Genomic DNA, 115,343 nt, shown 5'->3' on the forward strand with positions numbered 1-115,343 from the left:
ATTTTTAGACATAAAAGGACCCCCAAAAGTTAGTTTTTAACTCGAACTTTTGGGGTCAACTCATAAGAATAGTTTTGAGTTAGTTTTTAATTTGTAGAACAAACTCCATACTTTTTAATAAAGTAGTAAAGAGCTCCAATTCTTCCAGCTTCATTACTATACTTTGCAGCTAGGATAGCTTTAGGCAGAAAAATATTATTTTCAATTTTTGCAGCCAATTTTTCTAAAATAATTGGTAACAATATTTTATGTTGATTCATAATACCGCCTCCTAAAACAATGTACTCTGGATTTATCAAATAAATAATTGGAAGTAATCCTTCTGAAAAGTTTTCAGCAAACCAGTTAATTGTTTCGATTGCGGCTGGATGATTAGTTTTATAGGCTTCAAAAATTATTTTTCCATTAGTATTACTTTCTCCAGTGAGCTGTTCAAAGTATTGACACATAGCAGTCGTCGATGCTACATCTTGAAATCTTTTACCATTAACAGGTAAGTAACCAACTTCGCCGGCAGAAAAACCTTCTCCATGATACAATTGACCATTAAGGATTAAAGCCCCGCCAACACCCGTGCCAATAGTCAAACAAACTAATGAACTATTGCATGCAAAAGCTCCAATTGAAAATTCAGCAAAAGCTGCCGCATTGACATCATTTAGAACAACACAAGGTAAATCAAAGTAATGGTTAATGGCTTGCTTAAAATCAGTTCCTACATAGTCAGGAATTGTATAACCTGCATAAACTATCTTTCCTTGTTCAGGATCGACTACCCCTGCTGAAGAAATAGCAACACCCTCTAATTTTTTGTTGATTTGCTTAAGACTTTTAATCGTTTCACCAACTAAATTTAAAACATATTCCATAATATGATTTGATTTTTTTAAGGAATCTATCGGTGTTTCCTCTTCTTTAAAATAATTAAAAGAATGCCCCTTCTCATCATAAACATCACTTTTTATCGTTGTACCGCCAATATCAATCGCTAGTATATGCATTTTTTCACTTCCTCTTATACAAAATTACAGTGATAGAAATAATATATCTTATTCTATTTTTAGAGTAGTCATCATTTAATGGCCTTATTACTAATTATTCATTTTTTCCCTTACCTACCACCTTAAAAATAGGGAAAAGACGCTTAGCCCTTTCCCTACTTAAAATGTTACACATTTTATATTTCCCCTTAAAAACAGCTTTTTTAATTGTTTCTATCTGGTCAACAATTTTGAACATCTTCACGATCAAAAACTAAGATTTGTCCAGGCTGAATGATTCATTCCGATAATGGTTGAGCGTGAGGTTTTTGCCAGCCATCCTTTTCTACATAATCTTTTCATTGAACATTTCCATTAAAGTTATGCCAAATTTTTTCCTGACCTTTAGTAGGAACAAATACATCAAGATAGCTAGGATAACTTTGCCAAACTCTATGGTCATCTGTCGTAATCTCCTATTCTAAGATATTAAAATAAAAGTCATCGGAAATCATATGGGGCCAAGCTGGCAATCACTTAAGTCATTATTTTCTTTTAAAAGTTAATGACTCTTAGTATAGCTTCTCGCTTGATTTGATCTATTTGATTTAAATCATAAAGTTTCATTAATGTCTTACCAACCAGTCATTATTCGCTTTAATCTCAGAAATATCATAGACAGTGGTGAATTTTGGAGCAGTCGATGTCTCATCTTTAACCATTATCGATACAAGATAACCGACAATTAAAGATACGCCTATTGAAATAAGCGAATAAACCCAAATGCTTACCTTTTCTGCAGGAAGACCGTATTTAATGAAAATCATTACTAAACTTGAAACAATTAGTGCAGCATAAGCACCAATTTTGTTAGCTTTTTTAGAGAATACCCCTAGCATAAAGACTCCACCTAGAACCCCTAAAACGAGTCCCATGAATCCATTAAACCATTCATAGGCTGATTTAATATCAGAGTGTGCAAGAATAATTGAGATAATAATGGAGAAAATTCCAACGCCTAAAGAAATCCAACGCGCAATTTGAGTTCGTTTGGCGTCATCTAAATTCTTAGAAATCACCTCTTGTATGTCCAATGTCCATGAGGTAGCGACAGAGTTCAAACCTGTAGATAGAGTTGATTGACTGGCAGCAAAAATAGCTGCTAAAAGAACACCGGTAATACCAACTGGTAAACGATAGGCTATATAGTAAGTAAACACTTGATCTTGAGCTACTAAAGCGCCAGGATCACTCGGATTTTGTAATTGATAATAAGCGAATAATCCCGTCCCAATAAGATAAAACATAGTCGCAATAAAAATAGATAAGACACCATTGGTAAACATCATTTTATTCGATTTTTTAATATCTTGAGTGGTAGTGAACCGTTGCACGATATCCTGACTTGAAATATAAGATGACAGTGTATTAAAGCCAGCGCCAACAACTAGTAAAAAGATAGAAGATTTTAAAAGGTTCGGATCAAAAATCGGTTCGTGAGGGGCAATAAATTTGTCTTTAGCTAACAAATTCATGATTGGTTGGAAACCGCCGTCTAAGTCCTTGACTAAAAAGCCTAGAGTCACAGCAACACCTACTAACAAAACAGATCCTTGAATAAAATCGGTCCATAAAACTGATTTAATCCCACCAGTATAAGAATAAATAATCGCAATTACACCCATTACCACAATTAGCCAATTGACTGAGATTCCAGTTAATGTGGCTAAAGCAGCAGAGGGTAGATACATAATAATAGACATACGACCAATTTGATAGATAATGAACAAAATAGCACCGATTGCTCGCAAAAGTCTAGAGTTAAACCGTTGCTCTAAATAATCATAAGCAGTATCAATATCCATTCTGGCATAAATAGGCAGGAAAAATTTTATAGCAAAAGGAATTGCAATAATCATCCCTAATTGCGCAAACCACAATAACCAAGTTCCCTTATAGGAGTTACCTGCTAAAGTCATGAAAGAAATCGGACTTAACAAGGTTGCGAAAATAGAAACCGAAGTTACATACCAAGGGATTGAGCCATCTCCTTTGAAAAACTCTTTACCAATCATATCTTTCTTAGAAAACAGTAATCCAGCAAACAAAACAGCTACTAAATAAATAACTAAAATAATAAAATCGATTGTTGTAAAGCCTTCTTGTGCCATAGTTAAACTCCTTTTCAATTTCACATGCTTAGTGAAGCATAACGCTATATAAAATATTCTTTAATTACCTAAGTCTTTTTAATTAATTATAAATAATTTTTAAAAATTCGTTCTGCTTCTTCTTTTTGGTCGGCTGTCATCGAAGCCATCGGTTTACGACTTAAAAACTCCCCTTTATTCGCACCCTGTAATTGTAAAATACTTTTAAGAGTTGGATATAAACCGTTTGCTAGCACTGCTTCAATTAAATCATTACTCTCATTTTGTAGCTTAAGTGCTTTCTCATGGTTGCCCTCATTGACAGCTTCTAAAATGCCACGAGCTCGCAAACCATTTACGTTATATGTCGATCCGATTGCTCCATCAACATGATAGATAGCAGCTGGATAAAGCATCTCATCAAAACCTGAATAGATTAGTACATCTGGAAACGCTTTACGTAATCGTTCTAATAAGAAAAAGTCTGCAGCAGTAAACTTAACACCAACAATATTGTCTAATTCAAATAATTCCTTAAATTCTGCCATCCCCATATTAATACCTGTAAGAACTGGGATTGAATAAATAATTAAGTCATTATCAACAGCTTCTGTAATATCTTTATAATATTGTTTAACCTCAGCGAATGAAAACTTATAATAAAAAGGAGTTACTGCTGAAATTGCGTCATAATCCAAATCTGTCGCAAATTTACCGAGTTCAATTGCTTCATAAACATTGGGACCACCAACTTGTGCAATGAGTTTCACTTGGTCTTTCACTTCATCTTTAACAATTTCAAAAATTTGTTTTTTAATGGCCATATCTAATAAGAAATTTTCACCAGTTGAGCCTCCTACATATAGCCCTGCTACCTTCATATTATCAATATTATGACGGACTACTTGACGTAGCCCTGCTTCGTTAACTTTGCCCTTTGAATCAAAGGGTACCAAGAGGGCTGAGATAATACCTTTGATTTCTCTAGCTGTTTTTTTTGTCATTTTATTTCCCCCTATTAATCTATTGGTTATGAATAGCTTCGACAAATTTTTTTGTAATTAATTGAGGTCTAGTGATAGCTGAACCAACTACTACACTATATACCCCAAGCTCTAAAACGTGTCTTACTTTTTCAGGAGTATCAATATTACCTTCAGCAATAATTGGTTTGTTGATTGTTTCAACCGCTTGACGGATGAGTTGAAAATCATTGCTTTCTATCTTATCTTTCTTACTTTGTTGAGTATAACCTACCAAGGTTGTACCAATATAATCAAAACCAATTTGTTCAGCCATTTTCATTTCTTCTAAGGTTGAACAATCAGCCATCAGCTTTTGTTGGGGATACTTTTCTTTAATCTTTACCATTAAATCACTTAATGATTCTCCGTATGGCCTCGTAGATGCAGTTGCATCAATTGCTATGATTTCCGGCCTTGCTTGCATTAACTCATCCACTTCAGTCATCGTAGGTGTAATAAAAGCATCAGCCCCATCATAAACCCGTTTAATAATGCCAATAATTGGCAAATCGACTTGTTCTTTGATTGCTTTAATATCTTCAACTGAATTCGAACGAATACCTTTAGCTCCACCTTCTTTAGCAGCTAAGGCCATTCGTGACATGATAAAAGAACTGTGCAAAGGTTCATCTTCTAAAGCTTGACAAGAAACAATTAATTCCCCTTTTATTCCTTCAATCATTCAATAACCTCCTTTATCAAAGCGCTTTCTAATTTAAAATTATACACATCACTTTGTAGCATTTCAATATTTTATGAAAAGACAGTGAGTTTTCTGAAAACAAAAACTTTTATTATACTTATTTAAAAAGATTTTAATTGATTATTTATCATAAAAGTAGCTTACTTACGTTCTCTAAAAGGGATTGGTTCAAAATGAAAATTAATATTGCTTTATAGTAATAAGAAAAACCCATCTTTGAATTCTCAAAGATAGGTTTTTATGAACCGTTATTCTTTTATTCTTCATCCATTTGTAAGACAGCCATGAAAGCTTCTTGTGGAATTTCAACGTTACCGACTGATTTCATCCGCTTTTTACCTTCTTTTTGTTTTTCTAATAACTTCTTACGACGGGAGACATCCCCACCATATAATTTAGCTGTAACATCTTTTCGATAAGCCTTAATGGTTGTTCGTGCGATGATCTTATGTCCAACAGCTGCTTGGACAGGTACTTCAAACATTTGACGTGGGATAATCCCTTTTAGTTTTTCAACTAAAGCACGACCGCGATTATAGGCAAAATCTTTATGCACTATAATCGAGAAGGCATCAATGACATCAGAATTAAGTAAAACTTCTAATTTTACTAGATTAGACTCTTTATAGCCAATTAATTCGTAATCTAAGGAAGCATAGCCTTTGGTTGATGATTTCAACTTATCGAAGAAATCATACACAATTTCAGCCATTGGTAGTTCATAAATTACATTTACCCGGAAATCATCCAGATAATCCATCGTAATAAAGTTACCACGCTTGCGTTGAGATAGTTCCATTACAGCGCCCACATAATCATTTGGTACCATAATAGTCGCTTTTACATAAGGTTCAAAAATCTTATCAATCTCTGTTGGATCTGGCATTTCAGATGGGTTGTCAATCAAAAGCTCTTCCCCATCCGTCTTTTCAACACGGTAAATAACTGACGGAGCAGTGGTAATTAAATCAATATCAAATTCACGCTCAAGTCTTTCTTGAATAACATCCATATGCAGTAAACCTAAAAAGCCTGTTCGGAAACCAAAGCCTAGGGCTTGCGATGTTTCTGGTTCAAAGTGTAAAGAAGCATCATTTAATTGTAACTTTTCAAGTGCTTCCCGCAAGTCATTATAATCGGCCGAGTCAACCGGATAGAGACCGGCAAAAACCATTGGATTTAATTTGCGGTAACCATCCAAGGCCTCCTCAGCTGGATTATCCGCTAGGGTTATAGTATCTCCTACACGAGTATCTTGAATGGTCTTTATACCTGCGGTTAGATAGCCAACATCTCCTACCATCAAGAAGTCTCTTTTGAGAGGACTCGGTGAGAAAATTCCAACATCAATCACTTCAAACTCTTTACCATTACTCATTAGACGGATGGTGTCACCTGGTTTGACCATACCATTCATCACTCGAATATTTAAAACAACCCCACGATAAGCATCATAAGCAGAGTCAAAAATAAGAGCTTGTAAGGGGTCTTCTATATCTCCCATTGGTGCAGGAACTTTCTCAACTATTTGCTCTAAAATCTCATCAATACCGATGCCTGACTTGGCAGAAGCAAAAACCGCTTCTGAGGCATCGATGCCGATAATATCTTCAATTTCTTTTTGAACCCTTTCAGGATCGGCTGAAGGCAGATCGATTTTATTAATAACAGGCAATATTTCTAAATCATTATCCACTGCTAAATACACATTAGCCAAGGTTTGGGCTTCAATTCCTTGTGCTGCATCGACTACTAGAATGGCTCCTTCACAAGCAGCCAAAGATCTTGAAACCTCATAAGTAAAATCGACGTGACCAGGGGTATCGATTAAATGGAAAATATAATCAATGCCATCTTTAGCCCGATAAGTCAGTTCCACTGCATTCAATTTAATGGTAATTCCTCGTTCTCTTTCCAAGTCCATGGAATCTAACAATTGCTCTTGCATATCACGATCAGCCACTGTATGTGTTTGTTGTAAAATACGATCAGCTAGTGTGGATTTACCATGGTCAATATGCGCAATTATCGAAAAATTACGGATTCTTTCTTGTCTATTCTTCATTTCTTCTATATTCACTTGACTTCACTTCCTTTTCAAGCCTCTTATCAATAGCTAAAGTCTATCTTATCAAAAATGAGTGATTTTGAATAGTTTTCTTTCACTATGGTATTTTAATAAATGAACTACTCAATAAAATCTTTATTTATTCTTTAAAATTTCCTATCTAGAAGCTAATCAATCTTATTTTGATTCCAATTGATTTAAAACTTTTCTAAGCAAGTAAAAAGCATCAGAGCATATTGAATACCCTGATGCTAGCCTATTTTTATTCACCATGAAAAATATCACGCATCTTATTAAAGAAGCCACCTTCTTGCTCTTTAACATTAGCACCCATTTCTTTAGCTAACTGTTTAAATAATTCATGCTGTTTGTCAGTCAGTTTAGAAGGAGTAACGACTTTAACCGTTACTTGTTGATCTCCCGTATAACCTGAGCGAACACTCGGTGCTCCTTTGCCTTTTAAGCGGAAAGTGGTCCCTGTTTGTGTGCCAGCTGGAACCTTTAACTTCACCTTACCATGTACCGTTGGAACTTGGATTTCATCACCCAAGGCCGCTTGAGAGAAAGTGATGGGTAGCGTGTAATAGATTTCCGTACCATCTCGTTTAAATTCCTTACTTGGTTCAACATGGAAAACTACATAAAGGTCTCCATAAGGTCCACCATTTGAACCCGCCTCACCTTGTCCTGAAAGGCGAATTTGATTACCTTCTTCAACACCTGCTGGCACAGTCACTTTAACAGAATGACTAACGGATTCTATACCAGAACCATGACAAGTGGTACATTTTTCTTTAATTTCTTTACCTGTCCCACCGCAGACATCACATGTGGTTTGCGTCATCACACGACCAAAAGGAGAGTTTCGTTCTACCTGAATAGTCCCTGTGCCATGACACTTGTGGCAAGTAACGGGCTCAGTGCCTTCCTTGGCACCTGTTCCGTGACAGGTATGACATTCCTCATTACGATTATATTTTATGGTCGTTTCTTTACCAAAAATAGCTTCTTCAAAGGTTAAATTAATACGATATTGTAGGTCATTACCCTTACGAGGAGCATTGGCTCTTCGTCCTCCTCCAGCAGATCCACCAAAGAAAGTATCAAAGATATCTTCAAAGCCAAAGCCTGCACCACCAGAGAAGCCACCAAAACCACCACCGCCAAAGCCGGCTCCAAAGTTAGGATCCGTTGAAGCATGGCCGTATTGATCATAAGCAGCCCGCTTTTGACTATCACTTAGGACCTCATAAGCTTCTGCAACTTCTTTAAACTTTTCGTCAGCTCCTGCATCTTTATTAATATCCGGATGGTATTTTTTGGACAGTTTACGATAAGCCTTTTTAATGTCAGCATCACTGGCATCGCGAGATACACCTAAGACATCATAATAGTCTCTTTTATTTGCCATTTTGTCCCTCCTTACACATTTTAATTCTCCTGATAAAAGACAAGAGTCGAGGACTTAGCCTAGACTCTTGCTAAAGTATGTCTTAATTACTCGTCGACTTCTTCAAAGTCAGCATCGACAATATTATCATCAGAAGATGATTGAGCATCAGAGGCATCTGTTTGATTTTCTTGAGCAGCTTGAGCTTGTTGAGCAGCTTGCTCGTAAAGTTTAACGGATAGATTTTGAATCACTTCATTTAATGCATCACGTTTTGTTTTCATTTCTTCTAAATCATTTGCTTCAACAGCTGCTTTCAATTCATCACGAGCTGTTTCTGCTTTAGTCAATTCATCTTCAGAAATGTTATCATTATCTTTCAATTCATCGATAGTCTTATTAGTTGTAAAGATCATTTGATCGACTTCGTTGCGTAAATCAGCTTCTTCACGACGTTTCTTATCGGATTCAGCATTTGCCTCAGCATCTTTAACCATACGTTCGATTTCTTCATCGGATAAACCTGAAGAAGATTTTATAGTAATCGTTTGTTCTTTTTGAGTACCTAAATCTTTGGCTGAAACGTTCACAATACCGTTTTTATCAATATCAAAGGTAACTTCAATTTGTGGAATGCCACGAGGTGCTGCTGGAATATCAGTTAATTGGAAACGACCTAAAGTCTTATTATCTGCTGCCATTTCACGCTCACCTTGTAAAACGTGAACATCTACTGCTGGTTGATTGTCAGCTGCTGTAGAGAAGACTTGTGATTTAGAAGTTGGGATAGTAGTGTTACGGTCAATTAATTTAGTGAATACACCACCCATTGTTTCGATACCAAGTGATAATGGCGTAACATCTAATAGAACGATGTCTTTAACATCACCAGAGATAACGCCACCTTGGATAGCTGCACCCATAGCAACTACTTCGTCTGGGTTAACCGATTTGTTAGGATCTTTTCCAGTTTCTTTCTTAACGGCTTCTTGTACAGCAGGAATACGTGTCGATCCTCCTACCAAGATTACTTCGTCAATTTCAGATTTGCTTAAACCAGCATCTTTCAAGGCTTGACGAACTGGCCCTTTAGTTCTTTCTACTAAGTCATGCGTTAACTCATCAAATTTAGCACGAGTTAAAGTTGTTTCTAAGTGTAATGGCCCATCAGCTGTCGCTGTAATAAATGGTAAGCTGATTTGTGTAGAAGTCACACCAGAAAGATCTTTCTTAGCTTTTTCTGCAGCGTCTTTCAGGCGCTGTAAAGCCATTTTATCTTTAGAAAGGTCAATAGAGTTTTCTTTTTTAAATTCTTCAACTAAGAAGTCGATAACTTTATTATCAAAGTCATCTCCACCTAGTTTATTATCCCCTGCTGTAGATAATACATCAAATACGCCATCGCCTAATTCAAGGATTGAAACGTCAAAAGTTCCTCCCCCTAAGTCAAAGACTAGGACTTTTTCTTCAGCATCGGTTTTATCTAAACCATACGCTAAAGCTGCAGCGGTTGGCTCGTTAACAATACGTTCAACTTCTAAACCTGCAATACGTCCAGCATCTTTAGTTGCTTGACGCTGAGCATCGTTAAAATAAGCAGGAACAGTGATAACTGCTTTCTCAACCTTATCGCCTAAGTAATCTTCAGCAAATGATTTCAAGTGTTGTAAAATCATAGCTGAAATCTCTTGAGGTGTATAGCTCTTTCCACCCATTTCAGTCTTAAAGTTATCTTCTCCAATATGACGTTTGATGGAAGCTACTGTGTCAGGGTTTGTAACTGCTTGACGCTTAGCTACTTCACCCACTTGAATCTCATTATTTTTGAAAGCTACTACAGATGGAGTGGTACGGTTTCCTTCCGGGTTAGTAATAATCTTTGCTTCTCCACCTTCTAAAATGGAAACAGCAGAGTTTGTTGTACCTAAGTCAATACCTATAATTTTAGACATATAATCTACTCCTTTAAAAATTTATTTTGGTTAAAACTAAGTGCTTAATAATTAGGCGGACACAATTACCATGGCCGGGCGAATGATGCGATCATTAAGGATGTATCCTTTTTGTAGAACATTCACTACAATATCAGTGTCTTGCCCTTCAGCCGCTGGTTGGGTGGTTACCGCTTGATGATAATTTGGATCGAATGTTTCGTTTAAGGGATTGATCACTTCAATTTTTTCTTCTTTAAATGCTTGTAAGATTTGATCATACACCATTTGGATCCCTTTGTGGATTGCTTGACTCTCTTCTGAACTTGCTTTGATTTGCAAAGCGCGTTCAAGATTATCAATAGCATCTATTAATTTATTAGCTAAAGATTGAGATCGATATTTAGCAGCTTCTTGTCTTTCACGACTATTAGATCGTTGCATATTAGCAATTTCAGCCTGTAGGCGTAAATTTCGATCCTCCAAATTCTGAATACTTTCTCTTAATTCATCTTCAATGGAAGAAACTTCCTCTACTGGTGCTGCTTCAGTTTCTTCATTTACATCATTTACATCATTTACATCATTTACATCATTATTCAGACTATCCTGATTTTTTTCTGCTGAACTTTCAATGACTTCATCTTCTACTAACTTTTCTTTTTCATCGTTAAGTTCTGCAGAAGATTGCTTGTCATTCCTCTTTTTATTTTCTTCTGTCACTTGATGACCTCCTTTATTGATTAAATTCTTTTAATATCTGCTCCATAAGGACAATCATGCGTGAATAATGCATCGTCGAAGGTCCTAAGATACTTAAAGACATTTTGCTTAAGGCTTGTGTGAAGGTTCCCGTCACTAAAGATAAATGACGCATCCCTTGCGGAGCAAACTCTTGTCCGAAAAGAACTTCGATTCCATCTTGACGTTGTTCAAAGAGATCAAATAATTCATTCGATCCATCAATCAAATTGAATAATTTTTTGTATTCATTGTTGGAATAACGCTGATCCAAACAATCAAAAAGATTATTCTTGCCAGAAACAAAATAACGCGTTCCTTTAACTTGTTGAATTGACTTCTCAACTAAAGGAGAAAAATCAATCGAAGTTGACAATTGTCTTTGCATAATCATCGGAATAGTTAATTTAGTCCGCTGATAAGCATCTTCTAATGTAATACCTCGCAATTCTGAATTAAGAATTGAACGCATTTGACGTAAATCATCATCCTCAACCGGATATAAGGTTTGGAACATTTTATTTTCCACATGTCCTTGATCCGATAATAAAATAGCCATTATTTGATGGTTACTTAAAAGCACTAACTTAAAGTCAGCCACTCGATGCTCTTCATTATTCTGTCCAAAAACCAAGCAAGGTAATCCAGTTAATGAGACCAATAAATCCGCAGCAATTTTCGCCATCTTAAAATTCTCTTGTCGGCGATTTAAGAAGATTTCGCTAACTGCTTTGAGATCTGCTTCATAGGATTGCTCCCATGAATCATTCTCAATTTTAGTGATCAGACGATCTACATAATAACGATAGCCTTCATAAGAAGGTATTCTACCACTTGATGTATGTGCCTTAACCAGAAAGCCGTTTTTTTCTAAAACAACCATCTCATTACGAACAGTTGCCGGACTTATATCAAGAAAACTCTCCTTGAGTAAAGTCTTTGACCCGATTGGTGCCTCTAAATTTGCATAAAGGCGAACAATTAATTCTAAGATTTGGTGTTGTCTGGCTGTTAATATGATCAATCACCTCACATTATTAGCACTTATTCATACCGAGTGCTAACTGTCTCTATCTTACTATCCTCCATCACCTTTGTCAAGGGATTATGCCCATAAAATTAAAAAAATTAGCACTCTAAATTCGAAAGTGCTAATTATATCTATCGATCCTTGATTATTTAAAGTACGCCCGTGTATGGTCTTGATCCTTTTCAAGTTGATTAATCAAACCTTCAATACCATCAAATTTAATCTCTCCACGTAAGTAATGATGCCACTTAATACGAACCTTTTCCCCATAAATCATGCGGTCAAAATCTAAAATATAAACTTCAATGGAGAGTTCTTTCACATCATCAAAGGTAATGTTATATCCAATAGATGCCATGCCCATATACCATTGGCCTTGAACACAAATTTCGACAATATACACCCCTATGCTAGGTGTTAACTGACCATAATCCATTGCCACATTCGCTGTCGGAAAACCTAGTTTTCTCCCTCTTTTTAAGCCATTGATGACAAGTCCTCTGGTTTCATAAATGTAACCTAATTCTTGATTAGCTAAATCAATATTACCATTTGATAGCTGGTATTGAATTTCACTTGAAGAAATCTTATGGTCACCGATTGTCTTTTTAGGAATTTCGCTAATTTTAAAGCGTCCTTGACTATGGTCAACCAGAGTTTGCATATTAGCTATCTCTCTTAGACCGTATGTATAGTCAAAACCTGCCACCACATGAACGGCATTCAAATTAACCATGTAGTTGTCCACGAACTCTTGTGGACTCTGAGCTCCCATGGCTGAAGTGAACTCAGCAATATATAAAATATCTACTCCATTAACCTCCATCAGTTCTATTTTACGAGGGTTATCACTTAAATAAAAGTAGTGATTCGGATGGATCTGTTGATAAACAAGACGAGGAGTATGGTTAAAAGTTAAGACGGCTAAAGGGACTTGATAATGATCTGCTAATTCGCGCCCCTTTTTGATAACTTCTTGATGGCCTAAATGAACACCATCAAAAAAGCCTAGAGCTAAAACGACTGGTTGGTCATATAGTTGTTCTTGATCGTAAGGATGTGCTAAATAAATTGTCTGCAAGGCTTAAACTCCTTCCATTGGAAACATCTTAATAGGTTTTATTAAATTCTCTTTGTTAGGATGTGGGCCGTAAATTGCTAACAAACGGTCTTGATAAAATAAGGCAGTTGGTTCAATAAGCCTGTCATTAAAATAATTAATGTCTAAAACTTTTCCATGTTTAATGTCTGTAAACTGTTCTGGATTTAGTTGGATTTTTGCATAGTCAGAAACTGCCGTTTCAATGGGGTGAACAGCTGTATTTAAGGAGTCTTTTTCTGCTAATTGCCTTAATTCATCTAAGCGATAACTATCCGCTTGACGATAACCCGCTGCTTGAGTTCGCACTAATTGGGACATGTGGCTAGGATATCCTAATAACTTACCGCAATCTACCGCTAAGGTTCTGACATAGGTCCCTTTACTGCACTTTACTTCAAAGGAGAAAGTTTGCCTTTTTTCACTGGTGTGATATTGTGACGGAGCTAAACGCTTGAAGTAGTCGATAGATACTTGACGTTCAGGCCTTTCTACTTCAATACCTGCTCGGGCATATTCATAGAGTCTTTTCCCTTTGACCTTGACTGCCGAGTAATAAGGAGGAATCTGGCTGATTTTGCCTGTTAATGAAGCCATAGCTTGATCAATAACTTGATCATCAACGGCTTGTTCTACTAATTTCTTTGCAATAACTTGTCCCTGGGCATCTTCCGTATCGGTGGCTTGACCTAAAGTGACTTCTCCTTGATAGATCTTTTTGCTATCCATTAGTATTTCAACTAACTTGGTTGCCTGTCCTAAACAGACAACTAAAACGCCCTCAACTTCAGGATCCAAGGTCCCACAATGGCCTACACGCTTCATTTGAAAAATCTTACGCATTTTAAATACTACATCATGACTCGTCATGCCCTTTTCTTTCCAAACAGCGACAATTCCGTTCATTCAAGCCAACCCCTTTATTAATAACAATTATGATTATACTTTAATTGGCACTTGCTTCCAAGCAAGATTCTTAATTCTACAAGAATAAAAGAGCTGTTTTACCGCCTCTCATTTAATGAGAGCAGTGAAAAAACAGCTCTTGATTTGTGAAAACTTAAGATTATTGCTCCGTCTGAACTGAGCTTGCTTCATCAAAAGATTCAGATTCATGCAATTGATTTAATAATGAATCGATTCGACTACCATAGTCTACTGATTGGTCTCTTTCAAATTTAACTTCGGGAACCTTATAAAGACTTAAACGACTTCCAAGTTCCGAGCGAACTTTACCTGTTATTGCTTTCAAACCATCACTTGTTTTTTGTCTTTCTCCGGCTTTATCACTTAAAGTAGAATAAAAAATTGTAGCATTTTGTAAGTCGCCTGTAAGCTCTACATCAGTAATAGTAACCCCTTCAACACGAGGGTCTTTAATCTCTTTTAGAAGAATATCATTAACTTCTCGCATTATTTCTTGACGAACACGTCCTATACGATATTTAACCATTTCATACTCCTTTATTTACGTTCAACTTCGACCATGCGATAGGCTTCAATAATATCATCGACTTTGATATCATTATAGCCTTCAATCATAATTCCACATTCTAATCCTTTGTTTACTTCTTTAGCATCATCTTTAAAACGTTTCAAACTGGCTAGATCTCCTTCATAAATAACGATGTTATCACGTATCAAACGTAGCTTGCTCGTGCGTTGAATGAAGCCATCTAAAACAAATGAACCAGCGATGGTGCCTAATTTAGAAACAGAATAGGTTTCACGTACTACTGCTTGCCCTGTTACTTCCTCAACATACTCAGGGTCCAGCATTCCTTTCATAGCTGTTTCAATTTCATCAATTACATTGTAAATAATATTATGGAGACGAATATCTACTTGCTCTTCTTCTGCTTGTTGTTTTGCTTGAGGAGTTGGTCGAACATTAAATCCTACCACAATTGCTGATGAGGCATTAGCTAAAGTAATATCAGCCTCATTAATTGCTCCTACCGCCTGATGGACAATATTAACTTTTACTCCCTCCACATCTATTTTCATCAATGAAGCAGCTAATGCTTCTACTGAACCTTGTACATCTGCTTTTAGGATTACGTTAACTGATCTTAACTCACCTTCTTGTAAGGTTTCGAAAAGATTATCCAAAGTAACTTTCTTCTTAAGGTCTCTTTGTTGTTCTTGAGCCTTCTGAGCTCTTTCTTCTCCAACTTGACGAGCTGTTTTTTCATCTTCAAAGACCACAAACTGGTCTCCTGCTTGAGGAGCATCATTCAAGCCTGTAATTTCCACCGGCATGGATGGACCAGCTGAGCGAATACGACGCCCTTGATCATTGACCATTGTTCTTACTCTACCATAGGTGTTACCCACAACAATTGGGTCCCCTATATGTAGGGTACCATGTTGAACTAATAAAGTCGCAGTGGCACCGGTAGCTTTATCTAAGCGCGCTTCAATGACTGAACCTAAAGCTAAACGGTCTGGGTTAGCTTTTAATTCTTGAACTTCTGAAACCAGAAGAATCATCTCTAATAACTCATCCAAATTAGTCCCGTATTTAGCTGAAATATTAACAAAGATATGTTCGCCACCCCAGTCCTCAGAAATAATACCATGTTCAGATAATTCGGTCATTACCTTATCTGGATTGGCTTCAGGTTTATCAATTTTGTTAATCGCTACAATTATCGGTACATCTGCAGCTTTGGCATGATTAATCGCTTCAACCGTTTGAGGCATCACGCCATCATCTGCTGCAACAACAATAATTGTAATATCAGTCACATCTGCACCACGTGCACGCATGGTTGTAAAGGCAGCATGTCCTGGCGTATCAAGAAAAGTGATTGGCTTATCATTTAAAACAATTTGATAGGCACCAATATGTTGAGTAATTCCACCAGCTTCTCCTTCAGTCACTCTCGAATGGCGGAAGGAGTCCAAGAGACTGGTTTTTCCGTGGTCAACGTGACCCATAATTGTAACAACTGGTGGACGAATGCTTTGATTATCATCATCAGCAGCTTCTTCAAAATAATGATCTAAGTCTGAAACTTCAACAACAACTTTTTCAATAGGTTCAACGCCATATTCTAAACAGATAATTTCAATCACTTCTTTAGAAAGTGCCTGGTTTTGATTGACCATTACCCCTTGTAGCAATAGTTTTTTAATAATTTCAGTTGCATCTCGGTGGAAGCCTTTAGCAATATCTTGTACATTCATTCCTTCAGTATAGTAGAACGCTTCTGGAAGGTCTTTATGCTTACGAGCTGTTAAGCCTTTAGACTCTTTTTGATAGTTACTATTTTGCTTACCACGACGGCCACGACGGCGATCGCCACGACTCCTTTTGGATCCACCAGTGGATTTATTTGAAGAATTACTTTGATTGCTTTGATTTGCTTTTTGACCCTCTACAGCTTGTTTACTATCAGTTGATTTCTTTTGCTTAGAAGCTGCCTTTTCATTAGGATTTTTAGACTTAGTGTTAGGGTTTGTATTATGACCTTGTGCTTGAGAATCTTTTTGAGAAGAAGGCTTTTTAGAAGCTTTCGACTTGTCTTCATCCTTGCGCTGCTTGGCATCTTTGTGTTGATTGTTTTTTTGATTTGATTCTTTAGTAGCTTCCGTCTTCTTAACATCCTTTTTGGTTTGTTTACCACTAGTCTTCTTATTTTGTAAAGCTTTCTTTAATTGTTCTTGTTGTTCTTGCGTTACCGAGGACATATGGCTATTAAATTCAAAACCATTATTTTCAGCAAGCACTAAGACTTCTTTTGAAGTCATATTGTTTTGTTTAGCAAATTCATATATACGAATAGTACTCATACAAACACCTTCCTATCTTGTATTATTGATTATTCATTGTATTTTCTCCTGTCACATAAGATAAAAATTTTTCAGCCATTCCTCGATCGGTTATGCCGCAAATTGTGCGTGATTTGCCGATTGCATGGCTGATTTGATATTTTGTAAAACGATGATTAATGGCTATTTTTTTTTCACTAGCCAAACGATGGTAGCGATCACTAGTGGAATCACTGGCATCAATCGCTAAAATCAAAAGTTTAACTTTTTTGTTCTTTGTGGCTTTAGTGACTAAATCGTCACCGGAAATTAACTTAGAGGCTCTTTGAGCCAAACCTAATAAATTGAGTTGTTTTTCTTCTGGGCTCATAGTAGTTCTTTTCGCGCCTTTTGGTGGTCTAGAAAGCGATAAAGTTCTTGATAAAACTCTTTATCAATCTCCATTTCAAATGTTCGATTAAAAACATTTTTCTTTTCCGCTTGTATGGCTAACTCTGGATCCAAGGAGATATAGGCTCCTCGTCCATTCTTTTTACCAGTTGGGTCTATTTCAATGGTACCTTCTGGGGTTCTCACAATACGGATTAAATCCTTTTTGGGATGAGATTCACCAGTAACAACACATTTGCGCATGGGAACTTTTCTTTTTTTCGCTTGGCTCATTTCCATCCTCCTTTGATGTTAATAAATTAAGTGCTTATTCTTGCTCTGATTCTTCAGTTTCTTCAAACGCTTGCTCCAGCTCTTCATCAAGTGATTCCTCTGCCGATTCACGATATTCTAAATCAGCTTCTGCTGGATCGTCATCTAACTGGCTGGAAGTCTCTTGAAGCATTTCTTCAAGATTATCTAAATCCTCTGCAAGATTTAATTCTTCTTGTCCAGTTGATTCAACTGCTTTTTGTTCAATTAAATATTCTTGATAGCTAGTCTCAGACTTAATATCAATCTTATAACCAGTTAAACGAGCTGCTAAACGAGCGTTTTGTCCTTTTTTACCGATGGCTAAGGATAACTGATAATCTGGTACCACAACAATACAAGAATGATTATCTTCATCAAACACAACATTAATCACTTCTGCTGGATTCATAGCATTTTTTATGAAGGTAGAGGGGTCTTCATCCCATTGAATGATATCCATATTCTCACCATTTAATTCATTGACAATACTTTGAACTCGAGATCCTCTCGGACCAACACAAGTTCCAACTGGATCAATATTAGAATCACGCGAAGAAACTGCAACTTTCGAACGGTCGCCCGCTTCACGAGCAATTGAGATTATTTCCACAACACCTTCGTAGATTTCCGGAACTTCTTGCTCAAATAATCTTTTAAGGAAATCAGCATGTGAGCGTGAAACAACAATCTGTGGCCCCTTGCTAGTTTTATCTACCTTGACTACGTATACTTTTACCCGTTCATCCATTTGAAATTGCTCAGTTGGAATCTGTTCACTAGCCGGCATTATGGCTTCAACTTTACCTAAGTTCACATAAACATTGCGAGCATCTGAACGTTCGATGATTCCTGTTAAAATTTCATCTTGATGCACAATAAATTCATCATAAATAATATCTCTTTCAGCCTCACGTATTCTTTGCATAACGACATGTTTAGCGGTTTGAGTAGCAATTCTTCCGAAATCTTTAGGAGTCACTTCAAATTTAATCTTGTCTCCTATTTCATAGGCACGATTAATCTTCAAAGCTTCTTCTAGAGAAATTTCTAAAGTAGAATCATAATTGATATCCACAACTTCCTTAACTGAATAAACTTTAATATCGCCGGTTTCTTCGTTAAAAACAACTTCCACATTTTGTGCTTGATCATAATTTTTTTTGTAGGCCAAAATCAAAGCAGACTCTAAAGCTTCTTTAATAACTTCAGGCTTTATCCCTTTTTCTGCTTCAAGAACCTTCATGGCATTTACTAATTCTTTGCTCACACTTAACTCTCCTATCTCATCTTGCTAAAACTTAACAGCAAGTCTTGCCTTAGCGACACCCTTCTTATTAATTTCAAGTTCTTTAGTGACTGTTTTAATTGGAACCTTCAATAGATAATAATCCTCCGTCACATCTAAAAGAACGCCCTCATGTTGTTTTTCACCGTATTGAGGGGCATAGTAATCAAAGTGGACATATTCACCAATGGCTGACCGAATTTGATCTTCATTTTTCAAAGGTCTTTCAGCTCCTGGTGAGGAAACTTCTAAAAAGTAAGCTTCCGGAAAAGGATCTGGTTGCATAGTGTCTAAAACTTCAGAAATTTTTTCTGAAATTAAAGCACAATGATCTAAATCAATGCCCCCTTCCTTATCAGCATAGATACGGAGAAACCAATGCTTTCCTTCTTTTAGATATTCAATATCAATAAGTTGACAATCTAAGGATGCGATAATTGGCTCCACTAGCGGCTGAACTTTGTCTATCACAATACTCATCAATTCACCTCTTCATTTTTATTTTGGTTGAATAATAAAAGAGCGAGCGTTTCCGCCCACTCCTCCTCGAATAATTTGCTAAATAGAGTATATCATATTATCTATTCATCAACAAGTTAGAAGAGTGACAGCTGGTCTTCATCTGGTAAATCAGCTAAAACACCATTCTCTTCTAAATATTCCATAATTGTTTTCGAAACTTTACCACGTTTTTGTAAGTCTTCTTTAGAAATAAAGGCTGCTTGCTCTCTAGCTTCTACAATCGATTTAGCGGCCCCTATTCCCAAACCAGGAATTGTTCTAAAAGGAGGGATCAAACTCTCGCCATCGATAATAAATTTAGTGGCGTCAGATTTTTCCAAATTAATCATTTGGAAAGTTATCCCTCTTTCTAGCATTTCATTCGCTAGTTCTAAAACAGTTCGCAAGCTATTTTCTTTTACTGAAGCATCCATTCCCTTGGCCATAATTTCTCTTAAGCGATGTTTAACCATTTCCTTGCCTTGATGCATGGCAATGATATCAAAGTCTGATGCCCTTACCGAAAAGTAAGCCGCATAATAGAATTTAGGATAGTGAACTTTGAAGTATGCCACCCTCAGTGCCATCATGATGTATGCAGCCGCGTGAGCCTTAGGGAACATATACTTAATCTTCAGACAAGAGTCGATATACCATTCTGGAACATTATTCGCTCGCATTTCAGCTTGCCAGTCATCAGGAATTCCTCTTCCTTTACGAACATGTTCCATTATTTTAAAGGCTAAGGAATCTTCTAATCCATATTGCATCAGTGTCACCATGATATCGTCACGACAACCAATTACCTTAGCTAAGGGTACAATATTCTTTTGAATCAACTCCTCAGCATTGCCCAACCAGACATCCGTACCATGCGATAAACCAGAAATTTGTAACAACTCCGCAAAAGTTGACGGCTTGGTCTGAGTCAGCATCCCTCTGACAAAACTGGTCCCAAATTCTGGTACCCCTAAAGTACCTGTATCAGAAAAAATTTGCTCTTTTGTGACACCTAAGGCTTCAGGACCTGAGAACAAAGACATCACATCAGGATCAGAGAATGGAATATCTTGAGGATCAATACCTGAAATATCCTGTAAGAAACGTATCATGGTCGGATCGTCGTGTCCTAATATATCTAATTTCAGCACATTATCATGAATAGAATGGAAGTCAAAGTGAGTCGTGCGCCATTCTGAATGAATATCTTCGGCTGGAAATTGTATAGGCGTAAAGTCATAAACATCCATATACTCAGGAATAACGATAATCCCACCTGGGTGTTGGCCGGTTGTTCGTTTCACCCCTTCAATTCCTTTAGCCAAGCGCTCTTTTTCAGCTTGAGGCACTTGGGTCATGGTATTTTCAAGATAACCCTTCACATAACCAAAGGCCGTCTTTTGTGCAACGGTGGAGATAGTCCCCGCACGAAAGACATGGTCTTCTCCAAATAAAACTTTAGTATAAGCATGAGCTTGCGGTTGATATTCCCCAGAGAAGTTAAGATCAATATCGGGTACCTTATCCCCTTTAAAACCTAAGAATGTCTCAAACGGTATATCCTGTCCGTCTCGCTTTAAATCTTTGCCACATGATGGACAGGCTTTAGGCGGTAGATCAAAACCTGATCCAACTGAGCCATCCTTAAAAAACTCGTTGTAATGACAATCCGGACAGTAATAATGTGGCACTAAAGGATTAACTTCGGTTATTCCAGTCATTGTCGCTACAAAACTAGAACCTACGGATCCCCTTGACCCAACTAGATAGCCGTCTTGGTTGGATTTTAGAACCAGCTTTTGCGAAATTAAATAAATAACGGCAAATCCATTAGAGATAATCGAATGTATTTCTTTTTCCAATCTTTTTTCAATTAATTCTGGTAAAGGATTTCCATACATTTCGTAGGCCTTGCCATAGGCCAAATCACGAATTTTTTGATCAGAGCCTTCAATATTTGGTGTGAATAGTTTTGAGTGGATCACTTCAATGTCGTCTTCGACCCAATCGGCTATTTTATTCGAATTAGTTACCACTAATTCATAAGCCAAATCTTCTCCTAAGAAAGAAAACTCTTCTAGCATCTCATTAGTCGTTCTAAAATGGAGTGGTGGGAAATGGAGGTCGCGATTAGCATTGCGTTTTAAAGACTTGAGTAATATTTCACGGTAAATCGAATCCCGTTCTTCTAGGTAGTGAACATCTCCAGTAGCCACTAGTAACTTGTTATGTTCATTGGCTAGCTTAACCATTCCTTGCATGATCTTAAATAAATCTTCACGAGATCTAATCAAGGTTTCTTCAATCAGGGTGTCATAGACAGAAGGGGGTTGAATTTCTAAATAATCATAATATCCTACTAATTCACTAGCTTCTTGATAACCCTTCTGCATCAAGGTTGTAAAAACTTCTCCATTGGAGCAAGCGGAACCGACAAGTAAATTTTCTCGATACTGATTTAAGACAGACCGTGGTATTCTGGGTTCGCGATAAAAATACTCCACATTGGAAATAGAAATCAATTTAAAGAGATCTTTGAGACCTGCTTGATTTTTAGCAATTAAAGTAGCATGAAAAGGTCTTATCTGTTTATATGCATCACCTTTACCCATCTCTTTATTCAACAGATTATGGTGGGTCATTTGATATTGCTCATTGGCTTGTTCTAGTAACTTAAACAAGATATGACCCGTTGTTTCCGAGTCATAAATAGCTCGGTGGTGTTGTTCTAAAGTTACACCGTAACGCTTGGCAAGATTGTTCAATCGGTGTCCTTTTATATTGGGGTTTACCAACCTTGATAGGGCAAGTGTATCAATCACTGGTAAATTATTCATAGCTATGCCATGACGCACATAGGCTTGATTAATAAAGCCCATATCAAAGGAAGCATTATGTGCCACCAAAATGGTGTCTTGTGTAAATGCTAAAAATTTGTCTATTACTTCTTTTTCACTTGGTGCATCTTCTAGCATTGCATCGGTAATGCCTGTCAGTTCTGTTGTAAAGGATGAAAGTGGATGACCAGGATTAATAAAGGCCTCGAAAGTATCAATTACATTCCCCTTGTGCATTTTAACAGCAGCTAATTCAATCATACGATCATAGACAGAGGATAATCCGGTCGTTTCCACGTCAAAAACAACATAATTAGCTTCTGAAAGATCATGATCACTTTCATTATAAGCAATAGCTTCACCATCATTAACAATATTAGCTTCAATACCGTAAATCACTTTAATATCGTTTTCTTTACCCGCATAATAAGCTTCTGGGAAAGCTTGAGCACCAGCGTGGTCGGTAATAGCTATAGCTGAATGTCCCCATCGAGCCGCTGTTTTAATATAATCTGAAACACTATTGGTCGCATCCATTTGAGACATATTAGAATGTAAATGGAGCTCTACTCTTTTTTGACCTTCAAAGCTATCTTGACGTTTTTTAGGATTTAACTTACGAATCGAACGAGGCCTAAAATCTAGTTCACCAGAATAATTATCTGGGACCATATCCCCTTCCATTCTCAGCCAGTCTCCTACTTGAAACTGATGAATTTGCTCCTTAGTTAAGCGTCGTCCAGAAATTAATTTGACAGCCACAGAGGAAGTATAATCCGTCACTTTCATGATGGATAAAATTTCTCCCGATCGTAAATCACGGATATCATTGGCGAAGACATAACCTTCGATTACTTGTTTGTATTGATTTTCTGGCAAATCAATAATAGGAGTAGCTGTGATATTAGGGATGTCTTTTCCTACTGGCTTAATTTCACTAATATTGACTGATTGTTTCTGCTTTTCTTGTTTTTTCTCTTCATTATCAATCGCTTCTAGTAGGTTTTGATGATCCAATTCTTCTAAACGCTGCTTAGTTGTTAAATGAGTGGCATCGCTTAAGGATTGATCAACATAGTAAATGATTTTTATTCCTTTAAAGCCTACTTGATCAAAGTGTCTTTTAATTATGTGATCGTATTTATTATCAAATGTATCTACTTGACTCTGACTCGCTAAACCTATTTCAAATAGTTTTGTACTTGCATCATAAGAAATGGAGGCATCTTGTAAACAAACTCTTAAAAAAGGTGTCTCATTCATAATAACAGTTTTTATTTTTTCCCAATAATCCTCAATTAACTGACTATTATCAGTTTCAGCCTTATCAAAGTGCCACCATATTTCGGTTTCTACTATTTGAGCAAAAGCCTGTCGCATAGTAGTTAGTAATAAGTAATAGAGGTCTGGGTGAATCCGCTGTGGGAATCTCAAATGAAAAATCCAGCGTTGGCTGTCTGCTAAAACTTCCACTTGCTCAATTTGACCTCCTGCTAATGCACTTAGAATGTCTGGATCAGTAATGTTTAGTTGCTCCAATAAAACATCGAATAAAGTTTTTTCTTTGCTCATATGAATCCTTTCTTTTTACTTGTGTCGCATTTAATTTCACAATGCATCACTTAAAAAAACCCGTAAAAGACAGGGATTTTGTTCCTAGAAAAATGCTCGCATAATGTCATTCCAAGTAACTGCAATCATCAAAATCAATACTAAAACAACCCCTACCATGGTAACTAAACCTTCTTTTTCTTGGCTGAGAGCTTTACCTCTAACTAATTCAATTAAGTTCAGGACAATTTTTCCTCCATCTAATGCCGGTATCGGTAATAAATTAACAATTCCTAGATTGGTGGATAAGGAGGCAAGAAAAGCAACCATATCGATCAAGCCTTCATTAGCAACCGTGCTAGTTGCCTGAGCCATTGCCACAGGTCCTCCTAACATATTTAAATCAAAACCACGTGAAAATAATGTGGCCAAGGCCGAAAGGACCATGATGAAAGTTCGATAGGTAGCTGTAAAACCAAAAAACAAACGATCTTTAAGCGATGTCGATTGACTGACGGTAATTCCTAATGAACCATATCCCAATTCATTCTCCTCCAATTGGAGTTCTTTTTTAATGACTTGGTCTTGTCTTTGAATTTCTAATCGTACTGTCTCTTTAGGGTATTGGGCAATTAAATCCACTAAGCCTTGCCAATCTTTGGTCTCTTCTTCATTAACTTTAGTGATTCGATCCCCAGCTTGCAAACCAGCTCCTGCAGCAGGACTGCCCTCAACCACTTGACCTATTTGATTGGTAGTGGTAGGAATTCCTGGAAGCATTAAACCGACTATCGCAAAAGCAACAATCGATAAGATAAAGTTATTAAGTGGCCCACCAAAATTAGTGAGAATCTTATGCCAAACTGGAACTGATTCATAACGCGTTGCTAAGGGGGCTACACGAATAATGGTTCCATCTTTTTCAATGATTTCTGCTTGAGGATGGACATGATAAGTTTTAAGATAATCTTCCCCTTGTTCATAAACTTCAAGAGTCATCTCATTTACCAAATCGGCCTTATCTAATCGAACAGGTAGTTCATTGATATCACTAGTCTCACTAAGGTTAATTTTAATAACCTTATTTTGTTCATTGAAAGTTAAACCTAAAGATTGTCCCGGTTGAACTTCAGCTTCTTCATTTAAACCAGCTAAACGAACATAACCTCCCATTGGTAAAGCACGAATAGTGTAGGTTGTCCCATCTTCGGCTTGTTTTGAAAAGATTTTAGGTCCCATCCCTAGTGAAAATTCTCTCACTAAGATGCCTGCTTTTTTAGCCCAATATAAGTGCCCAAACTCATGAATAATCACAATAATCGAAAAGATAATTAAGAAAACTAAAACTGTTTTTAACATCGCTTACTCCATTTCTAATTAAACACCTAAAAAGTTATTCCATACAACAAACATGATGCTGGCAAATATTGTTGAATCAAAACGATCCAATACTCCCCCATGTCCTGGAAGTAATTTGCCCGAATCTTTCACACCAAAGTCTCTCTTATAGGCGGATTCTACTAAATCACCGAACTGACCAGCTATAGAGATAAGAATGGTTAAAAAGCCAAGATATTGTGGATTTTTTATTTCAACAGTAAAAAAGAGACTGTAAATACTAGCGACTACAAAAGCGGTTGCTACGCCACCCAAAGCTCCTTCTACTGTTTTGTTAGGACTTATTCTGGGAGCCAGCTTATTCTTCCCATACTTTCTACCTATTAAATAAGCTCCAGTATCCGTTGACCAAATCACCAAAAGAACATATAGAATAGTCGTTAAACCAAGGTCTCTAATCATTATTAAATAACGAAAGCCAAAACCTATATAAAGCGAAGCAAAAATTAAAGTGGATGCATCTACAAAATTAAAACGTTGATAATTATAAACCGTCAAAATCAACAATAACATTCCTGCTAAATAAAAAATCATCAAGGGGTCTGCCTCAGAAAAAATAGGACCAAAATATTTCTCTGGTAAGAGGACCGAGGCTAAGGCTAAAGTTGATATTAAGCCTATTTCATTTAAATAATCGATTTTTTTCATCTCAGCCATTTCGTACAAGGCTATTGCACCCAACAACATTATACAATAGCTAAACCATTTCCCACCCAAGATGACAAATGGTAGATAAATAGAGATCCCAATAATTGCTGTAATGATTCTTTGTTTCATTTTGATCCCTACTCCTTTCTAACATTTAAGAGATTTTACCGAATCTTCTCTGTCTTTCACTATAAGCTGCAATCGCTTGATCAAAGTCTTCAGTTGAAAAATCAGGCCATAAGACCTTTGTAAAATAGAATTCACTATAGGCTAATTGCCATAATAAGAAATTGCTGAGTCTTAATTCACCAGAAGTTCGAATCATCAAGTCTGGATTTGAGTATGAAGCAAGATCTTGAGTCATTAGAGACTGATCAACTAATTCTTCGGTAATTTCTTCTGGCTTTATTTCATTTTTTAAAACTGCCTGACTAATACTTTGAATGGCTTGGACTATCTCTTGACGTCCACCATAATTTAAAGCAATGTTTAAAATCAATCCACTATTATCCTGCGTTTTTTCTACTGCTCGATCTAAGATTTTCTTAGTTTCTTCAGGTAAACGATTAGCATTACCAATATAGGTAACTTTAACATTATTTTCCATTAATTGAGGCATGAAGGATTCAAAAAAGTCTTTTGGCAAAGACATTAAGTAATCCACTTCATCCTTGGGACGCGCCCAATTCTCTGTAGAAAAAGCATAAACCGTTAATACCTTGATTTTAAGTTGGTGTGCACGAATGGTAATTTTTTTGATGGTCTCGACTCCCTTTTTATGCCCCATTACTCGAGGTAAAAAACGCTTTTTAGCCCAGCGACCGTTACCATCCATAATAATTGCAACATGGTTAGGGATCTTCATATTATCTAAATTCATGGTTGTTTCCTTTCAGTAGCATAAATACCTTTTAATTATAGCAGAAAGAAATTGTATATTAAAAGAAAACTAGAAGAAGTTGTTTAATCATAAAATTCTAGTCATTCATAATAAAAAATCAAGTCAAGACTTCTTGACTTGATTTTTGGTCGGTTTTTAGTTATTTCTGATTTCATCTTCTTTAACTGAAGTTAGGCGATCAATTTCCTTAGTCGCATTATCAGTTATTTGCTGAATATCCTTTTCATAACGTTTTAATTCATCTTCAGTAATTTCACTATCTTTTTCAAGTCGCTTAGCTTCATCCATTGCATCTCGACGAATATTTCTTACTGAAACTTTTGCATTTTCTTGTTCTTTACCGATTACTTTAACTAATTCTTCTCGTCTTTCTTTAGTCAATGCAGGTATCACAAGACGAATAACTTCACCGTCATTTGTAGGTGTAATTCCCACATCACTCATCATGATTGCACGCTCAATATCTTGAAGCGAACTCTTATCATAAGGTGAAATTACTAACATTCTTGCTTCAGGTGTATTAATTGAAGCTAACTGGTTTAATGCCGTAGGTGTTCCATAGTATTCCACCATGACACGGTCTAAAATACTAGCATTAGCAACTCCAGCGCGAATAGTTCCTAATTCACGTTGAAAAGCTTCAATTGATTTTTGCATTCGGCTTTCAGTATTTTTTAATATATTATCAGCAGCCATTTTCTTCCTCCTATATGATCCATAGTTATTTTATTATACCATATTTAAGCATTGTAAGAAAAGTTAGAACTAATCATGATTATTTCCAACAGTTGTTCCAATATTTTCACCAAGAATGACACGTTTAATATTCCCAGGTTCGTTTAAGTTAAAGACAACTAATGGAATGTTGTTATCCATAGACAAGGAAGAAGCCGTAGAATCCATTACTTTTAAGCCTTTAGAGATAACATCCAAGTGGGTTAAATTTTCATATTTAGTAGCTGTTTCATCCGTCTTTGGATCTGCACTGTAAACACCATCCACATTGTTTTTAGCCATCAGAATAACGTCTGCTTCAATTTCAGCCGCTCTCAAAGCAGCAGTGGTATCTGTTGTGAAATAAGGGTTACCAGTACCACCAGCGAAAATAACTACTCGACCCTTTTGAAGATGACGAATCGCACGTCTGCGAATATAAGGCTCAGCTACAGCACGCATTTCAATAGATGTTTGAACTCTTGAGGGGACATCCAGATTTTCTAATGCATCTTGCAAGGATAAAGCATTCATTACAGTTGCTAACATACCCATATAATCTGCTTGTGCCCGGTCCATTCCCATTTCAGCACCAATCGATCCACGCCAAATATTTCCGCCCCCTACAACAATAGCTATTTCAATGCCTAATTGATAAACTTCTTTAAGTTGTTGGGTAATTGAACGGACTGTCGCAGGGTCAATGCCAAATCCATTTTCACCTGCTAAAGCCTCTCCACTCAGTTTTAGAATTGCTCTTTGATATTTTGTTTTAACCATTATTCTCACCCTTCTTTTCCTTTAAAAAGACCCCAGCAAAAACTGGGGTCTCTATTAAATGTTGTAAATTACTTGCCCATTTGAGCGGCTACTTCTTCAGCAAAGTTATCTTTACGTTTTTCAATTCCTTCTCCAACTTCAAAACGTACATACTCAGTAACTTTACCCCCTTTAGCACCAACATAATCTGCAACTTTTTGATCGCCATCTTTAACGAAAGCTTGCTCGTTCAATACGATTTCGCCGTAGAACTTATTCATACGACCTTCAACAATCTTGTCGACAATCTTTTCAGGCTTGCCTTCGTTTAATGTTAGCTCGCGTTGAACAGTTTTTTCGCGTTCGATTACTTCAGCATCTACATCTTCACGATTTAGGTATTTAGGGTTGATTGCAGCAACATGCATCGCAACGTCTTTAGCTACATCTTCATCTTTAGAATCTGCAACGACAGTTAAAACACCAATCCGTCCTCCTTGGTGAGAATATTCACCGAAGACATCATTATCCCCTTTATTTAAAAGGGCAAAGCGACGGAAAGAAAGTTTTTCACCAATTACAATAGTTGATTCTGTAATTAATTCTGCGATTGTTTGTCCATTAACTTCCAAGGCATTGGCTGCTTCCATATCAGCTGGTTTACCTTCAGCAACAGCTTTTACAATATCATTAACTAATGTAATGAACTTGTCATTTTTTGAAACAAAGTCTGTTTCAGAGTTTACTTCAACTAATGCAGCAGTATTTCCATCAATATAGCTTGCAGTTAAACCTTCTGCAGCGATACGGTCTGCTTTCTTAGCAGCCTTTGCAAGTCCTTTTTCACGTAATAAGTCGACTGCTTTGTCCATATCTCCATCAACTTCAACTAAGGCTTTCTTAGCATCCATCATTCCAACACCAGTCATATCACGTAATTCTTTTACTTGTTTTGCAGTTACTTTTGCCATCTATAAAATCCTCCTTGGAAATATCATTCAATAATGTGCTACCTTAATTATTATATCAAAATTATTCAGCTTGCTAAAGCCTAATGTATGTATTTTCATAAAAAAGCTGTCTAAAGATGCTTGGCAACTTTTGACAGCTTTTCTTAATTTATTTATTCAGCTTCAGTCGCTGGAGAGCTTTCAGCTTCTTCTGATTCTGTATTTTCTTCCTTGTTGTCAAATAAGTTATCAAAGAATTGGCTATCCCCTTGCTCATCAGTGTCCACGTCAATTTGACCTTGATTTGCTTCAATTGTTGCTTCTGCCATAGAGCTTGTAATTAATTTAATGGCACGAATGGCATCATCGTTTGCTGGAATAACATAGTCAATCTCATCAGGGTCACAGTTAGTGTCCACCATCGCAACAATTGGAATATTTAATTTACGAGCCTCTTGAACCGCGATACGCTCTTTGCGTGGGTCTACGATAAAGATCACGTCAGGTATTCTTGGCATATCTTTGATACCACCTAAGAATTTTTCTAATCGATCCCACTCTTTACGTAATTCACCGACCTCTTTTTTAGGAAGCACATCGAAAGTTCCATCTACTTCCATTTGCTCTAAAGCTTTTAGACGACGAATACGTCCTTGGATGGTATCCCAGTTTGTTAATAAGCCACCTAACCAACGGTGGTTAATGTAGTACTGACCTGCTCTTTCAGCTTGTTCTTCAATTGCTTGCTGAGCTTGCTTCTTAGTTCCTACGAACAAAGCAACGCCACCATCAGCAACTGCATCTCGCATGAAATTATATGCTTCATCTACCAACTTAACCGTTTTTTGTAAGTCGATGATGTAAATACCGTTACGTTCTGTAAAGATGTAACGTTTCATTTTAGGATTCCAGCGACGTGTTTGGTGTCCAAAGTGCACACCAGCTTCTAACAATTGTTTCATTGAAATAACTGCCATATTATAAACTCCTTTTGGTTTTGTATTTTCCTCCGCTAGTTTCATTTAGCTATTAGACTCATGAGAGCACCCTAGTAACTATCCACTAACGTGTGAATTGTGCCTAAGCACTCTTATAAATATAAGCTATTCGATCAAAAAATGCAAATGAATTTTTGCTTTTAAACTATTTTAATTCAACTTTACTTTTTTCACTCATACATTTGCTTTATAACGCTCCATTCGGCTAAACTAAGAGCTAGGAGGTGTCAGCATGTCATCATTATATACTTATTTAGAGCAATATGGTCAATTAAGCTTTCAAGAGGAACCCTTTAATGAACTAGATGCTGCGATTATCTTAGAACTAACCTACCTCCCTATCGATCGGTTTTTTACCGATTCAATGGATTTTAAAGATGGTTTAACTTTTAAGCATCTAGCTAGACTATACCAACCCTTTAACCAATATTTTCAAGAAACCGATCAAACAATGGCCAATCCTTTTAGGAGTCAACTGATTAAAAAAATCGCAGACTATCGTCGGTTTAAAAATTTAAGAATTAGTGGTTTTTTAAACTCAATAGACTTTAAATTAGAAACTCAGTCAGCCTTTCTATTAGTAGATTTAGGAAACAACTTCCTTTTCGTTTCTTTTCGTGGCACCGATGACATGATAGTAGGTTGGAAGGAGGATATCATCCTCACCTACCAATCATCCATTCCGGCACAAATTATTGCGAGCCAATACCTTGAAAAAGTCATTCAAGCTCATCCGACCAGTCATTTAATATTAGGAGGACATTCTAAAGGAGGCCACTTAGCTCTCTATGCAGCTAGCCAAATGTCTCTTGAAACTATTAGTCAGATTAAAATAATTTACACTTTGGATTCACCTGGCTTTCATACCGTTAACTTGCGTCAAAATAAGATGAAACGTGTGAACAAAAAGCATATCCGTATTATTCCTGAAGATAGTATTATTGGTAACTTGCTTTTCCATGATCAAAAAGCCATTATAATTAAAAGTAAAAAGCGTGGACTGATGCAACATAATCTAGCAAATTGGAAAATTGAAGGGAAACAATTTCAACGAGCGAAACAATTAACAATCACCAGCCAAAGTATCAATCAAATCAATAAAAACTGGATCTTGCGAAACTCTCCCGCTAGACGAAAACGTATTATCTCTGCTCTAATTGACTTAATTGATGCCTGTGAAGCGCAATCGATTAACCAACTCATTAATCAGCCAACCTATTATCTAAACAAAGTTCATTACCGTTTTAGACAATTTGACCCATCCTTGCAAAAGGATTTGCGTGATTTTGCTAAACAGTATATTCAATTTTTTAGAAATGATTTAAGACAATATCATTTAATAAATCTCAATCAATCGATTATCGAAGCGCGAAAGAACTTTAAACAAATGGTAAAAGTATTTTATAATGCCTTTGGCAGCGATAAAAAAAAATCCTATTCTGATAAATAACAGAATAGGATTTTTTTATTTTCTAGACCTAGGCGGTCCTAGAATTTCTGACCATATAATGGCTTCTTTTAACTGATTGGAATGGTTGGTAGAATCCTCTCGAGAGCTTAATCGTTGAACCTGCATTGGTTGACTAAACTCAGCTAACTCTTCCCCTTCAATAATGAATTGTTCCATTTCATAGTCCATATCAGAAAAATCATTAAAATCTTGGGTAACCGTTGAAGATTTAGCGATTAAATCTCCTTTGCTAGGATGCTCTTGAAATTCATTCACAAAATCCTCGTAGTATTTAGCAATTTCTAATAATTTTTCACGGTTAGGGTGATATGCCGACAATTGAATAGCTTTATCTTTAACTGCTTGAGGACCTTGCTCAATCAATTGATTTACTTGTTTTTTTAAATCGTTAGAAAAAGATTGAATATCCTTTCGGTATTTTCTTTTTAAACGATCGATTGTTTGAGGATCTACATCAATCTTTCCTTCTTGAATTTTATTAACTTCTGATTCAAATTTTTTCTCTGATTCTTCATCGGTCTCAAAGAAATTATCGAGATTGGGATACTTTTCATGATAAGTAGTTGTTTCTAATTGATCTAAACTTTGAAACATTTTATCCTTAATGGAATCAAAAGAACCATTCTGACGATTCATTTTTTTTATTTTTGAACCGAAATAGTTGATAATAAATCCCAGAATTATTATTTCAAAAAATCCCATTATAATCACTCATTTTCATTATTATGTGGCGTACCACTTTTTGCAATCGATTCACGCATTTGTGTATCTGATTGAATATTTTCTAAATCATAATAATCCTTAATACCGATACGCCCATTACGGAAGGCTTCAGCAACAGCTAGAGGAACTTGAGATTCCGCTTCAACCACCTTGGCACGCATTTTCTGAACTTCGGCAATATTTTCTTGCTCTTGAGCAACGGCTACTGCACGACGCTCTTCAGCCTTAGCTTGAGCAATCTTCTTATCTGCTTCCGCTTGATCGGTTTGTAATTTAGCTCCAATATTACGTCCGACGTCAACGTCAGCAATATCAATCGAAAGTATTTCAAAAGCAGTTCCTGAGTCTAAACCTTTTCTAAGGATTGTTTGCGAAATGGAATCGGGATTTTCCAATACAATGGAGTGGGTCGAAGCTGAACCTACAGTCGTTACAATACCTTCCCCTACACGGGCAATGATTGTTTCTTCACCCGCACCACCTACTAATCGTTCAATATTAGCACGTACAGTAACTTTAGCTTTGGCTTTAACTTCAATACCATCCATAGCTACACCTGCAATAACCGGTGTTTCAATAACCTTCGGGTTAACTGAAACTTGAACGGCTTCAAAAACATTTCGCCCTGCTAAATCAATAGCGGCAGCTTGTTCGAACTCTAAATCAATATTAGCACGCTGGGCAGCTATCAAGGCATCAACCACTTGGTTAACGTCTCCACCTGCTAAAAAATGAGCTTCTAATTGATCAGTTGTAATCGGTACACCGGCTTTGGTGGCTTTAATTAAGGGATTAACAATATAAGCAGGCTTAACTCTTCTTAAGCGCATCCCTATTAAATCACCTATTGAAACTTTAGCGCCGGAAAAATAAGCAGTTACCCATAAGCCAATTGGAACAAATCTTAAGAACACTGAAATCAAGAAAATCAGTAATAAAATAATAACTACAGTCATCACTATGGGTGACCCTTCATCCAGATAAAAATTATCCATTCATTTCGCTCCTTACATAAATTTTTTTGTCAACAACTTTGACAATTTTAATCGGTTGGTTAGCAGCTATCATCTCTTCTAGACTGTATGCTTCAAAATAATGATCATCGACTTTTATTTTACCAACCGGCCTCAAGCCTCCTACCGTTATTCCTTCTTTACCAACTAAGCTTGCAAGATAAGTATGATCCTTAGTCTCTGAATTGGAATTTGCATCTTTGTTAATTGCTTTATCCAAGATAAAATCGGGACTAAACTGCAAATTGTAACCCATCTTATTAAAAATCAAGAATAAAATGAGAACAATCGCTAAGCTAGCTAATACAATTAGAGTAACAGTCGATAAATCTTGAAACTTTAGCCATAAACCTAAAATAAAAGCGATTAAGCCAACTGATCCTGTTAAACCTAAATCTGGTATATACACCTCAAGAATCAGCAATATGACACCAATCATAAAGATTAAATAGTGCAATATTGCTTGGCCTTCTATCCCAAAAAACATGGCAAAAAGAACAGCTGCAATGGACCATAATAACCAAGTCCAGCGCGTATATAATGATACTACTAAAGCACTAATTGCTAGAAAAAAACTTATAAGCATGAAACCACCTCCTTTAGTTAAATTATATCATGAAATTGCTTTCATTAGTAGCAAAATCATGCGAACTAAAGTCTTATAATTTCATATTTAAATAAAAACTCCTAATTAAGGGTAGGCACTGCACCCCATAAATAGGACAGAATAAAAACACCTTTGTTAGGCTGCTTGTTGGCGTTTTAATTCGATTTTGAGTGGATTTATCTCGCTAAGTTCTTCGAATCCTTTGCCATAAGTCTATTGTTTACCGCCGGCTTGATTGAAGCGCTAGGTTTGACTTTAACGATCCCAAGGCCAGCAAGTTTTTACTTGAGACGTGTTCTTAATGTTTCATTCATCTATTATTTGTTTATTAGTCCGGCCTTCATTTTTCATTTCAATACATTTCGATTTTGTTTCTGCAGAGTAAGCTAGGTGATTAACCCTAATCAAACACCTCCATTAAATTCATTTCACACGAATTCAACGGAGGTGTTTTTATGTTTGCCTCACTATTTGGGGTCAGTGCCTAAATCAGGGAGGGAGTTTAATAAAATTAATTAAAATCTTGATTTGACTCTTGATTATCATCAGCTACTTGCTTAAAAGAGTCGTATTTAGCAATATGTAATAACTTTTGTCTTTCTTCGTAAGAATAAGTCTCACGCTCTAGGACATCGCGCTTAATTATTTTGTAGATAGCGGAAGCTATCGGAACTCCTAGCAACATACCAGCTACTCCGTATAGTCCCCCGCCAATGGTTACAGCGAATAAAACCCACATACCTGGCAATCCTATCGATCCTCCCACAACTCGTGGATAAATGACATTTCCTTCGAATTGCTGGATGAGAATGATAAAGATAATAAACCATAATGCCTGGGGAACCGATTGCACTGAAATTAATAAGGCACCAATAGCTCCTGAAATATAAGCGCCTAGCATAGGAACCAAAGCAAAGAAACCAGTTAGAGATCCAATCATTCCAGCATAAGGAAATCTAAAGATCCACATACCTACGGTAACTAAAAAACCTAATATGATTGCTTCAATCACAGATCCTGTAAAGAAATGTTTAAAAGAGTCATTCAATGTCGTTAACACATAAAATATTCTGCGTGATACCGGCTTACTAGTATAAGTGGTAACGATTCTTAAAAATTGGTCCATTAGTTTTTCTTTCGATAACAGTAAATAGATAGAGAAAATGAAGGCCAATACTCCATTAATAATAATAGAAGTTAAAGAACCGACCGTAGAGAGGGTGGTATTTACTACTCCAGTGATAAATCGATTTCCCATATCTTGAATACTTTTAAGAATATCAGCCCAATTTATTTCAAAACGGTCTAAGAATTCCATCGATTCTGCTGGTAACATTTTCTCAAGATTGGTAAGCGCTTCTTCTATGCGTGTAATTTGAAAGGGAACAGCTGTAATAAACTCTGTAATTACATTGTAAACTTGTGGTAAGACCAAGCCTAAGACAAATAACAATACTAAAATAATTGTTATAAGAGACAAAAGAATGGCGATCGGGCGTCGGTAGGGTTTAATCCAACTTTTATCTGAGACTTTCTTTAGCAAGTCTTCATAACGCACCATTAAAATATTTAAAACATAAGCAATCGCGAGGCCCGAAAGAATCGGTAAAAAAACTTGGCCTAAACGATTAATCCATGAAAAAATCACATCATAATTAAAGATTGCTAAGACTAAACCAGCAATTAAAAAGATGTAGCGAACAACAATTTTATCTAATCTATCAATTTGTTTCAAAAGCATTCCCCTTTCTCATGCATTCTATTCTAGCATCTTTTAGTCCTTTTTACACCATTTAGAAGGTATGTTTTCACTAGTTTAATTGTAAAAAAGGCCCTGATAATCAATCAGGACCTTAACTTATAGTAAAAGATTTAATTAGAAGATATGGCAATTAATTACCGGATGCTAACCCTTCAAATTGCAAATGATCATTAGCTAAATCCACTTTTACAAGTGAGTTTGGCAGAATATCACCCGCTATAATCGCTTTAGCTAATGGATTTTCCAATTCTTTAGTAATAAAACGTAATAAAGGACGGGCTCCATAAATCGGATCATAACCTTTATCCGCTAGCCAATTGATGGCTTCTGAGGTTAATTGGAGTTCAATTTCTTGATAAGCCAAACGATGACGTAAATCTTTTAAGAATTTCTCTACTACACCTTGTAAATCTGCTCGAGTTAAAGGTTTAAAGAGAACGACATCATCAATTCGGTTGAGAAATTCAGGTTTAAAGTGGTTGCTTAAGGCTTGATTTACTTGTGTTTCTACTTCAGCTAGAATTTCTCCCTTATCACTCACTCCTTCTAATAATAAATGAGAAGCAATATTAGAAGTCATGATTAAAACAGTGTTTTTGAAATCTACAACACGACCTTTAGAATCAGTCAGACGGCCATCATCTAAAACTTGTAAGAGAATATTAAAAACATCTGGGTGAGCTTTTTCAATCTCGTCTAATAAGACAATGGAATATGGACTACGTCTTACAGCTTCTGTTAATTGGCCACCTTCTTCATAACCAATATAACCTGGAGGGGCCCCGACTAAACGAGAAACGGAATGCTTCTCCATGTACTCAGACATATCGATTCGAACCATGTGGTTTTCATCATCGAATAAGACTTCGGCCAAGGACTTGGCTAATTCTGTTTTACCAACACCGGTTGGACCTAGGAAGAGGAAGGAACCAATTGGTTTACGTGGATCTTGCAAACCAGCTCTTGATCTTAGGATAGCTTGTGTTACTTTTTCTACCGCTTCATCTTGCCCCATCACTCTTTGATGAAGCGTTTGATCCAAGTGCATTAACTTGGTTCTTTCTCCTTCAACTAAGCGACTGACTGGAATACCAGTTAATCTTTCAACTACTTTGGCTATTTCAACGTCAGTCACACGTTCTTGAGTTAACCGTTCAGTATCAGACTGTAAAGTTTCTTCTGCTTTAGCCTCTAACTCTTTTAATTCTTGCTCTAAATGCGGAATTTCGCCATGCTGTAAGCGAGCCGCTGCTTCAAGATCATAATTACTCTGAGCTTCTTCTAACTGTCTACGCGCATTATCTAAGGCTTCTCGCTTATCTCTTAAAGCGTTAGAAGCTTCTTTTTCTACTTCCCAACGCATTTTCAGTTGATTGGCTTCTTCTCTTAAATCAGCCAATTCTTCTTGAAGATTTTCTAAACGTTTCTTAGAAGCCTCATCAGATTCTTTTTTCAAGGCAGCCTCTTCAATTTCTAATTGCATTAACCGTCGGTTGACAGCATCCATTTCAGTTGGCATAGAATTCATTTCTACGCGAATAGTAGCAGATGCCTCGTCAACTAAGTCAATTGCCTTATCTGGTAAGAAACGATCGGTAATATATCGATGTGATAAGGTTGCAGCGGCCACTAAGGCATTATCATGGATATTGACCCCATGGTGAATCTCGTAACGTTCCTTTAGACCTCTTAGGATAGAAATAGTATCTTCAACTGTTGGTTCTTGGACTAAAACGCGCTGGAATCGACGTTCTAAGGCCTTATCTTTTTCAATGTTTTCACGATACTCGTCTAAGGTTGTCGCACCAATACAGTGCAATTCTCCCCTTGCTAGCATCGGTTTTAACAAATTACCAGCGTCCATCGATCCTTCTGTCTTACCTGCACCAACAATGGTATGAATCTCATCAATGAAGAGTAAAATTCTCCCTTCGGATTCTTTTACCTCTTTAAGAACGGCTTTTAAACGTTCCTCAAATTCTCCACGATATTTTGCTCCTGCTATTAAGGAGCCCATATCTAAGGAATAAAGTTCCTTATCTTTTAAGTTTTCGGGAACATCTTTGCGAACAATTCGATGGGCCAATCCTTCGATAATGGCTGTTTTACCTACACCTGGCTCACCAATTAGAATCGGATTGTTCTTGGTTTTTCTAGATAAAATTCTGATAACATCACGAATTTCTTCATCACGACCGATTACTGGATCCAGCTTATTATTTTTAACCGCATCATTAAGATTCGTTGCATATTTATCTAGAGACTCATAAGTCTCTTCTTGGTTTTGTGATGTCACACGATCTCCCCCTCTTAATTTCTCAATTCTTTCGCTTAGTAGGGACTCATTAATAGCCTTTTGGTTTAACCATTTGGTCAAAGGATTATTTTTTTGCTTATATAAAGCTAGTAGAATCACTTCAGTGGCTAAGTATTCATCCTTATATTTCTTTGCTATTTGACTGGCGTCATTCAATAACTGAGTAAATCTTTGACTAAAGTGTTGGCCATATTGAATATTTTGACCGGCAACTTGAGGTAATTGATCAATTTCTCCTTCAATCACTGCTTGAAAAGCCGACCGATCAACACCTATATCTTCATATAATTTTGCAGCATAATGGTCTGCTTGAATAAATATACGCCATAAATGCGGGATATCAATCTCTTGATGCTGTCTTCTAATAGCAATTTGTTGCGCTTCAGCTATGGCGCTTTGCAAAGTGGTTGTCATTTTTTCTATCATATTCTCACTCCTTAAGGTCAGAATTGGTCAAATTATTTAATCTATATTAAAAGCTCTCTCAAAGAGCTTAAATTGAGTATAACCTATTGGTCAGGAATGGTCAATAGGTTGGGGCAAAATTTTTAGGAAAAAATAAACTTCTACTAAATTACTTAAATTATTTTAAAAAGTAATTAATTTCCACTTGTATAGAATCTAAATCAATCAATGAATGATCCTGATAATATTTCTTAATAGTCTTTTGACTCTGATCAATTATAAAATTTAATTGATGCCAGTCTGAGAGGTCAAGTGCATATTCTTCAATTAATAGAGAGATTCGTTGTAAGACTATATCCTTAATTCGATTCCTTTCGATACTGATTAAGAGAGGAAAGCCACTACGAATATCTGTGGCGATCATTGAGGAGGGTAAAAGAAGAATCAGTTTGAAAACCAATTGATTGATTTGGTCTTGGCTAACTTTTTCAATATAAGAACTTAAATCCACCCGATGGTCTAACCATTGTTTAGTTTTTTGCAAGCAATCACCTTTCTTATTATTCAAAAAAATCTTTTCTTTCTAAAGATAGCTTTTCTACGTACTCCCATATCTGATCGGACTCTTTAAGAGAAGCTGCCTTTAAAAAGCTGGCCATCTTAACAATTTCTTTAAATGGAACCCGATGATAAGCAGGTTCGTGGTTGAAGTATGTATTTTGACTATAGGGTTGATCGATGATGGATTCCACAAATTCTACCGTATCTTGATAAGGAACAAGCGGATCATTTTCGCCATGCCAAATATATAAAGGGCGATTGGCTATCTTTTCGGCTTGCTTACTTAAATCTGACTGATAAATAATGGCAAATTCTTTATGTGTTTCTTTTAAAAGTTGATTATTCGTTAGACTTTGATTAGATGATGACTGGTTATTAATAATATTTTGATCAATCAACTTAGAAATGTGCGCACTCCCCATTAAGGAAACGGCTGCTGAAAGAAATGGGTGTCTACTGAGTAAAAGTAAAGTGGTCATTGCTCCCATTGACATTCCCGAAACTGCCACAAAATTATCCTTAGTCGTCGATTTAAAATGGTCGAATAATAATGGAAATTCTTCTATATTAGCTCGAAGAGCCATTAAAAAACCTTGCAATTCTAGCGACTTTCTATCCCCTCTTTTCCCATGTAAATAGGCATCTGGCATGACTACTCGAAAGCCTTGTCGGGCAATTTCCATACCAAAATGTAAATGTTCACCAGCTGAGTTGGTCCATCCATGATAGAAAAAAACAAGTGGTAAGGGCTGATTCACTTGCTCACTAGGAGATAGAGTCCGTCCTGGAAGAGGGCCAAATGGCCCATCTTCAATCACAAAATCAGAAACCATGACATCCATTACATCACTCCTAAAGCTATCTTGGCATAGCGTGATAATTTATCTAAAGACCAGGGTGGATCAAAAGTAATAGTAACTTCAACATTATTAACTTGAGGAACATCTTCGAAAGTTCCATTTAATTCATCCACAATAACATCTGCCATTGGGCACATTGGAGTAGTTAGAGTTAATAAAATCTTTAAAATCCCCTCTTCAGTTAAATCGGCTCGATAAATCAAACCTAAATTAATTAAATCGACCCCTAATTCAGGGTCAATCACATTCGATAAACGATCCACAATCATACGTTCTTCATCATTTAAACTTTTTGTGTCGCGCATTTTTTCTAAATCCATTCAAACGCCTCACTTTCTTTGTTTTCATTCTACATCAATTCAAGCTTTTAGCCAATAATCATGAATAGTTGCCCTTAAGCTTTCATCTTTGCTATAATCGAAGCAATCTCTAAAGGAGGCGAATTAATGAGCCAACATATGATTGCCATTGATTTAGATGGCACTACTCTAAACAATCAATCCAAACTTACTCCTTTAACGATTCAAACATTGCAAAAATTAGATCACATGGGTCATTTAGTTTGTATCGTTACTGGAAGACCTTATCGGACTAGTAAAGAAATTTATCAAGTCTTAAACCTCGTTACACCTATGGTTAATTTTAACGGTGCCTATTGTCACTTCCCTGACCGACCTGAGTGGCTAGCAAGTTACTACCATGAGTTAGATCGTGAAATAGTCTTTGATTTATTTAACCGGCAAGATGAATTAGGCATTCAGCTAGTTTGTGCCGAAGGTAAGGAGCGTCTTTATACTTCCTCAATGAATCTTCCTGAGTCACCCTATTATCCAGCCGAAGACGCAAGCTATCAAAAACTTTCTCGACAAACTCTCATTCATAATCCGATTGCTGTAACCCTTTTCACTTCGGAAGCAGACCAAATACCTATTCAAAAGAAAATCATGGCTAGCTATCCAAATCAAGTTTCTGTTCGAACTTGGGGGGGTGAAATACCCGTTTTAGAAGTGGTTAGTAAAAATTTACACAAGGCAGTGGGTGTTAAAACCATTGCTGACTTCTATCATATTCCTCGTCAAAATATTCTAGCCTTCGGTGATGAAGATAACGACTTGGAGATGATTGAATTTGCAGGTCATGGCGTGGCAATGAGTAATGCCATCCAACCCCTCAAAGATATTGCTAACGATATTACTGAGCATTCCAATGATCAAGATGGTCTGGCTCATTATCTTATCGATTATTTTAATCTTTCTTTTAACTAATAATAAGTTATTACTTTATTTCTGGCTTCACTTTGATATAATTTATTTGAAGAGAAAATTCTAATCTTGCTTATTGAAGGAGGCGTTATGATGTTGAAGCAACTTTTCAGTTTGAAAAAATTCAGAAGCTGCATTCAATCACTCTTTCTGAATAGAAACTCTTCCACTCAGCCTGCATTTCTTGGAGGTAACTTCTCAATTAAAATAATCAACTCACATACCCCCTAACCAATTTTTGGTGGGGGTATTTTATTTTATGTCAAGTAAGTGCAGAGACTAATTTGTGAAAGGAGTGTTGGGATTGTCATTAACTCAAACTAAAAAGAAAGGTTAAGGTGATCCAAATGCTTAAATTGCACGTATCTCGCTCCTAGGCGTTAATAGGAATAAAGTAAACCATCCTTTTAGCAAAAGTAATCAGAAACTAAAAAAGAGCAAAGGAAGAATGTACTGACTCCCGAAAGTTGGATTTCATGGTCCAACTTCTTGGGGTCACTATATCCCTTGCTCTTTTACTTTGTTTAGAAATCGTCATCCTCATGCTCGATTCCATCATATAATTGGTCAAATTCCATCGGCAGGTTGAAAAAGCTAAAGTCTTCGGATTCCTCTTCTAATGGTCTGTCGACTTGAACTTGTTTCCTCATAGCCTTTTGTTGGTCTCTACTAAAGAAATGACCTACCACTTTATTCGAACGAATAAAGTTAATAAAAGCTTTAGGGTCTGTTTGTCGAATGGCTTGCTCTAAGGGGAACATTTCATAGCGGTTTAAAACAACCATTAAGACATCTCGTTTATCACGCGAGTAGCCACCTTGTCCTTCAAGAATAGTTACTCCTCGAACAATTGACTTATAAATAGCGTTGACTACTTCATCCGTATTATTAGTCACTACTAAAGCTGTAAGGCGTTGCTCATTGGTATGAATGGCATCAATTGTTTTAGCTAAGGCATAAATGGAGATCAAGGTATAAAGGGCAAATTCCCAATCATATAATAAGCCAGAAGCTAAAATAATTAATGAGTTGATGGCAAAACCAATGAATGCCACATTCATATCAGTAGCACGAGAAATTACCAAAGTAATAATATCTAAGCCACCACATGACATACCATATTTAATAGTTATCCCAGAACCAATGCCACAAATCACTCCACCTATAATCGCATTAAGCAACGGATTAGAAGAAATGACTGTTAAAGGAATCATATTAGTTGCTAAGGAAGATACAAAAACAACAATTAAGGTCCAAATAGTAAACTGCTTTCCTAATTTCACCCATGAAAGAATAATAATCGGAATATTAAATAGAAAATAGATATTCCCTACTGTCATATAAGGACCTATAACTGGGATATTCACTGCAAAGTAGTTTAAAATTTGTGCTAAACCAGAAGTACCTGATGAGAAAATATTTCCAGGCATTAAAAAGAGTTTTAAGCCAATACCTATACATAAGGCAGCTGTTAAGGCCACCGTCAGTTCAAATAAAAAGTTTAGCCAAGGTCTTTGTTGTATATATTCAATGATCAATTTATTTTTCCTCCATTAAATCATTGGATTAGCAGATTCGCCTAATTTCTTTTCCAATTCAACAAGTAATGCACGCGCAATACTAGAACCCATTACCAATACTTCATAAATTAAAGTAGGGTCTTGAGTGGCTCTTAGTAGGTTACGCAGGTAAATTTCACCATCTCCTGCCAAATAAAGGTTATAATAACCTGTTTTAGCTTCGTTTAATTCATTGATTGCTTCTAATGCTTCAGGGCGCTGATTATAATCTTTTAATAAATGAACATGACGGTAAATAATCTGAGCATCTAAATGAGCGCCTTTAGCATTTTGAATAATCACTTCTACAACAAGTCTACGCTCTTTACTCACCTTAAATTGAAAACGATATAGGTGGTTTCCGTCTTGAATTTCTTGGTAATTAGCAGGTAATTTCTTTTCTTTTAGTAAAGCATCAAATCTTTCTTTAAATTCTGACATTAATTTCCCTCTTTCCTCACAATAAGTGTAATCGAATTTAAGTATATCAAAGTTTGACTTTGAAACAAAGGATTGACTTTCACAATTAAATTGCATAGCTTATAGATAGAATCATAAAAAATTTATATTATTTGAAAAGAGGTAGGAAATGGATAGATTAGAAAAAGCTCAAACTGTTGAAGATTTAATCGAAATTATAAATCTTGAGGCTATTAAGCAGTTACCTAAAGCAACCGAACATTTTATTTCCGATTTACATGGTGAATTCGAAGCCTTTGATCATTTGCTACGGAACTGCTCAGGTGTTATTTCAATTAAGGTCGATGACCTTTTTCATGATACTCTAACTAAAGATGAAAGGTTAGAATTGTGTTTCAATATTTATTACCCAGAAGACTTGATATTAAATGCCAAAAAAACAAAAGATGAATGGATGACACTCCTAGATCAATTAGTTCAAATTACGCGCCATGTTTCTAGTAAGTATACCCGTTCCAAGGTAAGAAAAGCTCTACCAAAATCCTATGCCTATATTCTAGAAGAACTTATTTATCAATATGACGAAAAAGATAATAAGTCACGCTACTACCACACTATTTTTAACACCGTTATTGACCTCAATCTTGCTGACCACTTTGCCATGGCTTTAGCTCAGTTAATTCAACGTTTTGTGGTTGACCACCTCCATGTATTAGGAGACATCTACGATCGAGGACCAAATCCGGATAAAATCGTAGACCGCCTAATGGAAATTCCTTCGCTTGATATTCAATTAGGTAACCATGATATTATCTGGATTGGTGCCTATTCAGGATCATTAGCTTGTTTGACCAATGTTATCCGTATCCAGCTGCGCTATGGTCATAGTCAACTCTTGAAAGATTATGGAATTGACTTAAGTCGCTTAGCCAAATATGGCCATCGCTATTACCAAGACAATCCAGCCTTTCACCCTCGCGGAGATAATTCCGAATTAAGCCAAGAGGAAATTGATGAAATCACACTCATGCATCAAGCTATTTCGATTATGCAATTCAAAGTGGAAAGTCAAATTATCCAACGGCGTCCTGAATTCAATATGGAAGAAAGACTCTTACTGGATAAATTATCCGCTGACCGTCAAAGTGTCGTGGTTGAGGGCGTTGAATACCCAATTAAGAACGGTTGCTTCCAAAGGGTCGATTCTGCAGAACCCTTTGAACTGACTTTAGGCGAGGAATTAGTACTCTTGGACTTATTGCATCAATTCCAAAATTCTGAAAAGTTACAACGTCATATTAACTTTTTAGTCTCAAAGGGAACCATGTATAAGTGCTACAATGGCAACTTACTTTTCCACGGCTGTATCCCCACTCATCAAGACGGTGAATTTATGAAAGTCACCCTAGATGGTAAAGAATATAGTGGACGCAGTTTGATGGAAAAGTTTGGCGAATCGATTACACGAACTTTTCTAGATAAGAACTCTATGGATGATTTTGATACCGATTTAGTATGGTATTTATGGTGTGGTCCTGTTTCTACACTCTTTGGTAAACATGCCATGAAAACATTTGAACGTTACTTCCTTGAAGATAAAACAACCCATAAAGAAATTCAAAATCCATATTATGAGTTAAGGAATGATGAAGATTTTTGCCTAAAAATGCTGGCAGAGTTTGATTTAGAACCGACCGGCTATATTATTAACGGACACACACCTGTTAAAGCCGTTGCAGGTGAAAAACCGGTTAAAGCCAATGGAAAAATGTTAGTCATCGATGGTGGCTTGGCAAAACCTTATCAAAAAGTAACCGGCATTGCCGGCTATACCTTAGTAGATAATTCATTTGAAATTTACATCTGTGCTCACCAGCCATTTACAAGCAGAGAAGATGCTATTGCCTCACGCTTTGATATCCTACCAAAGAAATATGTAGTGACTGAAAAACCAAAACGTTATTATGTTGCCGATACTGATATTGGATTAAGCTTGACTCGGCAAGCTAATGAATTAAAGAAGAACTTACCTACATATCGCTCGGATATCTTTGAACAATAAAATAGTTTCTCATTTAAATGTAGAGAGGAGACCCTCAAAAGAACGTTTTAAACGCTAACTTTTGGGAGTCTCCTCATGTTTATTTTAAATGAAAAAAATTTCCTAACAAAAAAAGAAAGCCTACAGAATAGGCTTTCTGAGTCTTTTCTAACGTCCACGTTCTCTGATACGTGCTGCTTTTCCAGACAATGAACGGATGTAGTATAACTTAGCACGACGTACTCTACCTTTACGTGTTACTTCTAATTTAGCGACACGTGGTGAATGTACAGGGAATGTACGTTCAACACCTACTCCATTAGAAATTTTACGAACAGTATATGTTTCACTGATTCCAACACCACGACGCTTAATTACTAAGCCTTCAAAGATTTGAATACGCTCACGTTCACCTTCAACGATCAGGGCATGAACACGAACATTATCTCCAGGACGGAAATCAGGAACATCATCACGTAATTGAGTTTGGGTAATTTTATCGATTAAATTACTCATTTTCATTTCTCCTTCCAACAAATATTCTTAAATAGTCTTTCTATTTAGCGGAATATCGTTAATTCGGGTCAATAGACCACTTAAACAATTATACAAGAAATAAAACACTTGTAAAGGCTCAATTGCTTAATTTTGAGCCAAATTTTTAAATTCTTCTAGCCACTGCGCTTCTTGCTTACTTAAGCTACGTTTTTTTAACATATCGGGTCTTCTTTCAACTGTTTTTCTCAAACTTTCTTTTTGACGCCATTGGTCAATTCGCTCATGATGACCACTCAATAAAACCTCTGGCACTTCCATTCCGCGAAAATTTTGCGGTCTTGTATATTGAGGGTATTCTAACAAATGATCTTGAAAAGACTCACTAACAATGGATTCAGCATTCCCGACAACTTCCGGTATTAACCTTACTGTCGCATCAATCATCACCATAGTCGGTAACTCCCCGTTGGTTAAAACATAATCACCTAAGGAAACTTCTTGAGAGACATAAGAACGGATCCGTTCATCAAAGCCTTCATAATGGCCGCAAATAAAAACCAACTCATCTTTTGTCGACCACTCTTGCGCCATAGTTTGCGTAAAGGGTTCGCCAGTAGGATCCACCAAGATAATCGGTGTCTTTGAATCTAAGTCGAGACTTTCTAAACACTCCACTATCGGTTCAGGACGCAACAACATACCTGCTCCACCACCATAGGGATAATCATCAACATGACCGTGCTTATTAACGGCAAATTGGCGAAAATCAAGGGTGGAAAACTCAAGAATCCCCTTATCTTGAGCAGCCTTCATTAATGACTCCTGCATAGGGGCAAACATTTGCGGAAAAAGTGTTAATACTTTAACCTTCATCAACAAGTCCCTCCATTAACTCCACCGTTACTTTTCCTTGAGCTAAATCCACTTCTTTAACAACGTCATCAATAAAAGGAAGTAAGATATCTTTTTGCTTTGCTTTTTCAGCTTTAACCACCCAAACATCATTAGAACCTAAGGCCATGATTTCTTTAATCTTTCCTAATTTTTCACCTTGATTTGTATATACACTTAAACCAATAATTTGGTGGTGATAATAAGCCCCTTCTTCTAGTTCTTGCTGGTCATCAGCAGGAATAGCTAAAGTTAGCCCTTTAAAGCTTTCAACTTGATTAATATTACTAAACTCTTTGAATTTTACAAGATAAGAACCCTTATGTTCTTGGAAGGATTCAACAGTCACTTGCTGGATACTTTTTCCGTCTTTCATTACAAATAAATGATTCTCTTTAGCAAAACGTTCCTCTATGAAGTCGGTGTCCATCAATAATTTTAATTGCCCTTTAATACCAAAGGTATTGACAATCCTTGCAACTTGATAATATTCCATATGTGTTCCTCCTGTAAATTCATTTGTAAGTTAAGGGTATAAAAAGTTGTGTTCTTTGTCTAAAGTTTTGAGTACGAGTTTACTCAGGGCACATACAAAAAGACACTAACTTAAGTTAGACTCAGTTTAGTGCCTTAAGATGGAATAAATAATAAGTTACCCTATTATTTTACTCTTCTTCATTATCATTGAGGTCATCAGCAATGACGATACGTGAGCGTTTTTGATCACGTAGACGAACACTGTAAACAATTGTTCGAATTGCTCGAATGACACGGCCTTTTCTACCAATAATTCGTCCTACATCATCAGGATGTAAGATTAAATGATACTCCATAAATTCTTCAGTATCATGAAGTTCAATTTGAAACTCCTCTGGGTGGTCTATTAAAGGTTCCACAATAGTTTGAATTAAACGTTCAATTTTTTCTGTCATTGAGAGCACATCCTTATCTTTTGACGCTATTGATTAGGCTATTTGCTTAATTTAGATTCGTGGAATTTTTGCATAATTCCTTGACTGGATAAAAGGTTACGAACGGTATCTGAGGGTTGTGCCCCATTTGCTAACCATTCTAAAGCCTTCTCTTCATCAATTACTAATTCTCTTGGTTCTGAAACAGGATTGTAAGTACCGATTTTTTCGATAATACGACCGTCACGTGGAGAACGTGCATCTGCTACCACGATACGGTAGAAAGGACGCTTCTTAGCTCCTGAACGCTTTAAACGAATTTTGACTGCCATGTATTTCACCTCCATAAGTTCTATCACAGTTATGAATAATAACAGAAAAAAAACAATCTGTAAAGGGTTTTTCCTTTACAGACTAAAAATTTATTTACGCTTGCGTTTTTTCTTCAACAGACGGGCAATTTTCTTTTGTTCTTGCTCTTTTTGAATCTGCTCTGGCGATTGTATTTTACCCAAAGAAGGTATGCCCATATTTGGCATTCCACCCTTTTGTCCTCCTTGTTGCAATTGATTCATCATTTTGTTCATGCCCCCCATTTTACCATTGGACATTTGACTCATCATTTCACGCGATTGGTTGAATTGCTTAATTAATTGATTAACTTGTTGTAAGGATTGACCACAGCCAGCCGCAATCCTGCGTCGACGACTTTGGGAAATGACATCTGGATTGGTTCTTTCATAAGGAGTCATGGATTGAACCACTGCTTTGACTCGATTCATCTCTTTATCATCGATATTAAAATCTTCCAGACCAGGAATTTTATTCATACCAGGGATCATCTTAAGTAGGTCTTTAATAGGCCCCATTTTACGAACTTGATCCATTTGATCAATAAAATCATTAAAATCAAAGGAAGCATCTTTAATTTTATCAGCCATCTTAGCTGCTTGTTCTTCATCAAAATCTTGTTGAGCCTTCTCAATAAGGGTCATCATATCTCCCATACCGAGAATTCGTCCTGCCATACGATCCGGATGGAAAGGCTCAAGTGCACTTAATTGCTCACCTTGCCCGGTATATTTTATCGGTTTGTCGATAATGGCACGAATAGAAAGCGCGGCTCCTCCTCGTGTATCACCATCTAATTTGGTAATAACAACACCGGTAATATCTAGCGAGTCGTTAAAGGCCGCTGCTACGTTTACAGCATCTTGACCGGTCATAGCATCGACGGTTAAGAGGATTTCATCGGGCTGAACAGCTGCTTTAATCTGACGCAGCTCTTCCATTAATTCTTCATTTACGTGAAGACGACCCGCCGTATCGATTAAGACCACTTCGTTACCATTTAAACGCGCCTGTTGAAGAGCTTCTCTAGCAATCTCGACCGGATTTGCTTGCGTTCCTTGACTGAAAACATCAAAACCAAGTTGTCGACCAATCGTTTGGAGTTGGTCAATGGCTGCTGGACGATAAACGTCTCCAGCAACTAGCAAGGGTTTCTTTAAACCTTGCTCTTTTAAATGTTTCGCCAATTTACCCACCGTAGTTGTTTTACCAGCCCCTTGCAAACCAGCCATCATAATTACGGTTGGTGGTTGTTTAGAGATATTAATCGGGGTATGCTCGCCCCCCATTAATTCGGTTAATTCTTCGTTAACAATTTTAACCACTTGTTGAGCCGGTGACAGTGAGTCTAGGACTTCTGATCCGAGGGCTCTCTCATTTACTTTCTTTACAAAAGTCTTCACTACCTTGAAGTTAACGTCCGCTTCCAGTAAAGCAAGTCGGATCTCACGCATCATTTGTTTAAGGTCGGCTTCGGTAATTTTTTCCCCTTTACCGACAAATGAAATGGAATTCTGTAATCGTTCGGATAATGCTTCAAATGCCATAATATTGCTCCTTTTTAGCTTTCTAATTGAATTAAATAGTCAATTTTTTCTAATATGTCATCTTGATCTGCCACCATTGAGCGAATTTCTTTTAAATGTTTCAGTCGGTCATTGCTTTTGGCTAAAATACGTAACTTTTCCTCATAGCTTTCTAATAATTTTTCTGAACGTTTTAGAATATCATGTACAGCCTGGCGACTAATCTCATAATAGTCTGCGATCTCCGATAATGATAAATCTTCTTCGTAATAAGATTGCATCATGGATAATTGACGATCCGTTAGGAGAGAACCATAGTAGGAAAGTAATTGATTGAGATAGATTGTTTTTTCAAGTGACATCTTAAGCTCCCCTATTGATTAATAACTAGCTAGAATAAGTAACAGTCTTTAAAAAAATACTTAACATTCAATCGCGACTTTTAAATAAATTTACTCCTCCTATTTTAGCATGATTTCAGCCGTCTCACAAATCGATAAGTGAAAAGCTGGGATTAAAGAAAAAGATGTCTTCTATAAGTTGCTTTGGCTTTCTAAAACTTAGATAATGTCTTTCTTAAAATTATTTCTTTACTAGATGTTCCATGTTCAAAGGCCTTATAAAAACGGCTCGCCGCTTGATTCTCTGCCTGGATTAAAAAGTACTGATTTATTTCTTCTTGTAAGCAAATATTCTCAAATGCTTTAAATAATGACTGAGCCACTCCCCTGTGTCGATAGTCTGGCAGTGTATAGACCCAATTGACATAGGCCATCCTATAAGAATCTTGAATGCAAAGATAAGAATGAAACTCCAACCTACCCACAATCTGATGGTCCTCATAAGCTAATAAAGAACGACTTAGTTCGTTGGGTTGATTGGAAACCACTTTAATTATCGCTTCTTCATCTATATCATCCGTTGTCATCCTATCCGGTTCTATTGCCAATGCTTTGTTCAAATAAATGATAAACTCTTCTACGTTTTCTTTTGAAAGTTCTTTGATTTCCATTTTTCTCCCCTTAATCTATAAATATACTATGCTGAATCATCTCTCTATTTTATTAAAAACTATCTGTCCTTAAGACTGTTGTCCATAAACTAGATTCAATCAAGACTTCATCTGATAGCTTAAGCTTAACAGAATAGTCTTTGTTAAACAGTAAAAAAAAGATAAAATAAAAAGAATAGAGCAAAAAACGAACTCCATTCTTTAAAAATCCATTTATTCAACTATTCAGTCTGTTTTAAGAAGTACACCGAAGATCAACGCCTACTTAAATTAGCCAAAGTAAAATAACTCTTCAAATTTTTTATCTAAAGCAATGCAAATAATAAGCGCTAATCTTGCGGATGGGTTAAATTGTCCTTTTTCGATAGCACTAATAGTTTGTCGAGAAGCCCCCACTAATTTGGCTAATTCTTCCTGAGTCAAACTTTTCTCTGCTCTAGCAACTTTTAAGCGATTTAGTAAAACTAATTCTTCTTTTTTTCCCATATTTAAAAAACTCCGTAACTACTTAATAATGAGGCAAAGCCTAATATAATAGCTAATATAGCTATGATCCCACTTAGCAAATAGAGCTTTTTATCTGGCATTTTAGAATACTGATAAAATGAAGCCGCAGCTACTTGAGCCATTAAGATTATCATAATGTCTATGGCTGATTCATTAAAGAAAACCCTCAAAACAATAAGAAGTAACATTACAACCGATACTCCTACCCACCCAATTTGAAAAGCTTTCGTATTAATGGCTTCGTCCCTTTCGTCTTTTTGTGTTCGCTGTGCTTTTTTTAAAACATCCTCTTTTTCCATAGTTTGCTCCTCCTTTAACTATTATTAAAAACTAACATTTAAATAAATAAGGTTTATAGTCACAATGTAAAGTTGGGTTGTCTTTGCCTTTTAATTTTTGAAGCGCATTAAACTAGGCTGCTTTACACTCTTAAGACTTGCTATAGCTATATAATTGTTTGCAAGTACTCGTTCAGAAATGCACCGATTTTTCATCCAAAAACCTTTTATCAATCCAATAAAGAACGATCGGTTCAAATTATTCTTTTAGCAGTTGTTCATTAGAACCATTAGTGAGTGTAAAATTTTAATTTAATTCATTTACATTTTGTTTTCTCTTTATTTTCTAGAGACACATATGAAATTAATAATAAAAAGATTAGAGTGTTAATAAAGTCTATCCATAAAAAATCAATCGATTCAACTGCTTCCTTCATTACTCCTAAAGAAAAGCAATATTTAATTGAATCAAAATAACTTATTCTTCAAACTTTTTATCTGAAGCGATGCAAGTAATGAGCGCTAATTTAGCTGAAGGGTTGAATTGTCCCTTTTCAATGGCACTCGTAGTTTGTTAAGAAGCCCTACTAATTTGGCTAATTCTTCCTGAGTCAAATTTTTTCTCAGCTCTGGCAACTTTTAAGCGATTTTGCAAAACTAATAGTTCTTTTTTGTATTTAAAAAACTCCAAACTTACTTAATAAATAGTAAAATTGCAATATTATAAACAGTAAATTTATTATCCCAAAAATTAAATAGGACTTTTTATCTGGCATTTTACTATATTGATAAAATGAAGAAGCTGATACATGGGCCGTCAAAATTATAGTAATATCTTCAATTGATTGCTGAAAATACATTCTCAGCAAAAGCAGTGCTAACATAACAATTGTTACTCCCAACCATCCGGCACGAAAGGATTTTGTGATGATTACGTCTTCTCTTTCGTCTTTTTGCGCTCGCTGTGCTTTTTTTAAAATAGCCTCTTTTTCCATAGTTTGCTCCTCCTTTAACTATTATCTAAATAATAACATTCCAAAAGAGATATGTAAAGTATTGTTATCACCTTGTAAAGTTTAATTGCTTTTGTGTTTTCACATTATTGTCTTTTATGTGGTAGATTGCAAAATTCTATCCATATCGCCTAGTATTTTAACCATAACCCTATAGCATTAGCTGGGCTTTCAAACAAAAATAAAAAAGAACAGAGTTAGAACTAGCTCTATCCTTAACGGTCAATTGATTCAGTTGTTCAGTTGATTTTAAGAATTAGATCGAAGATCACTCAGAAATTAAAATGGGTATTGAATTTGATCAAGGTGACTACTTTTAATCATTAGTTCTTTATACAAACGATAAGCCAAAATTTCGCCTAAATAAGCAAAGGCTGAAGACAAAGGCATTACAACAAGGATAGCGTTAAGAGGTAAGATGAGTATGAAAAGACTCATCATTTTTCAGTTAATATGGACTAGACAGTTCGCAAGTCGAGGGAAATAGATTATTCCTATTAAGGCAGGTAATAATATTTTTTCAACTAATTGTTCTGGGGCTTGTAGAAATAAGATGATTCCAAATAACGTCAATAAGCTGATCACTAACAGTTTTCTTTTTGTGTTCTTCATAAAATTCTCCTTGTTTAGTCTGCCAACTTTGCACTCTCTATAATATGTACCAATCAGATACACTACCGTCTTTCAAGATTGACTGTCATCTTTAAAAGAGTTTATAAATCAGCTAGTTTGACAGCTTAAGTTGTTTAATTTACTTTTTCTTGGCAAATAAAACAAAAAAACAACTACTTCCTAAGTCTAAAAGTAGATTTAGAAAAAAGTTGTTTTAAGGATTATAAATAGAATGACTAAGGATTAACTAATTACCTTTAAATAAACTTGCTTCATTGAAATAAACGATTTAGGGCATAAAATGCCCCCACCCTTTTCCAATTGCATAGCCGGCACCATAGAAAAAAGTAACAATCAGTAACCCATAAACGATCATTTTTAAAATCTCTGTTATTTTTTGGTATTTTTCCAATTCATTTGCATCTTTTTCAACTTTTTTCATCAGATCAACATCCCCTCTTAACATATAATCTATAGATATTTGATAAAAATTACTAATCTTAATCAAGGTTGGAATATCAGGAAAGCTTTTTCCTACTTCCCAACTAGACAATGTTTGTCGTGTGACATTCAACGAATCAGCAACCTGCTGCTGAGTAAGTTTAAGTTCTTTTCTCTTTTCCTTTAAGATCTGATTGAGCATCGTCTTCACCTCCTAAATTTAAGATAGGCTTTATCAGAGTTTTGGCCTAGCAATTTGAAATTGCAAGTGATCATATTTTGGCAAATATTCTTTGCATGGCGATTATATCAGGGATTGCTTTGAATTTATATCATTCAAATGAATTGTTAAGACTTTCAACTGTCCTATTTATTTTTAGCAAATAAAATGAATTTCCATATTTAAAAGAGACTCGAATGGTTCTCTTTTATAGTTCTTAATATTTTTCATAATTTTCTGACTAAAAGCAAAAGATTATTTAAATTTAAATTAAAAGTTTTATTTTTATAACTTCTAACATAATTCTATTATAAATCTCTAATTTTCATTTTTTCAATTTGGGAAGAAATTTTTAATTGCTTTCTCATAACAAAATATATAGCTAATAGAATAAAGGTAGGTATATTGTTTACTAAGAGTGTCGATACAAAATCCATTAAACTTTTCATGTTATCGGATTGTTCCAGGGGGGTGATGGTTAAAATAAGTGATAAAGACATAGAATAGACAAAACTTAAAGAGGGCAGTATCAAGCCAAACCATTTATTTTTAAGTTTAGATAATAATATTTGTAAGATAATAATTAATGCCCCATATACAATAAACATAATCAAAGCAGCTCTCATATCATTCAACTCCTTTCATCTTTTTATACTCTGAAACCAAAATTTTAGCTGTTTCAAAATCAAGCTTATCATTAACAGCCAATCGTTTAATTAAAGAGATATAAGGTTCATTTGCAATATCATCGCTCATTTGAATTTTTTGGATAAGCCTATCTAACCTTAGTCTTACTGTCGGATATGTAACCTCATATTGTTTAGCGATTTCTTTTAAAGAGCCAGATGCTAATATAAATCTTTTGATAAAAGATAAATCTTCTTCTTCAAGATTTGCCATCCATTCAGGAATAATATTAATTTTCATTTCATCCTCCTTCTTTAATTAAATTAAAGTTATCATTTAACATTATTAAAGTCAATCTTTATCCTATACTTTTACATTATTTAAATTAGGTTTATATAAAAACTGTTTTTAGTGATAAAATGAAGCTTAACTCAACAATTGATTCTAGTGAGACTACTATTTAGGAATTAAACTAAAAGCTAGCTTTAATTTTAGTATAAAGTTTAACTATTAGCCTGAGATAATTATTATATCGGCCTCTCTTAAAAACAACTTCATTATTGCTAAAAAAGAGTAAGTTATAACACTTCATAACTTACTCCTTTTTTTATATTTGATTTAAGAAAGCTAGTCATACTAACTCATAGCTCTTTGCTAACTGATTAGAGAAAAAAATTCAGCAAAATATTCTGCGAGTGTAGTATCAAATAAATATATTGATAGACCATTGACCATGGCACTAAAAATATAAAACAAAAACAAAAAAGAATAGTTTCTTTAAAGCACTTTTAATAGTCTTATTCATATTTATCCCTTATGTTATAAAATTTTATCGCATGAGATAATTGATCGTTATCCATTGTTAAGAAGACAACCTTAATAGAGCTTATCCCCTTACAAGATAATTGAAATTCCTAACTTAGAATTAACTAATTAGAGATTGACATATATCCATTCAAAACAACATAGCTCTAAAAATTTGGTTTAAATGTATAATCTTTAAACCCTGTCTTATATCCATTCAAAACAACATAGCTCTAAAACAACGTTTCGTTTTGAATTCAAAGAATTCAGGTCTTATATCCATTCAAAACAACATAGCTCTAAAACTAAGGTGGTGGAGAGAAAAAACTTGAATGGTCTTATATCCATTCAAAACAACATAGCTCTAAAACTACTATCAACAATAGAATTTTTAGTTATTTGTCTTATATCCATTCAAAACAACATAGCTCTAAAACGTAAAGAAGGAATTACTAAACAAGAAGCTAGTCTTATATCCATTCAAAACAACATAGCTCTAAAACTAACATCGCTTGTCAATTCGTTTTTTAAACGTCTTATATCCATTCAAAACAACATAGCTCTAAAACCAGACTACTTTATATTGTATGAAGGCGATAGTCTTATATCCATTCAAAACAACATAGCTCTAAAACACAGGAACAATAGTTAAAGATTATGAAGTTGTCTTATATCCATTCAAAACAACATAGCTCTAAAACATAATTGCACTTATAGGAACTCTGAAACATGTCTTATATCCATTCAAAACAACATAGCTCTAAAACTGCTAGGAGTAAACCCTTATAAGTCTAAGTGTCTTATATCCATTCAAAACAACATAGCTCTAAAACCCAACAAATCGCTAATCTTAGTCGGATCTTGTCTTATATCCATTCAAAACAACATAGCTCTAAAACCGGGCTACTGCTCAAATGCACGCTAACTTAGTCTTATATCCATTCAAAACAACATAGCTCTAAAACCGTTCCTTGCTTCATAAACAAAGCGCCTACGTCTTATATCCATTCAAAACAACATAGCTCTAAAACTGGGTTTCAACCTGTGCTTTACCGTAAAAAGTCTTATATCCATTCAAAACAACATAGCTCTAAAACACCCCGCGCTAGAATAGTCACACTTTACGGGTCTTATATCCATTCAAAACAACATAGCTCTAAAACAGCTAGCTGATTCATATATAAACGCTTCTAGTCTTATATCCATTCAAAACAACATAGCTCTAAAACTTTCAACTTCACTTGATAACGTGAAGAACGGTCTTATATCCATTCAAAACAACATAGCTCTAAAACTGGTATGATGACGAAGCCGATTATAATACAGTCTTATATCCATTCAAAACAACATAGCTCTAAAACCCATGGTTTCCCACACCAACATCATCAAATGTCTTATATCCATTCAAAACAACATAGCTCTAAAACCTTTTGATTATTTATATCCATTTAACTTTAGTCTTATATCCATTCAAAACAACATAGCTCTAAAACTTAGGATTGATGAGCACTTTATCAGAATCAGTCTTATATCCATTCAAAACAACATAGCTCTAAAACATACTGAAGGGGTTTCTTCTTTAGGACTAAGTCTTATATCCATTCAAAACAACATAGCTCTAAAACTGTTCACCGTTCAAAATCATAACATAATAAGTCTTATATCCATTCAAAACAACATAGCTCTAAAACTACTCTAAAGACATGGAAATTGTTAGAAAAGTCTTATATCCATTCAAAACAACATAGCTCTAAAACTTGCATTAAATATTTACAAAAAAATAAGTTAGTCTTATATCCATTCAAAACAACATAGCTCTAAAACTATTGGATATAAACATCAGATTCGTTTACAGTCTTATATCCATTCAAAACAACATAGCTCTAAAACACCAACACTCACAACCCAGCAATCCAACCTGTCTTATATCCATTCAAAACAACATAGCTCTAAAACACCCGTAATCATTTTGACCGTATTGGATATGTCTTATATCCATTCAAAACAACATAGCTCTAAAACTAGGTAAATTAATATATCGTGACGCCTCGTGTCTTATATCCATTCAAAACAACATAGCTCTAAAACTCAATTTGATAGTAAGTAATAACTCTATGAGTCTTATATCCATTCAAAACAACATAGCTCTAAAACCGCGTTTCACAATAGCCGTCTTACCAATCCGTCTTATATCCATTCAAAACAACATAGCTCTAAAACGAACTTCGTTATGCTGATTTCTTAAAATATAGTCTTATATCCATTCAAAACAACATAGCTCTAAAACCTCGCAATGCTTGGAGACCTTATTATGAAGCTATTTGTTTTTGCGAAAACTTCAGTTTTGAATGGGTAATTTTTTATTCTTCAAATTTATAAACATAATATTCTGAATCTATTACATATTGAGGGTATCCATATAACTTTCGTGGTTCTATAAAAAGTGTACGTAACCCATAACTAGTAATGTATTCAAATAAATCATGGACTTGATCTCGTGTTAAATAAGAAAGTGAATTGATAATGATTAATAACTTCTTTTTTTTCAAATAATTAACTACTTGAACTATATCATAAAAGCGTTCATTTATCGAGTGATAATCAGTAGCAATTGTCACATTAAATAACTTCAAAACTGCTTTTATATCCACTTCATTAGCTATTAAGTCTAGCTCTGAATCTATTAATGCATCGTCTACTTGTACTAGTAATTGGTGCAGAGTTTGCTCTAATTGATTCTTTTTTTCAGGCGTCTCATTTAATTGATCTATTATATCTTGATAGATTATATTTAAGAAAGTGGTTGAATTAATTTGATACCCTAGTATATCTGTGATTATAACCATTTCATTGGCTTTTAAGTTATTGTTTTTATGGTCATAAAATTTTAACTCTGCCTCTTCAGTGTAAGAGTATATTTGTTCAATAATGTTTGAAAAAAGTTTGACCTCCTCAATTACCAATAGTGTAGGACATTCAATTAAAAGCGGTTGATCGAGCATTTTAAAATTAATCTTCACTCTAATCTCCCTCCCCTAAAATCACAATACGATCTGTTCGATTCGCAATGGATACGTCTGATTCTCCTACCAAATATATCATCCTTGAAAATTGTTTTTCAGTCACTGTTAAAAGTGTGACTAATCCTTCTTCTGGAATATGTTTTTTTAAACGATTAATTTGCGCCGCTTTAGCCGTTGAATTAAGTAAAATCTTACTATAAATTGAGTACTGATGCATAATAAAACCTTCATCAATTAAAAATTTTCTAAATTTACGATAGTCTCTTTTTTGCTCCAAACTAGCAACGGGCAAATCAAACATTAATAATAAACGCATAAATCTATAAGACATCTCTAAACTCCGGCTGCCTATTATCCTCCTCATTCAAAAATTTAATCGATCGTTTTGTATAATCAGCAATAATATTTGTTAAAAACATCTCTTGTTCCCTATAAGCGAATGTTCGACTAAATATTTTAAAGAGCTTTAATTTAATCACTTTGAACTCTTCGCCTTGATACTTATAAACGATAGTATCAATTATTATTCGAAAGGGTTCCATTAAGTCACTTGCTAAATTAAATTCATTAAATTGATTATCATGTTTGATTCCTAATTGAGTTAAACAACCATTTTTTACAATTTCTCTAGCAAACATGCTTAAAATAAGGGTATACCCATAATCCAAGGCGGCATTAATAGTACTGGGATCTGTCCGTACAAAATCTGCTCCAAAAAGTGTGGTGAAATATAACCGAGAAGCATGCGCTTCTCGATTACTTTCATCAAAAGATAGAATGCCCTTACTAAAGTGTCTTAATGTTTCAGCTTTAGTATTAGCGCCTAGCTCCTGCAAAAAACTAGCCTGATTTAAAATTTTTTGTCTAATAATATTTCTCCATAGTTCATTTTTAAAAGAGACAGCCCACCTCATCTGTTTTTTCAATTGTAAGGAACTATCATGGCGCCCATAATAAGGTTGGAGCATACTTTTAGGTAGACGTTTTTCATCGCAAAAAATAACCAGTACATTATGATCAGCTAAATGTTTTAACAGCATCGTCGTTAGTGTAATATCAGTTGTTTCTAAAATAAGTAGATCGATTTCTGACAAATGAATTAATTCGGTTGCTCTTGCACTACGATAGTATAAATGGTGATTTTTATAGCTCAACTTGGAATGTGAGTTAACCACCACTGTCCGCCACGCCATTACAATTCCTCCAACTTTATTCTCGTTTCATAAAGACCAGTTATAGAATAGAAAATTAAAACAGATTCGTTTAGATCTCCTAATGTATATCTAGACCGTACCATGTTTTCATCTAAAAAATTAAATGCAGCAGGTGCTCCATAAGAAACAAAAGTAAATAAAGAAACAATTGATTTGGCTAGGCCATTGATATCCTGACTCTTCTTCTGATAGATTGTTTCTAACCGTTTAGTAACTTTAGGTTTTTGGATATATTGATCAGCAAATCTAATAACCTCCTGGAAGATTAAATCAAACTTTTCTAAGTGATTATTTACATATTCTACACTTTCAGGATATTTACTTTCATCATAATGTTGAGCATGATAGACCATTGGCACTAAATGAGCAGATAGAACAAACTGATTACCTTTTTGAGCTTCTTGATGCGATGAAATCAAACGTCTTGCGCCCTCTTTTGTTTCGTAGAGTGTGTATTTCTTTAACACAAGGTATTCAGCGTCTTCTCGAAAGCCCTTGTCGCTTAAAAATTCTTTTGGAGATTGCTTAAACTTAGCTTTTTCTTGCATTGTTACGCCGATGAATTGCCATTTCTTCTTATCTTTTATTGCTAAAGTAAAGGCGGTTTTAGGGTTCAAATACCCTCCATATTTATTTATATCCAATCCTTCTTTTATTGGTATGAGTTTCTCTGAAGTCCCCTTAGGGTTTAACGTTTGTTTGTATAATTCTCCAGATTGTTCTTCTACTTTTTTGACGATATTCATCTGCTTTGAAGATAGCACTTTTTTAATTGTCTGCATTTCTTTATTTTTATCCCAAAGAACCTCGCCTGTCTTTTCGTCAATCACAAAGTCTTCCACAAAGAAATCAATCATCTGATCATATTTCATTTTTCGATAAGAAGCTTTGTTTTTAATAGAACTAGATTGATAAGAAAATTGACCATAGACCAAGTCACGTTTCACTCTTGGATTAACTTTCAAAATTTTATTAGCCACCACTGCATTTAAATATGCATCATGTGCATGATGATAATCGTTAATTTCACGAACTTTATAAAGATTAAAATCTTTTCTAAACCGACTTGCTAAAGTAGATTTTATGGTGACGATATCTACAGTTTTTTCAGCCGAAGAATCATTTAAAATCGTATCTAAAATATTAGCAACATATTTAGTTATCTGGCGCGTTTCTACCAAGCTTCGCTTAAGGAAACGTTCTTTTTCTTTCTCGCTCAATCCTCCTCTTTCGGCTTTGGTAAGGTTCGCTAGTTTCCGTTCGCTCATAAGTCCTGACTTTTGTAAACGTTCCCAGAAACTTCGCTGTTTATCGACGATAGCTTTAGAAGGGACATCGTCCAATTTTCCCCTATTTTTTGCAGAACTAACAAGAACTTTATTATCAATCGAGTTATCTGTAGTAAAACTTCTTGGAATAATATGATCAATATCATAAAAAGATAAACGATGAATATCTAAAGGCTCTCCTGTATACATATCTTTCCCGTTTTGTAGATAATATAAATAGAGACGATCATTTTGTAAGGTTTCATTAACTATCGGTTGCTCTTTTAATAAATTACTACCAAAGTCCTTCAAAGCAGTCGTTAATTTATCTTCGCGTTTCTTAGATTGCTTCTTACCAAAAGCTGTCGTTTGATGTTCACGAGCCATTTCAACTACTACTGAATGAGGAGCGTATCCCATAATCCCTACCACTTCTTCTACAATTTTTAGAGATTGTAAAATTGATTTTTTTATAGCAGGCGAGCCTGGCAACTCATAAACCATATCCTCTAACGCTTGATCTTGTTCAATATTTTGAGCGCGTTCAATAGTCTCTTTAAAGCTAAGCGTTTCATCGTTAATTAATTGCATGAAATTTCGATTGTGATGGCGATCTACTCCATCATCATCCTTTAAATAGTCCATAATTGTCTTATGCGATTGCTTATCACGAATACCATCAATTAATTTTGCTGACAACCTTCCCCAACCTGAGTAATTTTTTCGAGAAAGATGCTTAATCATTTCTGGTGTTAAGTATTGATTAAATTGTTGCAATTGTGTTTTCTTCATCTTACGATCTTCGAAAATAGTCAGAATAAATATAATCTTTTCTAGCATTTGCGAAAGCGAGTCATCATCAAGTAAGGCTTGCATTCCTTCAATTTTCATAAAATCTAAATAGGTTGAATAACTTGCATTAAATCTTCCATCAATCCCATTGATTTCACTGGCTTTTATAGCCAACTCATTTATTAGAAATTTTTTAAAATTTTTCTCGCTGACAGAATGATTTTTCTTAAATAATTGATTAAAAATGGCTTCTTTTTCTTTTTTAGAAAAAAATTGAAGCCGTTGTCGCTCATCTTTATAGGAAACTTTTGTTAGTTCATTAAAAATGGCGAATTTTTGATACAGCAAACTTCGCTTAGGTAGTACCTTTTCCTCTGGAAGATAAAGGTCGTAGTTGGTCATTTTTTCAATAAAAGAAGTAGCAGATGCTTCTAAATTGACCACACTCTCAAAATTCCACGGTCTAACAGCTTCATTTGACTTTCTTGTCATCCATGAAAAACGATCTTCATTTGTTTTAGCAAGTGGCCCGACATAATAAGGAATTCTAAATTTGAATATCTGTAATATTTTATTACGGTTTTTGGCTAAAAATGGATAATACTTTTCTTGATGATTTAAGATAGCCACTAACTCTTCTTGATGGACTTGATGAGGAATACTTCCATTATGATAAGATCGTTGCTTTCTTAATAAATCCTCTGTCTCCATTTTATGAATAAAATAATCACTGCCCTTAATGTTTTTAATTTCAGCTCGAAGGTATTTATAAAACTCTTCGAGACTAGCTTCGCCGTCTATATATCCAGCATAACCTTTTTTTGTCTTATCCCTAAAAAGATTATAGTATAAACTCTTCGAATGATTTGCAACAAGGTCTTTAAGCTTTCTTAAATCTTCTTTATGTTCATTGTATTGACTTATCATATTATCAGAAAGAAGCGCATTTGTTTTTACACCACTCGGTTTCAAAACGCCTGCTAATTCAATAGCATCGTAAGTTGCCTTAGCCGTCGTAAATAATTCTAAATGCTCATCACCTATTTTTCCCAACAACTCTTCTAAATCCTCATTGTAGGTCTCTTTCGTTAGTTGCAACTCTGCTTTTTCTTCTAAATCAAAAGCCTTTTGAAAGTTTCCCTTATTTCCAACAATCAGATTTAAAAATTTTTCTAACGGGTGTGACGTTTTTATTTTTAAGAGATTTCTTACTCGTTGATTCTTAGCTGATCTAGCAATTTTTTCTTTAAAAATTAATTCAATTTGACTTGATTCCTCATCAGTTACTATTATTTTATCTTCTGGGAAAGCTTGATTAAACGTTTTAATAAATTGAAGCCATTGTTGTTTAATGGAAGTGTTTTTTAAGTCTAAGTCGCCTTCAATTAAAAAATGTCCACGGTATTTGATAATATGGGCGAGTGCCAAATAAACTAATCTTAAATCAGCTTTCTCGCTACTATCAGCTAAGTGTTTACGTAAATGATATATCGTTTCAAAGTTTAGGTGGTATTGTTTTTCCTCATCCATGTTTCCAAATATAGGGTATATGTTGTAAGGTTTGTCTTCGTCTGTAAAAAAGCTGTTGTCTAAACGTTCAAAGAAATTTTCATCCACTTCTTTTATCGCTTCAAAAAAAAGATCTCTTAAATATACAATTCGATTTCGCCGACGACGTAATCGCCGACGACTCGTTCTTTTCATTCGAGTATCTTCCGCAGTTTGTCCCGTATCAAAAAGGCGAACTCCCCAGAAATTCTTCTTAATTTTCTTACGATCAGTGTTGCCTAATATATTCATGTTTTTTCTCACAAGTTGGAGGTCTTCCGTTAACACAGCCCACCCTACTGATCCCGTCCCAATATCTAATCCAATCGTATAAGGTTTCTTCACTTAATCTCGCTCCATTTCATTGAGTTTTAGTATCATTTTTAAGATAACGGTTACATTATAACATAGCATTATATGAAAGAAGATAATTTTTTTAAAAATATTCAATTTTTCCAATAATAAAAAAATAATATAGAGCGTTGACACAAATGATTTTTATGTTATTATATAGATGTTGTATCCATTCAAAACAACATATGCGAGTTAAAATAAGGTTTAACCGAACCCAACTTATGGCGCTGTCTCGGCGCTTTTTTTTTAGCTAAAATTATGAAATTAACCACGCTAGAAGGTGAATTGTTTGTGTACAATGCGCTCATTCACTCTCTCATTCCATCTAAAATAGTAACCGCTTCTCAAGTGCTGCGAACACTCACTTTTGCAATGAACCTACTCTCTCCCCACAGAAAAAGCCCCCGCATCCGTTTAGGATGAAGGGGGATTTCTTATACAGTCGAGACGATCTATTAAAATTTATCATGGAGTTTAAGGATATCTAGCAACATTTCATCCCTATATTTTAATAAGGATTCCCGATCATTTCCAATTTCTTTTGGTCTGTTTTTAAGCGATTCTGCGACCATTTTCGGAATTTTCTCCTTGGCTTCTTCGGGAATTTCAGTCCATGTAGCAAGGTCTTCTAACCAGCTTTCTAACGATGGACCGATATGTTTGAGGACAGCTTCAATTCCACCTTCTCCTCCGCCTAGTTCAAAGACAAGACCCGGTCCCATAATTCCCCAACGAATGCCTGGTCCAAAGGTAACTGCCTTATCAGCATCTTCCATCGATACTGCACCGTCTAAGACCATCGAGATAAGCTCTCTAAAAACAGCCGCTTGAATTCTGTTAGAAACAAAACCTTTTAATTCTTTATTCAATACAATCGGTTCTTTATTAGAAGACTTAAAGATTTCTTTAGCCACTTCAATCGCCTGATCACTCGATTTTTTGCCTTTAGCCAATTCAATTAGCGGAATCAAGTGCGGGGGATTATAAGGGTGTGCTCCGATAATTCGATCGGGTTTTTCAGCAAATTTAGCAATTTCTGAAATAAGCAAGCCAGAGGTTGAAGAACCCATTACTGCTTTTTCTGGTGCATATTTTTCAAAGTCTTTAATAAATCCTTGTTTTATTTCATAATCTTCAGGTAAACACTCTTGAACATAATTAACATCTGCTAGCGCTTCTTCTAAGTTTCCTGTATAAGAGATTCTGCTTAAAATTCTATCTCTTTCTTCTGATGTAAAAACATTTTGAGTAACTAGGGTATTTAAAGCATTATCAATATATTTTTTTACTTTTTCCTCTTCTTCTTCCCATTTGTTATAAGAAACTACATTATATCCTCCAATAGCAAAAACAATGGGGAAAGAACTACCTATCACACCACCAGCAATAACGGTAATCTTTTTATCCATATAAAACGCTCCTTTAAATACAAAAACCAACCCTATAACTGATTTCATTAACTAGTTATAAACAAGACTATGTTCCATATCGTTTTAACGAACAACCCCATTGAATGTCATTAGTTATCTCCTATACTTTTCTTGAAGCCCCCTTCCTAAACCAATTCATTAAAGCAACGAACTGTCAATCTATACACATTCAATTTATTGGTCTTCGTTAACAAATTTATCTTAGAATAAAAATAGAACTTTTTCAAGAATTCTGAATTCGTTGTTTTTTAATATCATACCATTTAAAACACCCAGTCTTTTAAGGGTGATTTGAAAGCATTTTTACTGTCAATTACAATCCATATAAACTATCTTTATTTTTAATGACCATTTAAATTATAAGGAGGCACTCTGTTGAAGATCAAAAAGGTTAAAAAAATCTATTGTATCCATTTTTCCTTCTTATTCATCCACTTGTATCCTACTTCAAGAGAACATTAACATACTCATCGTTTTTCGACTATGTGATAGGTAGTGGAGTAATTTTTTAACTATTATATGGACCCACAATGGCTAATTGTTGACCTGGCTTGATTTTTAGAGTCACTCCGTTAATGATCGAATAATCTTTGTAACTAAAGTGGACATCTTCTAATTCGATCGGACTTGATAAATATGTCTTGTCTTTTAGATGATCTTCTGTTTTTTGTTCCAAAATATGAACAATTTTGCTTAGAGAACCTTTCATTCTTGAATAATCTGAAATCTGTTCGAAAAATGCCCCGATTAGGTTTAATAATTGAAGTTTTTAACTAATTAATGGAATTCTTATTTCATCCGTTTTTTATTTTTTAATTAGGTTAAAAAGACGATATTGCTATCTCTTTAGCTTTGTCTGTGAATTTGTTTATTCTACAAATAGGGATTTGTTAAAGAATTTTATCTCTCTCCTAAATTAAACATTATTTTCTAAAAATGGTTGAACCAGATCCATCCACTCTAGAGGAAGATATGCCGATAGGTAGCCATGACTATACCTTTGGCTTCATATAGAGTACAATTAGGATGCATTTTTCGAAATAGCTTCGCTGATTCCTTGACACAGCGCATTTCTTTTTCACCATAAATATATAAAACCTGTGCTTTACTATCTATAATAGACCTTTTTAGCTTATATCCTCCCATATATGTTTGGTACATTGTGATTAATGTTTTCATGGGAAGTCTTGGCATATCTACCATATAATAGTTTTCTAGTTCTGCTGGGTAAGCCATATTTGGATACATTTTTTTCATTAAACTAAGTTGAACTTTACTAGCTAATTTACTAAACATAAGTTTACCAAAAAGTTTTACAATTATCGTACTAACTCTTGCTAATTTTGGCTGAGGAATGCAAAGACTTCCATCTATGATTGCTTTCTGTGCTATTTCATTGTCTAATGATAATAACTCCATAACAATTTGCCCACCCAAAGAAACACCACCTACAGCATACAATTCTCCATCACAATTATTTCTTATATAATCCATAATTTGCTGTGCAGAATTTTCAGTCGAGATATAATCTTTCTGATATTCTTCTCCATGACCATCAAGTGTTGGTAAAATGACATGGTAGTTTTCGGATAACATACGCGCTTGGCGAAGATAATTCCACCAAGAATTACCTCCACCATGCACCAATAATATATGTGGACACTTTCGATCGCCAAATTCATGAAATTTCATATTTCAGTACCCTCTTTACTTCTATTTTGTAGGAAGTATATCATTTAGATTTTAAACTAAATCTTAATAAATTAGTAGAAACTTTCACCTTATTTTCTCCTTCTACCGTTTTAATTAATATAATTTTATAAGTGTGTCAGCCAATCGATAGAATATAAAATTCCTTCTTGTATTAGCCAAGTAAACACAAAAGTAGAAACAGCTTTTGTTGGGATAAAAATTAAAATAAACTTTTTAAAAGACAAAGAAGTCAGCCCAGCAATCATACATAGAATATCATCAGGCGCGGCTGGTAAGAAGAATAATGTTCCTAATATCCAAGCAAAACGATTAACATTTGATGTCCAAGCCATATATCTCTTATAACACTTTTCCGAAATAAAGCAGAGTATAAAAAATTTTCCGTACTTACGTGCCAGAAAGAAAGCAATAATCGATCCAATGGTAATCCCTATATAATTATAAATAAAACCAATTAAAGTTCCAAAGACAAAATTTCCTGCTACTGAAGTCATCCCACCTGGTATGATGGGAATAACTACTTGAAAAATTTGTACTCCAATGAAGAAGAGCGGCCCCCAAAAACCTAATTGACGGAGGTGAACGGTAAACATTCCACCTTTATTTTCAGGCTTAAAATACGTGCCACAAGAAATAAAATAAATAATAATCATTGAAAGAATTAAACCGACAAGGGTTATTATCTGAACTATTTTCCGATACTTTTTTACCCGTGAGCGTAAATCTAACTCTAGCATAAATAATAAACCCCATTTCATCTATAATTATTATATGATCCAACTGATTACTTAAACCTAGTATAGAGTCCTAATGTGATAAGAAAGTGATAATGTTTGTATTCGCTTAAATTATTTAGGGAGATTTGAATTTAATTAAAAGACTTAAAATTAATTAAAATAGGTTAATTTCTCAATTTCTACGGAAAACTTTTCTTCTTTAAACCTTTATTATTCCAGTTTTTTTACCCTCTTCTTAGACAAAATAAAAGATGTGCTAGAAAACCATGCGGATGTCTAGCACATCTTTATAATGTTAAACTTAGATCGTTCTAATTAAATCAATAATGGGTCTATCTAAAATTCTTTTTAATGAGAGGTAATAGATAAGTATATTAATTAGATAGATAACCAAAGAAAATCCTAAAAATAGTAAATAGTAATAGTTATTAATCAGAACCCCCAGACTTAGAGTGGAGGATAACAATGAAATACTAATCATAACGCCAAGCGTCACAAAAATTGAAAGCATAAACGATTTTATTTGTTCGAAGAAAAATTCCTTTAGATAGAGTTTTTTTAATTCTTTTGAATCCATTCCACAAGAATAAAGCATGCCAATTTCTTTTTTCCTATTCATTAAACTCATATTAATGGATGAATAGCCATTGGTTAAATTTAAGATAAATATAATCAAACCTATCGCCACAATAATTTTTATTAAGGAGTTTAGACTTTGAACTCGATTTTTTTTGACTTCTTCTCCTGAGATTATCTCGTATTGGTCATCATAAGCTACCTGCTGATTAATCTTCGCTTCAATATAATGCTTCACATCATTCACTTCTGCTTCAGCGACATTTATTTTTAATTTATAGGGATAGCGAGCGACTTCCGAATTAGCATCCTCCATCAAGCGATGATAATTAGCAAAATCAGTATAAAGCTTAACTTGAAAGGGTAGCGTCCGCGACTCATACATACCAGGATCATTAATGGTAGTAGCGATTTTAATTTTTGACCGATAGTTTTCACCAATGAATATATCCATTTTTTCAACATTTTTGAAATAAGGGATTTTTTTTGCCTTGGCAATTGGTGTTTGAGGATCCTCTTGAACCCGATTGTCTAAAATGAATTGCCCCTTCTCTCCTCCCATCTTTTTTAAATCTTTTTCTTCTAAAGCAATCAAGAAGCCTTCAAGATAATCTGAGTCCATTTTTTCTAGTTCTTGTTTTAGTTTTTTGCCTAAACCAACTTCCTCTGCCTGGTTGGATAAGGCTAAATTATTTTCAATAGATAAGTACTTCGCTTTCGAAATATACCCTTTATTATGCGGTATTTCTTTTAAGATATCTTTTAAGACTACAGGAATTTCATTATCTTTACTATAATAATCAACGATAATATTATACCCTTCATCAAAGTAGCCAAAATTAGTATAATAACGCGAAATTGACACAACCAAAAGGAATAAAGAAATGATTATAATACCTATAGCTGAAATATATGTCTGCGATTTTATACTTGCTAGGTTATTCAATCTTAGCTCTTGCCAAAGATTATCAGCTTTTTTTTTACTTGTTTTACCCAAGCTAATATTACCCTTTATTCCGTCAATAATACTGATTTGAGTGATTTTTCTTGTTGGAGTTATGACTGCAAATAAGACCACTGAAAAAGTAATCAATAAGATGACCAGACTTAAAAGAGGATTAATTTGGATTAATTCTATTTTTGTCACTTCTTGTGCTTTTTGAATATTAATAAATAAATCAGATAAGATTGCAAATCCCAGGAAATGCCCAATTAAAATTGGGATGATAGATAGCCAAATAGCTTCCTTCACTAACAGCTTATATATTTGTAAATTGGTAGTTCCAATCGACTTATACACTGAAAGCTCTTTTATTTTTCTAAGTCCCCATACCCAGAATATATTTTTGATGAAAAAGATAAATAGAGCTAAACAGACAATTAAGGAAAAAATGATCATAGCTTTTGACATAAATTGTTGTATCGGATCATTTTCAACCCCGAAATATGCAATCAGTCTTTCATTAAACACTAAATCTAGAGTGCGATCTAATGTTTGACTCATTTGTTCTTGTAGAGTCTCTCTATTTTTATAAGCCTCTTCAAAAGAATCAAATTTAATTGAAGCTTGCAGTGGTTGATCACTAATGGCATAGGTCAATGCATGGGTAATTTTACTATATTTATTATAGACATCTTCATAAACACCTACGATTTCATACTCTTTAGTATTTATTACATTAAATGTTTCTTCATTAGTTACCGTACTTAACGGACCTACTTCTTTTTGATTAACCACTCGACTACCCAGTTTAATTGATAGTCTATTCCCTAATTTAAGCTGATGCTTATCAATAAAGGATTTGGAAAGGACTATTTGTGAATCATTTTCAGGAAAGTGTCCTTCAATCATCTCTGAATAGCTTCGCATTTGATTGATTGATTCATCTTGATAATTGATAGCTAAAATATCCTTTTCATATAAGCCTGAATCTGGTTGAACTGATGTTCCACCAGCTAATTTTACTGTTTCTATCGATTGAAGTTGCTTAATTTCTTGACTGTTTAATTCTTGTTTAATCACAGCATCGGCGTAATTCTGAGCCATAGTAGACTTATAATGAATTAAGAGATTGTTGTAGCCATAATAGATGACCACCGAAAAAAATAGACTCACAATAAACAGCGAAATAAAAATAGGGAAATTTCTTTTATTCATTGCGCTCATCCCCCTCAATTTTACCATCGACAACTGTAATCACTCTATTGGTTTGAAGAGCGATTTCCTCATCATGGGTAATGACTATGATCGTTTGTTTTAAACTTTTGTTAAAGAATTTTAAAATATCGATAATCTCTTGCGAATTTTTACGGTCTAAATTACCTGTTGGTTCATCTGCAAGTATAATCGAAGGTTTATAAATTAAGCTTCTAGCAATAGCCACTCTTTGTTGCTGGCCACCTGAGAGCTCACTAGGGAAACTGTCTAACTTATTTTCAATCCCCAATTTTTGAACTATATCCTTAACCCCCCCCTTGTCAATTGCTTTTCCGTCTAATTTTAAGGGGAGTTCTATATTATGTCTGACTGAAATATTGGGTATGAGATTATAAAACTGATAGATTAAACCAACTTTTCTCCGTCTGAACAAGGCTAATTCTTTCGCGCTGTAATTAGCGATATCATTTCCCTCTATATAAACTTTGCCCTCACTTGGAAAATCGACGCCACCCACAATATGGAGTAAAGTAGACTTGCCTGAACCACTAGGACCAACTATCGCCACAAATTCTCCTTTGTCAATGGTTAGATTGACCCCTTTTAAAGCTTGAACAAGATTATCTCCATTTCCGTATTCTTTTTTCAAGTTTTCTACTTTTAAGATCTCCATAATAGCCTCCTATTAGTTAGTAAATTAATAATAGTCTGGCAATGTGATAATTAGGTGACATTATAGAATTTAATTTCAAATTTTGCCCCATTCTCAACATTTGAGACATTTATTTCTCCTTTATTCTTTTCAACGATACTCTTAGCCATGGCCAATCCAATTCCAAACCCATTGGAATCAGGGGTCTTATAAAATCTTCTAAAGATTTTTTTCAAGTTCTCTCTAGCTATCCCACCGCCATTATCTTGAATAGTAAGCGAGGTAAATAAAGGATTTCTCCTTGAATCAATCTTTATATGATTACATAGGGGACGATTATAGGCATTTTTTAAAATATTCGTCACTGCTTCAGCCAGCCAGTAAAAATCACCCTCTATAAAGAGAGTTTCGAGAGAATCACTCACTTCAAAATGAACATTCCTTCTAAAATCAACTGTTTCTGAAGCATATTCCACTAATTCTGCTAAATTTATCCTTTCTTTTTTCATGAGGTCTTCTTTTGCATCCAGACTCGAAAGCTTTAATAAAATATCTGAAAGTGTATTGAGTCTTAACAATTGTCTTTTTAAAATTAAAAGTTCCGACTTACTGGCTTCTTGGACTTCTATGGTTTCCAAAGAAAACTGCATACTTGTTATAGGTGTTTTAATTTGATGGGCAATATCTTCAAGGTATTCTATCTGCCTTTGAGCGTTATCGACAGTCTGTTCCCGAGCTTCTACTAAAGCAATAAATAATTTGTATAGACCATCTTCTAACATCGAAAAATCATCTTGCTTCATAGGCATGGTATAATTTTTTTTGTTCATATTTTCGATTAATTGAAGCAATTCATTGATTCTTTGCTTCTTTCTATATTCAAGCCAGTAATATAAGCCTAGTAGACTGAATATCCAAAGTATATATATCATTTAATCCATCCTATATCCTATGCCTCTAATTGTAGTAATTACATCCTTATCAAGCTTTTCTCTGATTCTCTTAATGGTCGATGTCAATGTATTGTCATTAACGTATTTATCCCTATCCTCCCAAAACATTTGCATCAGATGACTTCTTGTATAAACCCTGTGTGGATTTTTCAAAAACAATAGAAGAATCTCGTATTCAAGCGCTGTTAGATTAACGGACTGGTGATGATAATGAACTTGCGATCTTGTAAGGTCAATTTCAATGTCTTTGTATGCTAAAGTTTTACTTTCGGTCAAAGGAATCGTTCTTAAAACGGCATCCAGTCTTGCCCGAAGTATGGCCAAAGAAAAAGGCTTAATCAAGTAATCATCCGCCCCACTATCTAACAATCGTATAATAAAATCCTCATCATTCTTCACACTTGTAATAATGACACGAATATCTTTAACTTTTAACTGTTCAACTAAATGATGCCCCTCTTTGTCTGGTAAATTGATATCTAATAAAGCAACATCATAAGTAATATTTATTTTTTCCAAAGCTTCATAATAGGAATGAGCGATGTCTGCAAGATAGTCATGGCTCAGTAGATAATTTTGAATTTGATTTGCTATTTCTATATTGTCTTCAATAATCAAGACTTTATTCACTGCTAAATCCCCCCATCTTTTCATAAATAATTATACAAATTATAAATCATAAAGACACCCTATCTTTTTAGAATGAAATAACCCTCAAAAATTAGATTTGGATCTAACTTTTGAGGGAATTATAAGATAGAAATCCTTTCAATTCTCAACATAATCTGCTCCTTCAGTTATTTAAGTATATCTTTAGTAAAATTATAGAAGTAACTAACTTTTTGAATATTTGTATGAAGTGTGTTCAACTCTAATTAAATCGAAGGTTTAATATCATTTATAAAAAATCTCCAATCGTAATCGTATATAGAGGAAGTAGGTACAATTTATCAATTAAATATATTATGATCTTCTTATAATAACTGCATTCCTAATTACAAATAATCGTGGAAAAGAAGATATTAATAGAAATTCTTACGACAGTGAAACACAATTCCTTTTTAAAATAAATTAAAATCAGGAGGTTGATGACAAAGACCCACGTATCTCGACAAAAATAACGTCCTGCGGTTGCTTCCCTGGCATTTTAGCTGAACGGTACAATGCAAGGAATCAATAGTATCAACACAATCGATTGCTCATCAAAAATGCGTGGATATGATGAGCTAAGAGATGAAATACTGGTCTAACAATTACCATTTTATGGTATAGGTTGTACAATTAATTTGACTCTATCTATGGTAACTCATAGACAAAGAATTAACATTAAAACAATTACTAGATAAAATAATAACTTTAGGAAAGGAATTACTAAATATGGTTGAGTTAACTTATGGAATATTAGAATATACTAAAGCATATAATATTGAAGATTCTAGTAAAATTTATCGCATTATAGAAAGATAGGACAATTCCTTTATCCTTATCAATCAATTTGGAGAAATCTTTATAGCAGACAACAACGATTCAAATGAAGAATATGATGTTGACGATTATATTCGAATTGCTGTAAAAGAAAAAAGGTATATTTAAAAAAATTATGCAAAAGGTCTTCTTAAATAAATAGAGCTATTAGCTCTATCAAAAAAACTTTTCTTATAACTCTGATGAACAATTACTCGTTGCAAACGTTGATAAAATTTTCCCTTTAATTTCTGCAGATCAAAAATTTACTCTCTCTTAAGTTGAGAGATATTTATTAACTTTTAATTGTATGGCAGAAGATATTAGATTAACCCTTTCAAAAAAAAGATTTTATTGAAAAATCTAAAACGATTAAATCTTAACTATTAGAAAAATTCCCCAATATCAAGATTTATGAATCTTCTGTTTTTATAAATAATAAGATAAATGTCATTTTCATTTTTTATTTTTTATTTTCTTCAGATAAAACTGTCGTATCTAATTCATTATGACCTGTCAGTCTACATAAAGCATTGATCTGTCTTTGCATCTTTTTTGTTGTTTTTTGTTATCTGATAAATCTAATATTCCTAAAATCAGACTTACATAAAATAAGCCTACTAATATATATGGAAAAGCTATACATTACCTCCAAAATAAATTATTTATATGAATTTTATAATAAGAATTTTAATTTTCAATTAGAATTTGTATCATATGAGTAATCGTTAAAAAGGCAGTAATTCCGATTGGTTAAAAAAAGCTTGATCTGAATTTATTTTTACAGAGATATCGTAATTAAGATAATTATCTTGCTTAAAATTATCGATAACTTCTTTTTCGAATATAGACATTGATGATTTTGATAACAAAAATAGGAGGGTAATTCCTTCCTAGACTTTTTTAAGTTTGACTTATAGAAGTGAGAAAAAATCAACTTTAAATGATCCATAAATTAGTAAAGCTAAACAATCGAGAAATCCCTAACCAAAAAAATTTTAAATACTAACATCGCAAATGATAAATTCGAAAGTATAAATTCATTTCTCTATTTCTTGATTAATGGCAATATTTCATCATTCAGCTAAGTCAGTCACTCATTTTAGATTTTTAACTATTAAATCGGATTACCTGTTTATAGGATCATACAAACGTTTTTTTAGATCATCACTAGCAAGACCTAACTGATCTAATTCAATATATATTGCCATACAAAATGAACGAAATGCCGACCATTGGTAATATTCTTTATTATTTCTTCGCGGAAAATTTTCTCGATTAATCCACACTTTGAATTTATCCTCGTGTAAAATGTTATGAACAAATAATTCTTTAATAATATAGACTAGACGGTCCTCTTCATCATCTACCGGTTTTATTTCTATCTTTCTAAAGTAGTTCATAATCGCTTTCCAGATAGCTTCCAGATTCGTTTTATTAAATAAGGGGTGTTTAACGATTGCAACCATTAAATCTGCAGCATGTGCAAAGGTGTGAACCCACCCAAAACAATCAGCATATCCCGAAAAATCCAACTCTTTGTAAAAGTAAGTCAAGGTATCATTTTCAATTTTTTTAAACGCTTCTTTGTCTAAAAGTTTATAGTATATTGAGCCTTTTTCATTGTCGTATGTAACAATTAAGGAGAGAAGTAATAAGGAAAAAGAGCGTTTTAAAGTAGCTTCCCCTTTTTTATCAATTTCAAATAAAATAAAATCTTTCTCTAACAATTGGTCAATCATATACCTAACTTGATCTATTGAAAATAATTCTTTTGCCATTCCTCTGACAAAAGTCCTATAGATTAATTTATCTCTAATTTCTGAGTTAGGATGACCTCTATTATTAATTAACCATTTTATTTCATCCAAATTATAGTTTTGTGAATTAAACTTCATCTTCTCTAATAACTGTTCTTGCATTACTGATCTCCTTTTATAAGCTATACTCCTTATATTTTGTAGAGGTAAAGTTTAAATGAATTAGATTTTATAAAGACACACTAAATTTTTAGAAGGAAACAATCTCAATTCTCAAAACTTATGTATTCTACCCCAGGTAAATGTAACTCTTTAACTCGTCTTCCCATTTTATAAATAAATAACTTCATCAAATAGATTTAAGTAATCAGGATTCGTATTATGACTGACTAATATGATTGTTTTATCTAATTGCACTAATTTTTTAGTGAGATCGATTTCGAGTTCAGAATTCATCGCGGAAAATGGTTCATCCATTAATAAAATAGGCATTTGAGAAAGTATAGCTCTTTGCAATTTGATCATTTGTTTCTGTCCACCGCTAAGTTGACTACAATTATCACTCTTTAAAATTTTATTTTTGTGCTTTTCAGGTAAACTAATTTCTTCTTTTATTGTAAAACTATCAAATAGTGTGACATTATTAGCATAATTATCCGAAAAAACATTAGAAAACTGACTATTATAAAAAATAATTTCTCTTAATTGACGATAAGACAATTCTCTATTATCAATCAATATTTTTCCGTCCAAAGGTTGGAGATTACCAAATAGTATATTGAGTCAAGTGGACTTTCCTTTTCCACTCTCTCCAACTATTAAATACTTCATGTCTTTTTTTAATTTCATGTCTTAAAAAAAGCGAATGGATTCATTCATTTCCAATCGCCATGTGTTTTATTATGTTTTTACCTTGCTTATCAAGTAGGGCTTCTTATCCTATCCATCTTTCCTTTCTGATTTTTGGTACAAAGAAGACGATAGATTTTAATTTCTATCGTCCTTTTACGATAATTACCCTACTTGAGTTTATATGTTTTTATCTATCAACTTTTGATTTGCTGCTAATAACTCTTCATAATAATCATTATATGCTGGACTAAACTTTTTCATCAAAGGAATAGCTTTTTCATAATAACCTGAATCTTGCATATGCTTCTTCATTTTTTCTTGAATACGATATATTGGGTTATTTAGATAAACACTACTTTCCTTAAAAGACTGATATCTTTCTAACATTTCTTTGTTTTCCTCTAACCATTCGTCTGCATTATAAATAGCCTTTGTTTTTTCCTCATTTACCTCTTCAATGTTTGTTAGTGAAATGGTTTTTGATGCTTGGTCTATTGCTATCTTCTCATCTTCATCTAACTCAAAGTCAGGCATAGTATCTAAAAATTCAATATAGTCTTCATAATATTTTATCTTATCCTCTTTCAACGTATCTGTTAAAAAAGCTTTGTATGATAAAAAGAAAATTTGACCAATATATCCAGGAAATGCTCTTACTAACTTAGAATAAATCGATTCCTGTTGATCGATTAAAATCAATTGTTCTTTTACAGTGTTTATATCTAATCCCTCAAGGAGTAGTTTCAATATTTCAACTTTTCTGTTATCTAATTGTGATTTTATTTCTCTATCTCGAATGATAGTGGCTAACGATGACTTATTGGGTTCTTGTAAAATACCTTCAATTTCCTCTATTGAGCAACCTAATTTTCTATAAATAGATATTTTCTTCAGTATAGCAACCTCCTCATCAGTGTAAATCCTGTAATTATTCGACTCTCTTTCTGGACTAATAAATCCTTTTTCTTCATAATATTCTATGGCTTTACGTGTTAGACCTGTTTTTTCTCTCACTTCATTCATCAACATAGTACATACCTCCTTTTAAATCAAATATATCAGCCCCCCTAAGGGACAGGTCAAGAGATATTTAATAATTTGAAATAAGAGATCTGTAGTTTTTTTAATTAGAAGTTCTGATAGTTTTTTCAGTCCTTATTCTTTTATTATTAGAAATAAAATAGTGATGCAATGATCGATACTTTGAATAAAAAGAGGTTATTTTCTCTTGTTCTTTTTCAAAAAGCTGGTTATCAAATCTTTTAAAAATAAAGTACCATAAAGTTCACTATCTAACCCCATAGTGCCTTATTTTAATGGATTAACTTCGCATCCCCTGATAGGATCCTCTTCTTTCAAGCTCTTGATCAATAGCGTTTAAGACCTCCCACTTCTTCAGTGACCATTGAGGTCCAATCAATCGCTCACGCGGTGCATCGCCGGTTAATCGGTGAATAATAATATCCTGAGGGACATACTCCAATTGGTCACAGATTAATTGCACATATTCCTCCTGTGTCATAAATTTTAATCGCCCCGTCTGATAATCTTGGACCATTTTAGTGCCTTCCATCAAATACAAGAGATGAAGCTTTAAGCCTTGAATATCTGATTCTTTTACTACTCGTTTCAAACTCTCCATCATCATGGCGTAGTCTTCACCAGGCAAACCATTAATTAAATGGGTACACACAGGAATATGATGTTTTCTCAACTTGGCAACACCATCTAAGTAGCATTGGTAATCGTGTCCCCTATTTATATGGACGCTGGTCTGGTCATGAACAGTTTGCAGTCCTAATTCTACCCACATATAATACTTTTGATTCAATTCTGCCAAGTATTCAACCACATCATCAGGCAAGCAATCTGGACGCGTCGCTATCATTATGCCTACCACACCCTCTTCATGAATGACTTGTTCAAACCGCGCTTTTAAAACATGTAGGGGTGCATGCGTATTGGTAAAGTTTTGAAAATAAGCGATGTATTTTTGAACTTTAGGCCATTTTTTGTGCATTTGCTGGATCCCTTTTCCTAATTGAATAGGTAGCGGGTCCAACCGACTTTGAGCAAAGTCGCCCGAACCAGATTCCGAACAAAAAGTACAACCGCCAAAGGCAACTGTACCATCACGATTAGGACAAGTAAAGCCACCGTCCAGTGAGACTTTAAAGACCTTTTCGCCAAAATGATCCTTTAAATGCTTATTCCACGTTTGATAACGTTTATTATTTCCATTCATCTTTTTCATTCCTAACTTTTCATTTAAAAAAGACTGTCATGATGAATTCATGATCAGTCTAAGTATTTTATTTCGATTTGACATAAGTAATTCCGTTAGCTGCAGGCCCTCTGGACTGACCAACCACTCCGACCAGGACAATAATTGTCACTAAGTAAGGTGCAATCTGTAAGTAAACAGATGGAATACTCTCAATATAAGGAATACGTGACCCTAAAACTGCTAGGGATTGGGCAAAGCCGAAGAAAATAGCCGCTCCCATTGCGCCAAGCGGATTATATTTACCGAAAATCATGGCCGCCATCGCCATAAACCCTTGCCCGGCAACCGTCGAAAGTGAGAAGTTCAAGGTAATGGTATTCGCTAGAACACCCCCACCTAAACCACCAAAAAAGCCTGAAAGTAAAACACCAGCATACTTCATGCCATAAACATTGACACCTAGTGTGTCCGCTGCTTGAGGGTGTTCGCCGACTGAGCGTAACCTTAAGCCAAAAGGTGTTTTGAATAAAACGAACCAAGCGATACCCGCTAGTAAAATACCAGCATAAGCGGGGGCTGAAGTAGCTTTAAAGAAAATCGGTCCAATAAAAGGAATATCCGATAAAATGGGGAAAGTCGCATAACCAAAGGACTCTCTAATGGAAGGTGTTTCACCTTTACCATCAAATAATACTCTAACTAGAAAGACACCCAAAGCTGGCGCGATCAAGTTGATAACGGTTCCTGAAATGATATGGTCAGATCTTAAATGGACAGTGGCCAATGCATGGATAGCTGAAAGGAGGATACCTGCCAGACCTCCTGCTATCAAGGCCAACCAAGGGGTCAGATCGCCAAATTGATCCGCAAAATTTAAGTTAAAAACAACTGAAGCTAAGGCACCAATAACCATGATTCCTTCTAGCCCCACGTTAACAACCCCAGAACGTTCTGAAAAAACACCACCAATGGCTGTAAAAATTAGAGGAGCTGAATAAACAAGGGTTGAAGAAACGATAAGTGTTAGCAGATTAACTGACATTAGACTTCGCCTCCTTCTGAATTAGCTTTAGTGGCTATACTTTGTTTTTGTGGGAATAATTTATCTTTAAAATAAGTAATAATAAAGTTCGCTCCAATAAAGAAAATAATTATCCCCATGACAATATCTACGATTTCGGAAGGAATTTTAGCAAATAGCGCCATGGTCGATGCCCCTGTTTCTAAAGCACCAAAGAGAATAGCTGAGAAGATAATACCGATTGGATTATTAATTCCTAGTAAAGCGACAGCCATTCCGTTAAAACCAATAGCCGGTGCCACACCATTTTGAAGGTTAATGAATCCAAATTCACCCAAGCCATTCATTACGCCCCCTAAACCAGCTAAGGCACCAGAGATGAGCATGGCAAGCACAATGTTTTTCTTGTCAGACATTCCGGCATATTTAGAAGCATAACGGTTGAGACCCACTGAGGTTAATTCAAAACCAGTCGTCGTGCGTGACATTAAGATGCCAATGATTACCGCAGCAATCACTGCTAGGAAAATCCCACCATGTAGGGTGGAGTTTTTAGTTAATTGACTGAGCCATTCCATTCTTAGGCTGGCATTTTGACCAATTGAAGGCGTTCTATCTGCTCGATCGGTTAAGACATAGCGAATTAAATAATCGACAAAATAAATAGAGATATAATTTAACATGATGGTTACGATGACTTCGCTGGTGCCAAAATAGGCTTTTAAAACGCCGGCGATAGCTGCCCACAAGGCTCCGGCTAATGCTCCGGCGATAATAGCCAAAGGAATGACTAGCCAAGCAGGTGATTCGGGCATCATCAAGGCCACCCCTACGGATACAAACCAACCCCATAGGGCTTGACCCGAAAGACCAATATTAAACGATCCAGCCGTATAAGCCACCGCAAAACCCAGTCCAGTAAAAATTAAAGGAGCTGCTGCTCGGAAGGTTTGACCGATGGAAAACGGATTACCAAAAGCTCCTGTAATTAAAAATTTGTAACCTGTCACTGGATCATAACCAAAGGCCAACATTAAAAGGGCTCCAAAAACCAAACCAATAATGACCGAGGCTACGGAAGTAAATATTTTAGTTAATCTTGACATTAGTTACCTTCACTCCCTTCTTTCTTATTACGATTAGCCATTACTTCTTCAAAAGGCGTCCCGGCCATTAATAAACCTAATTCTTCTTCATTAGTTTCAGCAGCCGGGATATCGGCTACAATCTTACCATCAAACATAACTAATATACGGTCAGATAAGTTCATTATTTCATCCAACTCAAAACTCATTAGCAGAACTGCCTTGTTTTTATCACGTTCATTGATTAATGCTTGGTGAACAAATTCAATAGCCCCTACATCCAACCCACGTGTAGGATTCGCTGCAATTAAAATATCGGGATGCATCTCCAATTCACGCGCAATAATCGCTTTTTGTTGATTTCCTCCTGAAAGCGAACGGGCATTGACCTTTTCGGAGACCGTTCGGACATCATATTTTTTAATTAGTTCTTTTGCCCGCTTTTCTATTTCTTTAAAGTTCAAGAAATTAGACTTTGAAAAGGGCGAATGATAATAATCTTTCAATACAATATTGTCTTCTAATTTTCGATCGAGAATTAAACCGTATTTGTGACGGTCTTCAGGAATATGAGCCAGACCTTTTTGCGCAATTTGACGCGTTGTATAGTGGGTAATATTCTCACCATTTAAGTAAATCTCACCTGAGTTAGGTGGGATTAAACCAGTGATGGACAGAACTAATTCAGATTGCCCATTACCATCTATCCCTGCAATCCCAACAATTTCACCGTGTTTCACTTCAAATGAGAGCTTGTCTACAGCTACGATGCCTCGATGATCTTCAATATGGATATTTTGAACTGACAAAGCTACATCGGTCGGGTGTGCTAATTTCTTTTCGGTTTTAAAGTTAACGTTTCTTCCTACCATCATATTCGCTAAATCCACCGTTGAAGTTTCAGCCACATCAACGGTTTGAATTGACTCTCCTCGGCGAATAACAGTACAACGGTCAGCCACTTGCTTAATCTCTTTTAACTTGTGCGTAATAATAATTATAGACTTGCCTTCATTAGACAATTTATGCATTGTTTCCATTAGCTCGTCAATCTCTTGCGGTGTTAAAGAAGCCGTCGGCTCATCAAAAATTAAAATATCTGCACCACGGTAAAGGGTCTTTAGAATTTCCACTCGTTGTTGCATACCCACTGAAATATCTTCAATCTTAGCATCAGGGTCTACTGACAAACCATATTTTTTAGAAAGCTCAACAATTTTTTCGCGTGCTTGAGCCTTATCCACCACCAGTCCCTTGGTCGGTTCTTCACCTAGAATAATGTTTTCAACTACGGTGAAGGCTTGAATCAACATAAAATGCTGGTGCACCATGCCGATTCCTAACTCGACTGCTCTTTTTGGAGATCCGATTGTCACAGCCTTACCGTTCATATAAATCTGACCGGAGCTAGGTTCTAGTAAACCGGATAAGATATTCATTAAAGTTGATTTGCCTGCCCCGTTCTCACCAAGTAAGGCATGAATTTCTCCTTTTTTAAGTTCTAAATTAATCTTTTTATTTGCAAAAAAATCGCCAAACTTCTTGGAAATATCTCGCATTTCGATAACAGCATGATCCATGTTGATCGAAACTCCTTTCTCCATTGCTAATGTTCATAGTCCCTCATATTATATCGGATAATAGCATAAATTTCAGTAACAAATTTATTTTAATAGACCATGTTTTTTTAAAACTATTTTAATCATCCTTGGTCTAAAAATTAATCTTCATTTGATTCAATTAAGACTTGCCTTGGCTTACTCCCATCTTGTGCGGAAACTAAACCTTGTGCTTCTAGGTCATCAATCATACGGGCTGCACGATTATAACCAATTCTAAATTTGCGTTGGAGTTGTGAAATAGAGATAGTATCCTGTTCCTTAATCAACTCCACTGCTTCAATATAATATTCATCATCAGAGGCTTCTGAGTTTAAGACACTGTCTTCACTGACGACAATATTATCATCATAATCGGCTTGTCTTTGTTGCTTGATGAAGTCAGTAATGCGCTCTACCTCTTCATCAGATATATAAGCTCCTTGAACTCGGATCGGTTTATTCTTGCCCATGGGTTGGAAGAGCATGTCACCACGACCCAGTAATTTCTCAGCACCGACCGAATCTAGAATTGTGCGTGAATCTGTTCCAGAAGAAACAGCAAAGGCTAAACGAGAAGGAATATTGGCCTTAATAATTCCAGTAATAACATCAACCGAAGGTCTTTGCGTCGCTATAATCATATGGATACCGGCTGCCCTCGCCATTTGAGCTAAACGGATAATGGCATTTTCAACATCATTAGAGGCCACCATCATGAGGTCTGCTAACTCATCAATGATAACGACTATCTTCGGTAATTTCTCGTAGCCAGTTCCTTCTTCTTTGTTCCAACTCTCCACTTGTTCGTTATAGCCATCAATATTTCTCACCCCGCTTGTAGCAAATAGTTCATAGCGTCTTTCCATTTCTTCTACCACATTATTTAAAGCTCTAGCTGCCTTGCGTGGATTGGTAACCACCGGTGATAACTGGTGGGGTAAGTCGTTGTAGAGGGTTAATTCGACCTTTTTCGGGTCAATCATTAAAAATTTAATGTCTTCAGGTTTTGCCTTCATTAAAATAGAACAAATAATTACATTCACACCAACCGACTTACCTGAACCTGTTGCTCCAGCAATTAATAAATGGGGCATCTTGGTTAAGTCAGCCAGACAAACTGAACCTGAAATATCTCGTCCTAAAGGCACTTCTAAGAGTTTATCAGATTCCAAGCCCGCATCGACAATTTCACTAAAGGCGACTGGGCTGACTTGGGTATTTGGAACTTCAATTCCTATTAGCGATTTGCCGGGTATAGGGGCTTCCATTCGAATATCACGTGCTGCTAGTGCCAAAGCAATGTCATCAGATAAGGACACAATCTTACTTACCTTAACTCCCACAGCAGGTTCAATTTCATATTTAGTGACTGAAGGACCCAAATTGGCCTTCACTATCTTGGCATCGACCCCAAAACTTTCAAAAGTCAATTCTAATTTTTTTATATTGTCATTAATACGTTGATATTCTTCCGACTGGTCGACTACTGGTAATTTTTTTAGTAGCTTTTTCCCAGGGAACTGATAGGTTTTAGATTTCTTTTGTTTGGTTTTGGTTTGCTTTTGTAGTTCTTCCTTACTTAAAACCTGATCTAAGTCATCGTCAGTTAGAGCTTGCCTTTGATTACTAGCGTCTTGCCAATGACTAGCAGTAGCTAAGACATCTGCTTTATTAGGCGTTTGTTTAGAAAGTGCCTCATCAGCCATTTCGTCTTGTGCTATGGCTGTTTCAATTTCTTCTAGGCTTTCTACTTCCTTCGTTGGTAAAGGATTCAGCTGCTCTTTTGTCATTGAATCAATCGATTGACTATCAGCTTGAGAATGCGCTATTTCTTGATCGTGCATCTGATCAAAGAAGTCTAAATCCAAGACACGTCCTTCTTCTTGGGATAAACGTTTGGAGTTTAAAGATTTTTGCTGATAATCTTCTTGACGATAAGGCTTAAATTCATATTCTGTGGTGGGGTTAAAAGCGGGTTGGTCTTCTCTTTCGAAGGTTGGCATATAAGCTGTTCGATTGTTAAATGAAACATCCTTTGGAGGAAGACTTTGTGTTTCTTCTGTTTTCATAAAGAAGGAATAGAAACGACTAAATAGTGTTGTAAATACATTTTGCTTTTCTTGCTTTGATTCATTAAGTTCGTTGCCTTCAATATTCATAACCTCATCAGGATTTTCTTCCAATGGACTAGCAGCGATGATGTTTCGTTCATCGTTAAGATCATCACCTTTATCTTGGTAAACCTCTTTAAGTTCTGAAAAATCAGGAAAAAGTTCTTTAAAAAGATTAGTCATTTGGCTAAATAATTGCTGAATGGCTTGCCAACCGGTAATTAAAGGGCGATCTAAAAGAAAAATTAAGCCGATAAAGAAACTAACAAAGAAGAAGAGATAAGATCCCCATTTACCAAATAAATATCCGATACTGACATAAAGACCTGCTCCGACCAATCCACCCCCTAAGCTAGAAATACTTTGTTGAGATAATAATTCCTTACGGTAGATTCGAAATGCATGCTCAAACGCCGACTGCTGAGTATTATTTTGTAAGTAATCGTAATACTCAATAAAGTGTAAAGACCCTGCTAATGCGATTATAATTAAAAAACCACCTAAGAGTGGTCTCAAAGGTACATTAATTACTCTTCCTTTTAGCATCATCATGGAACCTAAGAATAAACTGGTATATAAGAGAAGTCCGTAACTTTCACCTACCATTAAACGAAAACCATTAGTTAGCATTAAACCCATAATGCCCCAATTGAAAATAGCGACTAAACTTAAGAAAGTAATTAATATACCTAAAAATAAGTAGATTGATTGGTACTTCATTTGATTGGGTGATTGACTCTGACGCTTGGATTGTTTTTTCTTTTGAGCCATTCACATCACATCCTTTCAGAACTCTCGTGCATGGGTTATTATATCATTTATGATAAATGATATCGAACAAATTATCGTATTTCTAAGTTTATTAAAGGCTTATACTAATTAAAATTCAACTTCTAGAAATGCTCTTTTATATGATTACTAACTTGATAAACCACAAATTTTAGCTTAGAATGTATCAAGTCATTGTATTTGTTGTAAAATAACACAAAATAATATATCGTTAATTATATCAATTAGATGGAGCGTGAAAAATGAAATTTATAAAAAAATATTGGAAGTTAATTTTTCTTATCTCGATGGTTTCATTGATAGCAACAGGCTGTATTCGCTATGATGCATCGGGTAACCCAACTGGACCTATCTATGAATATTTAGGAGTACCAACTGCTAACTTCTTAGACTTTTTAGCAGATATTTTTGGCGGTTCTTATGGGATTGCAATCATGATAGTTACCCTAATCACTCGTTTGTTTATGCTTCCATCGACTTATAAGATGACTAAATCATCAATGGAAAGCTCAGCTAAAATGAAATATGCCCAACCTGAAATTGCAGAAATTCAAGAAGAAATGAAAGGAACAGATAATCCACAAGAAAAAGCTGCTCTGCAACAAGAGTTAATGCAAGTTTACGGAAAATATGACATTAACATGTTATCGAACGTTTCTGGCTGTTTACCATTATTAATTCAAATGCCAATTATTTCAGCTGTTTATACAGCGGTTCGTACATCCGATAAAATTGCAGAGTCCTCTTTCTTAGGTATTCACTTGGGTGGAAAGAGTTTACTATTAGTTGGTTTAGTTGCAGCAACTACCTTCTTATCTAGTTGGTTAATGCAAAAAGGAACAGCTACACCCGTTTCCGATAATCCTCAAGCCAATCAAATGCAACAATCAATGATGTATATGAACCCAATTATGTTAGGTTATTTCACTTATATTTCTAACGCGGGAATCGGACTATATTTCTTCACTGGTTCTCTTTTCACTTTAGCTCAACAATTCTATATGAATCAGGTTGCACGACCAAAAATTCAAAAAGATATTGATGAAAAAGTCAAAAAGTATCAAAATATGCCGCGAGTAAAGCGACAGAAAAAAGCGAGACAAACGAAAAAACAATTAGAAAAAGTAAATGCTGACCGTATTGTGCCGGTTAAAAATCCAAAAGCTAGAAATGCTGGAAAGCAAAGAAAGAATAAATAAATCTACATAAAATGAGCCTCACCACATTATTGTGCTGAGGCTCGTTTTATTTTTCTTCTTTAGCAAGTTCTTTGGCAATCCTTTCACTTTTATAAATTAAGTGTTGGTCCGTTAAAATCGGAAACTCAACATAGAAGATCGATCCTCTTTGATAGACAGACTCCACCCGAATTTTTCCGTGGTAGCCTTCTACTAATTGTTTAGCGATACTTAACCCTAAGCCATTACCACCTTTGGCACGCGCTCGTGCTTTATCCACTCGGTAAAACCTTGAAAAAACACGCTCTTTATCTTCTGCTGTCATTCCTTCTCCAAAATCTTGGACAGCAATTTCAACCTTATTCATGGTTTGACTGACTGAAATATGTATCTCCGGACGATCTGTCGAATATTTCACAGCGTTATCAAGTAATATTACTAAGATCTGTTCAAAGTGATGATGATAAATATTGACATAAACATTTTTACTTTTCTCATTATCTAAATAAAAATGAAAGTTTGGATATAAAATTTCAAAATTATGGTGGACTAGAGAAGCTGCAGTGGTGATTTCGGTTACTTCGTCTTTGTAATCCACGTCTACATGGTCTGCTCTTGAAAGGTCTAACATTTCTTGGACTAATTCCTTCATTCGTGTAATTTCTTGCAGCGAAGCAGAAATAGATTCATCTAAAACCTGCTGATCTTCCTTACCCCAGCGATTTAGCATCTTTAAATGTCCTTCAACAATCGCTACCGGCGTTCTTAATTCGTGCGAAACATCTTCCACAAACTGTTTTTGACCCTTTACATAAAGCTCAATCTTATCGAGCAGTTTATTAACATGTAAACTTAAATCGCTCCACTCATCATTAGTTCGCGGTCGAACAACACGAACCTGAGAGAGAGTATCTCCTTCTAATAAATCTAAAGTGTTAATAACATAAGTTAAGGGCCTTAAAAAATAATGAGCGATTAAAAAGCCACATAATATTGAAATCAAAGTCGTTATTAGAAAACAACGAATCAAAAAATAATTTAACTTTTGAACATACGCTACTTTTGCCTCAGGTAGAACAATATATTGAACAATGCCTAATAATTCTTGATTAATACGACTCGAAATCCGACTAGAGCCGATTAGATAATTCTTTCCTTTTATATTTTGCCTTTCAAGCTCTTTACTAGATGATCCAATAGGATATTGAAAATGCTGACTTTCATTTAATAACTTTTGTTCGGGACTATATAGGCGAATGATAGTTTGGTCGTTAGAATAGTGATCTATTAAAAACTTAACTTTTGTCTCACTATCTTGTTCATTTTGGTCAAGGAATTGTTGAGCTTGGAAAGGCTGATCTTGGTCGGATAGCCCCTTAATTAAAAATTCAAATTGCATCTGATGACTTTCCTTTGATTGTTCATCGTACATTTGAATCGTTAACTGGCGATAGATTAAAAGTGAAATAAATGACAGCATAATCATTGCTAAGGATAAGAAAATACCCCATTTCCATTTAAGCGAAAGGGGTTGGTCTTTCTTAAAAGTAAAGACAGAAGATGATTTAGTTTCTGATGACATAGCCTGTACCACGAACCGTTTGAATATAAGATTCTTCTCCTGGAATATCGATTTTATTTCTCAAATAACGGATATAAACATCCACCACATTAGTTTCAACCTCGGATTTATAGCCCCATACTTGTTCTAATAAGACATCTCGTGGCATAACCATATTGATATTTTCCATTAAAAAGACTAATAATTCGTATTCTCTTTTAGTTAAATCAATTAACTCACCTTGTCTTTTCACCATACGGCTTGATTTTTCAACCACTAAGTCCCTAAATTTTAGATAAGGTTGATTTTGAGTTCTTGATTCATCTTCAGTCTCGATTCGACGGAAAAGTGCTCTGAGTCTGGCTAATAATTCTTCAATGGCAAATGGTTTAACGATGTAGTCGTCTGCTCCTTGGTCAAGACCTGAAACACGATCAATGACAGAATCTCTAGCCGTCATAATAATAATAGGTACATCTTTAACTGGACGAATACGGCGTACAACTTCCAACCCATTTAATTCAGGTAACATTAGGTCAAGTAAAATAACATCCCACTTTTCTTCTAAGGCCTTTTCCAAACCACTGCGCCCATCATAACAGATAGCTGTTTCATAGCCTTCATGTTGAAGCTCAAGCTCAACAAAGCGAGCTAAGTTTTTCTCATCTTCAACAATTAAGACACGTTGATTTACATTTTTTACCATGCGAACTTCCTCCTATAGACTTAACTTACTAACCAATTAACGTTTATTAAGGTCTTAGACTATTGGTCTACTCTTTCTTCACGCGATTCATCCCAAATGAAATGGTAGCTGCCAACTTTATCCACACGTTCATAAGTATGCGCTCCGAAATAATCACGCTGTGCTTGAATTAAATTAGCTGGAAGTACTTCACTACGATACGAGTCATAATAAGCAATTGCGCTTGAAAATCCAGGAACAGCAACACCCGCTTGAACTGATAAAGAAACAATTTCGCGAACACTTGATTGATACTGATTAGTGATTTGAGTGAAGAAATTATCTAATAAAAGGTTATCTAATTCTCTATTACGATCAAAAGCATCAGAAATATCTTGCAAAAAGCGCGCACGAATAATACACCCTGCACGGAAGACACGGGCAATTTGGCTATAATTTAAATCCCATTGATATTCTTCGGAAGCGCTGCGATATTCTGCAAACCCTTGAGCATAGGACATAATTTTTGAAAAATAAAGTGCCTGACGAATTTTCTCTATCCACTGTTTACGATCCTTTTGGAAGCTAGAAGTATCATGCGAAGGTCCTTGAATAATTTGAGAAGCCTTAACACGTTCTTCTTTTAAAGCAGAGATAAAGCGCGCATAAACCGATTCTGTAATTGTAGGTAAGGGAACGCCTAAGTCTAAAGCTGATTGCGAGGTCCATTTTCCAGTCCCTTTATTACCAGCTTTATCAATAATCATTTCAACCATTGGTCGCTTGCTTTCAGGGTCTTTTTCCTTAAGAATCTTGGCGGTGATCTCGATTAGATAGGAATTTAATTCTCCTTGGTTCCATTCCTCAAAGACTTGAGCAATCTCATCTGCAGACATTCCTAATAATTTATCCATGATTGCATAGGATTCGGCAATTAATTGCATATCACCATACTCAATACCATTATGAACCATTTTAACATAATGACCGGCACCATTTGCTCCCATATAAGCTACACAGGGTTCTTGATCAGCTGGTGCTTTTGCCGCAATTTCTTTTAAGATAGGCTCAACTAATTCATAGGCTTCTTTTGGTCCACCAGGCATTAAGGCAGGACCATGTAAGGCACCTTCTTCCCCACCAGAAACTCCCATCCCAATAAAATGTATGCCAGAGTCAGCTAAAGTTTCTGCTCTTCTCATAGTATCTTTAAAGAAGGTATTCCCTCCATCGATTAAAATATCTCCTTGGTCTAAAAGAGGTAAAAGTGATTGGATTGTAGAATCAGTCGCTTGACCTGCTTTTACCATTAACAAGATACGACGAGGCTTTTCAATTGATTGAACAAAGGATTCCAAGTCATAGCTAGCTACTAAATTTTTATCTTTATTTTCGTTTATGGCTGCTTCTGTTTTAGACTGTGAGCGATTATAAATTGCTACACGATAACCTCTACTTTCAATATTTAACGCTAAATTCTTTCCCATTACAGCCATTCCAACTACACCAATTTGAGCTAATGTCATCTAATTATCTCCTTCACTTTCATGATTATCTCATTCTAACAAACTTTTAACTTGAATTAAAGTTAACTTAATAAAGACAAATTGCATTTTATAGGCGTTTGCGTTACACTATTTTTATCAATGGATAGGAGGTTCCAGCCAATGAAAGCCAACAAAAAAAAGAAAAGTAAATACGATCGACGTATAAAAATCTTTTCGATTATTATGGTGATTACCATGTTAGCTGGTGTCATTTTTAGTCTCGTAATTTCTTTTTTTAATTATAAAGGATAATAGGAATGAAGTGGATTCTGCCACTTCATTTTTTATTGATTCGATTTGGTTTTCCCAAACCATTTTTCCATTCCACCCTTTAGAATAAAGACTTGGTCATATCCATTCTTTCTTAATATATTAGCAGCTCTTGAACTTAAAAAATAATTATCATCCACTAAATAAACAGGAATATCTTTTCGAATTTCACTAAAACGCATTTTAAATTGCGACATTGGAATACTTCTAGCTCCTAAAATATGACGTGCATCAAATTCTCCCGCTTCACGAACATCAACCACTTGGACTTTGCGAATAATTTCATTTAATTCTCCACTAGCGACCAATTGGGCTGATCGTTTGCGCATTATCCAAAGGCTTACCCAGAAAATACCATAAACTAAAAGAACAGTTACAATTATCCACAAAAACAGTTCAAATATACTCATCATTATTTCCTACTTTCTTTTACTAAAATTAAATAAGCTGCTCCTAAAATTCCGGCGTCATTGCCTAATTCAGCTAAGCTTATTTGTGTTTGATCTTTGATAGGTTGAAAAACAAATTTTTGATATTGTTTTTCAATGGATTCCTTAAGGGAGTCTCCAGCCTTGGAGATACCCCCTCCGATAACAATCTGTTGCGGATTGAGAATGTTTGCTAAGTATGAACAAGCTAAGCCTATGTATTTTGAAAAGTTTTCAAAAATTTCCAGAGCAAAGTCATCATTAGCTTTTACTGCTACCATTAAATCCTCAGCTTCAACCACTTGGCTAGCTTGGAACATTTGGTACAAAGAAGATTGGCCTTGATAATCTTTAGCAAGAAGTTGACCCAAGTTATTGAGACCTTTGGCTGAAGCGATCGCTTCTAAGCATCCCTTTTTACCACATGAACAAGGAAAACGATCGGTAAAGTCCACTGTTATATGGCCAATTTCTCCCGCTGAACCCGAGGCCCCTTTAATCAAACGATTTTGGCAGATAATTCCTCCTCCAACTCCTGTTCCTAAAGTTAACATTGCTAAATCACTGCAACCCTTGCCTGCTCCTTGCCAGAGTTCACCAAGAGCAGCTGAATTAGCATCATTAATGATCATAAAGGGAAGGTTGATTGCTCTTTCAAATTGGCTTTTAACGGGATGAGGGTGTACCCAATTTAAATTATAGGCTCCCTTAACTGAACCATCTTCTAAAATAGTGCCTGGACTACCCATTCCAATGCCTAGGTAATCTTCTGCTACTTCTTGTCTTTCTTCTAATTTGTTTTGAATAGATTCAATAATCGAAGGAACAATTTTTTGACCTTTATTTTGAGTCATGGTTGGTATTGACCATTTTTCAATAATTTGACCTTTTTGTGAAATAATGGCCATTTTAACACTCGTTCCACCCAAATCGATGCCGATAATCTTTTTCATATACAGCCTCCTAGCGATAGTTAAAAATTTTACCCATAATTAAGAGAGCAGTCAAAATAAATATTCCCCAAAAAACCCCTGATCTTATCTTCTTATCAACACTGGCATGCAATCGGTGACCTAGACCTAAGACTAAGGTCGTCATACCACCGTATACCGCTCCACCAAAATGTCCCCACTGATCAATCCCTTGAGAAGAAAAACCAGTAATGACATTCAAAATAATTAACAGTGAAAAATTAATGGCTCTTTGCCTTAAAACAATCATATTGGGATACATTTTCGCTAAGACAATATAAGCTAGAAACAAGCCGAAAATACCTGTCGAAGCACCTGCTGAAACATTGTCATTAAAGGCAAAAGAAAATACATTGCCCCCAAAACTAGCAAGTAAATAAATTATTAAAAAGCGTCCGTGTCCAAGAATTTTTTCTAAGTCTTGCCCTATAAAATAAAGAGAAAGGTTATTAAAAAGCAAGTGTTCAAAACCAATATGTATAAAGCTTGGTGTAATTAATCGCCACCATTCTCCACCATAAAGAATTAATTCATTGGACTTCGCTCCCGTTTTTATTAAAGCCTCTAAGGATGTTGTTGTTTGAAATCTTATTAACATATAAATGAAGACCATTAAGTTGATCGCTACTAAGGAATAAGTAACGAAGGGTAAGGCTAAAATACGTCTCTTTTTCATATTTGAAACTCCTTTAATAATTTGAAGTCCATTATACACTAAGTAGCTATTTTTTCCTATTGAGCCTAATTCAGTTAAAAATAAAAAGTCTAGGTCATTAATGGCCCAGACTTTCATAAAAATTATTTTTTAACTTCACGGTGTAATGTTACCTTACGATCTCTTGGGCAGTACTTTTTAACTTCCAGACGATCAGGATTGTTACGTTTGTTTTTATTAGTTAAGTAATTACGTTCACCGCATTCAGTACATTCTAAATTGATGTTTACGCGCATGATTTTCCCTCCAAACTAAAAAATATTTACTCTTCCAAGAACAGCACTATAAGATTATACCATTGTTTCTAAAATTTAGCTATGGTTTTTTATTGATAATAATAAGCTCCATGAGTTAACTGGCTAGCAATTTCATGAATGGTCATATCAGAGTTCAATTGATATTCGCCTGTTTGAATTAATGAAGATAATTGCCATTGTTCGATAAGGTTTTGAAACTCTTGAGCGGAGGTAATATATCCTTCTGTTTCTAATCGCTGAGAAATCTGACTAGCATTCTCTCCTTGACGAATTACAAAGGCTCCTTCAGCAGAAGCTTGGTTATTATCTTCACTTGCAGTTTCATCATTAGAATCTATGGATTCATCTTGTTCTTCAGTATTATCACTCTCATCTCTCAGTGACTCTAAATAATCAATTGATTCTCTTTGTTTAGCAACCTTTTCTGTTAAGGATTCGTTATCGGTGGTCACTTTTTCTAATTGTTTTTTTAAGTTTTCATTATCGCCTGTTAGTTTTTCTAAACTGGCTTCACTTTCTTTAACCTTGTCTTTTAATTGCCTGGTTTCTTGCCCATCAAGTAAGCTAGGTAAGGTCACTCCCTCGATTGGCACATACCCTTGAACAAAGGTAGCATAAACAGCCGTTAGTAAACTGGCAATTAGAAGCCCCACCCCTAATGATCTTAATTTTTCTTTTTTCATATTAAACCTCCTAACTAGCGGTTTTCAATATATTCATCGATCACGTATTGAATGGTTACGAGCTCTTCATCAACCTCATCTTCAATTTCTTTTAAGGTATAACCTTGTGAATAGTAACGAATGATGTCTTCGCGATTGCGATCATTGACATCATAATTGACACGCGGTTGAACCACTTCTTCTGCAACTTCAAGAGCTTCATGCTCTTCAACTGCTTCAATTGCTTCAAATTCTTCAGCATCTTCTTTGGGTGCAAAATAAACATCTTGAGCTGTTAAAGGCTGCATAAATTCTTCCTCAACACTTTCAATGGAAGTATCTTCCACCTTGAGTTGATTAATCGAATGTTGTAACTGTCTGATTTTTTCTGCGTGATCTTCAAGCTTTTTATTTAAGCTTGCATTACCAGTAGAGTCTTTGGTAAACAAAGACATCACCAAGACAATAATTGCCAGCACCAATAGAGCCAGTACTAAAATCCAAATATCCATTATTTCACCTCATCTATTTTTTCTCAGTTTAGCAAACCTTTGTGAAGATTTAAATAAATCTTTCTGAAAATTTAACCCTAATTAAGGCGAAGTTAAATTTTTCTTATTCTTATAATCAATAATAGTCTCTCTAGTGGCTGATTTCAATTCAAAGTAAGCATTATACACGTCCCGTGCTATTCGAGTGGCTTCACCACCGTATGAAGACTGGTTAAGGTAAGGGACAATCACGCTAATAGCTATCTCAGGATCATCAAAGGGTGCATAACCAATGTAAGTACCATTTATAACAGGATCATTTTTTGCATATTGAATAGGTCCTGCATAGAAGGCTTCTGTCGTTCCCGTTTTCGACCCTACTTGAAAAGGATAATCCTGCAAATAAAATGAAGCAGTTCCTTCTTGGGTATGGGAAACCATTCGCATTCCTTCTTGAATTCTTTGCATTTGGGCAGGTTCATTTTGAATGACATTCATTAACTTTGGTGGAATAGTGGTAACAATCCCACCTAATTGACCGTTTTTATCAGTTCCGCGAACTTCTTTAACCAATCTAGGTGAATAACGTTTGCCGTTATTAGCTATTGTAGAGACATATTGAGCCATCTGTAACGGTGTGTATAAGTCGAATTGACCATACGATAAATCAAGTGCTGAAACTAACATATTACTAGCAGGTGTATATCCCGTTGATTCATTGGGGAGGTCGATACCAGTCTTAGTTCCCAAGCCAAATTCAGCAAAGTTCCTTCTCAAAATATCGATGGTCCGAGGATTAATATTCAATCGTCCCTCTTCTTCATAATTGTATTGCCCACCGATACGCATGGCTAACTTAATCATGTAAATGTTTGAAGAACGTTGCAATGCAATCATATCATCAATAGGAATTTGCCCTGTTCGATTGAATAGGGATGTTTTCTCTTGAGAAGCTTGGAATTTTAATGGTTCATCAACAATTACATTATCTGTTAAAGAAATAACGCCTTCTTTATAACCCATTGAGATCATGGCAGGCTTGACACTAGACCCCATACCGTAGGATGTGTTAATGGCTCCTAAAGCGTCATCAACAATTTGCTCACGATTATAGGTATCATTTTTTTTATCATAAGCATATCTCTTACCGGAAATACCTAATACTTCACCATTTTTTGGATTTAAGGCTACCACATAAACTCGATCATTTAATCCCTGTTCGGCTCCCATATTAACTAAACTGCTTTCAACAATCTCATCTAACTTAGCTTGAAAATCTGTATTGATAGTTAATACCAGATTGTTTCCTTTTGAACCTTCGTAGACTTTATCATTTTTTAGAATATCATCTTTAGCATCTGTCACAATATTAAAAACTGATTTAGAGCCTTTTAAAATCGATTCATATTGCTTTTCTAAATAAGAAATTCCGATTCGATCATTCATAGCATAACCTTTAAGCAATAATTCCTTAGCGTCTTCTCTTGGAATACCGCGCTCTTCAGTCGAAACTTGTCCTAGGATAGAACGGAGCATATCCTTTTTAGGATAAACTCTTTGCCAATCAGTCCCAATTTGAATGCCGGGTAAGTTTCTTAAGTTTTCACTCACCCTAGCTATTTCTTCTTGGGTAACATTTTTATTTTTTATCGTAACGGTCGATAACTCGTAAGCAGCTGCCATACGTTTATAGATGGCAATAATTTTTAATTCGGCTTCCGAAAATTCTAAATCTTCGTCTTCAACTTTTGATAATTGAGCTTCATAAGCCTGACTGCCTGATAAAAGCAGTTCCTCATCATTTAAACGTTTACGAATTTCGTCGATATTATTTACGATAAAATAATCTTTCTTATCTCTTTCGGTAACTCCTTGAGTTGGTAATTCAATTAAAGAGGCTAACTGAGTAGCAATTTTAATAAGATCTCCATTATCTACCCTCGAGGCACGATCTCTGGTAAAGAGAATAGCTCGTTCCGGTTGATTACCGACAATCACATCACCTTGGCTATCATAGATCATTCCACGAGGCACAGCCCCCGTTGAAATGGTTGATTCGGTTCGTTGAACCATTTTAGTAAGACTTTCTCCTTTATATAGTTGCAAATATCCCAGACGAATAAAAAGGGCTGTAAAAGCTAAAAAGGCTGTAAAAAACAAAAGATTTAATCGCCTAGGTATATGTGAACGCTTCTTTTTTTTATTTTTATTTAATTTTTTAGGCATCTTCATCATACTTTCTGTAATCTATTTCTAAAGTCTAAGTTATTATAGCAAACTATACCTCAAGTTGAAACTTTATCCGTTAAGTCATAAATTAACATTTATTATTTTGTGATTTTATCACTATTTTTTGCTAAGATAGATAAGCAATGTTTCAAGAAAAAGGAGTTTTTTCGTGAAAATTAAAAGTAGAAAATATTTTATTTTAGTGAATATATTTATTAGCTTCTTAATAGCAAGTATGTTAGCCTATTTGATGAAATTTATTCCCATAGGAGATCAACAAGAACGTACCCTGCTCACCGTTGATTTAAGCCAGCAATACATCGATTTTTTCAGTTTGTATCAACGAGCACTCACAGAAAATCCTAGACTCTTCCTTTATTCTTTTGAAAAAGGAATTGGTGGTGAGATGATTGGCTTATGGGCGTATTATTTAATGAGTCCCTTTAATCTGATTTTACTATTTTTTAAAACTGAAAATTTAGATTTCGCCATTCTATTTTTAACCCTCATAAAACTGCTAGCCATTTCGGCCAGTTTTTATTATTTTGTTGAAAAAAAATACACCATCCAGCCAGTCATGAATATAGCTTTTAGTCAAGCCTATACCTTCATGTCTTATACCATGGCCTATCAACTGAATATCATGTGGTTAGATGGATTATTCTGGTTACCACTAATTGCACTAGGTCTAGATTATCTACTCAAAGAGAACAAACCGCTTCTTTATGTTTTTAGTTTAGCGATTGCAATGATCAGTCATTATTACATAGCTTATATGATTTCGATCTTTTTAATGGGTTATAGTCTTTTTGTCATTTTCGAAGATGAGAAACACCTTTCAATCAAAAAAGTTTTTTCGCAATACTTTTCTTTTATAAAATATTCACTGCTTTCAACCGGATTGTCAGGACTCTTTTTACTCCCTACTTTTATTTCAACTCTGAGCAGCAAAAATGCTCATAAGAAAGGATCCTTCGATTTTATTTTTGATTGTTCAAGTGAACACTCCTTGATGGATTTACTGGCCAAAAACTTTATCGGTGCTTTTAATTTTAATCAGTTATCCAACGGTTCAGCCAATTTTTATGTGGGCATGACTGTGGTAGTTCTTCTTATCTTATACTTTCTCTCAGCTAAGATAAGAATGAAAGAAAAACTAATCAGCTTTATGTTATTAGTCTTTTACTTTGCCTCCTTTACTTTCACTAATTTAGATAAGGCATGGCACCTTGGTCAATTTCCGATTTGGTATCCTTCTCGTTTTTCATTCTTAGTTTCATTCTTTTTATTAATTTTAGCGATTCGCTCTTATAAATACGTTCATAAGATCAGACTCTATCAAATACTCACCATAGTTTTTTCTTTAACAGTCTTTTGTTTATTTTATTTTTTGAATGATAATTATAGCTTTTTAAGTGATGCAAAAATCTTTTATAGCCTCATCTTCATGCTCTTAATTAGTTTTATTTTCTATCTTAATCGCAAGCCCAATAAGGGTTTGCTTTTCCTAATACTCCTTCTAACATGTGGAGATATGACTCTAAACGGTTACTTCATTTTGTCATCTAATGATCATTATGTGCAACCTTCTCGATTTAAAGATTATATTGCCTTATTGGATGAGATGATTGCCCCTGTTCAACCTAAAGAAAATGAATTCTATCGCATCCATAAGACCTTTAATCGAACAAAAAATGAATCCTTTTTCGCTAATTATCCTAGCGTCAATCATTTTGGATCAACCTTAGAGGCTTCTACTAGCCAACTGTATGGTTATTTGGGAATTCCACACACTAGTAATTCCATTTATTACACCAGTGGGACCCTGTTTACCGATGATTTTTTGAATATTCGCTACCTCATCGATATCACCTCCAATACAAATATGTATGCCACGGTTGAAAGTTACGCTTTATATCGAGAAGTCAGCGATTTTGATATTCGAGCGCATCAAAAACTCAAAAAAGAAAAGCGCTATGTCTACTATAAAAATCCGAATGTTTTGGGACTAGGAATGGAAGTATCTCCTGTGGTTATAAAAGCTAAGTTTAAAAAATATAAGCCCATTGAAAATCAAGAAATCTTATTAGACTTGCTGAACTTTGACGGTGAAAAGCTACAATTCTTTGAACAAAAAAAATTCAAAAAAATTGATTATCTAAATCTGAATGTGACCAATAAAGGAGATGGGGACTTCTATACCTACAAAAAAGAAAATCCCAAAAGGGATGCTTCTTTTGCCCTATCCTTTGATACTGAATCAAACAATCCCTTTTATTTTACTTTTCCTAATCATTTTTCTAACAACAGAGTTGAACTTATACTAGATAGTAAGCCTTATGAGTTTTATTCGCCTACTAACAGCCGCCAAATTATGGATGCGGCTTTTAAAAAATCAGGTAAAGAACATTCACTTAGAGTTAAGTTAAAGAAAAACACTTTTAAAGCCAACCTTATAAATCTCTATGAATTCAACCTTAAAAACTATCAGCAGTTAATCACAAAAAGAAAAAACAAGTCTCTAAAAATTACTTCTTTTGAAGAAAATACTTTGGAAGGCCAAATTAATATTGAGCAAGAAGAAGGATATTTGCTGATGACATTGCCTTATGATCCTTATTGGCATGTTAAAGTGGACAATCAGTTTGTAGAAGCCCTTCCAGTTTTAAATGATACTTTAATGGCTATTCCAATGACCAAAGGTAAACATACAATTAAGATGACTTATTTCCCCGACTCTATCTATTATGGTGGCTTGGTTAGCTTTCTAGCTATTGCTTTATTAATAGTAGATCAAAACAAATTTCGCCATAAAAATAAATAATTCATGTTATAATAAATATAGGCGTCCAACTTGCATAATGCTGAATAGTTGGATAAGATAGCTCTATTAAATTATAGAATAAAGGATGTTTTATTTGAAAAAATTATTTTTTATCCTTAAAAATGGCTTGAATAATCCACGCTTTTATATCGAGAGCCTCAATGTCAAATGGAAGCAAGTATTAGTCCTTCCTTTAATTATCACCATTTTAATGGCTTTGAATTTTGGAAAAGCCCTTTTTCCAACACTGCGATCCATTCAAACAGATATTAATGAAAGCATTAATTATCTACCTGATTTCCACATTAATGCGGGTGAACTCCAGCTTAATGAAGGCGAGAAAGCTCTATATTATGAATCACGACAATTTCAATTAATTATAGACGATCAGTTGACCAATCTTTCTGAAGGAGAAGGTTTAATTTTAAAGTCAGTAGATAATAGAGACCCTCAATTGACGAGCACCTTCAACTTGTTACTAGTTAAAAACCAAATACTGGTCTATACACCCGAAAATGGTCAGGTTTTTGCCTTTAATCATGATATGGTCACTAATAAAGAAAATCTAGCGGCCGTTTTGACTTATGCTAGTCAATTTAGTTTAACTCAACTCTTCTTTACTATAATAATGACTTGGATAGCCGCGGTCTTCGCTCACTTTTATTTTCTAGTTATTACCTCTTTATTAACCGGTATCTTGAACATGCGTTTAAACTTTCCTTTACCTTTTATGGTGCGAATGAAGTTAGTTATGGTTTGTTCTTTTGTGCCAATCTTAATGATAGAAATCATTCAATTATTATGGTCAGGCTTTTATGTTCCTTTCTATCTCTTTGTGGGCCTAACACTCTTTATTATCTACCATACTTTTAAACAACATACTCTCTTCATGCATCAATTGTTATCTCATATGGATATCAACATTATCAAAGAAGAAGATATTAAAACAGATGAAGACAAAAAGGACTCCTAATTCAGGAGTCCCTTAATTTGTCTTATTTTTTCGTTCTTGTCTAGCTCTCAATTTATTTTTACGTCGGCCAACTGAGCGTTTATGCTCTTTTATTTCTTGCTTCAGTTTATTTTTATAGCCCGGCTTGACTTTAGTCTTCTTAGCGCGATTAATTAATTGTTTTACCTTAGGATCTTGTGTTTTTTCTTGTGTATTTTTGCGAACGGAGCGTCGACTCCGATGATCAACTTCTTTTAACTCACCCTTACTATATTTGACTTCAGTAAATTTAATACCCTTGGCTTCTAAGCTCTCAATAGCCGCTTCATCGTCAGGCCCCATAAAGGTATAGGCTGTGCCGGTTAAGTCATTTCGCGCTGTTCGACCGACACGATGGACAAAGAATTCTAAGTCCTTTGGCAATTCGGTATTAATAACGTGCGAAATACCTGGAATATCAATTCCTCTGGCCGCAAGATCAGAAGCCACCACATATTGAAACTCTAGATTTCGAATTTGTTTCATTAAACGATTTCTTTCTCTTGGTTGCATGCCACCATGAATGGTGGCTATCTTTAAGCCCTTGCTTTTTAAAAATTCACTTAAGTCATCGGCATAATTTCTAGTATTACAAAAAACAATTGCTAAATAGGGCTGACCCATTGTTAATAGATTATAGACCATTTCCTCTCGTTTGATCCCTTTGATATCAATTAAGTAATTTTCCACTTGGTCAGTTAGCACTTGCTTCGGTTTAATCGTAATCTCTTTGGGTCCGGTCATGTATTTATTTAAGAACACTGCTACCTGCTGAGGAATCGTAGCAGAAAAAACCATCATTTGCAGATTCTCTGCCATTCTAGAAGCAATTTCATCGACAATTGATAAAAAACCCAAATCAAAAGTCATATCCGCTTCGTCCACAACCATCGTCTTAGCTGTTTGTACCCATAAAGCATTGGCTTGCATCAGATCAAAAATTCGCCCTGGCGTTCCAATTACTAGATGCGGTTGTTGGTTGGCTAATTTATCTATCTGTCTTTCCTTATCCGTTCCACCTATAAAACGTGAAATTCTGATACTCTCACTTTGATCACCTACTAATTCCGTCGCAAATTCATAAATTTGATTGGCTAATTCACGACTAGGAGCTGTAATAACTGCTTGAACTTTTTGATCGCTAGGATCTAATTGCTCCAATAACGGAATAAGAAAAGCATGTGTTTTTCCTGACCCAGTTTGAGACTTTACAATAAGGCTCTCGCCTTTTAAGGCAAGAGGGATCACTTCTTCTTGCACCGGGGTCAACTTTTTAAATGATATTCTATCCAGTGCTTGCTTAATAAATGCTTTTATATTTAATTCATTAAAATTCATATATTTCTCCTCTATATATTCTTTTGCTTATAATAACGTCATTCGTAAAAAAGTATACCATAAAGCTATCTGATAAAATATGACGGATTCTTAATCTTGAATCCAAGATCTAATTTGATATAATAAAAACTATGTAAAAATGGAGGCATCATAAAGATGAAAGAATATCGCTTAATTATGACTATTTTTGGGGCTAGTGGTGACTTAGCCCACCGTAAATTATACCCTGCCCTTTATCAATTATATAATAAAGGCTTTTTAGCTGACCATTTTGCAATAATTGGGACCGCTAGACGAGCATGGGACGATGAATTCTTTCGTCAAGTGGTTAAAGAAAGTCTTTCACAAGCTAAACAAGCGAATGAGAACATTGAAGATTTTCTCTCGCATTTTTATTATCAAGCTAATGATGTAAAGGAAAGTCGACAGTATAACCAACTTAAAAAGCTATCTCTTTCTCTCTCAGAAAAATATCAAACTCAAGGAAATCAGATTTTTTATATTTCTTTATCTCCTAAGTTATTCCCAGTTATTACCAGTCAATTAAAAAATCAAGGCTTACTCACTGACCAGGGATATAATCGACTAATTATTGAAAAACCTTTTGGATATGATGAAAAAACAGCTGAAGAATTACAGACTCAGTTAACTCAGTCCTTTGATGAAAATCAAATTTATCGAATTGATCATTATCTAGGTAAGAGTATTGTCAATCAAATTCTACCCATTCGGATGAACAACTTTCTCAGCCAATTCCTATGGGATCCAGCCAATATCGACCACATTCAAATCACTTTAGATGAAGAAATTGGAGTCGAAGATCGTGGAGCCTATTATGAAACTAGTGGGGTCAGTCGCGATATGATCCAAAATCATGCCCTGCAATTATTAACCTTGATCACTATGGACCTACCTGCTAATAGGAGTAATGAGGCTTTAAGGCAGAAAAAAATTGATCGATTGAAACAATTGAAACACTATGCTGACTTAGAAGTTTTAAAAAAACATGTGGTACGTGGGCAATACATACAAAGTGAAGACCAAAGTCACGTAGCTTACCGTCAAGAAAAAGACGTTGCCAGTGACTCGACAACCGAAACCTATATGGCTTTAAAAATAGCCATTGAGCAAGATAAATGGGCAAACACCCCCATCTATTTGCGCTCAGGTAAGCATCTTAATAATAAACAGACCGATATTAAAATAATCTATAAGAAGCAAGCTGAAAATGTTCCAGCTAACTATTTACAAATTGAATTAGCTCCTCATGCTGGCATTCGTTTGTGCTTATCCCAGTCTGATTCTACCCATCGTAACGAAATTAAAGAGCTCAATTTATGCTATCATCTTCCACGAGAACTTACCAAGGTTATACCAGGTGACTACGAAAAATTACTTTTTGACTGTATGAACGGCGACCTGAGTAATTTCGCTCACTACCTAGAAGTCAAGTATGCTTGGCAATTTATCGATTCCATTCATGCTCTATGGCAAGAAGAAAAAGATCCCGATTTGGCTTTCTACCCTGCCCAGTCTAACGGACCAGAAGCAGGTGACTATCTGATCGAAAAGGACAATCGCTCATGGTTTAATGAATAACAAAACAAAATAAAGATCCTTTCACTTTAACCTGTACTAGGCACTGACCCCAAATAGTGAGGCAAACATAAAAACACCTCCGTTGAATTCGTGTGAAATGAATTTAATGGAGGTGTTTGATTAGGGTTAATCACCTAGCTTACTCTGCAGAAACAAAATCGAAATGTATTGAAATGAAAAATGAAGGCCGGACTAATAAACAAATAATAGATGAATGAAACATTAAGAACACGTCTCAAGTAAAAACTTGCTGGCCTTGGGATCGTTAAAGTCAAACCTAGCGCTTCAATCAAGCCGGCGGTAAACAATAGACTTATGGCAAAGGATTCGAAGAACTTAGCGAGATAAATCCACTCAAAATCAAATTAAAACGTCAACAAGCAGCCTAACAAAGGTGTTTTTTATTCTGTCCCATTTATGGGGTGCAGTGCCACGTTAAAGGGAAAGAACTTTTTATCGATTAGATTATTAAATGTTTTGATCTTTTAAAAACTGAGCATTAACTTTAATCATTTGATCAATTAGCTCTTTTTTCTCTTCGTCATCATAAACATTGGCTCCCGAAGCCATTTCATGACCACCGCCATTAAACTGGATCGCTACTTGATGAATATTTGGGCCTTTTGAGCGAATACGTGCACGATACTCTCCATGTGAGTCTTCTTTTTCAATAAAAATAACCCATGTTAATACTTCTTTTAAACGTCCTGGTAAATTGGTAACCGCATTGGTTCCATCAACCGTCATTCCTCTTTGAGTTAAATCTGCTTGTTTCAAGGTCATTGTTGCTACTCCCTTTTCATACAATTCAATTTGATCAATGGCAAATGATTGGAAATTCAATTCATTGAGTGATAACTCATTCATCTTGCGGTTAATTTGAGTATTTTCAGCTTGATGAGCCATCAAATAAGCTACCGCCTCAAAGGTTGCTTGAGTGGTATTTGAATGGAGGAACCGTCCTGTATCACCGACAATGCCCGCATATAGGAATGTAGCAGCTTGTGGTGAAAGGGTCAATTGACCTTGAGAATGCATGATCATTTTAGTAATGAGTTCTGCAGTTGAAGAACTTAGAATTTCAACAATTTCCAAGTCAGCAAAGTGCTCAACTACCAGATGATGATCTATTTTGATTAAAGTATTATTTTGAATGTGATCATTTCCGTCAATCCGTTCAAAAACTGGTGTATCTAAAATAATTACCAAAGCATCTTCATAATCCTGTCTGTCAACATTATCCATACGGCCCAACCACTCAATTCCCTTGCCCATCTTGCCAGCAGCTAGGACAGTCTTATCTGGAAAATTATGTTTGATTGTGGCCTTCAGCCCTAATTGTGAACCAATCGCATCTGGATCTGGATTGATGTGTCGATGAATAATAATACGATCATATTGATCAATTAGACTTATTAACTTTTCGATTAAGCTTTGCTTAACTGTCATTAGTTAGACTCCTTCTGTCTTTTATTTACCATTTGTGAACCAACTGTTGCTTGAGCGACCAGAATATTTTCAACAAAAACTTTCACTTGAGAAATTGCCGAACGTCGATTGTAGTTAGAAATTTCAACTTGAAATTCAATCAAGTTTCCTAATTGAATAAATGTGAAATAATTAAGATTAAGTGATTCAAGAATATTATTATGACCTGTTAAATCCTTTACCTTGATAATTGCAACTTGGGCAATCAACTCACAAAGCCCTCCATAGGATAAAGTCCCCAAAGTATTAACCATCTGGGGTTGGACCTCAAACTGATAATCATAACGATTTTTAAAATCATTACGGTTAACTTCAACCAAGTGTTTTAACAGATCGTGTTCAAAGGTATTAGCTGTTTGTGGTTGCTGTTGAATATTTTGTAAGGCCTTCATAACATCTTGGCGAGAAACGACACCTAAAAGTTGCAAGTTGTCAGCAACAACGGGAATCATTTCAATATCTTCCCAAATCATCTTATATGAAACAGATGCTAAACTCATATGCGGCTTAACAGTAATGACATTTTTACTCATCGCCCGTTCAATTGAAACACTGTTACCTCTTCCCATTAAATCATTAGCAGTTACGACTCCTACTAAACGCTTATTGGTCACCACTGGGAATCTTGATAAACCAGTTTCACTCGATTTCTTCTTAAAATTCTCAATAGTATCTGAAGGCTCCAATGATACCGTTCTTTCAATAGGAGTATAGACTTCTTCAACTGTTACAATTTCTTGCTTAATCATTTGCTCGTTGATTGATTGATTGATTAATGAGGCAACAGTATAAGTATCATAACTAGTCGTTATAATGGGTAGCTCTTCTTGGTTTGCTAGTCTTATAATATCGTGGTCGGTTTTAAAGCCACCTGTTATTAATACAGCGATACCATTCTTTAGGGAGTGTCGGTGAACTTCAGACCGATTACCAACAATAATCAGGGTCTGACTTTCAAAATATCGCTCCATAGCTTGCAAGGTCATCGCTCCAATAATGAATTTGGTCAGGGGTTTATCCAGTCCTTTTTCCCCCCCTAAGACCTCGCCATCAATTAGAGGGATTATATCACCAAAGGTTAAATGGCCGACTGATAAGTGATTTTTCTGTTCAATACGTATAGTCCCTACCCGTTCAATAGTCGAAACAAGTCCCTTTTCTTCAGCATCTTTGATAGCACGATAAGCAGTTCCCTCACTCACTTGCAATTGCTTAGCTATGCCTCTGACAGAAATTTTGTTTCCTATGGGCAAGGATTGAATGTATTGGATAATGCGTTCATGCTTAGTTCCCAAAGAATCACCTCAAAATCTTATTTATTAATAATATATCTTAAAGCCACATCTAAAACCATCTTAATAACAAAACCTACCATAAAACTCATGGTTGCTAAGTCTGTATTGCCTTCTGTTTGTGATTCTGGAATTAATTCTTCCACTCGAACGAAAATCATAGTCTTCAGCATAATGCAAGTGCGGAACAAACTGATCCATTAAGCGTAAGAAGACACCACCAACTAAAAAGCCAACTGCTGCTGGAAACCGTTCAGGAATTTTAAAACCAACACTGGCAAGTTATTCTAAAGCAGGAGCTAAAAGTAACCAGAAAGAAGCTGCCACCATAATTTCACCTGCTAATCCCTGCATCATGGCTAGTAATTTATTGTCTACTTTCTTTACTAAAAAACAAAAGATGCAGCAAATACAGTACATAAACATGTTCCTATGCCGACTATACCCGACTGAAAGATGGGGTTCAGTTGAAGAAACCCTTCCATTTTATATCCTTCTATTAAATATCTAATTGAATGGGTAAGGGTTCACTTTGAGGGTCTAATAATTTGGATACTGATATTCCTAATAAACGAATCTCTCTATTTGCTTCACCGTGATCTTCCCACAATTCTATAGCTTTATTCATTAATTGATAACGATCATTAGTTGGATAGGCAAAGCTGTCTTGCCTGGTCACTGTTTCAAAATTACTGTAACGTATCTTAAGAGTGAGCGTTTGACAATATAAATCTTTAGCATTTAGATCTTGCGATATTTTCACTACTAGTTGGCGTACTTTTTCCTTAATAACCTCCTCATCTAAAAGGAAAGTTTGAAAGGTTTGTTCAGTTCCCATCGATTTTCTTTGCCGATTTTGACTGACAGGCACATTGTGAATACCTCGAACCTTAAAATAAAGTGAGTGTCCCATTTTTCCAAATTTAGCAATTAATTCTTCGAGTGAAAACTTTGCTAGGTCTGAGCCAGTTTTAATGTTATGGCTTTCAAAAATACTTAAAGACTTAGCGCCTACCCCATAGAAATCTTTAATTGGGAGCGCATGAAGAAAAGGTATGGCTTCATCCGGAGAAACCAAGGTAATACCATTCGGTTTATGAAAATCTGAAGCCAGTTTAGCAATGAATTTATTATAAGAAACTCCTACTGAACAACTTAGATGAATTTCTTCATAAATTTGAGCCTGGATAAGACGAGCGATTTTTAAAGCTGATTCTTCCTTTATATGATTTTTCGATACATCCAAATAGGCTTCATCTAAGGATAGAGGCTCCACTTGGTCAGTGTATTGATAAAAAATTTTGCGAATTTCTTGCGAAACCGAGCGGTAATAAGCCATATTGCCTTTGATAAAAACAGCTTGAGGACAGCGCTTATAAGCTTCCAAAGAAGACATTGCAGAATGAATACCGTATTGACGCGCTATGTAATTACAAGTGGTCACAATCCCTCGTCCATTAGTTAATTTTGGATGTTTAGCAATAACTACAGGTTGATTGCTTAAGGACGGATTATCACGAATTTCAATGGAAGCATAAAAGGCATCCATATCCACATGTAATATTTTGCGACTTGTATCCGGTTTAGGATCATCGAAAGTAAGTAAGCCATATCTCATATTTAGCCTCCTAAAGGCTTCATATCCTAATAATAATACTATAAAGCTAGATAGAATAAGTGAAAAAACATTTATTAATAAGTAATAATTACCTACTAATAAATGTTTCAATTATTCATTTAAGATGCTAAGACTTACACATTAGCATCCGTTTCTAACTTCCCTTCAACAGTGGTTTTATTTTCAGAAGAGTAGACGGTTTCATCATTTGTACCCGCACTCTTAAGAACATTTGCTACCGCACTGATTTCAAAGGTTAAATATATACCTTCACAGTCAATTACAACAAGGCCTTCTTGCTGTTTTACTTCATCTACTATTCCATGCAATCCCCCAATTGTAACTACTCCATCACCTGCTTGCATTGCCTCAATCATTTGGCGCTTTGCATCGGCCGCTTTTTTTTGGGGACGAATCAACATAAAGTAAAATAAAGCGAACATAATAAGCATTGGTAAAAAAGCAAAATAACTATTTCCCATTAAAAATTCCTCCTCTAAATATCTCTTATATTATAACAGTTTTTTAAGACTTTCTCCATTAAAATTCTGGAGCATTTGGTTTGTTATAACCATATTCTTCACGAAAAGCTTGACGAAACTCTAATAAATTATCTTCTCGAATGGCTTGACGAACATCACGCATCAATTGCAATAAGAAATGGGTATTATGTATCGAAGTTAAACGTAACCCAAAGGTTTCTTGACTCTTCATTAAATGGCGAATATAAGCGCGACTATAATTACGACAGGTATAACAGTCACATTTAGGATCAATGGGGCTATAATCACGTGCATATTTAGCGTTTTTCACCACTAATCTTCCTTGCGAAGTCATGCAGCTACCGTTTCGAGCAATGCGAGTAGCTAAGACACAATCAAACATATCCACACCACGAATGGAACCATCAATTAAGGCATCAGGAGAACCAACCCCCATTAAATAGCGTGGTTTGTTTTTAGGAAAAACTGGCATTAAGTAATCTAGGACTTCATTCATTTCCTCTTTAGTCTCGCCCACTGATAAGCCGCCAATGGAATAGCCTGGGAAATCTAAAGCAATCATGTCTTTAGCGTGTTGTAAGCGCAAGTCTTTATAACCTGCCCCTTGGCAAATGCCAAAGAGTGCTTGTTTTTCAGGATTTTGATGTGCTTTTAATCCTCTTTCTGCCCAACGACTAGTTCTAGCAATCGACTTTTTAACGTAATCATAAGGCTGATGATAGTCTGGGCATTCATCAAAGGACATGATAATATCTGATCCCAAAGCATTCTGAATTTGAATGGCTTTCTCAGGAGATAAGAATAATTTTTCTCCTGAAATATGATTACGAAAATGAACGCCTTCTTCTTCTATATCACGAATCTCACTCAGAGAAAAGACTTGAAACCCTCCTGAATCGGTTAGAATCCCTTGATCCCAGTTCATAAACTTGTGAAGCCCGCCTGCTTGCTCAATAATCTCTTCACCAGGCCTTAACCATAAATGATAGGTATTACTTAATATCACACCCGCTCCCATATCTTTTAACTCTTCAGGTGATAATGATTTGACGGTAGCTAATGTTCCTACCGGCATATACATGGGGGTTTCAAATGAGCCATGTGGAGTATGAAGTATCCCTAATCGAGCTCCCGTATGTTTTTCTTCTTTGATTAATTCATAAGTTATAGCAGCCACTATTTACCTTCCTTTCTATTATTTCAATTCCACTTTAAAAATTAATGGATAATTTTTTCCAGTTAAATAAAATTGATCCGCTTCAATATGAGCAATCCCATTTAAGACATCCATTGTTTCTCTTTGTTCTGCTGTAAGATCCAACTGATCGAGCATAGGAGTCAAATCATATGTTTTAAGTATTTGACCACTTTGGAGATCAATTTTAACAATGCGATTATCATACCAAATATTAGCGTAAATTGCATCATTGGCATATTCCAACTCATTTAACTGATCTAATGGCTCTCCTTCTAAATTCACTTCCACTTGATCAACTAATTTAAAGTTGTCAGGATTATAAGTATAGATAGTTGATGACCCATCAGACAAGTAGAACAGATCTTTTTCCTCATTATAAGCTAATCCCCATCCTTCACCTTTTATTTCATAAGTGTTGACTAGTTCTTTGGTCTTTACATCCCATTTGAAAACTTTGCCCTCTTTCCAAGTTAACTGCCAAAGTTCATTGTCACGCAAAGAAATCCCTTCTCCAAAGTATTGGTTATCTAATCCAATGGAGCGGTCTAACAAGCCTTTTTCCCAATTAAAATAACCCCAAGCTGATTCTCCGTATAAACCTGTGCCGATTAAGAGTTGGGCCTCTTGATCAAGCTCAAATCCTTGTATAAATAAATTTTCCTTGATAGGGTATGTCTCAATTAAATAGACCCCTCCTAAACTACCATTAGCTATAACGTTTCTTGTAAAAGTAAGACTAACTAACAATAAAATAGTGAAATTCAATATTTTAAACATCATTCATTCCTCCTATAAAAAACTTGATAAATCCTTAAGAATATGCTGACTTGAATCTTGATTGAATCTTGGTAAAATAATAACAAACATTGTAACTGAAAGGAAATTGAATATGACTTTTTATCAGTTTGCCGTAGCCATTTTACGCTGTCTCTTTCGTCTTTTTAATGGGAAATCCTATATAATTGGCAAAGAAAACATTCCCGATCCCAATCAATCAACTTTTATTCTAGCAGCCACTCACCGCTCTTTTTGGGATCCATTATACTTGGCCATTGCACTTTATCCACTTGAAATTTCTTTTATGTCAAAAGAATCAATTTTTCATAATTCTTTGTTAGCTAGCATTTTACGAAAGGCACATGTTTTTCCAGTTAATCGAGAAAAACCTAGTCCTAAAACGATCAAAATAGCCGTCAAACAATTAACTGAAAAAAATTTGAATTTAGGTATCTTTCCTTCTGGTAGTCGGTACACAACTGAAATTAAAGGTGGAACTGCTTTCATTCAACGTCTTTCAAAAAAAGACATCATCCCAATTGCTATTCAACCACCTTTAGACTTTAAATCATTCTTTAAGAGACAAGGAGCTAAAATAGCTTTTGGACCTGCCATTAAATATAATCCTGAATTAGATTATAATAAAGATCAACTAGCTAAAATAGACCAGGAATTGGCCAAGGCTTTTGATAATTTGGATCATCAATTAGACCCAAGCTTTAGCTATGTTCCTGCTAAAAAGAAATAATTATTACGCTTTATAAAAAAACTCCTACCCTTGAAGCTGTCGTTAAGCTGCTCTAGGGAGGAGGTTTTTAATCTTAAAAATAATTTATTGTATACTTGATTAAAGAAAACCTAATTTTCTGCGCCTTTTCTGCTCCTTAAGGACAGAAAACAGTAACAAAAATTGTGAAAGAAAAAACATATTTTCAAACAAAGCTATTTCGATTGCATCTTCATAGACTGCATGATTTGCTGAACTTTTTTCTTGGAAGGCTTTTGCCCCATTTGCGCCATCATAGTCGTAATCATGCGCTCATCAATAGGTGGATTTTCTTTAAAATAATTCATCATATACTTCCGAGCAATAAAGAAACCTAACACTGCTCCTGCTACCAATGCTAAAATAACAATTAAAACCCATGAAAATGTTGACATACCATCTCTCCTTTTAAAAATTTAACCGATTAAATACTCTAACCTATTAATCTTTACGATTATGCATTCCTTTAGCTTTTTGAATTCTTTTAACTTTTTCAGGTGTTAAATCATTTCCATCTGAATCGACAATTTTAACTCCCTCAACCTGTCTTACCATGTGCTGTCTGAAGACTTTTAAGTACTCTTGTCTTAATTGATTCTGTTCTTCTTTTTCTGAATCCGTAAGGCCTTTAGTTTTTTGAAGTTTAGCTAACTCATTAATTCTTGCTAGTTTTGAAGATGAAAGCATAGCGTTCCTCCTTTGCTACGAACATTTGTTTGATTTATAATTCTACTTCTGCTACAATTAAATTATCCTATAGAAAGAGTGAGTGAAATGATTAAGATAACGACCAAGCAATTAAACGTGCTACAATCTATTTATGAATTACTCAATGAAAATGGTTATCCACCCACTGTTCGCGAAATTGGAGCGCGTGTTGGACTTTCTTCTCCATCCACTGTCCACGGTCATCTTGACCGATTAGAAGAAAGTGGACTGATTGAAAGATCTGCCAGTAAAACAAGGACGATTGAAATAACGGCCTTGGGAATTAAAAAATTGGGCATCAAATCCGATAAAGTACCTTTACTCGGCTATGTTGCCGCAGGTGCTCCGATTCTTGCTGAAGAAGAAGCTATGGAATATTATCCTAAGCCTACCGATCTTCAATATGATTCAAGCGAATTATTTATGCTGATCATTAAAGGTGAATCCATGGTTAATATTGGCATTTTGGATGGCGATATCATCACCGTCCGCAGACAAGCAACTGCCAATAATGGTGAAGTCGTTGTTGCTATGACTGAAGATAATGAAGCAACATGTAAAACTTTTTATAAGAAAAAAGATCATATCGTACTTCGCCCTGAAAATGATACCATGGACGATATTATCTTGCCCGACGTTTCAATTTTAGGCAAAGTAGTTAGTCTTAATCGCTATTTCTAATCAACTCAATTAAAGATTAGCCTAACCAGAGATTAAAACTGGTTAGGCTCTTTTTATTTCTAATAGTGCATTAGTGTGAAATACTTGTGATCTCCCAACTTCTCTTTTCCTTTTAAGTCATCTAACTCAATAAGAAAAGCACACCCTGCGACAATTCCTCCAAGATTTTCCACTAATTGGATAGTTGCTTGAATGGTTCCACCTGTTGCTAATAAATCATCGGTTATTAAGACTCTTTGGCCCGGTTGAATAGCATCTTTGTGGATTTGTAAGACATTTGATCCGTATTCTAAACTATAGTCTACTTCAATTGTTTCTCTAGGAAGTTTACCTTTTTTACGGACAGGGGCAAAGCCCACTCCAAGCGCATAAGCAACTGGGCATCCAATAATAAAACCACGCGCTTCAGGCCCTACGACCATGTCCACCTTTAATTCTCTAGCATAGTCTACTATCTCTTGAGTCGCTGCTTCAAAAGCGGGACCATTTCCCATGAGAGGTGTGATATCACGGAAAATAATACCTTCTTCTGGGTAATTATCAACACGAGCGATATAGTTTGTATAATCCATTTTAAGTCTCCTTATTTATCCAGCTTTTCACTTGATCAAGTGTTTGAAAATTCAATAATTTTTCTGCTTCCATGGCTTCTTGATACTTGCTCATGGCAGGCAACTCCATTAAATCAAGTTTGTTGGCTTGCTTAAGCTGGTTCATGATTACAAGTCCATCTTTTATTGTAACAAAACCCGCCTCAAAAAACACCACAATCATTGTTTTTATTTTTATTAATGGAATTGATAAATAGCTAGAAAGAACTTGTAAATCTTTTAGTTGAAGACTACCTTCTTGCTTAAGCAGTTGGAACAATTTTGCAAAGTCTTGACGCTGGGGCAAGCCTGCTAAATATCTGGATTCTACAACAACACTGGCTAAATAAATTTTTTCCCATCCGTGACTCTTTAAAAGTTTTTTTAGTTTATTAAGATTTTGGGGGGGCTCAATCAACACTAGATTTTCATATTTAAAATTAATGGGTAATGCTTCATAATTAATCAATTGATAGTCGTTTTTCAACTGTTCAGAAAAGAGTGCCGCATTTTTTTTATCTTGAAAACAATAAACCACCTCAGACAGCTGTTTTAATTTATCAAAATGTGTTTTCCCTCGGTAATCAATCCACAATTGCCCTTCCAAATTAAAATCTTTGACAATTAATTGACATTCTTTTTGTTGTTTCCATTCGTTAATTGACAGTTCTCCAACCATATCCAACTGAATACCCAATTGACAATCTTCAAAGTCATCCGCCATACTAAACGCTATGGCAGCTAGTGAGTTTGCAGTGCCTGATTGATTAAATTTCATTTTAACATGTTGTTTATTCGCTCCAATTACTCTTTTTTCAATCATCTTTAAGTCCTTAAATAAAACAATAGGCTTAGGATTATGCATACCGAAAGGTCCTAATTTTTGAATCTCTTCAATTAATTTTAAATTAATATCTGTCAAACTTAGTCTAGCATCAACCGACAAGGAAGTTTTGGCTAAAATTTGATCTTTGTGTTTATCAGCTAACTGGCTTAATTCAGTCTGAAATTTTTGCCAATTATCTTCTTCAATTGTCATACCAGCCGCTTGGCTATGACCACCAAAATGCTTTAATAGTCCTTTTAGCTGACTAAGATTTTTGAAAAGATTAAAGTTTTCTTTTGATCTAGCTGAACCTTTATACTGATGATTTTTCTTGTCAAAGTTGAAAAGTAGGCATGGGCGCTGGTATTTATCACAAATGCGACTAGCTACAATTCCTAAAACTCCGGGATGCCAATTTGGAGAAGTCTGGCAAATAATTCGAGGCAACTCCTTTAAAACATCTAATTTTGATGTAACTTCTTGATAAATTTGAGTGACTAATTGCTGTCTTTTATAATTTTCCTGTTCAATAAACTCAAGCCACTGACTAGCCTCTTGCTCGGTAAAAGCTGCCAACCAATCGAATCCCGGTCGAGGATCTCCCAACCGTCCCACAGCATTGAGTCGAGGACCAATAATAAAACCAATCGTTTCGGCAGATATATCATCTTTTGACTGTAATTGTTGGTTTAATAGAAGCTGTAGTCCGGGCCGCTGAGTAACTTCTAACTGATGGATTCCTCCAATAACAATTGTTCGATTTTCATCTAAGAGAGAGACCATATCAGCAACCGTACCAATAGCTGCTAAATCTAACATTTCTATTGGTATTTCACCAAGGATGGCTGTTGCTACTTTAAATGCGACACCTGCTCCAGATAAATCTCCAAAAGGATAACTTCCCTGAGGGTGACGAGGATGTATGATGGCATATGCAGCTGGCAGCGTTTCCTGTAACTCGTGATGGTCAGTTACAATAACGTCGACCTTCTTTTCTTGAGCAAATTCAATTGCTTCATGACCTGCCACTCCATTATCAACCGTGATGATTAATTGAATCCCTTCTTCAATAAACTCTTGATAACGATCGATATTGGGACCGTAGCCATCTTTAAAACGATTGGGTAGATAGACTCGACTGTCAGCTCCTAAAGCATCTAAAGCCTCTTTTAAAATTAAAGAAGAAGTGATTCCATCTGCATCATAATCACCATAAATCAAAATTTTTTCTCCCTTTTCAATGGCTAAATGGATGCGTTTTACTGCTATATCCATTTGATATAAGGCAAAGGGGTCATGATATAAAGTTGGCTCTTGTTCGGTGGCTTTTTTTATTGCCGATAGATCATGAAGACCACGATTAAAACAGATTGCTAAAAAAGCGGGCGAATAGTCTTCTCCCGCTATTAATAATTTTTGATAGTTTTGATTTCCATTTAAATTTTCTGGCAATTGCCATTGGTATTTAGACAACATCGTTATTCTCCTTACACATCATAAACTCATTAATTAAGTGGGATTTCATATTCATCAAAGTCATTAACAAGATGACTGTTAGGAAAAATAGAACAAGCTTCTTTTTCAAGTTGCTTGAGAGCCTTGCCTAAGTAGCGAGCTGAAATATGATTGAGATAAAGAGCCTCTACTTGACTATCTTTAGCCACTTGGGCTGCTTGATGACTGGTCGAATGGTAATAAGCTCTTGCCATTTTTTCTTCCGCTGCTTCATGAGTAGCCTCATGGACTAAAGCATTCGCTTTTCTGGCTAAGACTTTAGAATTCTGACAATAACGGGTATCCCCCAAAATGGTAACGATTCTACCAGGTCGATCCGGAGCAAGAAAATTCTGGCCATCTATCCATCTGCCATCTTCTAATTGAACACGTTCTCCGCGTTTGAGTTGACCATAAATTGGACCATTAGGTATCTCAAATTTTTTCAACTCTTCAACTAAAAGTTGACCAGGTAAATCTGGTTCTTCTACTCGGTAGCCAAAAGAAAGAATCCCATGTTCTAAAGGTAAATAATTAACCTTCCAGCCATTATCAAAGATTAACTCGCCACCTCGGTCTACCAACTCTGTTATTTTTAAACTGTATGCAAGTTTGGATTTTGAATATTTTAAGGAAATCTTAATAAAATCTTTTATCCCCTTAGGTCCATAAACTTCTAAACAGTCTTCTCCACCTTGAAAAGATCTTGAACTTAGAAGTCCTGGCAAGCCAAAAATATGGTCTCCATGAAGATGAGTAATAAAAATTTTAGTTATTTTTCTAGGTCGAATGGTTGTTTCCAAGATTTGATGCTGGGTTGCTTCTCCACAATCAAATAACCAGATTTCATTCAACTCATCTAATAACTTTAAAGCCAGCGAAGAAACATTTCTTTGTCTGGATGGAATCCCAGCACCTGTGCCTAAAAAATGTAATTTCATATTTCCATCAACCTCTTTCTATGACTAGCGCTGACGGTATATCTCCTTAGCGATAAATTTGGATAACTCCAATGATCCCTCATCATTTAGATGAACGCCATCTTCAGCAAACCATTCAGCGTGTCCACGGGCATAATTCGCCCAGTCTATAATTCTAACATTTCCATATTCTTGAGCCGCTCTTACCAATTGACGGTTAGCATCATCTGTCCAAATGCGATCAACCAAAACGTTGACATAATACTGATCACGGTCTAGACCGACTGCTTGAATATAATCATCCATTTGACCAACTGTAAATGTTCCATTAGAGCCTAACATGGTTACCACAGTAGGCTTTAATCCGCCTGTTTGATTGAGACCATATACCGTATCATAAGATTCATAAAGTTGTCGACCGACTTTCGGATCAAAAACAGCCTTGGGAAATACATCATTCAAGCGCTCGGTGGCTGCAGCTAAAGTTGAATCCCCTATGAAAGTTATCTCCAAAGCATTAGCATAGAGTAAGACTTCTTGATCTAAGCCTTCGATATTATTAACAACTACTTGTCTTTCTTCAGTTTTTCTTGACT

Annotated in this window: 102 protein-coding genes, 2 pseudogenes and 1 CRISPR repeat array (1 of these 105 running past the window's edge); of the genes and pseudogenes, 10 read left to right on the forward strand and 94 right to left on the reverse strand. The window is 35.2% G+C overall.

Annotated elements, in window-relative coordinates:
• Nucleotides 1-86: 86 nt before the first annotated feature.
• The 25 genes from ACQV2R_RS00840 to rpsB form a co-directional block, all read right to left on the reverse strand.
• Complete coding sequence (locus ACQV2R_RS00840; RefSeq protein ID WP_428891683.1) at nt 87-1,001, reverse strand: ROK family protein; 915 nt, start codon at nt 999-1,001, stop codon at nt 87-89.
• A gap of 605 nt (nt 1,002-1,606) precedes the next feature.
• A complete protein-coding gene (locus ACQV2R_RS00845; RefSeq protein WP_428891684.1) occupies nt 1,607-3,151 on the reverse strand; it encodes a sodium:solute symporter in 1,545 nt (514 codons plus the stop codon).
• 86 nt (nt 3,152-3,237) lie between these two features.
• Nucleotides 3,238-4,134, reverse strand: a complete 897-nt coding sequence (locus ACQV2R_RS00850) for an N-acetylneuraminate lyase (RefSeq protein ID WP_428873954.1) — start codon at nt 4,132-4,134, stop codon at nt 3,238-3,240.
• A gap of 19 nt (nt 4,135-4,153) precedes the next feature.
• The gene (locus ACQV2R_RS00855; protein WP_428875318.1) at nt 4,154-4,837 is read right to left on the reverse strand and encodes an N-acetylmannosamine-6-phosphate 2-epimerase; all 684 of its coding nucleotides are present in this window, start codon (nt 4,835-4,837) and stop codon (nt 4,154-4,156) included.
• 277 nt (nt 4,838-5,114) lie between these two features.
• A complete protein-coding gene (gene lepA, locus ACQV2R_RS00860) occupies nt 5,115-6,938 on the reverse strand; it encodes a translation elongation factor 4 (protein WP_428891685.1) in 1,824 nt (607 codons plus the stop codon).
• 250 nt (nt 6,939-7,188) lie between these two features.
• The gene (gene dnaJ, locus ACQV2R_RS00865; protein ID WP_428873950.1) at nt 7,189-8,337 is read right to left on the reverse strand and encodes a molecular chaperone DnaJ; all 1,149 of its coding nucleotides are present in this window, start codon (nt 8,335-8,337) and stop codon (nt 7,189-7,191) included.
• Between the two features lie 86 nt (nt 8,338-8,423).
• On the reverse strand, nt 8,424-10,268 hold the full coding sequence (gene dnaK, locus ACQV2R_RS00870) for a molecular chaperone DnaK (RefSeq protein WP_428875319.1): 1,845 nt from the start codon (nt 10,266-10,268) through the stop codon (nt 8,424-8,426).
• 51 nt (nt 10,269-10,319) lie between these two features.
• A complete protein-coding gene (gene grpE, locus ACQV2R_RS00875; protein ID WP_428891686.1) occupies nt 10,320-10,970 on the reverse strand; it encodes a nucleotide exchange factor GrpE in 651 nt (216 codons plus the stop codon).
• A gap of 13 nt (nt 10,971-10,983) precedes the next feature.
• A complete protein-coding gene (gene hrcA, locus ACQV2R_RS00880) occupies nt 10,984-12,012 on the reverse strand; it encodes a heat-inducible transcriptional repressor HrcA (protein WP_428891687.1) in 1,029 nt (342 codons plus the stop codon).
• A 151-nt stretch (nt 12,013-12,163) separates the two neighbouring features.
• On the reverse strand, nt 12,164-13,099 hold the full coding sequence (gene ribF / locus ACQV2R_RS00885; protein WP_428891688.1) for a riboflavin biosynthesis protein RibF: 936 nt from the start codon (nt 13,097-13,099) through the stop codon (nt 12,164-12,166).
• A gap of 3 nt (nt 13,100-13,102) precedes the next feature.
• Entirely contained in the window at nt 13,103-14,023 is a 921-nt protein-coding gene (truB, locus tag ACQV2R_RS00890; RefSeq protein WP_428891689.1) for a tRNA pseudouridine(55) synthase TruB, read from the reverse strand.
• Nucleotides 14,024-14,183: 160 nt separating this feature from the next.
• Nucleotides 14,184-14,570: a 30S ribosome-binding factor RbfA gene (gene rbfA, locus ACQV2R_RS00895; protein ID WP_428873944.1), complete on the reverse strand. Its 387-nt coding sequence runs from the start codon at nt 14,568-14,570 to the stop codon at nt 14,184-14,186.
• 11 nt (nt 14,571-14,581) lie between these two features.
• The gene (gene infB / locus ACQV2R_RS00900; RefSeq protein WP_428891690.1) at nt 14,582-16,915 is read right to left on the reverse strand and encodes a translation initiation factor IF-2; all 2,334 of its coding nucleotides are present in this window, start codon (nt 16,913-16,915) and stop codon (nt 14,582-14,584) included.
• 22 nt (nt 16,916-16,937) lie between these two features.
• On the reverse strand, nt 16,938-17,264 hold the full coding sequence (locus ACQV2R_RS00905; protein WP_428873942.1) for a L7Ae/L30e/S12e/Gadd45 family ribosomal protein: 327 nt from the start codon (nt 17,262-17,264) through the stop codon (nt 16,938-16,940).
• The gene (gene rnpM / locus ACQV2R_RS00910) at nt 17,261-17,557 is read right to left on the reverse strand and encodes an RNase P modulator RnpM (RefSeq protein WP_428891691.1); all 297 of its coding nucleotides are present in this window, start codon (nt 17,555-17,557) and stop codon (nt 17,261-17,263) included. Before rnpM ends, ACQV2R_RS00905 begins: the two co-directional genes overlap by 4 nt.
• Nucleotides 17,558-17,591: 34 nt before the next feature.
• A complete protein-coding gene (nusA, locus tag ACQV2R_RS00915) occupies nt 17,592-18,845 on the reverse strand; it encodes a transcription termination factor NusA (RefSeq protein WP_428876533.1) in 1,254 nt (417 codons plus the stop codon).
• A 24-nt stretch (nt 18,846-18,869) separates the two neighbouring features.
• Nucleotides 18,870-19,343, reverse strand: coding sequence for a ribosome maturation factor RimP (gene rimP / locus ACQV2R_RS00920; protein ID WP_428873939.1), 474 nt, complete (start codon nt 19,341-19,343; stop codon nt 18,870-18,872).
• Between the two features lie 116 nt (nt 19,344-19,459).
• Complete coding sequence (locus ACQV2R_RS00925) at nt 19,460-23,773, reverse strand: PolC-type DNA polymerase III (protein WP_428891692.1); 4,314 nt, start codon at nt 23,771-23,773, stop codon at nt 19,460-19,462.
• Between the two features lie 84 nt (nt 23,774-23,857).
• Nucleotides 23,858-25,111, reverse strand: a complete 1,254-nt coding sequence (gene rseP / locus ACQV2R_RS00930; protein ID WP_428873937.1) for an RIP metalloprotease RseP — start codon at nt 25,109-25,111, stop codon at nt 23,858-23,860.
• Nucleotides 25,112-25,129: 18 nt separating this feature from the next.
• Nucleotides 25,130-25,927, reverse strand: a complete 798-nt coding sequence (locus tag ACQV2R_RS00935; protein ID WP_428873936.1) for a phosphatidate cytidylyltransferase — start codon at nt 25,925-25,927, stop codon at nt 25,130-25,132.
• Between the two features lie 25 nt (nt 25,928-25,952).
• Entirely contained in the window at nt 25,953-26,678 is a 726-nt protein-coding gene (locus tag ACQV2R_RS00940) for an isoprenyl transferase (protein WP_428873935.1), read from the reverse strand.
• 156 nt (nt 26,679-26,834) lie between these two features.
• On the reverse strand, nt 26,835-27,395 hold the full coding sequence (gene frr / locus ACQV2R_RS00945; protein WP_428873934.1) for a ribosome recycling factor: 561 nt from the start codon (nt 27,393-27,395) through the stop codon (nt 26,835-26,837).
• Between the two features lie 69 nt (nt 27,396-27,464).
• A complete protein-coding gene (gene pyrH, locus ACQV2R_RS00950; protein ID WP_428873933.1) occupies nt 27,465-28,193 on the reverse strand; it encodes a UMP kinase in 729 nt (242 codons plus the stop codon).
• A gap of 68 nt (nt 28,194-28,261) precedes the next feature.
• Entirely contained in the window at nt 28,262-29,143 is an 882-nt protein-coding gene (gene tsf / locus ACQV2R_RS00955) for a translation elongation factor Ts (protein WP_428873932.1), read from the reverse strand.
• Between the two features lie 152 nt (nt 29,144-29,295).
• Complete coding sequence (gene rpsB, locus ACQV2R_RS00960) at nt 29,296-30,099, reverse strand: 30S ribosomal protein S2 (RefSeq protein ID WP_428873931.1); 804 nt, start codon at nt 30,097-30,099, stop codon at nt 29,296-29,298.
• A 253-nt stretch (nt 30,100-30,352) separates the two neighbouring features.
• On the opposite strand from rpsB, the gene ACQV2R_RS00965 reads away from it, so the two are divergent.
• Nucleotides 30,353-31,570, forward strand: coding sequence for an Mbeg1-like protein (locus tag ACQV2R_RS00965; protein ID WP_428891693.1), 1,218 nt, complete (start codon nt 30,353-30,355; stop codon nt 31,568-31,570).
• 15 nt (nt 31,571-31,585) lie between these two features.
• On the opposite strand, the gene ACQV2R_RS00970 is transcribed toward ACQV2R_RS00965, so the two are convergent.
• The 8 genes from ACQV2R_RS00970 to ACQV2R_RS01005 form a co-directional block, all read right to left on the reverse strand.
• A complete protein-coding gene (locus ACQV2R_RS00970; RefSeq protein WP_428875828.1) occupies nt 31,586-32,293 on the reverse strand; it encodes a hypothetical protein in 708 nt (235 codons plus the stop codon).
• Between the two features lie 5 nt (nt 32,294-32,298).
• Complete coding sequence (gene floA / locus ACQV2R_RS00975) at nt 32,299-33,270, reverse strand: flotillin-like protein FloA (protein WP_428873958.1); 972 nt, start codon at nt 33,268-33,270, stop codon at nt 32,299-32,301.
• 31 nt (nt 33,271-33,301) lie between these two features.
• Nucleotides 33,302-33,913 carry an NfeD family protein gene (locus ACQV2R_RS00980; RefSeq protein ID WP_428875442.1) on the reverse strand — a complete coding sequence of 204 codons (612 nt, stop codon included), beginning with the start codon at nt 33,911-33,913 and terminating at the stop codon, nt 33,302-33,304.
• 532 nt (nt 33,914-34,445) lie between these two features.
• Nucleotides 34,446-35,669 carry an AI-2E family transporter gene (locus ACQV2R_RS00985; protein WP_428873927.1) on the reverse strand — a complete coding sequence of 408 codons (1,224 nt, stop codon included), beginning with the start codon at nt 35,667-35,669 and terminating at the stop codon, nt 34,446-34,448.
• 157 nt (nt 35,670-35,826) lie between these two features.
• Entirely contained in the window at nt 35,827-38,439 is a 2,613-nt protein-coding gene (gene clpB / locus ACQV2R_RS00990) for an ATP-dependent chaperone ClpB (protein WP_428891694.1), read from the reverse strand.
• Between the two features lie 157 nt (nt 38,440-38,596).
• A complete protein-coding gene (locus ACQV2R_RS00995) occupies nt 38,597-38,962 on the reverse strand; it encodes a hypothetical protein (RefSeq protein WP_428873925.1) in 366 nt (121 codons plus the stop codon).
• Between the two features lie 16 nt (nt 38,963-38,978).
• The gene (locus ACQV2R_RS01000) at nt 38,979-39,821 is read right to left on the reverse strand and encodes a serine aminopeptidase domain-containing protein (protein WP_428875443.1); all 843 of its coding nucleotides are present in this window, start codon (nt 39,819-39,821) and stop codon (nt 38,979-38,981) included.
• A complete protein-coding gene (locus ACQV2R_RS01005) occupies nt 39,821-40,159 on the reverse strand; it encodes a metal-sulfur cluster assembly factor (RefSeq protein ID WP_428873923.1) in 339 nt (112 codons plus the stop codon). The genes ACQV2R_RS01000 and ACQV2R_RS01005 overlap by 1 nt, the downstream gene beginning before the upstream one ends.
• 126 nt (nt 40,160-40,285) lie before the next feature.
• On the opposite strand from ACQV2R_RS01005, the gene ACQV2R_RS01010 reads away from it, so the two are divergent.
• Nucleotides 40,286-41,104, forward strand: coding sequence for a Cof-type HAD-IIB family hydrolase (locus ACQV2R_RS01010; protein ID WP_428873922.1), 819 nt, complete (start codon nt 40,286-40,288; stop codon nt 41,102-41,104).
• Between the two features lie 521 nt (nt 41,105-41,625).
• Here ACQV2R_RS01010 and ACQV2R_RS01015 read toward each other — a convergent pair.
• Nucleotides 41,626-42,639 (reverse strand): YitT family protein, encoded by a 1,014-nt coding sequence (locus ACQV2R_RS01015; protein ID WP_428873921.1) that lies wholly within the window; start codon nt 42,637-42,639, stop codon nt 41,626-41,628.
• A 15-nt stretch (nt 42,640-42,654) separates the two neighbouring features.
• Complete coding sequence (locus ACQV2R_RS01020; protein ID WP_428873920.1) at nt 42,655-43,101, reverse strand: hypothetical protein; 447 nt, start codon at nt 43,099-43,101, stop codon at nt 42,655-42,657.
• 148 nt (nt 43,102-43,249) lie between these two features.
• On the opposite strand from ACQV2R_RS01020, the gene ACQV2R_RS01025 reads away from it, so the two are divergent.
• Complete coding sequence (locus tag ACQV2R_RS01025; RefSeq protein WP_428875445.1) at nt 43,250-45,142, forward strand: fructose-1,6-bisphosphatase; 1,893 nt, start codon at nt 43,250-43,252, stop codon at nt 45,140-45,142.
• 147 nt (nt 45,143-45,289) lie between these two features.
• On the opposite strand, the gene rplS is transcribed toward ACQV2R_RS01025, so the two are convergent.
• The 35 genes and pseudogenes from rplS to ACQV2R_RS01200 all read right to left on the reverse strand — a co-directional run bounded on the left by rplS (nt 45,290) and on the right by ACQV2R_RS01200 (nt 84,122).
• The gene (rplS, locus tag ACQV2R_RS01030) at nt 45,290-45,637 is read right to left on the reverse strand and encodes a 50S ribosomal protein L19 (protein ID WP_428873918.1); all 348 of its coding nucleotides are present in this window, start codon (nt 45,635-45,637) and stop codon (nt 45,290-45,292) included.
• Nucleotides 45,638-45,763: 126 nt separating this feature from the next.
• Complete coding sequence (gene trmD, locus ACQV2R_RS01035; RefSeq protein ID WP_428891695.1) at nt 45,764-46,492, reverse strand: tRNA (guanosine(37)-N1)-methyltransferase TrmD; 729 nt, start codon at nt 46,490-46,492, stop codon at nt 45,764-45,766.
• Entirely contained in the window at nt 46,482-47,006 is a 525-nt protein-coding gene (rimM, locus tag ACQV2R_RS01040; RefSeq protein ID WP_428891696.1) for a ribosome maturation factor RimM, read from the reverse strand. Before rimM ends, trmD begins: the two co-directional genes overlap by 11 nt.
• 169 nt (nt 47,007-47,175) lie before the next feature.
• A complete protein-coding gene (locus ACQV2R_RS01045) occupies nt 47,176-47,442 on the reverse strand; it encodes a KH domain-containing protein (protein WP_428873915.1) in 267 nt (88 codons plus the stop codon).
• A 38-nt stretch (nt 47,443-47,480) separates the two neighbouring features.
• A complete protein-coding gene (gene rpsP / locus ACQV2R_RS01050; RefSeq protein WP_428873914.1) occupies nt 47,481-47,753 on the reverse strand; it encodes a 30S ribosomal protein S16 in 273 nt (90 codons plus the stop codon).
• 90 nt (nt 47,754-47,843) lie between these two features.
• Entirely contained in the window at nt 47,844-49,319 is a 1,476-nt protein-coding gene (ffh, locus tag ACQV2R_RS01055) for a signal recognition particle protein (protein WP_428873913.1), read from the reverse strand.
• A 14-nt stretch (nt 49,320-49,333) separates the two neighbouring features.
• Nucleotides 49,334-49,660: a YlxM family DNA-binding protein gene (ylxM, locus tag ACQV2R_RS01060; RefSeq protein ID WP_428873912.1), complete on the reverse strand. Its 327-nt coding sequence runs from the start codon at nt 49,658-49,660 to the stop codon at nt 49,334-49,336.
• 191 nt (nt 49,661-49,851) lie between these two features.
• A complete protein-coding gene (locus tag ACQV2R_RS01065; protein ID WP_428875470.1) occupies nt 49,852-50,310 on the reverse strand; it encodes an N-acetyltransferase family protein in 459 nt (152 codons plus the stop codon).
• A gap of 270 nt (nt 50,311-50,580) precedes the next feature.
• A complete protein-coding gene (locus ACQV2R_RS01070; RefSeq protein WP_428873910.1) occupies nt 50,581-50,796 on the reverse strand; it encodes a helix-turn-helix transcriptional regulator in 216 nt (71 codons plus the stop codon).
• A gap of 2 nt (nt 50,797-50,798) precedes the next feature.
• Entirely contained in the window at nt 50,799-51,116 is a 318-nt protein-coding gene (locus tag ACQV2R_RS01075; RefSeq protein WP_428891697.1) for a DUF6442 family protein, read from the reverse strand.
• Nucleotides 51,117-51,772: 656 nt separating this feature from the next.
• Nucleotides 51,773-52,090 carry a DUF6442 family protein gene (locus ACQV2R_RS01080; RefSeq protein WP_428875471.1) on the reverse strand — a complete coding sequence of 106 codons (318 nt, stop codon included), beginning with the start codon at nt 52,088-52,090 and terminating at the stop codon, nt 51,773-51,775.
• Between the two features lie 462 nt (nt 52,091-52,552).
• Nucleotides 52,553-52,720 (reverse strand): hypothetical protein, encoded by a 168-nt coding sequence (locus tag ACQV2R_RS01085; RefSeq protein ID WP_428891698.1) that lies wholly within the window; start codon nt 52,718-52,720, stop codon nt 52,553-52,555.
• A 289-nt stretch (nt 52,721-53,009) separates the two neighbouring features.
• On the reverse strand, nt 53,010-53,363 hold the full coding sequence (locus ACQV2R_RS01090; protein ID WP_428891699.1) for a helix-turn-helix transcriptional regulator: 354 nt from the start codon (nt 53,361-53,363) through the stop codon (nt 53,010-53,012).
• Between the two features lie 326 nt (nt 53,364-53,689).
• The gene (locus tag ACQV2R_RS01095) at nt 53,690-54,007 is read right to left on the reverse strand and encodes a hypothetical protein (protein ID WP_428875473.1); all 318 of its coding nucleotides are present in this window, start codon (nt 54,005-54,007) and stop codon (nt 53,690-53,692) included.
• A gap of 1 nt (nt 54,008) precedes the next feature.
• Complete coding sequence (locus ACQV2R_RS01100) at nt 54,009-54,308, reverse strand: DUF2089 family protein (protein WP_428873905.1); 300 nt, start codon at nt 54,306-54,308, stop codon at nt 54,009-54,011.
• Between the two features lie 642 nt (nt 54,309-54,950).
• Nucleotides 54,951-57,099: a CRISPR direct-repeat array (repeat unit 36 nt; unit sequence GTCTTATATCCATTCAAAACAACATAGCTCTAAAAC).
• Nucleotides 57,100-57,172: 73 nt separating this feature from the next.
• Nucleotides 57,173-57,832 carry a type II-A CRISPR-associated protein Csn2 gene (gene csn2, locus ACQV2R_RS01105; protein ID WP_428891700.1) on the reverse strand — a complete coding sequence of 220 codons (660 nt, stop codon included), beginning with the start codon at nt 57,830-57,832 and terminating at the stop codon, nt 57,173-57,175.
• A gap of 1 nt (nt 57,833) precedes the next feature.
• The gene (cas2, locus tag ACQV2R_RS01110; RefSeq protein ID WP_428873903.1) at nt 57,834-58,166 is read right to left on the reverse strand and encodes a CRISPR-associated endonuclease Cas2; all 333 of its coding nucleotides are present in this window, start codon (nt 58,164-58,166) and stop codon (nt 57,834-57,836) included.
• A complete protein-coding gene (cas1, locus tag ACQV2R_RS01115; RefSeq protein ID WP_428891701.1) occupies nt 58,156-59,028 on the reverse strand; it encodes a type II CRISPR-associated endonuclease Cas1 in 873 nt (290 codons plus the stop codon). The genes cas2 and cas1 overlap by 11 nt, the downstream gene beginning before the upstream one ends.
• The gene (cas9, locus tag ACQV2R_RS01120) at nt 59,028-63,002 is read right to left on the reverse strand and encodes a type II CRISPR RNA-guided endonuclease Cas9 (protein WP_428891702.1); all 3,975 of its coding nucleotides are present in this window, start codon (nt 63,000-63,002) and stop codon (nt 59,028-59,030) included. Before cas9 ends, cas1 begins: the two co-directional genes overlap by 1 nt.
• Before the next feature lie 464 nt (nt 63,003-63,466).
• On the reverse strand, nt 63,467-64,420 hold the full coding sequence (locus ACQV2R_RS01125; protein ID WP_428891703.1) for a 3-hydroxyacyl-CoA dehydrogenase family protein: 954 nt from the start codon (nt 64,418-64,420) through the stop codon (nt 63,467-63,469).
• 529 nt (nt 64,421-64,949) lie between these two features.
• Nucleotides 64,950-65,150 (reverse strand): hypothetical protein, encoded by a 201-nt coding sequence (locus ACQV2R_RS01130; protein WP_428891704.1) that lies wholly within the window; start codon nt 65,148-65,150, stop codon nt 64,950-64,952.
• Between the two features lie 207 nt (nt 65,151-65,357).
• Nucleotides 65,358-66,133: pseudogene (locus ACQV2R_RS01135) on the reverse strand (alpha/beta fold hydrolase).
• Nucleotides 66,134-66,258: 125 nt separating this feature from the next.
• Nucleotides 66,259-66,891 carry a TVP38/TMEM64 family protein gene (locus ACQV2R_RS01140; RefSeq protein ID WP_428875818.1) on the reverse strand — a complete coding sequence of 211 codons (633 nt, stop codon included), beginning with the start codon at nt 66,889-66,891 and terminating at the stop codon, nt 66,259-66,261.
• A 301-nt stretch (nt 66,892-67,192) separates the two neighbouring features.
• Nucleotides 67,193-69,625, reverse strand: a complete 2,433-nt coding sequence (locus ACQV2R_RS01145; RefSeq protein WP_428891705.1) for an FtsX-like permease family protein — start codon at nt 69,623-69,625, stop codon at nt 67,193-67,195.
• Entirely contained in the window at nt 69,618-70,298 is a 681-nt protein-coding gene (locus ACQV2R_RS01150; protein ID WP_428891706.1) for an ABC transporter ATP-binding protein, read from the reverse strand. Before ACQV2R_RS01150 ends, ACQV2R_RS01145 begins: the two co-directional genes overlap by 8 nt.
• A 50-nt stretch (nt 70,299-70,348) precedes the next feature.
• Nucleotides 70,349-71,209 (reverse strand): sensor histidine kinase, encoded by an 861-nt coding sequence (locus ACQV2R_RS01155; RefSeq protein ID WP_428891707.1) that lies wholly within the window; start codon nt 71,207-71,209, stop codon nt 70,349-70,351.
• Nucleotides 71,210-71,860 (reverse strand): response regulator transcription factor, encoded by a 651-nt coding sequence (locus ACQV2R_RS01160; protein ID WP_428891708.1) that lies wholly within the window; start codon nt 71,858-71,860, stop codon nt 71,210-71,212. It lies immediately after the preceding gene.
• A gap of 1,961 nt (nt 71,861-73,821) precedes the next feature.
• On the reverse strand, nt 73,822-74,616 hold the full coding sequence (locus ACQV2R_RS01165; RefSeq protein ID WP_428884928.1) for a DUF2785 domain-containing protein: 795 nt from the start codon (nt 74,614-74,616) through the stop codon (nt 73,822-73,824).
• 168 nt (nt 74,617-74,784) lie between these two features.
• The gene (locus tag ACQV2R_RS01170) at nt 74,785-75,231 is read right to left on the reverse strand and encodes an ATP-binding cassette domain-containing protein (RefSeq protein WP_428873837.1); all 447 of its coding nucleotides are present in this window, start codon (nt 75,229-75,231) and stop codon (nt 74,785-74,787) included.
• A 252-nt stretch (nt 75,232-75,483) separates the two neighbouring features.
• Nucleotides 75,484-76,335 carry a MerR family transcriptional regulator gene (locus ACQV2R_RS01175; RefSeq protein WP_428891709.1) on the reverse strand — a complete coding sequence of 284 codons (852 nt, stop codon included), beginning with the start codon at nt 76,333-76,335 and terminating at the stop codon, nt 75,484-75,486.
• Between the two features lie 292 nt (nt 76,336-76,627).
• The gene (locus ACQV2R_RS01180) at nt 76,628-77,560 is read right to left on the reverse strand and encodes a TIGR01212 family radical SAM protein (protein WP_428891710.1); all 933 of its coding nucleotides are present in this window, start codon (nt 77,558-77,560) and stop codon (nt 76,628-76,630) included.
• A gap of 58 nt (nt 77,561-77,618) precedes the next feature.
• On the reverse strand, nt 77,619-78,575 hold the full coding sequence (locus tag ACQV2R_RS01185) for an ABC transporter permease (protein WP_428873775.1): 957 nt from the start codon (nt 78,573-78,575) through the stop codon (nt 77,619-77,621).
• A complete protein-coding gene (locus ACQV2R_RS01190; protein ID WP_428873777.1) occupies nt 78,575-79,660 on the reverse strand; it encodes an ABC transporter permease in 1,086 nt (361 codons plus the stop codon). The genes ACQV2R_RS01185 and ACQV2R_RS01190 overlap by 1 nt, the downstream gene beginning before the upstream one ends.
• On the reverse strand, nt 79,660-81,219 hold the full coding sequence (locus ACQV2R_RS01195; protein ID WP_428881727.1) for an ABC transporter ATP-binding protein: 1,560 nt from the start codon (nt 81,217-81,219) through the stop codon (nt 79,660-79,662). Before ACQV2R_RS01195 ends, ACQV2R_RS01190 begins: the two co-directional genes overlap by 1 nt.
• Before the next feature lie 140 nt (nt 81,220-81,359).
• The gene (locus ACQV2R_RS01200) at nt 81,360-84,122 is read right to left on the reverse strand and encodes a DNA translocase FtsK (protein ID WP_428891711.1); all 2,763 of its coding nucleotides are present in this window, start codon (nt 84,120-84,122) and stop codon (nt 81,360-81,362) included.
• A gap of 260 nt (nt 84,123-84,382) precedes the next feature.
• On the opposite strand from ACQV2R_RS01200, the gene yidC reads away from it, so the two are divergent.
• Nucleotides 84,383-85,339, forward strand: a complete 957-nt coding sequence (gene yidC / locus ACQV2R_RS01205) for a membrane protein insertase YidC (RefSeq protein ID WP_428873780.1) — start codon at nt 84,383-84,385, stop codon at nt 85,337-85,339.
• A gap of 46 nt (nt 85,340-85,385) precedes the next feature.
• Here the strand turns inward: yidC and ACQV2R_RS01210 are convergent, their stop codons facing one another.
• The 3 genes from ACQV2R_RS01210 to gndA are packed head-to-tail and all read right to left on the reverse strand — an operon-like array spanning nt 85,386 to nt 89,090.
• Nucleotides 85,386-86,900, reverse strand: coding sequence for an ATP-binding protein (locus ACQV2R_RS01210; RefSeq protein ID WP_428891712.1), 1,515 nt, complete (start codon nt 86,898-86,900; stop codon nt 85,386-85,388).
• Nucleotides 86,884-87,585: a response regulator transcription factor gene (locus tag ACQV2R_RS01215; RefSeq protein ID WP_428873782.1), complete on the reverse strand. Its 702-nt coding sequence runs from the start codon at nt 87,583-87,585 to the stop codon at nt 86,884-86,886. The genes ACQV2R_RS01210 and ACQV2R_RS01215 overlap by 17 nt, the downstream gene beginning before the upstream one ends.
• 59 nt (nt 87,586-87,644) lie before the next feature.
• A complete protein-coding gene (gene gndA / locus ACQV2R_RS01220) occupies nt 87,645-89,090 on the reverse strand; it encodes an NADP-dependent phosphogluconate dehydrogenase (protein ID WP_428874692.1) in 1,446 nt (481 codons plus the stop codon).
• Nucleotides 89,091-89,231: 141 nt separating this feature from the next.
• Here gndA and ACQV2R_RS01225 point away from each other — a divergent pair, with 141 nt between their 5' ends.
• Nucleotides 89,232-89,363 (forward strand): hypothetical protein, encoded by a 132-nt coding sequence (locus tag ACQV2R_RS01225; protein WP_428881723.1) that lies wholly within the window; start codon nt 89,232-89,234, stop codon nt 89,361-89,363.
• A gap of 32 nt (nt 89,364-89,395) precedes the next feature.
• Here ACQV2R_RS01225 and ACQV2R_RS01230 read toward each other — a convergent pair whose 3' ends face one another.
• The 7 genes from ACQV2R_RS01230 to ACQV2R_RS01260 form a co-directional block, all read right to left on the reverse strand.
• Nucleotides 89,396-89,794 carry a rhodanese-like domain-containing protein gene (locus tag ACQV2R_RS01230; protein ID WP_428873785.1) on the reverse strand — a complete coding sequence of 133 codons (399 nt, stop codon included), beginning with the start codon at nt 89,792-89,794 and terminating at the stop codon, nt 89,396-89,398.
• Complete coding sequence (locus ACQV2R_RS01235) at nt 89,794-90,762, reverse strand: ROK family glucokinase (RefSeq protein ID WP_428874691.1); 969 nt, start codon at nt 90,760-90,762, stop codon at nt 89,794-89,796. Before ACQV2R_RS01235 ends, ACQV2R_RS01230 begins: the two co-directional genes overlap by 1 nt.
• Nucleotides 90,763-90,772: 10 nt before the next feature.
• A complete protein-coding gene (locus ACQV2R_RS01240) occupies nt 90,773-91,456 on the reverse strand; it encodes a rhomboid family intramembrane serine protease (protein ID WP_428875812.1) in 684 nt (227 codons plus the stop codon).
• A gap of 122 nt (nt 91,457-91,578) precedes the next feature.
• A complete protein-coding gene (gene rpmG, locus ACQV2R_RS01245; RefSeq protein ID WP_090290502.1) occupies nt 91,579-91,731 on the reverse strand; it encodes a 50S ribosomal protein L33 in 153 nt (50 codons plus the stop codon).
• Between the two features lie 89 nt (nt 91,732-91,820).
• Nucleotides 91,821-92,435 (reverse strand): endolytic transglycosylase MltG, encoded by a 615-nt coding sequence (locus ACQV2R_RS01250; protein ID WP_428873788.1) that lies wholly within the window; start codon nt 92,433-92,435, stop codon nt 91,821-91,823.
• A 14-nt stretch (nt 92,436-92,449) separates the two neighbouring features.
• Nucleotides 92,450-92,926, reverse strand: a complete 477-nt coding sequence (locus ACQV2R_RS01255; protein WP_428873789.1) for a terminase gpP N-terminus-related DNA-binding protein — start codon at nt 92,924-92,926, stop codon at nt 92,450-92,452.
• An 81-nt stretch (nt 92,927-93,007) separates the two neighbouring features.
• Entirely contained in the window at nt 93,008-94,978 is a 1,971-nt protein-coding gene (locus tag ACQV2R_RS01260) for a peptidoglycan D,D-transpeptidase FtsI family protein (RefSeq protein ID WP_428873790.1), read from the reverse strand.
• Nucleotides 94,979-95,303: 325 nt separating this feature from the next.
• On the opposite strand from ACQV2R_RS01260, the gene ACQV2R_RS01265 reads away from it, so the two are divergent.
• Together ACQV2R_RS01265 and ACQV2R_RS01270 are read left to right on the forward strand one after the other, a co-directional pair.
• A complete protein-coding gene (locus ACQV2R_RS01265) occupies nt 95,304-97,958 on the forward strand; it encodes a YfhO family protein (protein ID WP_428891713.1) in 2,655 nt (884 codons plus the stop codon).
• Between the two features lie 94 nt (nt 97,959-98,052).
• Nucleotides 98,053-98,931, forward strand: coding sequence for a DUF1189 family protein (locus tag ACQV2R_RS01270; protein ID WP_428875809.1), 879 nt, complete (start codon nt 98,053-98,055; stop codon nt 98,929-98,931).
• 12 nt (nt 98,932-98,943) lie between these two features.
• Here ACQV2R_RS01270 and ACQV2R_RS01275 read toward each other — a convergent pair whose 3' ends face one another.
• On the reverse strand, nt 98,944-100,287 hold the full coding sequence (locus ACQV2R_RS01275; RefSeq protein ID WP_428873793.1) for a DEAD/DEAH box helicase: 1,344 nt from the start codon (nt 100,285-100,287) through the stop codon (nt 98,944-98,946).
• A 156-nt stretch (nt 100,288-100,443) separates the two neighbouring features.
• On the opposite strand from ACQV2R_RS01275, the gene zwf reads away from it, so the two are divergent.
• Nucleotides 100,444-101,886 carry a glucose-6-phosphate dehydrogenase gene (zwf, locus tag ACQV2R_RS01280; RefSeq protein WP_428874687.1) on the forward strand — a complete coding sequence of 481 codons (1,443 nt, stop codon included), beginning with the start codon at nt 100,444-100,446 and terminating at the stop codon, nt 101,884-101,886.
• Nucleotides 101,887-102,354: 468 nt separating this feature from the next.
• Here zwf and ACQV2R_RS01285 read toward each other — a convergent pair whose 3' ends face one another.
• From ACQV2R_RS01285 to ACQV2R_RS01315, 7 genes and pseudogenes are all read right to left on the reverse strand, one after another.
• Nucleotides 102,355-103,335, reverse strand: coding sequence for a DHH family phosphoesterase (locus ACQV2R_RS01285; RefSeq protein ID WP_428891714.1), 981 nt, complete (start codon nt 103,333-103,335; stop codon nt 102,355-102,357).
• Nucleotides 103,335-104,669 (reverse strand): DRTGG domain-containing protein, encoded by a 1,335-nt coding sequence (locus ACQV2R_RS01290; protein WP_428873796.1) that lies wholly within the window; start codon nt 104,667-104,669, stop codon nt 103,335-103,337. The genes ACQV2R_RS01285 and ACQV2R_RS01290 overlap by 1 nt, the downstream gene beginning before the upstream one ends.
• Nucleotides 104,670-104,686: 17 nt before the next feature.
• Nucleotides 104,687-105,151 (reverse strand): annotated as a pseudogene (locus ACQV2R_RS01295) (ZIP family metal transporter).
• Nucleotides 105,152-105,165: 14 nt separating this feature from the next.
• Entirely contained in the window at nt 105,166-106,284 is a 1,119-nt protein-coding gene (gene dinB / locus ACQV2R_RS01300) for a DNA polymerase IV (RefSeq protein ID WP_428873798.1), read from the reverse strand.
• Nucleotides 106,285-106,418: 134 nt separating this feature from the next.
• Entirely contained in the window at nt 106,419-106,766 is a 348-nt protein-coding gene (gene yajC, locus ACQV2R_RS01305) for a preprotein translocase subunit YajC (protein WP_428873799.1), read from the reverse strand.
• Nucleotides 106,767-106,824: 58 nt separating this feature from the next.
• Complete coding sequence (gene tgt / locus ACQV2R_RS01310) at nt 106,825-107,964, reverse strand: tRNA guanosine(34) transglycosylase Tgt (protein ID WP_428873800.1); 1,140 nt, start codon at nt 107,962-107,964, stop codon at nt 106,825-106,827.
• 18 nt (nt 107,965-107,982) lie between these two features.
• Complete coding sequence (locus tag ACQV2R_RS01315) at nt 107,983-108,765, reverse strand: glutaminyl-peptide cyclotransferase (RefSeq protein WP_428891715.1); 783 nt, start codon at nt 108,763-108,765, stop codon at nt 107,983-107,985.
• 109 nt (nt 108,766-108,874) lie between these two features.
• Between ACQV2R_RS01315 and ACQV2R_RS01320 the strand changes: the two genes are divergently transcribed.
• Complete coding sequence (locus ACQV2R_RS01320) at nt 108,875-109,510, forward strand: lysophospholipid acyltransferase family protein (protein ID WP_428874685.1); 636 nt, start codon at nt 108,875-108,877, stop codon at nt 109,508-109,510.
• A gap of 194 nt (nt 109,511-109,704) precedes the next feature.
• Here ACQV2R_RS01320 and ACQV2R_RS01325 read toward each other — a convergent pair whose 3' ends face one another.
• Nucleotides 109,705-109,923 (reverse strand): YneF family protein, encoded by a 219-nt coding sequence (locus tag ACQV2R_RS01325; RefSeq protein ID WP_428873803.1) that lies wholly within the window; start codon nt 109,921-109,923, stop codon nt 109,705-109,707.
• Nucleotides 109,924-109,969: 46 nt separating this feature from the next.
• A complete protein-coding gene (locus tag ACQV2R_RS01330) occupies nt 109,970-110,215 on the reverse strand; it encodes a DUF896 domain-containing protein (protein WP_428873804.1) in 246 nt (81 codons plus the stop codon).
• Nucleotides 110,216-110,302: 87 nt separating this feature from the next.
• On the opposite strand from ACQV2R_RS01330, the gene lexA reads away from it, so the two are divergent.
• Nucleotides 110,303-110,917, forward strand: coding sequence for a transcriptional repressor LexA (lexA, locus tag ACQV2R_RS01335; RefSeq protein WP_428873805.1), 615 nt, complete (start codon nt 110,303-110,305; stop codon nt 110,915-110,917).
• Nucleotides 110,918-110,976: 59 nt separating this feature from the next.
• On the opposite strand, the gene ACQV2R_RS01340 is transcribed toward lexA, so the two are convergent.
• The 4 genes in view from ACQV2R_RS01340 to ACQV2R_RS01355 are tightly spaced (at most 29 nt apart) and all read right to left on the reverse strand, a layout consistent with a single transcriptional unit that may run on beyond the window.
• Nucleotides 110,977-111,489: an adenine phosphoribosyltransferase gene (locus ACQV2R_RS01340; RefSeq protein ID WP_428873806.1), complete on the reverse strand. Its 513-nt coding sequence runs from the start codon at nt 111,487-111,489 to the stop codon at nt 110,977-110,979.
• Between the two features lies 1 nt (nt 111,490).
• Nucleotides 111,491-113,809 carry a single-stranded-DNA-specific exonuclease RecJ gene (gene recJ, locus ACQV2R_RS01345; protein ID WP_428891716.1) on the reverse strand — a complete coding sequence of 773 codons (2,319 nt, stop codon included), beginning with the start codon at nt 113,807-113,809 and terminating at the stop codon, nt 111,491-111,493.
• Nucleotides 113,810-113,838: 29 nt separating this feature from the next.
• Nucleotides 113,839-114,768 carry a ribonuclease Z gene (gene rnz / locus ACQV2R_RS01350; protein ID WP_428873808.1) on the reverse strand — a complete coding sequence of 310 codons (930 nt, stop codon included), beginning with the start codon at nt 114,766-114,768 and terminating at the stop codon, nt 113,839-113,841.
• Between the two features lie 24 nt (nt 114,769-114,792).
• Nucleotides 114,793-115,343, reverse strand: the final stretch of a protein-coding gene (locus tag ACQV2R_RS01355) for an acyltransferase family protein (protein ID WP_428891717.1). The gene runs 1,294 nt beyond the window's last position; the window shows 551 of its 1,845 coding nt (coding positions 1,295-1,845); the start codon falls outside the window, past its right edge — the gene reads right to left on this strand; its stop codon occupies nt 114,793-114,795.

This window comes from Facklamia sp. P12937 (assembly GCF_050409505.1).
In the GTDB taxonomy this organism is placed as follows: Bacteria; Bacillota; Bacilli; order Lactobacillales; family Aerococcaceae; genus Facklamia.

Coding starts and splice junctions, on each gene's coding strand:
- ACQV2R_RS01195 (WP_428881727.1), bottom strand. CDS start 81,219: ATGGATCATGCTGTTATCGAAATGCGAGATATTTCCAAGAAGTTTGGC.
- ACQV2R_RS01255 (WP_428873789.1), bottom strand. CDS start 92,926: ATGGATATTTGGATTTTAGTACTGGCTCTATTGGTGCTGGCAATTATT.
- ffh (WP_428873913.1), bottom strand. CDS start 49,319: ATGGCATTTGAAGCATTATCCGAACGATTACAGAATTCCATTTCATTT.
- rnz (WP_428873808.1), bottom strand. CDS start 114,768: ATGAAATTACATTTTTTAGGCACAGGTGCTGGGATTCCATCCAGACAA.
- rplS (WP_428873918.1), bottom strand. CDS start 45,637: ATGAGTAATTTAATCGATAAAATTACCCAAACTCAATTACGTGATGAT.
- ACQV2R_RS01225 (WP_428881723.1), top strand. CDS start 89,232: ATGAAAGCCAACAAAAAAAAGAAAAGTAAATACGATCGACGTATAAAA.
- ACQV2R_RS01250 (WP_428873788.1), bottom strand. CDS start 92,435: ATGAAAAAAGAAAAATTAAGATCATTAGGGGTGGGGCTTCTAATTGCC.
- ACQV2R_RS00965 (WP_428891693.1), top strand. CDS start 30,353: ATGTCATCATTATATACTTATTTAGAGCAATATGGTCAATTAAGCTTT.
- ACQV2R_RS01330 (WP_428873804.1), bottom strand. CDS start 110,215: ATGCTTTCATCTTCAAAACTAGCAAGAATTAATGAGTTAGCTAAACTT.
- pyrH (WP_428873933.1), bottom strand. CDS start 28,193: ATGGTTAAAACAAAATATCAAAGAGCAATTCTAAAACTGAGTGGAGAG.
- ACQV2R_RS01185 (WP_428873775.1), bottom strand. CDS start 78,575: ATGTCAGTTAATCTGCTAACACTTATCGTTTCTTCAACCCTTGTTTAT.
- rnpM (WP_428891691.1), bottom strand. CDS start 17,557: ATGAGCCAAGCGAAAAAAAGAAAAGTTCCCATGCGCAAATGTGTTGTT.
- ACQV2R_RS01155 (WP_428891707.1), bottom strand. CDS start 71,209: ATGATATATATACTTTGGATATTCAGTCTACTAGGCTTATATTACTGG.
- ACQV2R_RS01130 (WP_428891704.1), bottom strand. CDS start 65,150: ATGAAAGGTTCTCTAAGCAAAATTGTTCATATTTTGGAACAAAAAACA.
- ACQV2R_RS01070 (WP_428873910.1), bottom strand. CDS start 50,796: ATGGGAAAAAAAGAAGAATTAGTTTTACTAAATCGCTTAAAAGTTGCT.
- ACQV2R_RS00935 (WP_428873936.1), bottom strand. CDS start 25,927: ATGAAACAAAGAATCATTACAGCAATTATTGGGATCTCTATTTATCTA.
- ACQV2R_RS01210 (WP_428891712.1), bottom strand. CDS start 86,900: ATGTCATCAGAAACTAAATCATCTTCTGTCTTTACTTTTAAGAAAGAC.
- ACQV2R_RS01320 (WP_428874685.1), top strand. CDS start 108,875: ATGACTTTTTATCAGTTTGCCGTAGCCATTTTACGCTGTCTCTTTCGT.
- rseP (WP_428873937.1), bottom strand. CDS start 25,111: ATGTTAAAAACAGTTTTAGTTTTCTTAATTATCTTTTCGATTATTGTG.
- ACQV2R_RS00850 (WP_428873954.1), bottom strand. CDS start 4,134: ATGACAAAAAAAACAGCTAGAGAAATCAAAGGTATTATCTCAGCCCTC.
- ACQV2R_RS01340 (WP_428873806.1), bottom strand. CDS start 111,489: ATGGATTATACAAACTATATCGCTCGTGTTGATAATTACCCAGAAGAA.
- clpB (WP_428891694.1), bottom strand. CDS start 38,439: ATGATAGAAAAAATGACAACCACTTTGCAAAGCGCCATAGCTGAAGCG.
- ACQV2R_RS01150 (WP_428891706.1), bottom strand. CDS start 70,298: ATGGAGATCTTAAAAGTAGAAAACTTGAAAAAAGAATACGGAAATGGA.
- ACQV2R_RS01275 (WP_428873793.1), bottom strand. CDS start 100,287: ATGAATTTTAATGAATTAAATATAAAAGCATTTATTAAGCAAGCACTG.
- ACQV2R_RS00855 (WP_428875318.1), bottom strand. CDS start 4,837: ATGATTGAAGGAATAAAAGGGGAATTAATTGTTTCTTGTCAAGCTTTA.
- cas2 (WP_428873903.1), bottom strand. CDS start 58,166: ATGTCTTATAGATTTATGCGTTTATTATTAATGTTTGATTTGCCCGTT.
- recJ (WP_428891716.1), bottom strand. CDS start 113,809: ATGTTGTCTAAATACCAATGGCAATTGCCAGAAAATTTAAATGGAAAT.
- cas1 (WP_428891701.1), bottom strand. CDS start 59,028: ATGGCGTGGCGGACAGTGGTGGTTAACTCACATTCCAAGTTGAGCTAT.
- yajC (WP_428873799.1), bottom strand. CDS start 106,766: ATGGGAAATAGTTATTTTGCTTTTTTACCAATGCTTATTATGTTCGCT.
- ACQV2R_RS00840 (WP_428891683.1), bottom strand. CDS start 1,001: ATGCATATACTAGCGATTGATATTGGCGGTACAACGATAAAAAGTGAT.
- rimP (WP_428873939.1), bottom strand. CDS start 19,343: ATGAGTATTGTGATAGACAAAGTTCAGCCGCTAGTGGAGCCAATTATC.
- ACQV2R_RS00970 (WP_428875828.1), bottom strand. CDS start 32,293: ATGGGATTTTTTGAAATAATAATTCTGGGATTTATTATCAACTATTTC.
- dnaK (WP_428875319.1), bottom strand. CDS start 10,268: ATGTCTAAAATTATAGGTATTGACTTAGGTACAACAAACTCTGCTGTT.
- floA (WP_428873958.1), bottom strand. CDS start 33,270: ATGACTGTAGTTATTATTTTATTACTGATTTTCTTGATTTCAGTGTTC.
- ylxM (WP_428873912.1), bottom strand. CDS start 49,660: ATGTCACTTGAAAAAACAATCTATCTCAATCAATTACTTTCCTACTAT.
- ACQV2R_RS01145 (WP_428891705.1), bottom strand. CDS start 69,625: ATGAATAAAAGAAATTTCCCTATTTTTATTTCGCTGTTTATTGTGAGT.
- rpmG (WP_090290502.1), bottom strand. CDS start 91,731: ATGCGCGTAAACATCAATTTAGAATGTACTGAATGCGGTGAACGTAAT.
- ACQV2R_RS01200 (WP_428891711.1), bottom strand. CDS start 84,122: ATGGCTCAAAAGAAAAAACAATCCAAGCGTCAGAGTCAATCACCCAAT.
- ACQV2R_RS01140 (WP_428875818.1), bottom strand. CDS start 66,891: ATGCTAGAGTTAGATTTACGCTCACGGGTAAAAAAGTATCGGAAAATA.
- ACQV2R_RS01095 (WP_428875473.1), bottom strand. CDS start 54,007: ATGAGAGCTGCTTTGATTATGTTTATTGTATATGGGGCATTAATTATT.
- gndA (WP_428874692.1), bottom strand. CDS start 89,090: ATGACATTAGCTCAAATTGGTGTAGTTGGAATGGCTGTAATGGGAAAG.
- ACQV2R_RS01230 (WP_428873785.1), bottom strand. CDS start 89,794: ATGATGAGTATATTTGAACTGTTTTTGTGGATAATTGTAACTGTTCTT.
- ACQV2R_RS01020 (WP_428873920.1), bottom strand. CDS start 43,101: ATGTCAGAATTTAAAGAAAGATTTGATGCTTTACTAAAAGAAAAGAAA.
- ACQV2R_RS00925 (WP_428891692.1), bottom strand. CDS start 23,773: ATGAGCAAAGAAAAAACTTTATTCGATGTTTTATTGGAGCAACTAAAC.
- dnaJ (WP_428873950.1), bottom strand. CDS start 8,337: ATGGCAAATAAAAGAGACTATTATGATGTCTTAGGTGTATCTCGCGAT.
- ACQV2R_RS01240 (WP_428875812.1), bottom strand. CDS start 91,456: ATGAAAAAGAGACGTATTTTAGCCTTACCCTTCGTTACTTATTCCTTA.
- ACQV2R_RS00905 (WP_428873942.1), bottom strand. CDS start 17,264: ATGAGCCCAGAAGAAAAACAACTCAATTTATTAGGTTTGGCTCAAAGA.
- frr (WP_428873934.1), bottom strand. CDS start 27,395: ATGGCTGCTGATAATATATTAAAAAATACTGAAAGCCGAATGCAAAAA.
- truB (WP_428891689.1), bottom strand. CDS start 14,023: ATGAACGGAATTGTCGCTGTTTGGAAAGAAAAGGGCATGACGAGTCAT.
- ACQV2R_RS01000 (WP_428875443.1), bottom strand. CDS start 39,821: ATGGATGTCATGGTTTCTGATTTTGTGATTGAAGATGGGCCATTTGGC.
- ACQV2R_RS01325 (WP_428873803.1), bottom strand. CDS start 109,923: ATGTCAACATTTTCATGGGTTTTAATTGTTATTTTAGCATTGGTAGCA.
- ACQV2R_RS01175 (WP_428891709.1), bottom strand. CDS start 76,335: ATGTTGATGAATGAAGTGAGAGAAAAAACAGGTCTAACACGTAAAGCC.
- ACQV2R_RS01090 (WP_428891699.1), bottom strand. CDS start 53,363: ATGCTCAATCAGATCTTAAAGGAAAAGAGAAAAGAACTTAAACTTACT.
- ACQV2R_RS01235 (WP_428874691.1), bottom strand. CDS start 90,762: ATGAAAAAGATTATCGGCATCGATTTGGGTGGAACGAGTGTTAAAATG.
- ACQV2R_RS01260 (WP_428873790.1), bottom strand. CDS start 94,978: ATGGTTCAACGAACCGAATCAACCATTTCAACGGGGGCTGTGCCTCGT.
- ACQV2R_RS00980 (WP_428875442.1), bottom strand. CDS start 33,913: ATGCTTATAAGTTTTTTTCTAGCAATTAGTGCTTTAGTAGTATCATTA.
- ACQV2R_RS00845 (WP_428891684.1), bottom strand. CDS start 3,151: ATGGCACAAGAAGGCTTTACAACAATCGATTTTATTATTTTAGTTATT.
- rpsP (WP_428873914.1), bottom strand. CDS start 47,753: ATGGCAGTCAAAATTCGTTTAAAGCGTTCAGGAGCTAAGAAGCGTCCT.
- rimM (WP_428891696.1), bottom strand. CDS start 47,006: ATGGAATATTATCAAGTTGCAAGGATTGTCAATACCTTTGGTATTAAA.
- dinB (WP_428873798.1), bottom strand. CDS start 106,284: ATGAGATATGGCTTACTTACTTTCGATGATCCTAAACCGGATACAAGT.
- ACQV2R_RS01010 (WP_428873922.1), top strand. CDS start 40,286: ATGAGCCAACATATGATTGCCATTGATTTAGATGGCACTACTCTAAAC.
- ACQV2R_RS00940 (WP_428873935.1), bottom strand. CDS start 26,678: ATGAATTTAGATAATATGAAGATCCCTAACCATGTTGCAATTATTATG.
- rbfA (WP_428873944.1), bottom strand. CDS start 14,570: ATGGTTAAATATCGTATAGGACGTGTTCGTCAAGAAATAATGCGAGAA.
- ACQV2R_RS01005 (WP_428873923.1), bottom strand. CDS start 40,159: ATGGATTTAGAAAAAATGCGCGACACAAAAAGTTTAAATGATGAAGAA.
- ACQV2R_RS01045 (WP_428873915.1), bottom strand. CDS start 47,442: ATGACAGAAAAAATTGAACGTTTAATTCAAACTATTGTGGAACCTTTA.
- trmD (WP_428891695.1), bottom strand. CDS start 46,492: ATGAAGGTTAAAGTATTAACACTTTTTCCGCAAATGTTTGCCCCTATG.
- zwf (WP_428874687.1), top strand. CDS start 100,444: ATGAAAGAATATCGCTTAATTATGACTATTTTTGGGGCTAGTGGTGAC.
- ACQV2R_RS01125 (WP_428891703.1), bottom strand. CDS start 64,420: ATGGATAAAAAGATTACCGTTATTGCTGGTGGTGTGATAGGTAGTTCT.
- ACQV2R_RS01080 (WP_428875471.1), bottom strand. CDS start 52,090: ATGGAAAAAGAGGCTATTTTAAAAAAAGCACAGCGAGCGCAAAAAGAC.
- ACQV2R_RS01165 (WP_428884928.1), bottom strand. CDS start 74,616: ATGCAAGAACAGTTATTAGAGAAGATGAAGTTTAATTCACAAAACTAT.
- lexA (WP_428873805.1), top strand. CDS start 110,303: ATGATTAAGATAACGACCAAGCAATTAAACGTGCTACAATCTATTTAT.
- ACQV2R_RS01085 (WP_428891698.1), bottom strand. CDS start 52,720: ATGAAGAACACAAAAAGAAAACTGTTAGTGATCAGCTTATTGACGTTA.
- ACQV2R_RS01285 (WP_428891714.1), bottom strand. CDS start 103,335: ATGACAGTTAAGCAAAGCTTAATCGAAAAGTTAATAAGTCTAATTGAT.
- yidC (WP_428873780.1), top strand. CDS start 84,383: ATGAAATTTATAAAAAAATATTGGAAGTTAATTTTTCTTATCTCGATG.
- ACQV2R_RS01215 (WP_428873782.1), bottom strand. CDS start 87,585: ATGGTAAAAAATGTAAATCAACGTGTCTTAATTGTTGAAGATGAGAAA.
- ACQV2R_RS01075 (WP_428891697.1), bottom strand. CDS start 51,116: ATGGAAAAAGAGGATGTTTTAAAAAAAGCACAGCGAACACAAAAAGAC.
- infB (WP_428891690.1), bottom strand. CDS start 16,915: ATGAGTACTATTCGTATATATGAATTTGCTAAACAAAACAATATGACT.
- rpsB (WP_428873931.1), bottom strand. CDS start 30,099: ATGGCAGTTATTTCAATGAAACAATTGTTAGAAGCTGGTGTGCACTTT.
- ACQV2R_RS01025 (WP_428875445.1), top strand. CDS start 43,250: ATGGATAGATTAGAAAAAGCTCAAACTGTTGAAGATTTAATCGAAATT.
- ACQV2R_RS01315 (WP_428891715.1), bottom strand. CDS start 108,765: ATGATGTTTAAAATATTGAATTTCACTATTTTATTGTTAGTTAGTCTT.
- ACQV2R_RS01100 (WP_428873905.1), bottom strand. CDS start 54,308: ATGAAAATTAATATTATTCCTGAATGGATGGCAAATCTTGAAGAAGAA.
- tsf (WP_428873932.1), bottom strand. CDS start 29,143: ATGGCAAAAGTAACTGCAAAACAAGTAAAAGAATTACGTGATATGACT.
- ACQV2R_RS01180 (WP_428891710.1), bottom strand. CDS start 77,560: ATGAAAAAGATGAATGGAAATAATAAACGTTATCAAACGTGGAATAAG.
- ACQV2R_RS01190 (WP_428873777.1), bottom strand. CDS start 79,660: ATGTCAAGATTAACTAAAATATTTACTTCCGTAGCCTCGGTCATTATT.
- ACQV2R_RS01065 (WP_428875470.1), bottom strand. CDS start 50,310: ATGGAAATCAAAGAACTTTCAAAAGAAAACGTAGAAGAGTTTATCATT.